Genomic DNA, 114,166 nt, shown 5'->3' with positions numbered 1-114,166 from the left:
CCGAGCTCTTCTCGCTGCAACGCGGACTCGGCCTGGTGATCGGGTTCGTCGGCATGCTCGTCGTACTGGGCGCGTGGAATGTCAGCGGCGGTGCGGATCTGACCGGCCAACTCCTGTGCATGCTCGCCGCGATCAGCTACGGAATCGCCGTTCCGTACCAGAAGCGCTTCCTCGCCGGGACCAAGGTCTCCGGGACCGCCCTGTCGGCGACCTTGCTGCTCTGCGCAATGGTCCAGCTCGCGATCGTGGCCCCGATCGTCACCCGCCAACTGCCGCCCGCACCGTGGTCCCTATCGATCGAGGTCCTCGGCAGCGTCCTGGCCCTGGGCGCCCTCGGCAGCGGCATCGCCTTCGTCCTCAACATGCGCAACATCCGCCTGATCGGCGCCAGCCGCTCCTCGATGGTCACCTACCTGATGCCGGTCTTCTCGATCCTGGTCGGCGTCATCATCCTGCGCGAACACATCACCTGGTACCAACCAGTCGGCGGCCTCGTCGTCCTCCTCGGCGTCGCCATCTCCCAAGGCGTCTTCACGGTGAAGCGTCGGACGGTCGTTGTCGCAGCCGAACCGGTGAGTTAGCGGACCGCCCCCACTCACCAACCTCGGTTCCAGCCGGAGCCGCACGCTCAGCGCAGCCGTCAGGCAGCACGCAGAGCAGAGTTGGTGAGTGGGGCAAGTCCGCTCGCGCGCTCGACCGACGTCACCACCCACCGGCCGTCGAACCGAATGTCCTCCCAGCTGAAGCGGAGGATGCGCCAGCCGCGCACCGTCAGCCCGACCTGCCGTCGGCAGTCTCGAGCGAGTGCCTGCCGACCACCGTGGTGCTCGAACCCGTCGGCTTCGAGGCCGAGCCGGAGTTCGGGGTGCGCGAGGTCGATCCGCGCCGAGAACTCCGCGTCGTGAACCCGTACCTGGGGAACGAAGCCTTCGAGGCCGGCCTCGATCAGCAAGGCCCGCAGAGCAGATTCGAGCACCGACTCGGCCCTCAGGTCGGCGAGTTCGGCCACCTGCAGAATCCGGCGTCGATGGGGACCGCGGATGGCGGACGCGGCCGCCAGCAGTTCGTCGTGGTCAACGGCCCTGGCGCGCAGCGCCGAGTCCGCCACGGCAAGCGCATCCGCGAGGGGCAGCGTGCGAATGCAGTCGAGTACGGTCCGGAGCGGAGTGGTGACGTCGTCGAGCACCGGGACCTCTGCCCAATGCAGTGAGCACGGAAGCCCGGTGAGCCGCCGGACCCGGCCGGGCCGCAGCGTGATGTGCGGCAGGGTGGGGCGATTGATCACGCCGAAACCCCAGTGCTGCGCCGCACTGAGGTGGGAGACGACGCCGCCGTGGCTCCGGGCCGCCGTCAAGGCGACTGGGGAGGTCGGCAAGGCGTAGACGCCCTTGGCCACCCGACGGATGTGACCGTCGGCCAACGCGGTGCGGATGGCTCGCGCGGACATCACCGCCCGCAGGTCCCCGAACGTCGCCACTCCGCCTCGTCTGCCCAGCATCTCGGCCACTTCACTCATGTCTTGATGGTGAAGGTTCCCGCCGATTCGCCGCGGAAGTTATCCACAAGCGGACCGCCAACACTCATCAACCTCCGAAAAACGCGGCGGCGGCGCCTCGGCTGAGCGTGGAGCTCCTCGCGCCGGCGAGGTTAGTGAGTGGGGGCGGTCCGCCTCAAATTAGGCACCGCCGCCACCACGACGGCGATCAGGGCCAGGAGGGTGCCGGCTACGACGGGGAGGGTGATGGCTTTGTCGGAGGCGGGGATGACGAGGTCGATGACGAGGCTGGCGATGAGTTGGCCGGCGATGGTGCCCAGGCCGAGGACGAAGACGCCGACGACGCGGACCACGGCGGCGGCCGAGCTGATGAAGATGACGCCGCAGGCGCCGCCGATGTAGAGCCAGGGGTTGCTCGGTAGGTGGTTGGGGAGGCCGCGCGCCGCGAGGTCGACGACGAACACCACGAGTAGGGCAGAGACGCCGACGCCGAAGTTGATGACGCCGGCCGCGACTGCGCCGTACGGGCCGTCGGCGGCGGTGCGGGCGACGCGGCCGTTGATGGCCTGTTGGACGGCGGTTGCGACGCCGCCGAGGGCTGGCAGGGTGGCGAGCAGGAGGCCGTTGGGGTGCGCGAGCTGGTCGGAGACCGCGAGTACGACGGCTGCTAGGGCGACCGCGGCGCCGACGATCCGCAGGGTGGTGAAGTCCTGCGGTCCGGCCGGGCCGAACCCGAGCCGGTCGACGACCAGACTGCTGACTGCCTGGCCCGCGACCACGGCCACGGTGAAGACGGCGACTCCAATGATGTGCACGGTGATCGACTGGACCGCGACCAGCCACGCACCGCAGAGCCCGCCGATGCACTGCCACCAGCGCAGACCGCCCGTGTTCCGCGGGTCGCGGATGGTGCGCCAGACCCGGCTGAGCGAACCGCGGATCCGCGGAACCAGCGCAGCCGCGATCATCAGGATCACGAACCCGCTGCCGAACGAGATCAGCGCCGCCGGGATCCCGTCGCCGAGGATCTCGCCGAGGCCGCCGTTCACCCGGGACTGGATCGCCACCAGCATGCCGATCCCGAAGGCCGCGGTGAGGCCGATGAGCTGCTGCCGGCGGACGGAGGTCTCAGGACGAACGGCGGTGGCAGTCACCCCTCCATCATGACCGTTCCACTGAATGCACCTGACACCAGGTCCAGCTGGTGAGCCTCAGCTCCGCCGGATCAGCGCCAGGTACATCGCGTCAGTGCCCTGCCGGTGCGGCCACAACTGGACGTCGGGACCGGCGCCGAGCTCGGGCACATCCGGGAACAGCTCCCGAGCGTCCTCAAGCGTCGCGTCGTCCCGCTTCGCCAGGACAGCGTCAACGACTGAGCGAGTCTCGTCGGGGTGCGGTGAGCACGTCACGTAGGCGACGACTCCACCGGGGCGCACCGAGGTGATCGCCGAGTCGAGCAGGTCCTCCTGCAACGGCCGCAGCTCCTCGATGTCCTCCGGCGTACGACGCCAGCGCGCCTCCGGCCGACGACGCAGCGCACCGAGCCCGCTACACGGGACATCGGCGAGAACCCGGTCGAACGAGCCTTCCGCCCAGGTCGGCTTCGTACCGTCTCCCACCAGCACCTTGTGGTCGCCCGGGATCGCCCGCAGGTTGGCCCGAACGAGCTCGGCGCGGTGCTCGAGCGGCTCAACCGCGGTCAGCGCACCCTCGCGCTTCTCCACCAGAGCCGCGAGCAGCGCCGACTTCCCACCGGGACCCGCGCACAGGTCAAGCCACGACGTGTCCGAGCCCTCGATCGGCGCGTTCGCCAGCGCGAGCGCAACGAGCTGCGAACCCTCGTCCTGGACTCCGGCCCGGCCGGTTGCCACGGCGGCGATCCGGCCGGGATCACCGCCGCTCTGCAGGACAGCGGCGTACGGCGAAAACTTCGCGCGACTCGCGCCCGCCTCGATCAACTCGTCGACCGTGGCCAGCCCGGGGCGGGCGACCAGCGTCACGCGGGCGGGTTCGTTGTCGGCGTCGAGCAGGTCTTCCAGCTCGTCACCGTCGCCCAGCAACTGCGCGAACGCCTCGACCTCCCAGGTCGGATGGGCCTTGGCGACCGCGAGGTGCAGCAGCCGGTTCTCCTCGATCGACGGCGCGACCGTGTCGATCCACTGGTCGAACGTGCGCTGACTGATCTTGCGCAGTACGGCGTTCACCAGGCCACTGCGCTTGTGACCGATCTCGGCCCGGGTCAGCGTGACCATCTCGTTCACCGCGGCGTACGAGTCGACGCGCATCCGGAGCAGCTGGTGAGTGCCGAGCGTGAGGATGTCGAGCAGTTCGGGGTCGAGCTCGTTCAGCGGGCGATCGACGCAGCGGGCGAGGAAGGCGTCGTACGTGCCTTGCCAGCGCAGCGTGCCGTGCACGAGCTCGGTGCAGAACGCCGCGTCGCGACCGGCCAGGCGGGCGTCGCGCAGCGCCTTGTTCAGCACGAGGTTCGCGTAGCCGGACTGGGAGGTGACCTGGCGGATCACCCGATAGGCGACCTGCCGCACCTTGTCCGGCCGCTTCTGCGGCTCACGATTTCTCGGGGTACGGTCACTCACCGAGCTTGTCCTCAGGAGTGATGCGGATGCCGCGGGCCCAGTCGGCCGCGGCCATCGGCTTCTTGCCCTGCGGCTGGACGGTCAGCAGCTCGACCGCCTTGCTGCCGGTACCGATCACGACAATGGACTTGGTCGCCTGAAGCTCACCCGGCTTCAGCTCGTCCTCGGTCAGCCGCACCGCGAGCACCTTCAGCCGCTCACCACGGAACGTCGTCCACGCGCCTGGCGCCGGGTTGCACCCGCGAACCAGCCGATCCACGCGCAACGCGGGCGCGGTCAGATCCAGCTCGGCGTCCTCGACGTTGATCTTCGGCGCCAGCGAGACACCGTCGGCCGGCTGCTCCTGCGCCTGCAGGATCCCGTCCTCGATGCCGTCCAGCGTGTCGACGAGCAGCTTCGACCCCGACTCGGCCAGCCGGCCGAGGAGGTCACCCGAGGTGTCGGTCGGACCGATCGGTTCAGTCAGTACGCCGAACACCGGTCCCGCGTCCAGCGCCTTGACGATCCGGAACGTGCTGGCTCCGGTCACGTCGTCGCCCGCGATGATCGAGTGCTGCACCGGCGCGGCGCCCCGCCAGGCCGGGAGCACCGAGAAGTGCAGGTTCACCCATCCGTGCTCGGGAATGTCCAACGCTGCCTGAGGCAACAATCCGCCGTACGCGACGACGGGGCAACAATCCGGCGCGATCTCGGCCAGCCGGGCCAGGAAGTCCGGGTCACTGGGCTTGACCGGCTTCAGGATCTCGATGCCGCCGAGCTCCTCGGCGTACTGGGCGACCGGCGAGGCGACCAGCTTGCGGCCACGCCCGGCCGGAGCGTCGGGCCGGGTGACCACGGCAACCAGTTCGTGGCGGCTGGCAACGATCGCGCGCAGCGCCGTGACGGCGGGTTCCGGCGTACCGGCGAAAACAACTCTCACAGTGCAAATCCGTTCGCGAGGCTCACAGGCCGAATCCGTTCGTGGGGTGGGGCGAGACCTTGATCTGCGGCGGCCCGGACAGGCCGGACCACTCGGCTTCGCGGATCGCCTTCATCGCCTGTTTGCGGGTCGCGGTGTCGAGGCGGTCGACGAACAGGATGCCGTCCAGGTGGTCGGTCTCGTGCTGGATCGCGCGGGCCAGGTACTCGGAGCCCTCGATGACGACGGGATCGCCGTACATGTTGAAGCCGCGGGCGACCACGGACTGGGCACGGCGGCAGTCGAAGGTCAGGCCGGGGATGGACAGGCAGCCCTCGGGGCCGAACTGCTCGTCGGCGGACAGGGTGAGCTCCGGGTTGATCAGGTGGCCCAGTTCACCGTCGACGTGCCAGGTGAAGACGCGCAGTCCGACGCCGATCTGCGGCGCGGCCAGGCCGGAGCCGGGCGCCGCCTGCATGGTGTCCGTGAGGTCCGCGACCAGGCGGCGCAGCTCGGCGTCGAAGTCGACGACCGGCACCGCCTTCGTGGTCAGTACGGGGTCGCCGAACAGGCGGATGGGTTGGACCGACACAGACTCTCCACAACGTTCCACTGACCAGGACCGAGCAAGTCTAGTCCGCGCGCGGCGGGTGGCCGGGACCGGTGGGGGCTGCCATTTGTTGCCTCAGACACGTACTGTGTTCCCAGGCGTACCTACAGTCACTGTCGTCCCACGCCTAACGGGAGCCACAATGCCCACAGCAGCACGGGGGGCCACTCTGATCGTCCTGGGAGCACTTCTGGCCCAGGCGCCCCTGACCGCTTTCGCGTACCAGCCCCGCGACCCGGAGCTGATCCGGCCGGCCACACCGGCCCCATCTGCCGAACCGACCGTCGCACCTCCCACAGTCGAGCCCACCACCGCCGAGCCAACAGTCGCCAGTACGACGGTTGCCACGCCCCCGGCCGCGGAGTCATGGGGCGAGCTGAGCCAGCAGGTGGTCGACACCTCACCGAGTGATCTGCAAGCTGAGGACTCGGCGACGCAGGCTGCTTCGATGCTGCGGTGCTTCAAGCTCCAGGAGGAGAACTACTGCCTCGGGCTCGGGTTCGTGGACAAACTGCCGACGGGCGCCCAGGTTCAGGAGACGGTGACCGCACCGGATGTCTCCGCGGACGAGACCGACGGGGTCGAGCAGGACATCGACACCGGCGACCAGACCCCGCAGGCCTTCGTGGCCGAGCGGGCGGCGTTGCCTAAGGATGAGCGGGTCAGCGTCGAGCTCGACGAGATGCAGGCCGCGTGGGAAGGCCGCGAGAAGGCACGTGCGCTCCGGCTGCTGGACGCGGACTCTGATTCCGAGCGTTCATCCACCGAGGCCACTGAGGCCGCTCCGACACCGACGCCCACCCCGACTGCGACCCCGACGCGGACCACGCCGACTACCGGGCCGATCACACCGACCCCGGCTCCGCAGCCGCCGGTGCAGGTCGTGAAGCCGCCGGCGTCGTCGTACATCATGAAGGGCTTCCAGACCTCGCAGGACAAGGGGTACTGGTGTGGTCCGGCGACGTTCCAGTCGATCGACTGGGCCGACGACAAGCAGAAGGACACGCAGGGGTCGTGGGCCAAGGATCTCGGCTCGACCACCTCCGGGACCGGGATCTCCGCGATGGTGAAACAGACCAACCTGAAGACCGACTGGGATCTCGCGGCCGGGACGTACGTCGTCCAGAACGTCTCGCACTGGAACACGCAGAAGTTCTTCACCGTGCACCAGAACCACCTCGGTGACGGCAAGCCGGCGCCGGTGATCGAGCACGTGCAGCTGCTGAAGCGGTACTTCCCGTACCTGGCGTTCAACCACAGCGGTCACTACCAGGTCGGCCGTGGGTACAACCGGGCCAAGGGCACCATCGGGATCTTCGAGGTGTTCAACGAGCGCCGGTTCAACAGCCGCGGCAACGTCACCGACGGCCCGAAGAACATCCCGGCCGCGGCCCTGTTCAACGCGACGCTGGCCAACTCCTTCCAGAACATCGGACTGTGACCTGAATGCGTCGTACCACCGTTGCTGTAGGCATCTTGCTGGTTCTCGGGGTGGCCGGCTGCTCGTCCTCGGACACTTCGTCGCCCGAGCCGCAGCCGTCCACGCCTTCGTCGGGGAGCACTCCCCCGCCCTCGACCTCGACCACGCCGCCGGCGCAGACGAATACCGCCCTACCGGTCTGGGCGAAGGTGCTGCGGCAGCCGGTGAACGGGCAGCACCTCGTCACCCAGCAGCGCCGGTACGTCGTGACGCGGAGCAGCGACGACGCCGGGACCACGACGATTGCCGACAAGTCGAGTAAGAAGGTGCTCGTGCGGCACGTCCCCGCCAAGGGGTTCGTGGCGCAGTCGCCGGTCGTGATCGACGATCACTGGGCGCTGGTCGAAGACATCCGGTCCGAGGGCGCCGACCCCAAGATCAACGTCGTCCGGTACGACTTGAGCACCGGCCGCGCCGCCGGGCTCGGCAAGCTGCCGCCCGTCTCGGAGCCGGAGATCGGCGCGTACGACGGAACGTTCGCCTACAGCACCACTGATGCGAAGAACCGCTCCTGCCTGATCGTCGCGTCGCTCGCGAAGCTGACGTCACGAGAGGTGGGCTGCGTCGCGGCACCGGGCTACATCGCGGATCCGGTGGTGTCGTCGGACACGGTGACCTTCAGCTCGATCACCGCACCCGAGACCGCCGGCCGATGCAAGCAGGTGCTGACCGCCTCATTGTCCGGCGGTCCGGCTCGACCGGTGCCTGCAGCAACCAAGTGCATCCAGTGGAGCGGCGCTTCGGTGGGCGGGGCAACGGTCTGGTCCGAGGTGGCGGCGTCGGATCCGGATCAGTACCAGAGCAAGGCCTATCTGCGCGAGTCCGCGGATTCACCGTCGCGCGCGCTCGGCACCGTTGCGACCGACACGATCCTTGCCTGCGGCAACTGGATCCTCTGGGAGACGCGCGCGGTCGGCAGCAGCGGTGAGGAGTCGTTCCAGATCAACCGATGGACGGCCGGGCTGGCGAAACCGCAGCGGATCTACAGCGGCAAGCCCGGAATCGCGCTCACGCCGATGACCTGTCAGGACAACACGGTGTACGTCGAAGCCGCCGACCTGAACGGAAGTCCGGCGTACACCGAGGCCATCTCCGCTACTGCAAGTTGAGCCCGCGCTCACGCAGGTGGGCGCGGAGATCGGCCGCGCCGGTGAACAGTTCGGCGTCGATGCCGACAGCGCGAGCGCCGTCGACGTTGTACCGCATGTCGTCGGTGTAGAACGTGCGCGCCGGGTCGAGGTCGAAACGCTCGAGCAGGATCCGGTAGATCTTCTCGCCCGGCTTCATCGTCTGCTCGGCCCCCGACACGACTTCGCCGTCGAACACGGTCAGGATCGGGAACGCCTCCTGCGCCACCTCCCACTTCTCCTGGGAGAAGTTCGTCAACGCGTACGTCGGCAGCCCGAGCGCGCGGATCTCGTTGAGTAGCTCAGCGGTGTCCTCGAAGACGCCCTTGACCATCTTCAGCCAACCGGTGTCGTACGCCTCGATCCACTCACGGTGCTGCGGATGCAGCCCCACCAGCTCAGCCACAGCCTCCGACCAGGTCCGACCGGCATCCTGCTGCGCATTCCAGTCCGGCGTCGCCACCTCGGTCAGGAACCGCTTCCGCTGCTCCACATCCGGAATCAGGTCGGCGTACAGGTAGTCCGGACTCCAGTCCAGCAGCACGCCACCGATGTCGAACACCACCGCGTCGATCGTCATACCGGCAACCCTACGTGGACCTACCTCTATGATCCGGCGCATGGATGGATTCGTGGCGGCCGACGGCCAGCGGCCTGGGGTGGACGAGGCGATCGCGCAGCACATCGAGACGCACTTCGGCCGATCGATTACGTACTGCACGAGATGGCCGGGCACCTGGTGACCGTGCACGTCTACGTAGTCGGGCCGACCGATGAGCGGCCGTACCTGACGCTGATCACGTCCGGGATGAGCGAACTGGCGATGACCGTTCCGGAGGGTCACGGGATCAGTCCGTACGCCGAGTTGATGCTATGCCTGCCATCGGACTGGCCGGTGCAGGACGCGGGGTTGCCGGACGCGCCGATGGCCTGGCCGGTCGGCGTACTGAAGGAGGCGGCTCGGCTACCGCACGCGTATGGAACGTGGCTCGGTCCGTGGCATTCGATTCCTAACGGGGATCCGGCCACGCCTTATGCGCCCGAGACCGCCTTCTCTGGACTCGTGGTGACGCCCATGATCAATGTGCAGCCCGAGGCGCGCGTGATCGAGGTGGGCGACGGTACGACGATCAGCCTGCTGGCCGTGGTCCCGTTGCACCAGGCTGAGCTGGAACTGAAGCTGACCCAGGGCACGAACGCGCTGATCGCCGCACTCGACCGCGGCCGGGTGACCGAGTTGCTGGATCCGGCGCGGCCGTCATTCGCCTGAGGTCGCGTTCTGGGCGGATCGGGCGTGGATTGCTGGAGAGAGCGCGTACTGGGCGACGAAGACTAGTACGCCGAGGAGGGCTACGCCGATCCAGGTGGTGGTGGGGCCTAGGTGTTGGAGGGCGTTGGGGCCGGCCAGAGGGCCGATGACGGTGCCTAGGCCGAAGGCCATGCCGGAGACGCCCATGTAGCCGCCGCGGAGGTCGGCCGGGGCGAGGTCGGCGAAGACGGCGCCGATGACGGCGGCGAAGCCGATCTCGCCGATGGACCAGACGACGACGGACAGGGCGTAGCCCCAGACGGAGTGCACGACTGCGCCGAGGCCGAAGCCGAGACCGACGACGAGCATCGAGACTGCCAGCAGCTTGGGGCGGTCGAACCTTGTGAGCCACTTGTTGAGCAGCGGCTGCAGGAAGACGATCACGATGCCGTTCAAGGCGATCACTGTGCCGTACCACGAGGCTTTGAGACCGTCGTGGGCCATCGCGAGCGGGAGCGTCGAGTAGCCCTGGAAGTAGATCGTGGCGTAGCCGACCTCGATCAGTGCCATCGCGAGGAAGACGCGGTCGCGCAGTACGACGGGCAGCAGGGGCCGGCGGCTGGTACCTTCCTCGAGCTGTGGGCGGCTCTCCGGGACCATCGTCCAGATCACGATGCCGGCCACGACGGAGGTCGCGGCGTTCAGCCAGAAGAGCAGGCCGTAGCCGAGCGAGGCGAGGACGCCGGCGCTGACGGTCGAGACCGAGAAGCCGAGGTTGATCGCCCAGAACAGCAGGCCGTACGCGCGAACGCGCTCTCCCGGTTGCAGGAGGTCGGCAACGGTCGCCTGGACCGCGGGGCGGAAGAGGTCGCCGAGCAGGCCGACCGCGAAGGCCGTGGCCCAGATCATCGGCATCGATCGGGCGGAGCCGAGCAGGATCAGGGCCGCCGCCGTACCGAAGAAGCAGACCAGCATGGTGGCGCGGCGGCCGACGCGGTCGGAGAGCCAACCGCCGACGAGCTGCGAGACCACGCTTCCGGCGCCGACCGCGGCCGCCACGGCGCCCGCCGTACCGGCTGAGAGGTGGCGGTCCTGGGTCAGGTACAGGACGAGGAACGGTTGCACGAAGCTGCCGAGCCGGTTGACCAGCTGGCAGACCCAGAGCGCCCAGAATGCGCGGGGCAGGGTTCGTGGCGGAGCCGTGACGGTACTCATGGATCTACTGTCGGGACCGCCGAGGGTCACTGTCGATGATTAGCCTGTGGACTAATCCTGTCGGTCGGCCGGAGAGCGCTCTACGATGATCTCGTGATCACGCTGAGGCTGAACGCGGGCGACGTGGGCCGGATCCGGTTCGCGCTCTCCCCGATCTGGGAAGCGGTCACCAGCGTCCGGGCGCTGAGCAACAACACGGCGCGCAGCGTGCACGGACCCTGGCTGCAGAAGATCCGGCCGATCATCGAGGGGCCGGACCTGACGTTGCTCAGGGCCCTTATTCCGCCGGACGGCTACATCCCGGACTTCATGACGCCCGCTCCCCCGCGCCGCTCCACCAGCCTCGAGTCCGGCCTGGCCGCGATCGCGGCGACACCGCACGACCTGGTGGCGCGCGAGCTGCACACCTTGTACGTCGACAACCCGCATCCGCTGATACCACCGCTGATCAGAGATCCGGAGAGAGCGGTCTCCGAGATCACCGCGGCGCTCGCGTCGTACTTCCGGCGCGCGATCGAGCCCGACTGGCGACGGATGCGGGCGCTGCTGCAGGAGGATCTCGCGTTCCGGCTGGACGAGCTGGCCAGTGGCGGGATCGACCGGCTGTTCCGCAATCTGCATCCGGTGGTCCGGTTCCACGGGGACACGATCGAGATCGACCGGCCGTATTGCTGCGACGGCGAACCCCTTGCCGGACAAGGCGTTCTGTTGGTGCCGTGCGTGTTCACCTGGCCGGCCGCGTTGCCGGTGACCGGAGCGCCGCACGTCCCGACCATCACCTACCCGCCGCGCGGCCTCGGCCGGCTGTGGGAGGACCGCCAGGACACCACTGACTCCCCGCTCGCCGATCTCGTCGGCCGTACCCGGGCCGCCATCGTCAGCCACCTCGACCTGCCGATGTCGACCACCCATCTGGCCCACCAGCTAGGCGTCTCCGCCCCCACCCTCAGCGTCCACCTGAGCATCCTCCGCAACGCCGGCCTGGTCGACTCCCGCCGCGACGGCCGCGCCGTCCTCTACCACCGCACCCGCCTAGGCACCCAACTCCTCGCCGCCGCCAACCCGCTCGCCGACACCGCCTGACCTCAGCCGAAGCTTGGGGGATCTACCTGGATGCGGACGGAGCCGGGGTTCTTCTTGGTGGTGCGGGCGGCCTGGGCCTCTTTGAGGGCCCGCGCCAGTTGGGGGCCGGCAGCTCGAGGAGTGCGGACGATCGCTCGCACGGTTTCGTCGTCGACCTCGACCGGACCCAGCACCTCGAGTCCAGCGGCGGCAGGCAACAGAGGACGAAGGCGGTCGATGAGGTCGGTGACGGCCACTGATGGACCGGTGAGTTCGGCGAGTTTGGCGGCCGGCGCCAGGCGCGCCGTACGGCGTTCTTCGATCTCGCGGGTGGCGAACCCTTCGGGACTCCAGCGGACGATCGCCTGCAGCGGGATATCGGAAGGATCGCCGACCAGGATGACCTGTCCGCCGTCGCGAGCCGGACGGACAAGGGCGGCTGCGTTGAGCCACCGGCGGACGGCTTCTTCAGGCGCGCGGAGGTCAGGGCGCGACAACATCAGCCACGTGTCCATCAGCAGCGCCGCGGTATAGCCGCCCTCGGCAACCGGTTCGGCTCCTGGCGTGGTGACGATCAGGGCCGGCTTGCCCGAGATGTGGTCGAGCATGTGCTCGCTGCCCGACGTCCGCACGACGATGCCGGGAAACGCTCGGCCCAGCTCCTCCGCCGTACGGAGTGCACCAACGACGGCGGCGCGCATCCGGGTGTCACCGCACTCCGGGCAGCGGTGGTCTGCGGCCGGGCGACCGCAGATGCTGCAGCTCGCTGGCCCGGAACCGCCAGTACGACGCAGAGTCCCGGCACACGTCGCACAGCGGGACGGCGCACGACACGTCTGGCAGACCAGGCTCGGCAGATACCCGGCGCGAGGAACCTGGATCAGTACCGGCCCCGTCTTCAGCCCTTCCCGCGCGATCTCGAACGCGCGGTGCGGGATGCGCGCCGCCCGGGCCGCCGGGTCGCGGGCCAGTTCGCGATCCGACTCCCCCGTGATGTGCACCTCCGGCGCCGCGGTCCGGATCACCGTGCGATCCGCGATCAGCTCCGCCGCGAACCCCGACTCGATCACCGCCGCTGCCTCGGCCGACCGAGCGAACCCGCCGAACAACGCCGCACAGCTCTGCTTGAACGCCCGCAGCAACAGCACTTCACGAGCATGCGGGTACGGCGCGCGCTGCTCGGCGTACGAGTCGTCACCGTCGTCCCACATCGCCACGAGCCCCAGGTTCGCGACCGGCGCGAAGGCCGCGGCCCGTGTCCCGATCACCACCCGCGCATTGCCTCGCACCGCCGCCAGGAACGCCCGGTAGCGCGCGGTCGGCCCCAGATCGGCCGACAGCACGACGAAGCCGCCTTCGCCGAGCACCGCCGTACAGGCTGCCGCCAGTCGCTCGAGGTCGCGCGCATCAGGCGCCAGCAGCAACGCACCGCGACCTGCCGCCGAACACACAGCCGCAGCTTGGGCGAAGGCGAGCGGCCAGTCAGCCCCCGGTACGGCGGTCCAGACCGCGCGCGGCGTCTCCGCACGGGCGAGCGCGTCGAGAAAGCCCGGCGGGTACGGCGACCACTCCGACCGCGACGTGGACACGGGCGGCCGCGGGGGCTGGTCACAGCGCAACGGCTCGGCCTCGACCTTGGCGTGTCTGGGCGGGACGGCCAAGCGGGTGACGTCGGCCAGGACACCGGCGTACCGGTCGGCGACCGCACGGCACAGGTCAGCGATCTCTGGAGTCAGCACCTGCTCGGGTGAGACGACCTTGCGGATCCGGGAGAGCTTGCCGTCGTGGTCGGACTCGGCCAGCCGCTCCAGCACGAACCCGTCCAGGTCCTTGCCGGCGAACCGCACCTTCACCCGCGCACCAGGCTGGGCCGCGTCGGCCAGGTCGTCGCCGACGAGGTAGTCGAACGGCCGGTCCAGATGCGGGAGTGAGAGGTCGACCGCGATCCGGGCCACCGGCAACGACGAGGTGATCCCGGCGGGTTCCTTCGTCCGGGATTTGCGCACAGTGTCCCGCAGCAGCGTCAGTTGCTCCGGCGGGTCCGATGTCACCGGCAAATGCTAGTCGGCCGGACCGACACTCCGTCGCACGCCGCCCCCAGCCTGTGGACAAAGCAGCGGCCCGGCTCCCCCCAAGGGCAACCGGGCCGTGCCAATCGTCGTACCTACTTGCTGACCGCGGCCTTGAGCGCCTCGACGCGGTCGGTGCGCTCCCAGGTGAAGTCCTCGCCGGTGCGGCCGAAGTGGCCGTTCGCGGCGGTCTGGGCGTAGATCGGGCGGAGCAGGTCCAGGTCGCGGATGATCGCGGCCGGGCGCAGGTCGAAGACCTCGGCGACGGCGGCGGCGATCTGCGCGACCGGGATCTTCTCGGTCCCGAACGTGTCGACGTAGAAACCGACCGGCGCGGCCTTGCCGATCGCGTACGCGACCTGGCACTCGACGCGGTCGGCCAGCCCGGCCGCGACGATGTTCTTCGCCACCCAGCGCATCGCGTACGCCGCGGAGCGGTCGACCTTCGACGGGTCCTTGCCGGAGAACGCGCCGCCACCGTGGCGGGCCATGCCGCCGTAGGTGTCGATGATGATCTTGCGGCCGGTCAGGCCGGCGTCGCCCATCGGGCCGCCGACCTCGAAGCGGCCGGTCGGGTTCACCAGCAGCTTGTAGTTGGTCGCGTCGATGTCGAACTGCTCGAGCACCGGGTCGACGACGTGCTTCTTGATGTCCGGCGACAGCATCGACTCGAGGTTGATGTCGGCGGCGTGCTGGCTGGAGACCACCACGGTGTCGATCCGGACCGCCTTGTCACCGTCGTACTCGACCGTGACCTGGGTCTTGCCGTCCGGGCGCAGGTAGGCCAGCGTGCCGTCCTTGCGGACCTCGGTCAGCCGTGCGGACAGCCGGTGCGCGATGGTGATCGGCAGCGGCATCAGCTCCGGCGTCTCGTTGGACGCGTAGCCGAACATCAGCCCCTGGTCGCCTGCCCCCTGCAGGTCCAGCTCGTCCTTCGACGCGTCCGAGCGCGTCTCGTACGCCGTGTCGACCCCCTGCGCGATGTCCGGCGACTGGCTGCCGATCGCGACCGACACCCCACAGGACGCGCCGTCGAACCCCTTCAGCGACGAGTCGTAGCCGATCTCCAGGATGCGCTTGCGCACGATCCCGGGGATGTCGACGTACGCCGACGTGGTGACCTCGCCGGCCACCACGACCAGACCGGTCGTGACGAGTGTCTCGACCGCGACGCGGCTCTTCGGGTCCGCCGTCAGCAGCGCGTCGAGAATGGAGTCGCTGATCTGGTCAGCGATCTTGTCCGGATGACCTTCGGTCACCGACTCGGACGTGAAAAGGCGGCTCGCCACAGTTCTCCCTCGGTTCCTCTTTGTGCCACGCGGCCGCTCCCGCGGCCCCGCGATCCCCCCATGCACCGACGGTTGGCGATGCATCTTCGGCGAGTATGCCAGCCAATCCGGGCAGAGTCCCGGGGACGCTCCGAATCCGTCCGAATCCCGGGACTCCTGTCCATATATCAGACAGGCGAGGTGATCTCAGGCGTGCGGGACGACCGTGATCTCCCCCACTGGTGAGGTCTTACTGTTCTGGATCGTCCAGCTCGCGGCGCGCTTTGCGCTCGGCCTTGAGCCTGCGGCGCTCCGCCTTGGTCACCTTGCGCTCCACCTCGACACCGCCCCAGAACGAGAACCCGGTCACCACGACGCGCGGAGCGCCCGGCGTACCGATGCCTGTCGCACTGTGGTCGAAACCGCCCATGATGCCGACGCCACGCACCTCCAGGTCGACCTCCGGCGGGACGATCACGCTGATCCCGCCCATCACCGCGAAGGCCCGGATCACGGTCACCGGCGCCTCGAAGTTCGCCTCCCGCAGGTCGATCTTGCCGCCGCCCCAGAACGCGGTCGCGGTGAACCGGCGGGCGATCGTCCAGACGCCCTTGCGCTCGAAGCCGCCCATGATCGCGATCCCGGTCCCCGAGGTCGGCAGGCCGCCGATCCGGTCATCAGCCGGTACGACGGCCGCCGCCGGCTGGACGTGGACCGGCAGATCGTAGACGAGCTGGTCGAGTTCGGCGTGGGTGCGGGCCGAGTGCGCATCCTCGAGCCGCGACTCGAACTCGACCAACTGGAGCCGACCCTCGGCCAACGCGTCCCGCAGGATGTCGGCGATCCGCTCTCGGTCAGCATCCGACGCACGCAGTTCCACCGGCGCAGGGACGGCGGGCGGTTCAGGGAGTGGCGGCTCAGAAACCATGGTCCAAGCCTAGATCGTCGGGCCGAGCAGAAGTCCTGGTTCAGGACCAGTGGGTGGCGACGAGATTCCAGATCACGCCGGCCAACGCGTCCTTGCTCCCGGAGGGGACGGGGAGAGCGCTCCCCGAGCGATCCAGGATGACCGCCTCGTTGTTGTCACTGCCGAAGACCTTGCCGCCGGAGACGTCGTTGACGACGAGCAGGTCGCAGCCCTTGCGCTCGAGCTTGGCCCGGCCGAGCTCAAGCACCGAGTGCTCCGCGTCGCCGGTCTCGGCGGCGAATCCGACGATCACCTGCCCGGTACGGCGGCGGTCGTGCGCGACGGTCGCCAGGATGTCCGGGTTCTGCACCAGCGTGACCGCGGGCACCGAACCGTCCGCGGTCTTCTTGATCTTGTGCTCGGCGACATCGGCCGGGCGGAAGTCGGCCGGCGCGGCCGCCATCACGATCGCGTCGGCATCAGCCGCGCGGCCGGTGATCTCGTCGTACAGGTCGCGGGTGCTGGTGACGGGGACGACCTGGACGCCGGCCGGGTCGGCGAGCTCGGAGTTGGCCGCGACCAGGGTGACCTTGGCGCCGCGGGCGGCCGCGATCCGGGCCAGCGCGTAGCCCTGCTTGCCGGACGAGGAGTTGCCGAGGTAGCGGACCGGGTCGAGGTGCTCGCGGGTGCCGCCGGCGCTGATGAGGACGTGCTTGCCGGTCAGATCGGCGACCGACTGACCTGCTGCGCGCGCTGCTTCGTCGGCGAGCATCAGCTGGCTGATCGCGAAGATCTCCGAGGGTTCGGGCAGCCGTCCGCGGCCGGTGTCGGCGCCGGTGAGCCGGCCGACCGCCGGTTCGAGCACGGTGATGCCGCGCGAACGCAGGGTCGCCACGTTGGCCTGGGTGGCCGGGTGCTCCCACATCTCGGTGTGCATCGCGGCCGCGAACAGGATCGGGCAGCGCGCCGTCAGCAGCGTGTTGGTGAGCAGGTCGTCGGCCAGACCATGCGCGGCCTTGGCGATCAGGTTGGCCGTGGCCGGCGCGACGACGACCAGCTCGGCCGCCTTTCCGATCCGCACATGCGGCACTTCCTGCACGTTGTCGAACGGATCCGCGGTGACCGGCTGCCCGGACAGTGCGGCCCAGGTCGCCGCACCGACGAACTCCAGCGCGGCCGCGGTCGGCACCACGCGAACGCTGTGGCCCGACTCGGTCAGCCGCCGCAGCAGGTCACAGACCTTGTACGCCGCGATCCCGCCGCCGACGCCCAGCACGACATTCGGCTTGACCTTGGGAACGCCCGAAACCCCCGGGGCGGTCGCCTCGCCGGGGGTGGGGTGCGGTGTGTCACCGGACACGGACAAAGCAAGCTCCGATCACCGGCGTCATCGCGAGTGGTTAGGCGGTCTTCTCCGCGGCCGCGGCTTCCGCCTCGGCCTCGGGGTCGATGTCCGTGCAGGTCAGGACGCCCTCGTTGATCTCGCGCATCGCGATCGAGAGCGGCTTCTCCTGGACGTGGGTCTCGACCAGCGGACCGACGTACTCCAGCAGGCCCTCGCCGAGCTGGGAGTAGTAGGCGTTGATCTGCCGCGCACGCTTGGCCGAGTACAGAACCAGCTTGTACTTGGAGTCGGTGTGGGTGAGCAGGTCGTCGATCGGCGGAGAGGTGATACCGATGGCAACGACAGGCTGGGTGCCAGACAAGTTCAGCTCTTTCCAGAGATGTGGGGTGATCGGATCAACTTTACCAAGTGATCGGAGGCTTCCCGAACCGAGGCGTTCACGATCGTGACGTCGAACTCCTTCTCGGCGGCCAGTTCCAGCGTCGCCGTCTCCAGCCTACGCTCCCGCTCCTCGGCCGTTTCGGTCCCGCGACCGACCAGACGCCGTACCAGCTCGTCCCACGACGGCGGGGCCAGGAAGACGAAATGCGCCTCCGGCATCGTCTCGCGGACCTGCCGCGCGCCCTGCAGGTCGATCTCGAGCAGCGCCGGGCGGCCCTCGGCCAGCTTGTCCAGCACCGGCTGCTTGGGCGTCCCGTACCGGGCGGCCTTGTGCACGACCGCCCACTCGAGCAGCTCACCGGCGGCGATCATCCGGTCGAACTCCTCGTCGGAGACGAACAGGTAGTGCACGCCGTGCACCTCGTTCGGGCGCGGCTTGCGGGTGGTCGCCGAGACCGAGATCCAGATGTCGGGGAACCGCTCCCGGATGTCGGCCGCGACCGTGCCCTTGCCGACCGCGGTCGGTCCGGCCAGCACGGTCAGCCGCGCCGGGCCGGGCCCGTCGGCGGCGGGGGTCGGGTCCTGGCTCAGGTTCTCGGAGTCCATGGTCATCGTCACACCAGTGTCCAACGAGCCGGCCAGGGTTTCGGTGCGGCTCACTCGGCGAATTCGCGCATCAGCGCGGCGATCTGGTTGGACCCGAGGCCGCGGACCCGCCGCGTCTCGGAGATTCCGGCCCGCTCCATGATCTGCTGGGCGCGCACCTTGCCCACGCCGGGGATGCACTGCAGCAGGGCGCTGACCCGCATCTTGCCGATCACGTCGTTGGTCTGCCCCTCGTGGAGCACCTCCGTCGGAGACGCTCCCGAGTGCCGGATCCGGTTCTTGATCTCGGCTCGCTCGCGCCGCGCCGCCGCGGCCTTGTCCAGAGCCGCCGCTCGCTGCTCCGGGGTCAAAGAAGGAAGTGGCACCGTTTCACCTGTCCCGTTGTATGGCTTCGCAAGGGAACCTAACACGGCTCCGGCCACCCACAGGACCCGATCACGGCACGCCGTCAGTTGAGCGCCGGAAGGTCGACCTTGCAGGCGTCCTTCGCGTGCGTCGTGATCGCCTTGTACGCCGTCAGCACGGTGCCGGTCTGCCGGCTCAGCCGGGCCAGCTCGACGCGGTCCGAACCGGCCTTCTGCGCCTTCTCGGCGAACGTCACGACGACTGCCCAGTCGTCCTTCACGTCGGCCGGCGCGGACTCCTGGAGCTTCTTGGCGTCGTCCAGGATCTTCACGTAGTCGGCCGCCTTGGTCGGGTCGACACCCGTCGCGCCGGCGGCGTACCCGGCCAGATCCACGCAGTACGCCTGCTCCTCGGTGCAGGAGGTGAGCAGCGCGGTCGTTGCGAGCAGGGTCACGGCAGTGGCGATGGTTCGCATACCGGGACGCTACCGGCCGTCACCAACCGATCGGAAACGGATACTTTCCGGCGCCGCCGGCCGGCGGACACCGCGACGACGTTCGCGGCGACGATCACCGCGATCGCGATCCAGTCCGGTACGGCGAGTTGCTGGTGCAGGACGACGTACCCGACGAAGGCAGCGAGCACCGGGTTGATGCTCATGAAGACACCGAAGAACTGGGCCGGGACCCGCCGCAGTGCGAGCACGTCGAGCAGGAACGGGACGGCCGAGGACAGGACGCCGGCTGTGAGCGCGTACGCGACGGCTGCGAGCGTCGGCGGGTGGTGGTAGAGCACCACTGCCCCGACCGGTACGTAGGCCAGTCCGGACACCGCTGCAGCTGCTGCCGAGCCCGTGGCGCCGGGGAGCTCGCGGCCCACTGTGCGATTCAGGAGGATGTAGCAGGCCCAGCAGGCGGCAGCGAGCAACCCGAACGCGACGCCGAGGTAGTCGGTGGTCGCCTGCGGACGAGTCAGCACCAGTACGGCGGGAGCCGCGGCCAGCGCGCACACCAGATCGATCACCCGCCGTGAGCCGAGCAGTGCGACCGCGAGTGGGCCGAGGAACTCCAGCGTGACGGCGAGGCCAAGTCCGACCCGGTCGATCGCGGTGTAGAGCGAGACGTTCATGACCGCGAAGACGAGAGCCAGCGCGAGGATGGGTCGCCATTGGCGCGCGGTGATCTGCCGGAGCCGCGGCCGTCCGACTGCCAGCAGCACGACCCCGGCCATCCATTGCCGGATCGCCACGACGCCGACCGGGCCGATCACGGGGAAGGCCTGAGCGGCCACCGAGGCGCCGACCTGGCTCGACAGGCCGCTGGTCAGCATCAGCAGGACTCCGGACAGGCGGGAGTCGGATTCGGTCGGGGTGCGCATGCTGCGAGCGTGCGCTCACCCCAGCGATCCGCAAAATGCAACAGCCCGGGGATCTATACGCTGTGGTTATGGATGTGGAGCTGCGACAACTGCGGTGCCTGGTCGCCGTGGTCGACGCGGGCACATTCACCGATGCCGGGATCGAGTTGGGGATCAGCCAGGCGGCGGTCTCGCGTAACGTGCTCTCGCTGGAAGAGCGGCTCGGGGTGCGGCTCCTCCACCGAACCAGCCGCTCGGTGACGCCGACGAGCGCGGGCATCCGTGTGCTGGCGCGAGCGCGGCAGCTGCTCACCGACGTCGAGGACTTGGTTCGCGAGGCAACGAGTGGACACACCCGGTTGCGACTGGGCCACGCATGGTCGGCGCTCGGCCGGCACACGGCCGAGTTCCAGCGGCGGTGGGCGGCTGAGCACCCGGGCATCGAACTCCAACTCGTCCGTACCAACACCGCCACCGGCGGTCTGGCCGAAGGGCTCTGCGACCTCGCCGTCGTCCGGGCCCATCTCGACCTGCGCCGCTTCGCCCACATCACCATCGCGCAAGAGGACCGGTACGCCGTCCTCCCCGCCGACGACCCGTTGACCCGCAAACGCACGGTCACCCTCGACCAGTTGCGTGACCGCGTCCTCGTCATCGATCGCCGTACCGGCAGCACCACGATCGACCTGTGGCCCGAAGACGCCCGCCCGCGGATCGAACACATCCAGGAAGTGGACGACTGGCTCACGGCGATCGCATCCGGCCGCTGCATCGGCGTGACCGCCCAAGCCACCACCACGCAGTACCGCCGCGACGGCATCGTCTACCGCCGCCTCCGCGACGCTCCCCCGGTCGACGTCCACCTCATCTGGCACCGCCACGACCCACACCCCGCCACCCAAGCAGCCGTCGATCTCCTCACGACGCTGTACGGATGAAGGCGGTGCCGGCGAGGCGATCGGCCGGCCTCCAGAGCACATTGCGGATCCGATCGATGCCGCCCACCGGCCAGCGCTGCGCGATCTCCTGGACGCGCGGGTCCGAGATCGTCGCGGAGAGCGCTCCCGGGAAATCTCCCCACACGGTCTTGAACGGCCGCCCGAACATGTCCTCGAGCCCGAGCTCGACCGGCTCGGTGATCCCGCTGCGGTTGTACAGCTCGCCGATCGCCCGATAGGCGAGCTGTAACGCCTGCTCGCGATCCTGCCAGTTGCCGGTGCAGAGCACCGCCTGCAGCAGCGGCACCAGTGCGGGTCCACAGTCCAGCCGAGCGAACGCCGTACCGAACCATTTCACGTACGGCGCGTAGCGGCGCTCGATCAGGAAGCACACCCGCATCAAATCCTCGACCAGCGTGGCCGCCACCAGACCGGACCCGAGTTCGTCACCGACATATCCGGTCCGGCCGACGTGATTGAGCTCCGGATGAACACGCCACCAGGCGGCGATCAGCAAATAGCGCCAGACGTCGTCCGGGTAATAGGCCAGCCGGTTCCGGACGGCCCGCAGACCGAGGTCGTCGCGGAAGACCTCGCCGGCGGTAAGGATTCCGAGCTGCTGCTCCGGCACGGCGAACCAGTCCTCGACGGCGATCCCGGCCAGCGGATCGAAGCCGAGCTGCTCGACGAAGAAGCCCGCGACGGTGTGCTTGTCGAGGTGTGTGCTGCGGCCGAGGAACTTCTCCGGCAGCTCCACGGTGACTGCGGACGGGTCCTCGACGAACAGCACGACGCGCGCTTCGCAGTTGTGGTCGGCCGACATCTCGTCGTCGTACCCGAGCACTTCCGACCCGCGCCCGAGCAGCGCCGCGCTGTGCGGTACGTCGAGCTGGGGACCCACCACCTCGGCGTAGAACCGCCGGCACAATTCCAGCCCCGAAATTCCCATGCCGAGAAAGATCGCACAGCCGGAACCGGAAATTCAAGAGAAAAAGAAAAAGAGCGCGAAATTCATCGCGCCCTTTCACAAAGGATATTCTATCGCGAAATAGCCCTAATAGCCAAGGACCGTTCGGTACGCGTCGTTGGCCCGATCGGCCGCGGCCTGCAGACCGGCCGCGTCCGGCCCGGCGCCGAGGATCTCCCGCGAGCTGGACGGTACGACGTTGCGCACCGCGTCGCCGAAGACCTCCCGCAGCCCGTCGGCCGTACCGCCCTGGGCGCCGAGCCCGGGGGCCAGCAGCGGACCGCGGATGTCGAGGTCCTCCTCGGTGGACGAGATGGTCGCACCGACGACCGCGCCGAACGAACCGAGCTCGGCGGCCTCGGCGTTCAGTTCACGCAGGCCGTCCAGCACCGCACCGGCCACGGTCGGACCGGCCGCGGTGCGCGCGGACTGGAACTGCGGTCCCTCCGGGTTCGAGGTCAGCGCGAGCACGAACAGCCCCGCGCCCGCCGCGCGGGCCTCGTCGATCGCCGGCTGCAGCGAACCGAAGCCGAGGTAGGGGCTGACCGTCAGCGCGTCACACGCCAGCGGCCCCTTCTCGGCCAGGTACGCCGCCGCGTAGCCGGCCATCGTCGTACCGATGTCGCCCCGCTTGGCATCGATGATCACCAGCGCCCCGGCTTCGCGGAGCCGGATCGTCGCCTGCTCCAGGACGGCGATGCCCGCCGAGCCGAAGCGTTCGAAGAACGCCGACTGCGGCTTGAAAACCCCGACCCGATCGGCGAGTGCGTCGACCACCGTGTAGGTGAACGACGCCAGGCCCTCGGCGGTGTCCGGCAGGCCCCACTGGTCCAGCAGGTGCTGGTGTGGGTCGATGCCGACGCACAACGGTCCGCGCGCGTCCATGATCGCCCGGAGGCGGGTGCCGAAGGGTTCGTTCCTCATGTCCGTCTCCAAGCTCATGAAAGTCTCCTGTTGATCTGACGAATCAAGCCGGGGCCGCGGTAGATCAGGCCCGAGTAGACCTGCACCAAGCTGGCTCCGGCGTCCAGCAGGCGCTGGGCATCGGAGGGCTCGAGGATCCCGCCGACGCCGATGATCGGGAGCGCTCCCCCGGTTTCCGCGTGGATGTGCGCGACCGTCTTGGCCGCGATCTCGGTCAGCGGCCGTCCGGACAACCCGCCGGCCTCAGCAGCCAGCGGGTGCGATTCCACACCGGCCCGGCCGATGGTGGTGTTGGTGGCGATGATGCCCGCGATACCGACGTCCGTGCAGACCTGCAGCAGTTCGTCGATCGCCGACGGGGTGAGGTCGGGCGCGATCTTCACCAGGATCGGCTTGGCACCGGGCCGGCCACCGCCGTCTCCACCCGTCCCAGCCCCTGCCCCACCTAGCGCCTCCCCCTCCGCGCGCAGCGCGGTCAACAGCTCGCGCAGCTGCCCGGAGTCCTGGAGAGAGCGCAATCCCGGCGTGTTCGGCGACGACACGTTGACCGCGAAGTAGTCGCCGTACTGGTAGAGCCGGCGCAGCGACATCACGTAGTCGTCGACGGCCTGGTCCAGTGGCGTCACCTTCGACTTGCCGATCGAGACACCCAGCGGGTACCCGAGCGGCCCGTACGCCGACAACCGCTCGGCCAGCGCCGCCGACCCGAGGTTGTTGAACCCCATCCGGTTGATCACGGCCTCGTCCTCGACCAGCCGGAACAGCCGCGGCTTCTCGTTCCCCGGCTGCGGTTGCGCGGTCACCGTGCCGACCTCGACGAACCCGAACCCGAGCGCCCGCCAGGCCGGCAACGCGATCCCGTTCTTGTCCATCCCCGCCGCCAGCCCGACCGGCCCCGGGAACCGGATCCCGAAGACTGTCCGCGCAGCGCCCGCCGGGATCGCCCCGAAAGATCGCGAGAGAGCGCTCACCGCGCCGGGAACGCGCCCGAGCCGACGCAGGCCGTGCAGCGTCTGCTCGTGCGCGATCTCCGCATCACCCTTGCCCAGCCGGTACAGCACCGGGCGCAGGACCTTGCCGTACAAACTAGCCACGTTCGCCACGGATCCGCGGTACCCAGTCCTGCAGCGAGCGCACCCCGATGTCCCCGGTCCGCTGCGCCTCGATCCCCTGTACGGCGGCCGCGAGCCCCTGCACCGTGGTGATGCACGGGATGTTGCGCGCCACCGCCGCCGAGCGGATCTCGTACCCGTCCAGTCGTGGCGAGCCGCCCTGGGTGATCCCGATCGGCGTGTTGACGATCAGGTTCAGCTCACCGTCCTGGACCATCTGCACGATCGTGGGCTCACCGTTCGGGCCCGGTCCCTGGCTGCTCTTGCGAACCGTGACCGCGTCGACCCCGTTGCGGCGCAGGACATCCGCCGTACCTTCGGTCGCGTAGATCTGGAAGCCCAGATCGGCCAGCCGCTTCACCGGGAAGATCATGTGCCGCTTGTCCCGGTTGGCCACCGACACGAACACCTTGCCCGAGCCCGGCAGCGGCTGCGAGGCCCCGGCCTGCGACTTGGCGAAGGCGATCCCGAAGGTGTCGTCGAAGCCCATCACCTCACCGGTCGAGCGCATCTCCGGCCCGAGCACGGTGTCCACCGACCGGCCGTCGATGGTGCGGAACCGGTTGAAGGGCATCACGGCTTCCTTCACCGCGATCGGCGCGTTCGGCGGCAGCGTCCCGCCGTCACCAGTAGCCGGCAGCATCCCCTCGGCCCGCAACTCGGCGATCGAAGCACCGAGCATCACTCGGGCCGCGGCCTTGGCCAGCGGCGTCGCCGTCGCCTTCGAGACGAACGGCACCGTCCGCGACGCCCGCGGGTTCGCCTCCAGCACGTAGAGCACGTCGCCGGCGAGCGCGTACTGCACGTTCAGCAAGCCCCGTACTCCGACGCCGCGTGCGATCGCCTCGGTCGACTGCCGGATCTTCTCGATGTCGGCGTTCCCGAGCGTGATCGGCGGCAGGGCGCACGACGAGTCGCCCGAGTGCACCCCGGCCTCCTCGATGTGCTCCATCACGCCGCCCAGGAACAGTTCGTTCCCGTCGAAGAGCCCGTCGACGTCGATCTCGACCGCGTCGTCGAGGAACCGGTCGACCAGCACCGGGTGCTCGAAGGCCTGGCCGCCGCCGAGCCGCTCCAGCGCCGCGCTCAGTTCGTCGCGGCTGTAGACGATCTCCATCCCGCGCCCACCGAGCACGTACGACGGCCGGACGAGCACCGGGAACCCGATCTCCTCGGCGACCCCGTGTGCTTCCTCCGCAGAGAGCGCGATCCCGTGCTTCGGCGCGGGCAGGTTGGCGGCCGCGAGGACCTTGCCGAACGCACCCCGCTCCTCGGCCAGGTGGATCGCGGCCGGCGACGTCCCGACGATCGGTACGCCGGCGTCGGCGAGCCGCTGCGCCAGCCCCAGCGGGGTCTGACCACCCAACTGGACGATCACTCCGGCGACCGGGCCGGCCTGCATCTCGGCGTACACGATCTCGAGGACGTCCTCGCAGGTGAGCGGCTCGAAGTACAGCCGGTCGGAGGTGTCGTAGTCGGTCGAGACCGTCTCCGGGTTGCAGTTGACCATGATCGTGCAGTAGCCGGCGTCGCGCAGTGCCATCGAGGCGTGCACACACGAGTAGTCGAACTCGATGCCCTGCCCGATCCGGTTCGGCCCCGAGCCGAGGATCAGGACGGCGGGCTCGGTCCGCGGCGCGACCTCGCTCTCCTCGTCGTACGACGAGTAGTGGTACGGCGTCGTGGCCGCGAACTCGGCCGCACAGGTGTCGACCGTCTTGTAGACCGGCCGGATGCCCAGCGCCTGCCGGACACCCCGGACGACGTCCTCGGTCAGCCCGCGGATCTCGGCCAGCTGCAGGTCGGAGAACCCGTGCCGCTTGGCAAGCCTGATCACCTCGGGCGTCAGCCGCGGCGCGGCAGCGACCTGGAGAGCGGTCTCGTGGATCAGGTACATCTGGTCCACGAACCACGGGTCGATCTTCGTCGCGTCGAAGATCTGCTCCGGCGTCGCCCCGGCCCGGATCGCGTCCATGATGATCCGCAGTCGCCCGTCCTGCGGCGTCTTAATTGCCTCCAGCAACGACTCCAGATCGGTGGACGGATCGCCGGCCCAGGTGAACCGGGCCTCCGGCTTCTCCAGCGACCGCAGCGCCTTCTGCAGCGCCTCGGTGTAGTTGCGGCCGATCGCCATCGCCTCGCCGACGCTCTTCATGTGCGTGGTCAGCGTGGCGTCCGCGGCCGGGAACTTCTCGAACGCGAACCGCGGCACCTTCACCACCACGTAGTCCAGCACCGGCTCGAAGCTGGCCGGGGTCTGCTGGGTGATGTCGTTCGGGATCTCGTCGAGGGTGTAGCCGATGGCCACCTTCGCGGCGATCTTCGCGATCGGGAAGCCGGTCGCCTTCGAGGCCAGCGCGGACGAGCGCGACACCCGCGGGTTCATCTCGATCACGATCAGCCGGCCGTCGGCCGGGTTCACCGCGAACTGGATGTTGCAGCCGCCGGTGTCGACGCCGACCTCGCGGATGATGCCGATCGAGAGGTCGCGCATGATCTGGTACTCGCGATCCGTCAGCGTCATCGCCGGCGCGACCGTGACCGAGTCACCGGTGTGCACCCCCATCGGGTCGACGTTCTCGATCGAGCAGATGATCACGACGTTGTCGGCCTTGTCGCGCATCACCTCCAGCTCGTACTCCTTCCACCCGAGGATCGATTCCTCGATCAGCACCTCGGTGGTCGGCGAGGCGTGCAGGCCGGCCCCGGCGATCTGCCGCAGGTCCGACTCGTCGTAGGCCATCCCGGAGCCGACGCCGCCCATCGTGAACGAGGGCCGCACCACCAGCGGGTAGCCGAGCTCGTCGGCCGCGCCCATCACGTCGTCGAGGGTGTGGCAGATGACCGAGCGCGCGGTCTCGGCGCCGAGCTTCTCGACGATCTGCTTGAACGACTCGCGGTTCTCCCCGCGCTGGATCGCGTCGACGCTCGCGCCGATCAGCTCCACGCCGTACTTCTCCAGGACGCCGTTGTCGTGCAGCGCGATCGCCGCGTTCAGCGCGGTCTGGCCGCCCAGGGTGGCGAGCAGCGCGTTCGGGCGCTCCTTCTCGATCACCTTCTCGACGTACTCAGGCGTGATCGGCTCGACGTACGTGGCGTCGGCGAACTCCGGGTCGGTCATGATCGTGGCCGGGTTGGAGTTCACCAGGATGACCCGGAACCCCTCCTCCCGCAGTACCCGGCAGGCCTGGGTGCCGGAGTAGTCGAACTCGCAGGCCTGGCCGATCACGATCGGGCCGGAGCCGATGACGAGGACCGACTCGATATCTGTACGACGTGGCATCAGGCCCGCCCCTCCATCAGTTCTACGAAGCGGTCGAACAGGTACGCCGAATCGTGCGGCCCTGCTGCGGCTTCGGGGTGGTACTGCACAGAGAACGCGAGCACCCGGCCGTCATGACCGGTGAGCTTGAGTCCTTCGACGACGTTGTCGTTCAGCGAGACGTGGCTGACCTCGGCCGGCCCGTACGGCGTCTCGATCGTCCCCTCGAGCGGAGCGTCGACCGCGAAGCCGTGGTTCTGCGCCGTGATCTCGACCTTGCCGGTGGCGCGATCCAGCACCGGCTGGTTGATCCCGCGGTGCCCGTACTTGAGCTTGAAGGTCCCCAGCCCGAGCGCGCGGCCGAACACCTGGTTACCGAAGCAGATCCCGAAGTACGGCGTACCGCGCTCCAGCAACGCCTTCAGCAGCGTGGTCGGGTGCTCGGTGGTCTCGGGGTCACCGGGACCGTTGCTCATGAAGATGCCGTCCGGGTTCACCGCCAGCACCTCCTCGAGCGTCGCGGTGGCGGGCAGCACGTGCACCTCGATGCCGCGCTCGGCCATCCGCTTCGGCGTCATCGCCTTGATGCCCAGGTCGAGGGCGACCACGGTGAACCGCTTCTCCCCTTCGGCAGCAACGACGTACGGCTCGAAGGTGGTGACCTCCGAGGCCAGATCGGAACCGGCCATCCCGGGCTGCTCGAGCACCTTCGCCAGCAGCTCCGCCGGGTCGAGCACCGTGGTGGAGATCCCGGCCCGCATCGCGCCGCGTTCGCGCAGGTGCCGGGTCAGCGCGCGGGTGTCGATCCCCGAGATGCCGACGATGCCCTGTGACTTCAGCTGGTCGTCGAGCGAGCGGGTGGCGCGCCAGTTGGACGGCACGCGGGCAGGGTCGCGGACGACGTACCCGGCGACCCAGATCTTGTGCGACTCGTCGTCCTCGTCGTTCACCCCGGTGTTGCCGATGTGCGGCGCCGTCTGGGTGACGATCTGACGGTGGTAGGACGGGTCGGTCAGCGTCTCCTGGTAGCCGGTCATCCCGGTGGTGAACACCGCCTCGCCGAAGGTCTCGCCGGTGGCCCCGTACGACGTACCGGCGAACGACCGGCCGTCCTCGAGCACGAGGAGTGCGGGCTGGCTCATGATTGCTCGGCTCCGATCAAGGTCGCGATGGATTCGGTCAGGGGTGCGGTGTCGGCCTTGCGACGGGGGCGGAAGCCGGTGTCCAGCTCCTTGCCGTCGTGGCTCCAGGTGACCACCACCAGGCCGGACTTCTCCGCGGTCACCTTGCCGGCGATGCCACGGTCGGTCCGGACGGCGGTCAGGTGGTCGGCGGGGATGAAGACATCCGCCGCGCCCTGCCGGTGGAAGATCAGGCCGGCCTCACTGACGGCCAGGTCCGCGGTACTGCGGACGCCCAGTTCGTGCACGGCGATCCGGTCCATCCAGTCGCCGGCCGACGTGGTGGCGACGTACACGCCTTCCACGCCGCGGGTCTTGTCCCCGGAAGTCTGCACGGGCACCTCGGGCAGCGGTGCCAGCTCGGACTGCCGGGCCTGGCGGTTCCGCCAGCCCCGGTACATGCCGAAGTACGCGGCAGCGATCACCAAGACCGTGCCGGCAATGCCTAGGAACGTCTTCACTTCGCCTGCCCGTTCAGGACCGTCGGTTCGCCCCGCAGGAACGTCGCGACCACCTTGCCCGGCAGCGTCATCCCATGGAACGGCGTGTTCCGCGACAGCGATGCGGACTCGGCCGACTTGATCTCCCGCTGCGCGGCCGGATCCACCAGTACGACGTTCGCCGGAGCACCCGCCGTGAGCGGCTGACCGTGGTCGCTGATCTGGCCGATCGCGGCCGGGCGGTAGCTCATCCGGTCGGCGACGTCGGCCCAGGTCAGCAGCTTGGTGTCGACCATCGCGTGCTGAACCACCGACAGAGCGGTCTCCAGGCCGAGCATGCCGAACGCGGCCGCGCTCCACTCGCAGTCCTTGTCCTCGACCGGGTGCGGCGCGTGGTCGGTGGCGACGATGTCTATGGTGCCGTCGGCCAGGCCCTCGCGGACCGCCTCGACGTCCTCCTTGGTGCGCAGCGGCGGGTTCACCTTGAAGACCGGGTTGTAGGTGCTGGCCATGTCCTCGGTCAGCAGCAGGTGGTGCGGGGTGACCTCGGCGGTCACCTCGAGCCCGCGCTTCTTGGCGGCCCGGACGATGTCGACCGAACCCTTGGTGGACAGGTGGCAGATGTGCAGCTTGGAGCCGACGTGGTGGTTGAGCAGGATGTCGCGGGCGATGATCGCCTCCTCGGCGACACTCGGCCAGCCCTGCAGTCCGAGAACGCCGGAGAGAGCTCCCTCGTTCATCTGCGCGCCCTTGGTCAGGCGCGGCTCCTGCGCGTGCTGGGCGATGGTGCCACCGAAGGCCTTCACATACTCGAGGGCGCGTCGCATCAGTGCCGCGTCCCAGACGCAGTCGCCGTCGTCAGAGAAGACCCGGACGCGGGCTGCCGAGTCCGCCATCGCGCCGAGCTCGGCCAGCTGCGTGCCCTGGCGGCCGACCGTGACCGCGCCGATCGGGAACACGTCGGCGTACCCGGCCTCGCGCCCGAGGCGCCAGACCTGCTCGACGACGCCGGCGGTGTCGGCGACCGGGTCGGTGTTGGCCATCGCGAACACGGCGGTGAACCCGCCGAGCGCGGCGGCACGAGTACCGGTGAGAACGGTCTCAGCGTCCTCGCGACCCGGCTCCCGCAGGTGCGTGTGCAGGTCGACCAGCCCCGGCAACGCGATCAGCCCGCTGGCGTCGATGGTCTCCGCATCGGCCGGCGTCTCCAGGCCGGTGCCGACAGCAACGATCTCCCCGTTGTCGATCAGCAGATCCGCCACCTCACCGCCCACAATGCTGGCGCCGGTGATCAAGTACGCGGTCATGCGGTCTGCTCCTCTGAAGATTCGTTGCTACCTGACAACAGCAGATAAAGGACGGCCATCCGGATGGCCACGCCGTTGGTGACCTGTTCGACGATCACCGAGCGGGTGGAGTCGGCGACCTCGGCGCTGATCTCCATGCCGCGGTTCATCGGGCCGGGGTGCAGCACGATCGCCTCGTCGGACAGTTGCGCCATCCGGTGCACGTCGAGTCCGTAGCGGCGGGTGTACTCGCGGGCGCTCGGGAAGAACGCCTCCCCCATCCGCTCGCGCTGAACGCGCAGCATCATCACCGCGTCGCTCTTGGCCAAGACCGAGTCGAAGTCGTACGACGTCGTACAAGGCCACAGCGACATGTCGACCGGCAGCAGCGTCGGCGGGGCGACCACCGTCACCTCGGCACCGAGCGTTGCCAGCAGCAACACGTTGGACCGGGCGACCCGGGAGTGCAGGACGTCGCCCACGATCGTGATCCGGCGGCCGTCCAGCGAGCCGAGGTGGCGGCGCATGGTGAAGGCGTCCAGCAGGGCCTGCGTCGGGTGCTCGTGCGTCCCGTCGCCCGCGTTGACGACCGAGCCGGTCATCCAGCCCGAGGTCGCGAGCAGGTGCGGCGCACCGGAGGAACCGTGCCGGCAGACGACGCCGTCGGCGCCCATCGCCTGCAGGGTCAGCGCGGTGTCCTTCAGGCTCTCGCCCTTGCTGACGCTGGAGCCCTTGGCGGAGAAGTTGATCACATCGGCCGACAGCCGCTTGGCCGCCGCCTCGAACGAGATCCGGGTCCGGGTGGAGTCCTCGAAGAAGAGGTTCACCACGGTCCGGCCGCGCAGGGCCGGCAGCTTCTTGATCGGCCGGTCCGCCAGCGAGCGCATCTCCTCGGCGGTGTCCAGGATCAGCTGAGCCTCGTCCAGACCCAGGTCACCCGCGCTCAGCAAATGCCGCATCAGGACCTCACCTCATCCCTTGCGTCCGAAGAACGGCTACTCGTGGTCGGCGTGTTTTCGGACGTTGCGGGGGTTTTGTCAGCGATCAGTACGGCGTCGGTTCCGTCGTACTCGGTCAGGTGCACGGTGACCCGCTCGACCAGCGAGGTAGGCAGATTCTTGCCCACGTAGTCGGCGCGGATCGGCAGCTCGCGGTGTCCGCGGTCGACCAGGACGGCGAGCTGGACCGCCTTCGGCCGGCCGATGTCGCCGATCGCGTCCAGGGCGGCGCGGATGGTGCGGCCGGAGAACAGCACGTCGTCCACCAGGACCACGACCTTGCCGTCGATTCCGCCTGGCGGAATGTCGGTGTGCTCCAGCGCACGGGCCGGCTTGAGGCCGATGTCGTCGCGATACATGGTCACATCGAGTGACCCTGTGGGCACGCTCTGCCCCTCCACCGCGGCGATCCGCTCGGAGATGCGGGCGGCCAGTCCCACCCCGCGGGTGGGGATACCGAGGAGCACGACAGGGTCGGCACCACGGTTGCGCTCGAGGATCTCGTGCGCGATCCGGGTCAGTGCCCGGGAAATGTCGGAAGCATCCAGCACTGTGCGCGGTACGGGTACCGGGGCAGGGCTCATCGCTACCGTTCCTCCTTTCCTGCCTCTCGGGACAGGTCTTTAAAGGACGTTCGGACCGCTTGACATGGTATCGGATGTGACACGCCGTCTTGACTCTGGCCTCTGGCCCAGAATATTGTTACTCTGTGTAACCGAGGGGGGTTTCACCGACCGGACCGTTTCCAGCGGTCCGGACCACAAGAAAGAGTTCGGAGGGAAGAACCAAGTGCCGAGCGAATACGCGAAGACACTGGGTGGCAAGCTACGCGCCATCCGCCAGCAGCAAGGTCTCTCGCTGCATGGCGTGGAAGAGAAGTCCAAGGGTCGCTGGAAGGCAGTGGTGGTCGGCTCGTACGAGCGCGGCGACCGTGCCGTCACCGTCCAGAAGCTGGCCGAGCTCGCCGATTTCTACGGCGTTCCGGTCGGCGAACTGCTCCCGGGTTCGGCCAAGGCCGCAGCGGCTGCCGCTGCTCCGCCGCGACTGATCCTGGACCTGGAGGCTCTGCACCACCTCGACGCCGGCGACGCCGGTCCGTTGACGCGGTACGCAGCCACCATCCAGGCCCAGCGGGGCGACTACAACGGCAAGGTGCTGTCGATCCGTCAGGACGACATGCGCACCCTGGCGGTCATCTACGACGAGTCGCCGACGACTCTGACCGAGCGCTTCATCTCCTGGGGAGTCCTGAACCCCGAGGCGAAGGGTGACGTCGAAGACACCACCGAGGCTGCCGGCGCCTGAGCGGCGATGACGGTCGGGGCTCGTAGCAGCTTGCCCACGGCCGCCCAGCCCGCTCAACCCCTGCAGTAACGCACTACCAGCACCACCATCGGCAGGATTCACACCTCACCTGCTGAAACGAGGCCGGGGCCGTTCCCCCCGCGCCAGCACCAACGGGGACGCAAGCGCCGGCCCGGGACCGTACCGAGACGGTCACCGGGCCACCGAAGAGGAGTACCAGAGGGCTCGCCCCCCTCGACCCTGCAGGTCAGATGCCGAGTGTCGGCTTCAGCTGCAGCAGCCGGGCCAGCAGCCCGTTCACGAACGCCGGGGACTCGTCGGTCGACAGGTCCCGCGCCAGCGCCACTGCCTCGCTCACCGCGACCACGTCCGGGACCTGGTCGTCGTACAGCAGCTCGTAGGCACCGATCCGCAGGATGTTGCGGTCCACGGCCGGCATCCGGTCCAGCGTCCAGCCCACCGAGTGGGCCGACAGCAGGTCGTCGATCGCGTGGATGTTCTTGGCGACACCCTCGACCAGTGCGACGGTGAACTCGTTCACCGGCGGGTCGTTGTCCTCGATCCGGTCCGGCAGGGTGCCGCCGACCGGCAGCCCCCTGACCTCGGACTCGAACAGGACGTCCAGTGCCCGTTTACGGGCCTTGCTCCGGGCAGACATCGCCGATCAGGACGTAACGCGGCCGAGGTAGTCCCCGGTCCGGGTGTCCACCTTGACCTTCTCGCCGGTGGTCAGGAACAGCGGGACCTGGATCGTGTACCCGGTCTCGAGCTTGGCCGGCTTGGTGCCACCGGTCGAGCGGTCGCCCTGCAGGCCGGGCTCGGTGTACTCCACCAGGAGCTCGACCGAGGCCGGGAGCTCGACGTACAGCGGGAGCTCCTCGTGGACGGCCACGATGGCGTCCTGGTTCTCCAGCAGGAAGTGCGAGGCGTCGCCGACGACCTCGGGGGTGATGCTCACCTGCTCGTAGGTCGAGCTGTCCATGAAGACGTAGGAGCCGCCGTCGTTGTACAGGTACGTCATGTCGCGCTTGTCGACGTTGGCCACCTCGACCTTGACGTCGGCGTTGAAGGTCTTGTCGACGACCTTGCCGCTCAGCACGTTCTTGAGCTTGGTGCGCATGACCGCACCGCCCTTACCGGGCTTGTGGTGCTGGAACCAGACGACAGACCACAGCTGCCCATCCAGGTTGAGCACCATGCCGTTCTTGAGGTCGTTCGTCGAAGCCACGCGGGTATACCCTTCGAAATCGATCAGCGGTAACACCGGATTGTAGCGGTCAGGAGCGGTATCCTCCGACTTGCGCCACTCGCCAGGAGGCCGGACATGGAATTCGCGATCTTCGTCGTGATCTTCGTCGTCGTCTCGATCATCGGTGCGATCAAGAAACAGAGCACCGCGAAGGGGCAGCCGTCGCCGCGCGTGCAGCAGCTGATCGAGCGGATCCAGGCCCAGCAGGGCGGCGGCAATCAGCCCGTCCAGTTCCAGGGCCAGTTCACGCAGCCCACCGGGCAGCCGCAGGGACAGCTCGCAGGCAGTCAGCAGGCCGGCGCCGCACTGCAGGCGCTGATGCAGGCCGGCCGCCAGCACGCACACCCCGGTGAGCGGATGACCCCGGGTCAGCCCGCCCTACCGCAGCAGTACCAGCCCGCGCCGTACCAGCCCGGTCCTTATCAGCCGCCAGCGACTTGGCAGCCGGCGATCCCCCAGCACAACTACCAGCAGCGCGGACCGCAGCCGAAGCCGAACCTGGACGCCCGGGTGCGTGAGCTGATGAAGAGCGGCAACGAGGTCACTGCCGTCCGGGTGCTGTCGGACGAGATGGACCTCGGCTTGCTCGAGGCCCAGCAGTACGCGCGCAACCTCGTCACTCCGGCGACGCCCGCCAAGCAGGCTCCCGCTGCTCAGGTGGTCGAGGACGAGACCCGGTACGTCGGTTCGGCCGCGATCGCGGAGTCGATGTTCGCCGTCGACCGGGACGAGGACACCTGGGCCAGCGGCTGGGTGGACACCCCCGAGCCCGACGACCGCTCGGACATCGACGAGCTCTGGGAGACCGTCAGGAACCCGCCGCGCCCAACCGGCGCACAGTAAAGGTGTGGTGCCGCCGGACCAGATGAATCCCCGGCGGCAGCTCAGCACCAGGCCGATGCGCCTGCACGGACAGCTCGGCTCGCTCCCAAGCTCTGAGGTCCGGTACGTCGTCCTCCGGGTGCGCGCCGACGCCCTGCATGTTCACGAAGCCACATCTGACCGCGGACAAGCTCTCTAGGTGCCCGGCTACCTCTTGGAACGCGACAGACCGCGTCTGCTCCCCCAGCCGCAGCGGTACGACGATGCGGCCGCCTGGCGTGAGCTGGTCGACCCAGGCCGTCGGAATGTCCCAGGCGCCCACCGTCACCACGATGCGGTCGTACGGCGCCTCGTCGGGCACACCGAACTCACCATCTGCCTGTACGACGCGGACATCGTCGTACCCGGCCCTTCTCAGTCCTGCATGGGCACGCCCGACGACGTCCGGGTCGATGTCGACCGTGGTCACTCGTCCGGCCAGCTCTCGTAAGAGGGCGGCGTTATAGCCGCCGGAGCCGATCTCCAGCACGTGATCGTCCGGCCGGATCGCCGCCTGCTCCAGCATGACCGCGACGATGCTCGGCTGCGACACCGAACTGATGACCATGCCGTCGGCGTCGCGCTTCATCGGCACCACGTCATCGGCGTACGCGATCCGGAGTGGTACCCGCGGGACGAACAGGTGCCGTGGGACGGCCTGGAACGCAGCAGCGACTCGCTCGCTCCGGATGCTTCCTTCGGCGACCAGCCGGCGAGTAAGCCGAGCGCGCAGCGAGACAGCCCGGGCTGGGTCGTCTCCGCGCGCTGGCATGGTCAGTCCGTTCTGTCGCCGAGTGACTCGAGCAGCGTCCGTAGGGTGTCCGCGAGCCGCACACGCTCGCTCTTGGACAGTGCGGCGAGCAGACGCTCTTCTGTCTCGAGGTGGGTCGGCAGGACAGCGTCGATGAGTCGGAGGCCTTGAGCGGTCAGAGTCACCTGTACGCCGCGCCCGTCGGTATCACTGGGCTTGCGACTGACCAGCCCGCGCGCCTCCAGCCGGTCCAGCCGCTGCGTGATCGCCCCCGAGGTCACCATGGACGACCGCATCAGGCCGGCCGGCGTCAGAGTGTGCTCGGAGTTGCTCCGGCGCAGAGTGGCCAGTACGTCGAACGAGGCCGAGTCCAGGTCGTGCCGCGCGTAGTTGCGGCGGAGCTCGTTGTCGGTGAGCTGGGCCAGGCGCTTGAGCCGGCCGATCACGGCCATCGGCGAGGCGTCCACGTCCGGACGCTGCTCGGCCCACTGCTCCAGGATCTGGTCGACGTGATCGGGCATGGCTTCACAATAGTCCAGATTGCTTAGCGCTGAGGTATTGAAAAGTATCTTAGCGCTGAAGTACTTTATCTTAGTGCTAAACATTTTTTGGTCTCTCCGCATCCGTCTTCTTCTTGTAACGGCGATCACGCCGATGCTCTGGGGAACGACGTACCTCGTGACGACGGAACTGCTTCCGCCCCACCGCCCGCTGCTCGCCGCCGTGATCCGCGCCCTGCCGGCCGGCCTGCTGCTGATCGCAATCACCCGGAAGCTGCCACACGGCCACTGGTGGTGGCGCTCGCTCGTGCTGGGCACGCTGAACATCGGCGCCTTCTTCGCCCTGCTCTTCGTCGGCGCCTACCGGCTGCCGGGCGGGGTCGCTGCCACGGTCGGCGCGATTCAGCCGCTCGTGGTGATGATGCTGTCGACCGGTCTGCTCAAGGAGCGGCTGTCGACCCGCAAGGTGCTGGCTGCGGTCGCCGGTGTGTTCGGGGTCAGCCTGCTGGTACTGCGGGCCGACGCGCGGCTCGACATGTGGGGTGTGCTCGCTGCTCTCGGCGGAGCGGTCGTGATGGCGGCCGGCGTCGTACTGAGTAAGCGCTGGACGTCCCCCGCTCCCCTACTGGCCACCACCGGCTGGCAGCTCGTGGCTGGCGGCCTGGTACTGCTCCCGGTCGCCTACCTGGTCGAAGGCGCGCCCCCGGCCCACCTGACGCTGGCCAACGTCGGCGGCTACGCCTACCTGACCATAATCGGCTCCGCCCTCGCCTACGCCCTCTGGTTCCGCGGTCTGCGCGCATTGGGCCCCACCGACGTCACCTTCCTCGGCCTGCTCAGCCCAGTGGTCGCCACACTCCTCGGCTGGCTAGTACTCGACCAGCGTCTCTCCACTGCCCAGCTGATCGGCGGCCTGATCGTCCTGGTAGCCCTAGTCACCGCCCAGCTCCGTCGGCGGACCACTAGGGCCAATCGGGTTGCCCGATCGGCTGTACGGCGGCTCGCTGTGCTGGAACGGGTCTGACTCGATCCTTGATGCGTGTCTACTTCAGCGCGGTTGGATGTTGCGGAACTCGTCGTGGTGCCAGGTGTCGCGGCCCAGTGCCGGGTCACGGTGGCGAACCGGGGCTCGGTGGTCGAGGCCTACACGCTGACGCCGGTCGGGGATCTCGCCGCGTACGCGGTGATCGAACCGGCCGTGCTGTCGCTGTACCCGGACGCCGAGGGCAGTGCCACGGTGACGATCACGGTCCCCCAGGAGGCCGTCGTACAGGCTGGTGACGTGCCGTTCGGCGTCCTGGTCGAGCCGAAGGAACACCCGGCCGACACAGCGGTACCGGAGGCCATGGTTCATCTGCAGCCGTTCAGCGACCTGACTGCGGAGCTGACACCGCGGACGTCGCACGGCTCGCGCGTCGGCCGGCACACGGTCTCCATCGACAACCGAGGCAACCAGCCGGTGACGGTGGAGCTGACCGGCAAGGACCCGGACGCTGTGGTCGAGTTCCGCTTCTCCCCCAGCACCGTTGAGGTCCAGCCCGGTGCAGCTGCGTTCGCCAAGGTGAAGGCGCGGCCGCTGGACCGCATCTGGCGCGGCACGCCGAAGACGCGGCAGTTCAGCATCATCGTCACGCAGGTCGCGCGGGGCGGTCAGCCCGGCGCCACCATCACCACGGTCGACGGCATGATGGTCCAGGACCCGATCCTCCCGTCATGGACCGGCAAGGCGATCGCCGGCGTACTGGCCGCGGCTGCGCTGCTCACCGGCCTGTGGTTCGCCGTACTGCGTCCGTCGGTGGAGTCCGCCGCCCAGCACGCGGTGGAGAAGCCGCTGGCAGCTATCAAGAAGGACACTGCCGCAGCGAAGGACACAGCGGCCAAGGCGCAGGAGACGGCTCAGGTCGCGCAGCAGCAGTCCAACAACACCCAGAAGGGCCAGAACAACCAGAACCAGGCCCAGACCGAGCGAGACAAGCAGGTCGCAGCCGCAGCGGCAGCAGCCGTCGGTACGCCGTTCGCGCAGCGCTGGCCGCTGAGTGCGAAGCCGGGCGCGTCCGATCAGGCATCGTTCACCGTCCCTGCGGGCAAGATGCTGCGGATCACCGACGTGAACTTCGAGTCTCAGGGCAGCACCGGCTTCCTCGACCTGCGCCGGGACAAGGAGTCCCTGGGCGGCGTCCAGCCGCAGTACTTCCGCAACATCCAGGACTACCGCTACATCGCGCCACTGGCGGTCCTGCAGCCCGGACAGAAGGTCGTCGTCCACCTGGACTGCGTCGCTCCGGCGCCGGGGGCAACCACCTGCGAGAACGCGATCATGGTCGGCGGCAACCTGGTCCCCGTACCGCCGCCCGCCAAGCCCGCAGGCACCAGCTGAACTTCTCTCTCCCCACAACAGAAGCCCGGGACCTCCCCCACGAGGCCCCGGGCTTCTTGCTGTACTAGCGTCCTCAGGGCTTGCCGAAGAGCTCGATCTCGGCGATCGCGGCCAGCGTCGCGCGGCTCGGGTTGATGCTGCGGACGACGGCGATCTGGACACCGCGGGCGTCGGACACCTTCAGCGTGAACTTCTGGTACTTCGAGCTGTCGGCGAGGCGCAGCCGCTTGATCACCGGCTTGCCACCGGTGAACACGGTGATCTCCAGCTCGGCCGGCCGCGGCCCCGCGACGAACTTCGGGGTCTGGTCGGAGACGCCGGCCCAGACTCCGATGTTCGTGAGCCGGACCGGCTGCTGGAACGTCCCGGTCAGGTACGGACCGGCCTTGGCGTCCTTGCCGACCCGGGGCGCTCCCCAGTAGGTGTTGTTCGCACCGTCGAAGGCCAGCGCCGGGACTTGCTTGCCGACGGCCCCGCTGCCCTTGATGTTCGTCAGGTGCACCGGCTGCGGCTTGCTCACCATGTCCTGTACGGCGTGGACGCCCTTCATCACCAGCGGACGCTGGGGAAACGCGAGGATGCCACCGCCCGCCAGCAACGCCAGTACGACGCCAACCCGCGTCGCGCCGCGGAACCGGCGTCGGGCGTTGCCCGGCCGGAAGCGCGTACCGGCGGCGTAGACGCGTTCGCGGCCGAGCAGGCGGCGCCACCACGCGGTCTTCCGGATCACCTTCGCGTCGACCAGGCTGAAGCCACATTTGGCGCAGAACCGCCGGGTGCTCTCGTTGGGCATCCCACAGCCACCACAGATCCGGGAGCCGGTCGGAATGATCACCGGCGACTTGGACCGGCGCGGCATCTTCCGCTTGACCGTCTGCGGTTGTCGCGAGCCCGGCTGCCGCGCAGGTTGCTGCTGCACCTCTGGCTGTCGAGCAGTCTGCTCCGGTGCCGGCAGCGGAACAGGCCGCGGGGGTGGAGCGCTCTCCGTCGGTGGTACCGCAGTCTCTTGCGCCACCGCGGTCGCCACTACAGGTACCTCGGCTGGTGGTTGAGCCGCCTCCTGCGGCCGCACCACGACCTGCGTGGCTGCCTCGACCTTCTCGCCTTCCCACTCGAGGAAGACGCCGCACCGCGCGCAGAAGACCGCACCGTCCTCGTTCTGCTCACCACAGTCACTGCACAGGATCATCGCTGGCCTCCACGACCTCGATCCGGGCCGGCAGGTTCGCCGGCCGTAGCGCTTCGACGATGCGGCGGACTACCGCCTCATCTGCTGATGCCGGCACCCGTACGACGAGTCGCGGCAGATCTGAGCCCGGTGGGGTGGACTGCGCTTGCGCGGACCACGCCGTACCGCCGGACTCTGTGACCTCGGCTTCGATCCCACCGGCCAGCCGCAGCGTCTCGCGCAGGGCGGCGGCCGCGCCGCGGGAGCGATGCAGCTCGACCGCGGCCGCGACCAGCAGTCGCTGCCGGTCGGCGGGGATGCGCGGGTCGGTGAACGCCGCCACCCAGGACCCCAGCACCTCAACGAAGTCTTCTGGTGCAAGTGCGGGATCCAGGTACGCCGGGAAGTTGTCCAGCGTCGACACGATCGGCGCCAGCGCGTCATCGAAGACCGTGGTCAGTCGCGCCGCGAGATCGTCCTCACCGTAGATGCCGGGCAGAATCGCGAGCAATGGATGGGGATTGTGCAGACCGTCGACCAGACCGCGCATCGGGACTACCTCCGCACCAGGATCTGGTGCTCGAACGAGAACACCAGCTCTGTCCGGGCCAGGTCGATCCGCTCGACCGGAGTCTCACTGCGCGTCCCGAGGACCGGGTCCGCCAGGTACAGCCGCACGTCCTCCACCGACTCGACACCGCGCACCCGCTGCAGAGCCGCGTGAATGTCACCGGTCTGTACGGCGCGTCCGAGCGGCCAGCCGTCTTCGCGCGGACCACCGACCTGCGGGTGCAGCAGGCGGTAGACCGCAGCGAGCGCTTCCGGTCGTACCCGCTCCGACGACGCATCCGCTGCAGCGGTCAGCCGCGCGACGACCGTCACCGCGCGGTAGTACGGCGGCTCGATCAGCAGGCGGACGCCGAGCATCCGGCGCGGCTCCAGGTGGTCGGCCAGTCGCTGCAGCACCTCGTCGGAGGGCCGGAGCGCACCGAAGTCGGTCTGGGCCTGTGGGTCGCCGGACAACCGCGGAATCACCAGCAGGCGAACGACATTGGGCTCACTCTCGTCACCGGGCACACAGTGCACACGGCCGAGCTCCGGAGTCGCCTCACGCGCGAGCAGCTCGTAGTCCTCGGCCGTGACCGCGCGGGACGCCGTACGGAGGGAGAGCGGTCCGCGCTGCATCGCGTCGGACACCTGCTCGCCGTCGACACCACCGATCGCGGGCCGACGGTTGTCGACCTCGGACACGAACGGGAGCGAGCTCTTCAGAACGCGGAGAGCGTGTGCTGCCACGTTTCCCGCGCTGCCGCCGCCGATCCGGTACCGGTCGAGCCTCAGCACGGCGCCCTTCGGCGGCACCGCCCCGTACGACGTCAACGCGCCATCGGGCTGCCGAACCGCCGGGCCGAACAACACCTGCCCGGTCTGCCGGTCCAGGGCGAAGTGGTGATCCTCGGCCGTGGAGGCGGCGAAGGTGTCGACGAGGGTCCAGTCCTGCCAACCGTCATCGGTACCGACCCGGAGAACTTCGGGATCCGCGGAGAGCGCTATCGGGCGACGCTCGAGGAGGAACCGCTGGCCGGCACTGCCGTCGCTGCGACCGACCTCCTCGAACAGGACCGCCTCGGCGTGCTCCGCGATCGCCGTACCGCCGATCGTCGAGGCCTCGATCGAGCGCACCTTCGGGGACTCGCTGTAGAAGGGCTGATCGACGTCCGGCTCGGTCAGCACGCAGCGCAGCCAGCCGGCGCGCTGCTGGGCAATCACCGAGGGGACGTGGCCGCGGGGAATGTGCAAGACGATGTCGCCCGCGCGGTTGAGGCCGCCGGTACCGTCGCGGTCGACCTCGCAGGGCACCCAGTCCTCGCCGTTCCAGGCCTCCCAGCGCAGCGGCGGATCCAGCGGATCGACGCCGATACCTTCGACCTCGCAGTCGATCCGGAGCAGCACCGCGTTCGATGGCGCGGCCTCGGTGAGACCCACGTAGAGAGCGCTCCCCGGCGCCGGCGGCTCCGGGAAACACTCGAACCCGACCTTGTCCTGCAGCTCCACTGTCCGATCCATCGCCCCGCCGCCAACGTTGCCCGTGGCAACGGTTTGCAGAGCGGTGGCGACGATCGGCAGGTCCTCGACGGTACTGAAGCCGACCGCCTCGTCGTGCTCGGTCCGCAAGGTCGCGACCTCGGTCCCGGCCCGGACGGTGATCGTCTCCGGCTGGGCCGCGGACAGCCAGAACGTCACGTCGGCGCGGGCCGCGGCCGGCGCGAACAGCTTGACGCCGATCAGGTCGAGGAAGCGCAGATAGTTGCGCTCCGGCACCCGGTTCAGCCGGTACATCAGCTGATCGACCATCGTCGCGAACGCCTCCACCAACGTCACACCGGGATCGGACACGTTGTGGTCGGTCCACTCCGGGCAGCGCTGCTGGATCATCCGCTTCGCGTCGTCCACCAGTTGCTGGAACCGGCGGTCGTCGAGATTCGGCGCTGTCAGCGTCATGGGGCCTCCTGACCTGGACTGAGGAGCGCAGGGAGCGCAGCGACTGGAGTGACGAGGGAAGGGCTGGAGTTAAAGCCCCATGACCCGCCGCGCGGAGCGTGGCAAAGTCGACAGCTCATGGCGTGGCTCCGGCGTCGAGCTCGATGTGTTCGGGGATCAGGTAGAACGGGAACACCAGGTTCCGCGGGCTGTTGCTGCCCCGGATCGTGTAGTGGAGATCGATGTAGAGCGCTCCCTCGTCGACCTGGTCGAAGTGCACCTGGACGTCGAGCAGGTCGATCCGCGGCTCCCAGCGGTCCAGCGCGATCCGGACGTCGGCGACGATCTTGCCGGCCGTGGTCGCGTTCGCCGGCGCGAAGATGTGGTCCTGGATCCCGCAACCGAACTCCGGCCGCATCGGCCGCTCTCCCGGCGACGTCCCGAGGATCAGCCGGATGCTCTCCTCGATCTCCCGGTCGGCCCGGACCAGCGCGACCCGCCCGGTGGCGTCCGTACGCAACGGGAACGCCCAGCCGGCGCCAACGAACTCCGAGCTCACCTCATCCTCCGATCAGCACAGTGGGTGCGCCCATCGCGATGGGCGCACCGCAGGCGGTCATGTCCCCGAGCCGGGCGGCGGGCAGCCCGCCGATCAGCACCGTCATCGAGCCCGGCGGGATCACCGCCGACGGCGGATGCAGCGGGATCGCGCAGATGTGCGGGGTCCCGACCGTCGCGGCCGGCATCCCGCCGATCAGTACCGTCGGGACACCCGGCGGTCCGAGCGCACCACCGTGTCCGGTCGGGTCCCCCACCCGTGCCGCTGGTCCTGGCATGGCAGTCCCCTCAGTTGATCTTCACGAGTGCGGCCTGGAGTGTGAGCGCCGCGCCACCGGTGACCTCAGTCGCGGCCTGGCCGCTGACCGCGACCTTGGCTGCCGACAGAGTCGCCTCCGCGGTCCCCTGCAGGGCGACCTTGACGCCCTTGACGTTCACGTCGCCGGTCCCGCCGTCGAGCGTGATCCCGGCGCGCGCGGAGAGCGCTATCTTGTCTCCGCCGGTGATCTTGACGCTGCCGTTCTCGGCCGTGATGTCGACGCTGTCCTTGGCCTCCACCACGACCCGGCCGTCACTGTGCACGGTGATCACCGGTCCCTTCCCGGCGTCCATCGAGACCTTCAGCTTGCCGTCGCCGGTCTGCAGCCAGATGCCGTTCTGCGCCGCGGCCTCCAGCAGTTCGAGCGAATGCCCGGTCCGGCTGACCATCGCGCGCCGGCTCACCTGGCCCGCGCCCGAGTCCACGCTTTCCGACTGAGCGGCGTACGGGAGGTTCTTGGCGCTGTAGAGACCACCGAGCACGTACGGCGCGTCGATGGCACCGTGGTCGAACGCGACCAGGACCTCGTCGTTGACCTCGGGGATGATCATCGACCCGCGGTTGCTGCCGGCACCAGCCTGGAGAACGCGCGACCAGGTGGTGGCGAAGTCGTCGTGCATCCACGGCAGCCGGATCTTCACCCGGCCGAGCTTGTCGGGATCCTTGATGTCGGTGACGACCCCGGTGACGATGCTCTGTCGCTCCGAACCGGACGCGCCGCTCAGGCCGAGCATCGAGCGGTCCTGCTGTCCGGTGACCGCGATGTGCGTGGTGTAGCCGCTGTCGTTGTCGAAGACGTGCCGGACCCGGGAGAGCGTGTACTTGCCGTCGAACGGCGCACCAAGGTTGCTGAGGGCAACGGCTGATCCGGCGTGCAGGTTGGGGTTGCCCCGGCAGATGCCTTCCAGCTCGGCGAAGGTCCCGGCCACACGCTCGGCCAACGCCTTGGCAGCCGCTTCCGCGGTCGCCTGCGTGCGATGCGGGACATGTGTGACCACCCACGGCTGCGCGCCGAACGAACTGGCCAGCTCCGCGGGCTTCGCACCGATCTGCGCGGTCTTGGTCTGCACCGGAGCGGTCGCAGAAACCGCTCTCTGGCTGACGTCGTCCCAGCCTCGAACCTCCACCGAGGGCACCTGGCCGGCCGCGGTCACCGCAGTACGCAACCGGAGCAGATCCGCGCCGAGTTCAAGCATGTGCGGTTGGGTACCGTCGGAACCGCTCGGGGCCGTCGCGGCGTCGACCGGCTTGGTGAAGGTCAGCGTCTTGTTCTCGATCGCGAGGTGGTAGCCGACGTTGTCGGCGAGCGCGCGCAGGAAGTCCCAGTCCGTCTGGTTCGCCTGGCTGACCAGGTCGTGCACGGTGCTGGTCGCGTCGATCTTGGCCGTCTGAATGTTGTTGCGCTGAGCAACTTTCTTGACGATGTCGCTGATCGTCGACTGCTGGTAGGTCATGCTCCGGGTTCCCCGCAGCATGCGGTGCGCGGCGTCGTACCCGCGGACGACCGTGAACGTCCCGGTGCTGTCCACCTCGACCTCGAGCGCGGTCACCTCGGCGGTCAGGAGGTCGCAGGGAGCGCTCTCCTGCAGCGCGTGCACGGACAGCTTGATCTCGACGCCCATCGCGATCTGCGACTTGGCCAGTACGAGCCGGTCCGGGTCGCGGAAGCGCAGCGTGAACATGTCCGGCAGGTGCAGGTTGTCGTCCACCCAGACCCCGGCGACCAGCGCCAGGAGATCATCGGGGAGCGCTCTCCCGGCGACGCTGATCCCGAGCGTGCTGGTGATGTTGGCGTTGGCCATCTCAGCCCGCCAGCAGTTCGTCCGGGGACGGCAGCAGCAACGTGCAGCCGGGGGCGACCCGCTGCGGGTCGTCGATCTCGTTCGCCGTGGCCAGCGGCCGCCACATCGCCGGATCGCCGTACTCGGCGTACGCGACCGCGGCCAGGGTCTCGCCCTCCAGCAACACATGGGTACGGCGTGCGGTCAGGCTGCCCGACGTCGGGTTCTGCTTGGGCGTAATCGTCGGCATCTCCTGCAGATCGACCGTGCAGGTCGCCCGGACCGGCGTTCCTTCGGGGGTGAACAGCGTGTACTTCGCGGTGACCGAGGTGATGAAACTGGGGAAGAAGTCGAGCGCGCCCCAGTGGAAGACCACCAGCGGCGGGACCGGCTTGTTCTTGCCCAGGCTGTTGTCGGTCGGCGCGCAGCACTCGAAGAGCGCTTTCACCGCTTTCACCACCGAGTCGTTCATGGTGTCGGTGGCGTCGAAGAACATCTCCACGGTCAGCTTGCCGGGGTCCGGTCCCTGGAACTCCGGTGGCGCGGCCTTCTTCGCCCCACGGGCCGGCTCGCTCTTCCACTGAGCACTCTTCTTGACGGTGAGCTCGTTGGGGTTGAACTGGAACGCGATCGTGCCCTGGATCGCACCCAGCGCGGCACCGGCGCCCTTGACCGGCTTCGCCTCGTGGATCTCCAGGTAGGCCTTCGCCAGATTTCCACGCGCCACCGCCCACACCGCCCCTCGTCACCGCCTGGCTCTCCAACCGGACGTTTCTTTCGAGGCTAGGGATCCGGCCTGCGCCGGGGCAGGTGCACCAGCGCCGCACCGAGGGACCTCCCCTCTTCCCGAAAGGGCAGACGAATTAGGATGCCCTGAGGACGTTCTCCTCTGGGGGTGAGAGCGACGGGGCAACCGCTCCTGCACATCGACGTTCTCGGCCCCGCCGAGTTGGTGACGCATGCCCACGAGCCAGTGCAGCTCCGGCAACCGCTCACCCGGGCGCTCGCCGTCCGGCTGGGACTGGCCCGTGGCAAACCGGTTGCCGACGACATCTTGATCCGGGACCTCTGGGGTGACGACGACGCGGCCCGACCGGTCGCCCGGTTGCGCGTGCTCGCCTCCCGACTGCGCAGCGCCCTCGGGGAACATTCCGGCGCGCTGCAGCGGACGCCCGCGGGGTTCAGTCTGCAGGCGACACCGGCCGATCTGGACGCGGTTGAGAAAGCGCTCTCTGCACTGGACCCCTTTCGCCGCAGCGGCGACCAGGCGAAGGTCTTCAGTACGTCGGCTGCCGCGCTCGCCCATTGGCGCGGTGATCCGCTCGCCGATCTCGACGGTGTCCCGTTCGCCGTCGCGGAACGGGAGCATCTGGAATCCCTCCGGCTGGAACTCCACCTGGCCTGGGCCGAGTCCGGCCTCGCACTCGGCAAGTACGTCGAACCAGAGCTCGAACGGCTGGTCGGCGTCCATCCACTGCACGAGCGCCTGGTCGGCCTGTTCGCCCAAGCCCTCTTCCGGGCGGGTCGCCACGCCGCTGCGCTCGACCAATTGCACGCCCTCCGGGTCCGCCTGGCCGACGAGCTGGGCATCGACCCGACCCCAGAGACGGTGGCTCTCGAGGAGGGTCTGCGCGCCGATCTGGCTGCTCCCCCGAAGCTCCGCACATCGTTGCCTTTAGCAACGAGGACCTTCGTCGGCCGCCGCAAGGAACAGGCAGAGTTGCTGCAACTCATCCAGCGGCCGGGCCTGATCACACTCCTCGGCGGACCCGGCGCCGGCAAGACCCGGCTCGCCCGCGAGATCGCCGGCCACATCACCGAGACGGAGCGCCCCGTCGCCTGGCTGGACCTGGCTCCCGCCCAACCGGGAGACGACCTGGAGAGCGCTCTCGCCGGTGCTGCCGGAGCAACCAGCGGCGATCACTCGATCGGGCACTCCGCCGAACTGCTGTCCGGCGCACTCCTCATCGTCGACAACGCCGAGCACCTGGTCGAGCAGCTCGCCCCGATCATCGACGTACTGCGCTGCAAAGCGTCCGACCTGTCGATCCTGGTCACCTCACAACGTCCGCTCCGTCTGACCGGCGAGCAGCTCCATCGCGTCGCCGCCCTCACCGCCGCTGAAGCCTCCCAACTCTTCCGCGACCGCAGCGGCGCCGACCCGAGCCCCGCCGTCGAACAAATCTGTACGGCGGTCGACCGCCTCCCGCTCGGCATCGAACTAGCCGCCGGTCTGACCCGCACCCTCTCTGTGGAACAGATCGCCCAGCGCATCGACCACCGCCTCCGTCTCCTGGTCCGAGGCCTCCGCGACGCCGGCCCCCGCCACGTCAGCCTCCGCTCCGCCCTCAACTGGAGCTACGAACTCCTCAGCCCCCAGGAGCAAGTGGCCCTCCGCCGCCTCGCCGTCTTTGCCGCCGGCTGTACCCCCGAGGCCGCCACCTTCGTCCTGACCGCCCCCTCCGCGGCGGACCCGATCGGGCTTGATGACGTTGAGCGGGTTCTCGCCGAGCTGTCGGATCGGAGCTTGATCACCAGCGGCGGCGAACGGATCGGGTTACTGGAAACAGTTCGCGAATACGCACTCGACCAGCTGCGCGACTCCGGAGAAGAGAGCGCGCTCCGGGACCGGCACGCCGCCTGGTGCGTGGAGCTCGCCAAGTTCGGCGGAGCCTACGGTCCGCAAGATCAACGCCAGCTCTTGGGCGAACCAGAGCTCGCCCGTCGGGTCCGGCTGGAAGAACCCAACATGCTCGCCGCCATCGACTGGTGCATGGGCGACGGCAACGACCCCGGCCGGGTCAGCGAGTTCGTCGCACCGCTGGGCTGGCACTGGATGTCACGCGGGATGATGGCGCAGGGGAGCGAATGGCTGTGGGCCTCCCTCCCCGCTCTCCCGGCCGGCACGGTCGAGCGCGGCGAGGCCCTTCGCGGATTCGCCTTCCAGGCCCGCAGCGTCGGCCGATACGACGAAGCTCTCCAAGCCGCACTGGAATGCGCCGAGATCCAACGGGCCCTGGGCAACGATCGCGGCCTCGCCCGGACCTACCACGTACTGACCCTGACCAGTCTCGGACTAGACGACGTGTACGGCGCCCTCGACTACGCGCACCGCGCCGGGAAGATGGCCCGCACCCTCGAACTACCGATCGTGCTCGGCGCCTCCCTCAACTGCAGCGGTCTCGCGCTACGCATGCTGGGCTACCCGGCCGAGGCCAAGCAACTGTTCGAGGAGGCGTACGACATCTGGGCCGGAGTTCGCGACGACGAGGGACTCGTCCTCGCCTCCAACCACCTCGGCGTACTGGCAGTCCAGGCTGGTGACACAGCGGAAGGACGACGCCGCGCGCTGTTCTGCCTTCGGATGGCGCGCGGGATCGGCGGCCTGCTCGGAATCCTGGACGGCCTGGCCCTGCTGGCCACGGTCGAGGCTGCCGAGGGTAACCACGCAGAGGCGGTTCGGCTGCTCGCAGTCGTCGAGCATCAGCGTGAGGAGCTGAGCAGCCCGATCCAGGTCGCCGACGAAGTAAGCGCTCTCTCCGTTGCTTGGACCACGTGCCGCGAAGCCCTAGGCCCCGAAGCGGATCGCCTCGCCGACCGAACTCGCCGCCAGTCACCGGAAACCCTCACCGCCGAGATCCTGGCCACGCCCGCATGACCACGCTCGAGGTACTCGTCCTCGGTCCGGCCGAGATCGTCGCCGTACCCGAGGAGCCCTTACCCATAAGGCAACCGCTCGCGCGGGCACTCGCCGTACGGCTTGCACTTGCGCGTGGTGAGGCTGTTGCCGACGAGATCTTGATCCGCGATCTCTGGTCCGATGAGGAAGCCGCCCGGCCCGCGGCCCGATTGCGGGTCTTGGCCTCGCGATTGCGCAGCGCGCTCGGCGACCACTCCGCCGCACTGCGCCGTACCCCGGCCGGCTTCAGTTTGCTGGCCGAGCCCGCCGACCTGAGCGCCGCCGAGAGAGCGCTCACCACGGTCGACGCCGTACGACGTTCCGGCGACCAGGCGCGCGTGTTCACCACGACCGCCGCCGCGATCGGGTTGTGGCGCGGTGAGCCGCTCGCCGACCTGCACGACATCCCGTTCGTGGCCGCGGAACAGCGACGGCTGCAAACGCTCCACGTGGATCTCCAACTGGCCTGGGCCGAGGCCGGGCTCGCACTTGGCCGCCCGGTCGGGTCGGAGCTCGAGCGGATGATCGCCGCCAATCCCCTGCACGAACGGCTGGTCGGATTGTCGGCTCTCGCACTGGCTCGCGCGGGCCAGCAGGCCGATGCGCTCGATCGCCTGCGGAGCTTGCGTTCCCGCCTCGCCGACGAGCTCGGCATCGACCCCACACCGGAGACGGTCGCGCTCGAAGACGACCTGCGCGGCCACCGCCCACCGGCGCCACGAATTCCGTTGCCTACGGCAGCGAAAAACTTTGTCGGCCGCGATCGCGAGCAGGCCGCTCTCCTGCGCGAGTTGCGCGAACCGACACTGATCACGCTGCTCGGTGGACCCGGGGCCGGCAAGACCAGACTGGCCCGGGAAGTGGCGGCGCAGGCAGCCGAGCAAGGCCGTTCGGTGGCGTGGCTGGACCTCGCCCCGCTGCGCCAAGGCGACAACCTCGTCGCGGCATTGGCCGGTGCCGTCGGAGCTGATGGCGGTGGCGAATCGCTCGGCCACTCGGCCGAACTGCTGACCGGCGCGCTGCTCGTCGTCGACAACGCCGAGCACCTCGCACAGGCCGTCGTACCGACGATCGATGCGTTGCGATTCAAGGCGGTCGACCTGTCGATTCTGGTCACGTCGCAGCAGGCGCTGGGGATCTCCGATGAGCAGGTTCGGCGCGTCGGACCGCTGCCGGCTGCGGCCGCTGCTCAGCTGTTCTACGATCGCAGCGGCAGCAAGCAGAGCCCAGCAGTACAACGGATTTGCGATGCGGTCGACCGGCTCCCGCTGGGGATCGAGCTGGCCGCGGGTCTGACCCGAACGCTATCGGTGGAGCAGCTCGCGGCGCGGATCGACGACCGCCTCCGGCTGCTGGTGCGCGGGTTCCGTGACGCCGGGCCTCGTCATTCGAGTCTGCGTGCAGCCTTGGACTGGAGCCACGAACTGCTCGAGCCGCCAGTACGCACGGTGCTACGGAGGATGGCCGTGTTCGCCGGTGGCTGTGCGTTGGACGCGGCTGAACAGGTGCTCGCTGGTGACGGCATCGAGACCGACGAGGTGGCCGACCTGCTCGCCGTTCTGGTCGACCGCAGCCTGGTCACGATGGATGCCGACGAACGGTTCAGCCTGCTGGAGACTGTGCGCGAATACGGTCTCGAACAATTGCGCGCGGCCGGCGAAGAGACCGCCGTACGGAATCGGCATGTTCGGTGGTGTGTGGAGCTGGCACGGTTCAGCCGGCATGCGGCGACGCTGCATCAGCGGTTTGCCTTGCGCCAGCAGGTGACTGGGCGCGTGCTGCGGTTGGAGGAACCGAACCTCGTTGCGGCGATCGACTGGTGTCTTGCCGAGGGCAACGATCCGGCGCGGGTCGGTGAGATCGTCGCACCGTTGTCGTGGCACTGGCACTTCCGCGGCCTGATGGGTCAGGCGCGCACCTGGCTGCGGGCCTCACTCGCCGGGCTGACCGATCCGACCGTCGAGCGGGCCGCCGCTTTGGCCGGGCTGGCTGCCCAGACCCGATTCGCCGGCGGATTCGCCGAGGCTCTCGAGATCGGGCTGGAGAGCGCGACCATCTACCGTTCTCTCGACGACAAACGCGGTCTCGCGATCGCTTCCCAGGGATTGACGCTGACCAGCCTCGCGCTCGACGACGTGTACGGCGCATTGCGGTTCGGGCGTGAAGCGGAAGCGCTCACTCGCGATCTCCAGATGGGCGTCGTACTGGGGGCCGCACTGAACTGCAACGGAATGGCGTTGCGCCAACTCGGCCATCCGGCCGAGGCCCGGGCCTACTTCAACGAGGCGTACGACGTCTGGGCCGAGGTGAACGACGAGCAGGGCAAGGTGCTCGCCATGGGCAGTCTCGGCCTGCTCGACTTCCAGGCCGGAGACCTCGCGCAGGCCCACACCCGGGCGATCGAGGCGCTCCGGATCGCGCGCGGGATCGGGTACTCGACCGGGGTACTGGATTGCTTCGGTCTGCTCGCTGTCTTGGCCGCCGCAGAGGGCTCCTATGAGTTCGCCGTCCGCTTGCTCGCGGTCTGCGACCGTCAACGCGAAGAGATCGGCGCCCCCGTCTTCATCGCCGACCGCCTCCAAGCCGAAGCCGCCGCTTGGACCCAGTGCCGAGCAGCCCTAGGCCACGACACCGACCGAATCGCCACCCTCGCCCGCCACCAGGCCCCCGAGCCCCTCGCCGCCGAGCTCCTCGCCCTGTGACCTACCGGCCACGACGCCCCGGCAATTACTCAAGACCTCTTGTGCAAGATCGATCGCACGCTTCGCGGTATGGACGAAGCTTCAGGCGCCGGTGTCGATGAAGCCGTGGTGGGCTATCTCGATGGTTTCGGTGAGGACGTCGGCGGGGCCTTTGGTGAAGGTCGGGCCGGTCCAGCGGACGGGAATCACGTCGATGAGGCCCCAGCGGGCGACGACGGTGCCGTCGCTGGTCATGGCGGTGATCTGGCCGGTACGGCGACGGACGCCGGTGGCGAGGCCGGAGATCCATTTGGCGACGCGCTCGGTCTCTTTGGTGAGCGGGCGGGTGAGTTTGATGTTCGGGAACTTGAGGCGGGACGGGATCTGCATCATGTAGGCGTTGTTGCCGCCCTCGTTGCGTTGCTCGATCACGACCTCGACGCCGAGTCCTTCGCAGCTGGTGAAGAGGCCTAGGTCGACCTCGTCCACCTGGACCATGAAACGGACGCCGACCGCCGGCATCACGTCGGTTCCACTCATTGCTTCACCACATCCGATCCATCAGGGTGCCGGTTCGGTCCCGGTCGACCACCAGTTCTGCCTTGAGGCGGCGGGCGATCGGCTCGTACAGGCGCCGGGCGAGACCGTCGACGTCTGCGGCAGAGAGCGCTCCCCCGTTTCCCGCCGGCGTTGCCGCGGCGGCCGTCGTACTGGGTGCTGCTGTTGCGGGAAGTGCGGCGGGTGGGAGCGCGACCGAGGTTGTGCTGTCGTCGGCGCTGACGCTCTGGACCACGTTGCCTTCGACCAGACCGCCCGCCGCGGCAGACCCCGCGGCGGGCGGCCTGGCCACCGCCAGCGAACGTCCGGCGTCACCGGCCGGGGTGCCGGCGGTGGTCATACTCCCCTGGGCTGCCGCTGTGCGGGCAACGGCGGGTGCGGGCGAGCCTTCGAAGCCTGCAGCGCCGGATGGGCCTGCGTTGTCGACCGAGTGGGGTGGGAGGTACGTGATCGGCTGGGCCGGTGCGGCAGTGTCGTTGCCGGTCGCGGGTGCGAGCATCTCGGTGACGTCGGAGCTGAGAGCGCGCTCTCCGAGTAGGGGCACGGTTGCGCCGGCCGCGCCGGTGGCGTCTTGGAAGGCGCCGGTCACAACGGGCGGTACCGGGAGCATCTGGTTGCCGTTAGCAACAGGTAGGGCTCGTGCCAAGGGCGGTACGGCGGACGCGGAGCCCGACGAGCCGGCGGACGTGCTGGGACCGGGGATCGCTACCTCAGTGGCACCGGCGGCGGCTAGGTCTGCGGCTGAAGGGATACCGGCGACGGCCGGTGCGGAGGCGACCGGGAGTGATTGGGAAGGGAGTGGTCCGGCTAGTGGGGCCCCGAGGCCGGCCCGGCGACGGGAGAGACCGGCAGGCGCCCCTGCCGGAGCCGCCGGGCCAGCCGACTGAGAGGCCACCGGTAAACCGGCAGCGGTCGTACCGGGAGCAATCGCCTCGACAGCCTGAGCCGCCTCGGCCGAACCGGTGGTTGGCGCGAGGGTCGGCAGGAGGTGCTGGAGGGTTGGGACGGTGAGAGCGCGCCGGGCATCGGCGGGGAGCGCTGCGGTGACCTGGCTCAGTCCGGGAGCCGCGAGTCGCGCCAACGGCATTGAGGCTGCCGGAACACCAGCGCCTACGTCCGCTCCCCCGGGGCTGGAAGGTAACGGGGCCGCGCCGCCCGGGAGCGCCGTACCGGAGCCTGCCGAGGCGAGGGGAACGGGCGCGGAGGATGATCCGATCGCGGAGGAGAGAGACGAGGCGAGTGCGGGTGCTGCGCCGAGCGACGGCGCCGAACCCATTGCTGCGGCACGGCCACCGGCGAGGAGTTCGGCGAACGTTGGCTCACTGCCACGTGCCAAATCAGACACGGCGGAGCCGGCCGATCCCGAGCTTGTCGGAGGCCTTGCCAGTCCGAGCGCCGACGCCGCTGAGCCGAGGAGCGCAGTCCCAGCGCCACTGGACGAGGCCGCGCCCGGTGCTCCGAGAAGTCCAGCGGCACCGGCGGCAGACGCGCCGGGGGCACCGAGGAGTCCCGCAGCGGCACCGGAAGCAGGCGTGCCAGATGCGCCGAGGAGTGCAGCGGCGTCGGAGGCAGACGCACCGCGTGCACCGAGGAGCGCAGCAGCCCCGGAGGCAGGTGCGCCGGGTGCACCGAGAAGGGCCGCGGCGTCGGAAGCAGACGCGCCGGGTACGCCGAGAGGTGCGGCGGTGGAGGCTGGCGTGCTGCGTGCGCCGAGGAGCGCAGCAGCACTGGAGGCAGGCGTGCCGGGTGCGCCGAGAAGTGCGGCGGTGTTCGAGGTAGACGTGCCGGGTGCGCCGAGGAGCGGAGTCGCAGCGCCATCGGCACCGGCAGATCCGGTTGTGCCCAGAAGGGCCGACGCGGCAGCAGCGGCGCTGGGCGCACCGAGAGGTGCAGACGCACCACCTGTGCCGGAACCAGTTGGGGCGCGGCGGCCGGTGAGGGCGTTGCGGACTGCTTGGAGGACGCGGCCGATGGGGCCTGCGGGTGCTGGGGGCTCGGCGGACTCAGCAGTCGGGGCACCGAGGAAGGAGCTGTGGGGACGGACGTCGAGAGCCGATTCGGCGCCGTACAGGCTTGGTTGTCCGGTGCTGATCAGGTCGGACAGGAGGCCGCTGGGGGCGGCCGGGTCGAGCTGGTGGGCCATGTCGCCGGTGAAGGCGGGTGAGCGCCAAGACGAGATCCAGTCGCCGCTGGGCGGGCGCAGGGTGGAGGGAGCGCCCTCGGCTAGCTGGCCGATCATCAGTCCCCCTCGGTGATACGGCGGTTGATCTTCGAGATCTCAGCGACGAAGGCCTGCCGCTGCGGGTGTTCGAGGTCGAGGATGTCGTCCAGGCGCCAGTGGAAGTGATAGGCGACGTACGCGATCTCCTCCTGCAGGCGGCTGGTCGCGTACGTCAGGATTCCCCCAGGCGGCCACCGGCGATGTCGACGGCGAAGGACTGTTCGCACGACGGGCAGGTGACGGCGGCGCGGGTGTGACCTTCGGAGTTGATGCGGCGGTAGAGGTCCTGCAGGAACGCGACGTCGGAGGCGAACATGTTCTCGACCAACTGGGCGTCGATCCGCGGCAGGTCGCCCAGGCGGGTGATGACCCGGGCCAGCAGGACGACGGTCGTGAAGGCCGGGTTCTCCTGGACACGAGCGTCGTACAGGGGAATCAGTTCGTCGCGAGCTGTTGCCAGCCGCATCGTTCCGGACTTGTGGACGACGCCGTCCGCGTCGACGTACCCGCGCGGCAGTTCGAAGTCGAACTCGGTGCGCAGCGTGGGTGCCGCCGCCGGGGCGGGCGCGGGCTCCGGAGTGGGAGCCGCGTCCGCCACCAGCGTCGTGTTGTGGGCGCGACGCATCACGCGTACTCCATCTCGTCCCAGCACACGGTGAACTTCTCGGTCAGCGCCTCGGTCGAACCGGCCTTCAGTGTGCCGCCGAGCTCGACGTCCTTGATCCAGCAGTTGCGGAAGTTCAGCCGCTTCAGGGGCTCGCCGTTCGAGGTGTAGATGCAGACCTCCGCGGTCTTCCGGGCGCCCTTGATGTCACCTTGCATGACCGACTTCAGCCAGTCGGTGACGGTCTTGGAATCGGTCAGGCCCCGGGTCACCGTGAACGACGACGGCTTGGCCCGGCCCATCACCTGGCGCGAGACGAACTTGCCGTCCTGGGCCTGCTCGGAGTACGTGATCATGTCGACCTCGGCCTTCAGGCCGGAGACCTCCATCACGTAGGGCACCTGGACCCCGTCGATCGAGACACTGAACGAATACGCGGTCGCCATGTCCATGGCGTCAGCGAGTGGCATCGGAATCTCCCTTTCCTAGAAGGTCTGGTTACTCGTTGACGAGGCTGGTGCCGCCGGAGAACTGCGACAACTGGAAGACGACGAACTCGGCCGGCTTCACCGGCGCGATGCCGATCTGGCAGACCACCTGGCCGGCGTCGATCGCCTCGGCCGGGTTGGTCTCGCGGTCGCACTTCACGTAGAAGGCCTCGTCCGGGGTGAGCCCGAAGAGCGCGCCCTTGCGCCACTCGTTCACCAGGAAGGCGCTGATGGTACGGCGGATGCGCGCCCATAACGCGTCGTCGTTCGGCTCGAACACCACCCACTGGGTGCCGTTGAGGATCGACTCCTCCATGTAGTTGAAGAGCCGGCGGACGTTGATGTAGCGCCAGGCCGGGTCCGACGAGAGCGTGCGTGCGCCCCAGATCCGGATCCCGCGGCCCGGGAACGCCCGGAGCGCGTTGATTCCGACCGGGTTCAGCAGGTCGTGCTCGGCCTTGGTGATCGTGGTCTCGAGCGCGATCGCGCCACGGACGACCTCGTTGGCCGGAGCCTTGTGGACCCCGCGGGACTCGTCGGTACGCGCCCAGATGCCGGCCGCGTGACCGGAGGGCGGAACCAGGATGTTGCGGCCGGTCGCCGGGTCGAAGGTCTTCGCCCAGGGCCAGTACAGAGCGGCGTACCGGCTGTCGTATCCGGCCTGGCTCATCCGCCAGTCCTTGATCTGCTGGGCGTTCAGCCCGGGCGGCGGGTCGATGATCGCCATCCGGTTGCCCATCAGCTCGCAGTGCGTGATGACGGCCTGCTGGACCGAGTGCACGGTCTCCAGGTCGATCGCGCCGCGCTGGTAGGCGCTCATCAGGTCCGGTACGGCGACGATCGTCACGTCGTCGATCGCCTCCAGGCTGGAGAATCCGGTCCGGTCGGCGACGTCACCGACGTAGTCGGCGGCCCCGACCCCTTCGCCGGTCGCGGCCGCGGACGGCGGTGCCACCAGCGACTTCTTGCCCTTGGCAACGGCCTCGACGGCCGCCGACGGGGCCAGCTCCTCGACCTTGACCAGCTTGGACTTCGCGTTGACCACGGTCGCGACGTTGCTCGCCTTGTCCGCACGCCGGTCCGGGACGACCGGGTCGTACTCCTCGGTCGGGCGGCCGTTCGCGCGCACCGTCAGCTTGATCGCGCCCTCGGGAGCGTTCTCGGTACCGCTGTCGGCGACCTCGACACTGACATCGGGGCTCTTGCCGTTGGCGCTCTCGATCGCGGTCACCTTGTAGTGGCCGAGCGTGGTCTGCGGCGCACCGGCCGGCAGCTCCTTGGGCGCCTCGCCGTTGCCGGCCGACTCGCCACCGATCCGGATGATGTACGCCGCCGAGCCGCCGTTCTGGATGTAGCCGAAGACGGCGTGCGCCAGGTACGACCCCTCGACGAAATCACCGAACGTCTGGGTGAACTGCGTCCAGTTGGTGATCAGCGTCGGGGTGTTCAGCGGGCCCTTCTCGGCAAAGCCGACGAACGCGGCAACCGCGGTACCGACGCCTTCGATCGGCCGCTGCCCGGCCTCCACCTCCTCGACGTAGACACCGGGCGACAGGTAGGTCGGCATTTTCACTCCTTCGAGCTGGTCTGGGTCTCGGACTCAAGCGTTCCCTTCGCCGGTCGGCATGGGTACGTCCGCGCGGACGAGGCCAGGGGCAGTCCGCAGTGCACATTCGGGCACCACCGCTGCGATGCTCGAACGCCGGACGGAACTTCTGCGGGGCGGTCGGCACCGGTGGCTGGTCGACCCGGGGCCGATCAGCCAGCACCGCCACCGCGAGCCCCTCAGGAACTGCACTGCCTTCCACCGCACCGCCGCGTCCTGGTCACCAGTCAACGCAACAGCTTTGGCGACAGCCGGTCCGTCATTGGCACCTGCGGTAGCCAGGACAGTGTCAATGGCCAGGAACCGTACGTAGCGCAACGAGTGGTCAAGGAGCACCGTCATCTCACCGAGCAGTGGCGTCGCACGCCCAGTACGGAGGCGATCCACGCACCAGCCTTGACCACGGCAGGTGTCCCACTGCGAAGCATCGGCACAAGCCGCTCCAGCGAATCGCCCCTGGAGAACTCGGTCAGCAGATCACTGGCCGCCGGCTCCCACTGGGCTCATCGATCAGGCGACCGATCAGCTCATCCATACGGTCCACAGTCCAACCCTTCCTCTCCGAGCGGGATCACGCAACTGTTGTCAACGGGGGCCGGCCTCGATGGGGACTTGCTGATGCGGTGGGTGCCGGTGGGATCGACCTGGAAGACGAAGCCGTGGGGTGTGGTCCATTCGAGGGTGGTGGGGTTGATCCGGCGCACCTTCCAGCCGCGGGCGTGAGTCTTCACCCGGTGGCCGTAGCGGCTGAGCGGTGCGAGGTTGGTGGTGCTGGTTTGGCCTGGTGGGCCGAGGGGGTCGTAGGGCGTGATGTGGTCGAGGTCGATGGACTTGTTGGTTTCGCGGGTGCCGTAGGGGAAGAGCTCGACGGGGTGGGTGAGTTTGACGCGTTCGCGGATGCGGTCGGTGGCTTCGTAGCAGTTGACCGAGACTGCCTGGTTGAGGTCGATGACCGGCTTGACGATGTAGGGGTCATATCCGATCAGTTCGCCCAGTTGCGAGGCCAGTAAGGGGCCGTGGCCTTCGACCCGGATCACTCCGTCGCCGACTGCGAGGGTCTGGTCGGTGAGGTGGACATAGATCTCGGTCTTACCTGGGCGTGCGGGAGCGCCTGGCGTCGTCCCGGGTGCGTGTCGGGTATAGGCGTCGCGTTTGATCTGCGCGAGCCGACTGTTGAGTGCACGTTGTGCTGTGGCGTCCATGGGCTCGCCAGTGTCGGGTTCGCAGGCGTCGGCGGGATCGAACGGTTCCACCCGCCAGCGGTTCGAGTGATCGGGGCGGTCGATGGGGTCGGGCAGGGTGCTGGTGCTGGGGTGCGGCGCGTCCCGGTCGGCCTCATCATCCAACCCAGGCTCGACCATGCTCGCCGACCACTCGTCCCAATCGTCCTCGCCACACGCGTCGTGCTGTCGCAGCTCGGGGCCGATATTCCTCAGGGCCGTTGCACCGTCCGAGGTGGGCCTCAGACAGCGAGCACCTGACGTGGTGGAGCTCGGGGCTGCGGAGTTCGCGGTGGGTGTCTGCGGGGTGCCGGGGGTCGAGGACAGGGTGCTGCGAGCGGGAATCCCCGACGCAGTGGTGCTTGGCGTGAGGAGTGGTGAGGCTGGGGCATGGTGAGCGGGAACGCCCGAGGTGGCGGAGCTCGAAGCCGCGGGAGTCGAGGCGGGAGTCTGCGGGGTCGCAGGGCTCGGGGCCGTGGCGCTTCGGTTCGAAGCATGCGGGGCCATGGCGCTGCCAGTACTGGAACCCGGGGTGGTGGAGTTCGAAGGCTCAGGGACCGTGGCGGGAGTCTGCGGGGTTGCCGAGTTTGAGGCCGGGGCGCTAGAGGTGGAAGCCTGCGCGGCCGGGGCGGTGCGAGCGGGAGCACCTGACGTGGCAGTGCTCGAAGCCGCTGACTCGGAGGTGGGTAGCTGTGGGGTTGCCGGGTTTGGGGCCGGCGGGATCGGGGCTGGGGTGTCTGCGGGCGCCTGGGTGGCGGGGGCGGGGTGGTGGGTTTGAGAGAGGAGTTCCTGGGCGAAGACGGGGTCGGCGATGATGCCTACCGCTTCGGCGCGGCGGAACTGTGGTGAGCGGGTATCACCCAGGGTCTGCTGGGCGTCGCTGAGGGCGTGGATGGTGGCGTCGAACCGGGCGGCTGCACCGACCGAGGTGCGGATGTAGATGGTTTTGGTGCCGTGCTCATCGGAGCGACCGACGAAGACGCCGCGTTCGCGGACCTTCGCGGCGGCCTCGGCACGAGCGCCGTCGGGGTCGGCGTGCATCTTGGCGGCCTTGACGATCTTGTCCAGGCGGTACGGGGTGATGGTGTCGATGAGGTTGGCGACGCGGCCGTCGACGTAGCGGGCGGCCTCCTCGGACAGATCGAGGCAGTCGCGCACGATCCGGCACGCCTTCCACGGGGTCGCCTCACCCGACAAGACCTTTGCCCAGGTCAACGGGAACCGGTGACGTAGCGCCAAGGCATCACCGATGATCCCGGCACCGACCCGATGCGAGACACCCATGACGACAGCGAACTCGCCGATCGCGAACTCGAGGATCTCCGGGCAGCCCTCACCACCGAGTACCACACCACGCTCACGGCCCTCGAAAGAACGGCGATCCGGTCGCTGCGTACAGGTGCTGGGGTGGAAGCGGTCGGCGTAGACCAGGGCATGTTCGAGGACGCGGGCATCGGCCCGGTTCGACAAGGCGCGGTGCTCGGCGGCCGACTCCAGCAAGTCGGCCGTCGAACGCAGCGTCAGATCTTCGTCGAACACGTGTTCGACTTTAGACCCTCAGTCGACCCACCGCAAATCACTAAAGGGGCAGAATCCCTTATCCACAAGGGGAAACATCACACCGCAATCGACCACCTAACCGTGTAGGCGCTCGCCCGTCGTGGATAGCCGGCCAGGCGGGGCGACGTAGACCCAGTTCGGGCACCAGGCGTTGGCCTCGGTCAGCTGTTCCTCGAGGACTTCGTAGGCCGGGCCGGCTACCTGTGCGACGAAGGAGGCAGCGGTGGAGTGCGGGCGGTGGAGCTTGAAACCCTTCATCCGCTCGTGGTTCAGGTTGGCGACGAAGATACCGGGCCGGATGATCTCGGTCGTCCCGTCGCTGCAGGCGCCCCACTGATCGTCATCGGTCCACCAGGACGTGATGGACACCATCCGGACAAGGTGGTTCGGCATCGTGACCTGACGGTCGATGCGGTCCAGCAATGAGAGAGCGGTGTTGATCAGTTGCCGATTGACCTCGGCGATCGGCAGGTCCTCCGGGAAGTCGAGCTGGCTGTGGCGAGTGAACAGCGGCTCGTTCTCATACACGGCGACGTCGGCGTATCTCTCCAGATCCGTGTCTGGCAACTGGTCCGCGGCCGCGATGGCACGCCACTGATCACCCGGCACGGACTGAAGCGGTGGCACGATCGACCCGATCTCCTCGGGCGCCTCCCCACGCTCGACCGCCCGCTGAGCGCGCCGGCCGTTCCGGTGAGCCTCTTGTGCCGACGAATCCAGTGTCACAAGGTCTCCTTCGGTGAGTCCGCCGACATCTTAGGCCGGTGGGAGGCGGCCTAGTTTGGTGTATTCGTGGTCGATGGCGGTGAGGAGGTCTTGGGGGGTGACTGGGCGGGTGTTGGCGGCGGCGTAGTAGGCGGCGGTGACGGCGGCGGAACGGATGTCGCCGCCGGAGAGTTCGAAGCGGGCGGCGGCGTGCAGGTCGAGGGTGGGGTGGCGGGGGACGGTGGGGCCTAGGCAGCGGTCCCAGAGGAGGAGGCGTTCGGGTTCTTCGGGTTGGGGGAAGTGGATGATGAGGTCTAGGCGGCGGCTGAAGGCCTCGTCGAGGTTGGCCCGGAGGTTCGTGGTGAGGATGGCGAGGCCGTCGAAGGACTCCATCCGCTGGAGGAGGTAGGCGACTTCGACATTGGCGTAGCGGTCGCGGGCGTCGGAGACGTCGGAGCGTTTGCCGAAGATCGCGTCGGCTTCGTCGAAGAGCAGGACGCCGTTGACGCCGGTGGCTTCGGTGAAGACGCGTTCGAGGTTCTTCTCGGTCTCGCCGATGTACTTGTCGATGACGGTGGCGAGGTCGACGACGTACAGGTCGACGCCGAGTTCGGCGGCGATGACTTCGGCGGAGAGGGTCTTCCCGGTACCGGATTCGCCGGTGAACAGGGCGGAGACGCCGGCGCCGCGGCCGCCGCCGGGGCGCATGCCCCAGCCGCGGATGACTTGTTCGCGATAGCGGGCGCGGATCGCGAGCTCGTGCAGGCGGTCGAGCTGCTCGGGTGGGAGGACGAGGTCGTTCCAGGAGACGGCGGGTTGGATGCGGCGGGCTAAGCGTTCGAGGCCGGCGCCGTTCTGGGAGCGCGCGCCGGCCCGCAGTACGTCGCCGGTGACGAGGACGCCGTCGACCTCGGCGCGGGTGGTCGCGGCCTCGGCGGTACGGACGATCTGGTCGACGCCGAGCCGGAAGGTGCTGGTCTCCCCTGCGGCGTCCAGGTCGACTGATGCCGTGGGCAACAAAGCGTGCCAGAGCGTGGCGCGCTGCGATTCGGTGAGGATGGGTGGTTCGAGCGTTGCCGGTACGACGTTCGCCCAGTTCGGATCCCAGGTCGGTACGCCGGTGAGAACGACCTGCACGGGTGCCGCCGCGAGTGCGCGGAGTACGTCGAGAGGTGCGGATTCGACCGGCCCGGCAAGGATTCCGGACGACCGCAGTCGCGCGTGGCGGGCCGCCGTACGGGCGAAGACGATGGGGTCGGTGTCTTTGGGCAGCTTGGTGAGGTCGAGGGCGAGGACGCCTAGGTCGAGTTTGGAGAAGGCGGCTGCGGTTAGGCCGGGACCCGCGCTGCCGGGGCGGTCGCGGAGGTAGACCGGGCGGCCGGGTTGCAGGCCGCGGACGATGCGCTCCTCGAGTTCGCCGTACACGATGAGAGGTGCCGGGACGGTGACGTCGAGCAGGAGCGGTTCGGTGGCGTAGCCGCCGACCAGGTACGCCGTGACCGGGTCGGGGACGCGGAGAGCACGACCGAGGAAGGGCCGGGTTGGTGACTCGATCTCGATCAGGCCGCCTGCCATCAGCGGCGCGGAGACGTCGAATCGTCCACGGGCCAAGGGATCTGCGGCCGGTACGCCGAGGAGGTCGAACACCAGACGGGCGGTCGCGCGGCGTTGGGAGACGTCGTCGTTCAGGTAGCCGTAGAGCTGTTCGAAGCGCGCATCGAGGTCGGGTGCGAGGACCGTCAGCAGGATCTCGGTGTCGAGTTCGGTCAGGCCGAAGGCGTGCACGAGGCGGCGAAGTCGCGGTGTCGACCCGTCGACTTCGGCGGCGTCGGCTTCCGCCTCCACGGCAGCCAGACGGTCGGTCAGGTCCGGAGGCGACGTAGGGCGGCCGGCCAGGATGCCGTCGATCACGGCCGGACTGAGATAGAGGCCGCGGAACGCGTCGTCGGGCGCGGGATCGGTACGGCGACGCAGCTCGACCAGCACGCGGACCCGGTCCTCGACCAGGCTGAGCCTTCCGAGCAGGTGCCGCAGGTGCTCGCTCATCCGCGCGCGGCCCGCTTGCGGCCGACACGTTTCGGAGCGACGGGCGCGGGCCGGGGAGCGCTCTCTCCCGCGTTCTCAGCCGTGGTCTCAGGTGCGTCCCGATCGGACAAGGCGACGTGCAGCGGCTCAACGATCGCGGGCGCGGTCTCCTTCGAGCGCCCGGCCTCGATCGGCAACGACAGCACGACATCGATCGACGGCCGCAGCTCACCACCGAGCGCGGACCACACATCGGCGAACGACCGGTCGTGCTCCGGCGGCAGCCCGACCGACAGCCCCACCGGAGAAGGGGCCTCCGGCAACAGATCGGCCGGGACCAGGTCGTGCACGAGCAACGTGTCCAGCAGCTGCCCGAGCAGGCGGTGCTCGTCCTCGGCCCGCTGTCCCCACACGCTGAGCAGGTAGAACAGCCGGAAGATCCGCGGCGGCGTCTGCCGCGCGACCACCCGGCCGTCGTCACCGAACCGCGGCACCAGTCCACTCGACCGGCGCCGGGTGTCCTCGCGGATGTCGTAGAGGAACAGGTTCACCGCCGGGCCGTTGCGCTTGGCCGCCCACTCCTTGGTCGGCGCGTCGAACACGACCTGCACGCGGGAGGCGTCGAGCAGCTCGCGGCGCAGCAACGCGGCGAGGGCGGCATCGGCTTCGGAGATCACCGTGCCACGGTAAAGTCGCAACCACACCGGCGGCAGGTGCGCACGCGCCGTACCGGGGGCCCTTGGGGCTGCCCGTTCAGGCAGGTTGCGCGGTCGGGCAGGACGCACTGCCCCGCAAGCCGCACGTGACGCTCTGCCGCTCCCCTGCCACAACCAGTTTGCTGGACGGCGTGAGCCGTCTCCCGCGTGTCCCGACCGCCCTCATCACCACCGCCGCATTGCTCGCGGCGGGAATCGCCGTTGTCACCATCACCCGCGGCGCGTCGGCCGCCGATCAGCGCCCGGCCAGTGTCGGCCTGGTATCGGACCCCGCCACCATGGGACCGTCGTCACGCTCCACCGTGAGCAGCAACGGGAAGTGGGTCGCATTCGAGGCGCCGAAAGGCGAGACGCAGAGCATCTGGCTGCGCGACATCAACAACATCGGCAGCCTCCAGGTCCTGCCCGGCATCGAGGACCTGACGGCGATCACCCCGACGATGTCCGGCGACGCCGGCCTGATCGCGTTCGCCGGCGGTCGCTTCGGCGGTACCTTGTCGGATCCGCTGCAGGACGGGCAGTTCTACGCGCTGAACCGGCGCGATCCGGACCACACCGTCCTGAAACAGGTCACCGGGGGCGCCGGCGACCTGCCGTACCAGCGGATGGTCCCGTGCGGGTCCGATGCCGACGACTGTGCGCCGAAGCTGTCCCGTGACGGCACCACGCTGGTTGCGCCGGTCCAGCAGTCGATCGAGACGAGCGTGCTCGAGATGACGGTCGACGGCAGGGGGATCGGCACCGACCGCGGGCTGTATCCGGTGCTGGACTTCGGGGCGTTCTCCACCAGCGGCGAGTCCACGGTGACGCTGAAGAACATCGGCCAGCTCCCGATCATCTACCCCGACACCGGTCCGGTGCTCGAGGGCGACGCACAGTTCACCGTTGCCTCCAGCACCTGTGCGGGAGTGCTGGCCAAGGATGCCTCATGCTCGGTGAAAGTAACCTTCACCGGCGGCCCGGACTGCACGGCCGAGGCGAACGGCGTACTGCGCTTCCCGGCGACGGCGGCGCCAGGCCAGACCGCGATCAAGGTCACCGGTGGCGGCGAGTGCCCCCGGCTGGCCGCCCTCCAGCCGCGTGCTGCCGCGGCCGCGGCCACCCCGGACTGCACGGGTCCGAGCCAGAACGCCGGCTACCTGCCCAACGCGGTTGAGCCCCGCCCCGGCGACGACGGTCACCCGCAACCCTGGTTCCCGCTCGACTCGGTGAACGCCGGTGAGCTCGACATCGCGGCGTTGACGATCCACAACTCGATGTCGGTCCCGTTGGTTCCCAGGCTCACCTCGCCCGGCTGTCACCTCAAACTTGTGCTCCCCGCGAACGCGTCGGCGGATGCCTGCCGGCCCGGCCGGCCAGTGGCTCCGCAGACGAGTTGTACCGCGTACGTCGAGTACAACCTTCCGGAGGTCGCGCCGTTCTCGGGCAGCATCCACCTCGGCGACACGGTCTACCGGATCGGCGGGCACGCCGCGCGGAACGTCATCGCCGCCTGGCGTGATGCCAGTGCCTCCGGCAACTTCGGCCCGGCCCGCATCGTCAGCGTGACCAGTGGGGCGAACGGCGTACCGATGGCCGGTGACGGACCGACGGTATCGGCCGACGGCCGCTGGGTCGCCTACAACTCGATCACCCCGTACAGCCGGCCCGTGCCCCTCGTCGGCTGGTACTCCCAGGTCTATCGCCACGACACCGACTCCGGCGGCGACCGGACCTATACGCCTGGCGAGACGACCCTTGCCTCCGTTCTGGGCAGCGGTGGGCTCCCACGGAGTACGCACTCGCCGTCGATCTCCGACGACGGCACCCGGGTCTCCTTCACCGACGATCGCGACTCACCCGACCAGGTCTTCGTCCGCGACATCCCCGCGCAGAAGACCGTCCTCGCCTCCGCCGGCCCGGAGGGGACCCAGGGCGGCCGCAGCTCCGGGAATGCCGTTCTGTCCGGCGACGGCTACACGGTCGCCTATGTGTCCGAGGCCGACCTCGGGGCCGGGTCCCTGGCCGGCGAGCGCATCATCGGACGCGATCTCACCAAGGACTTCGCCGGCGGCCGCGGGACCAACGAGTTGCTCTCGCCACGTCCCGATAGCGCCCCTGGCTCCGGCGACAGTGACGCGTTCATCGCGCTCAGCCAGGACGGCACCCAGGCGACGTTCGCGAGCACGGACCAGCTGGACAAGTTCAACGACGCCGACAACGAGGCGGACCTCTACCATTCCCGGCGCTCGGGTCACGTGACAACCACCCCGGACCCGGTCGACTTCGGCACGGCAAAGGTCGGTACGTCGGCCGGCCCGGTACCGATGACCGTCACCAACGACGGCACCACCGCGGTGCAGCTCGACAAGCCCGTCCTCATCGGCGACGAGTTCAGCGCCGCCGACGACCAGTGCGTCGGCACGGTCATCCGGCCCGGCAGGAGTTGCGCCTTCCTGCTCAGGTTCACACCGAAGGTCATCGGCCTCCGTGAGGGTCACGTCTACGCCCACAGCATCGGCGGCGCGTCCGTCAACTCGGGCAGCGCCGATCTGACCGGCCGCGGCAGCAGCGACGTCAAGATGCCGGGCGAGACCAAGCACGTGTCCACCAACAGCGCCGAGCATCGCGATCCGGCGATCAGCGACTCCGGGCAACTGGTGGCCTATCGGACCCGAACGAGCACCGGCGACTCGTCGTACAACCAGATCAACGTGCGCGACCAGGCCAACGCCGACGTCAAGCTGATCGGGCAGCACGACGAGGTCGGGCCGCCCTCGATCTCCGGGGACGGCAGCAGGGTCGCCTACGCGGCGACGGACCTCGGCGAGGCCGCATCGGCCACCAACGTGATGGTTGCCGCCGGCTCCACCAAGCGGCGGATCACCGGCACCACCACCGACCTGCGCTACCAGCGGCCCTGTGCCACGGACCATCTCGACTCGAGCTGCAAGCCGGACATCTCCGGCGACGGCAAGACGGTCGCCTTCGGCGCCAAGCTCGACGCGCGGGCCGACTGGCAGCTCAAGCCCATCCTGAAAGAGTTCGACGGCTCGTTGCACCCCGTCGAGTCCCTGATCGACCTCAGCACCGGTGGGACCAAGACGTTGCAGGTGGGCACCAGCCGCGCGATCCACTTCAACGAGAAGCCGTCGATCGACCCCGGCTCCGCGTTCTCGGTCACCGCCACCACCTGCGAGGGTGACCTGCAGGCCGGAGCGAGCTGCACCGTCGACATCAGGTTCGATGCGTGCGGCGGTGCGCACAATGGCGTTCTCCGGCTGAACGGCTCGACGCCGGAGGGTCAGGCCGCGATCGCACTGACCGCGAACAACATCTGCGTCCACCTCAGGGACCAGCCGACGCCCCGCGCGGCGGCGGACTGCACCCCGATCCCGCAGCCGGGCTACACGCCGGCCATCTCGACCGGGACGACCTCCGCCGGGAACATCCTCGGCGACGCCGGCGACGTCGAGGTCGGCGGCACTGCCTACGTAGCGGTCAGCGTCCCGGCCAAGGCGGGCGTTCAGGACATCAGCTTCGTGTCCGGCTGCGACCTCGCGCTGGTCACTCCTACCACGACAGATCCGAATCGGCCGCGGCCATGCGTGAACGGTGAACGGCTTCCGGCCAACACCGGCTGTACGGCGATCGTCGGGTACCGCCCGACCGCGGTCGACCCGGCATCGGCGTACCTGACCACCCAGACCAACGCGGACGAGAAGTCCTACCGCTTCGTCGGTACCGGAACCCGGACCGTGGTCCTGACCAGGACCGATACCGCCGGCGACGGCACGTTCGCCGGCGCACCCGAGATCGTCAGCGTGGACGCGGCCGGTGCGGTGACCTTCGGTCAGCAGCCGTCGGTGTCCGCCGACGGGCGCTACGTCGCCTTCGCAGGCATCTACGGGCTCGACGACCCGCAAGCAGCCAGCCTGCAGGTCTATCGGCGGGACCGGACGACCGGAACCACGATCCTCGCTTCGCAGCTTGCCGATGGCGCCGTCGGCACCGACAACGCGTTGTATCCGTCACTGTCGGCGTCCGGCAATCGCGTGGCCTTCGAGACCGAGGGTGAGAGCGGGCCTGGGCTGGCCGCGCGGAAGGGGACGGCGGCTGGCCGCGCCGAGCAGGCGGACGCGCACCCGAGCCGGGTCTGGGCCCGCGACCTGTCGAGTGCGAAGACCATCCTGGTCTCCGCCGCGGCCGGCAAGCCGACCGAGGAGGGCGACGGCTGGAGCTCCAGCGCGTCCATCTCGGCCGATGGGACCACAGTCGGGTTCGATTCGCAGGCCGATGACCTGGTCGAGCAGCCCGGTAACAGTAACCGCGGTGTCTATGTCCGCTCCATCGATCCGGACTTCGCCGGGGCCCCAGTGAGTGAGCGGTTCAGCGAGCGGGTGTCGCTCACCGAGGACGGCTCTGTGGCCGAGGACGGCGACAGCCAGAGTCCCTCGCTCAGCGCCGACGGCGCGTTCACGGCGTTCGAGTCGCGGTCGGACCTGGTCGCCGGAACCGTGGACGACGGGCTGGTCGACATCTTCACCCGGCGGCGGACCGCACAACTCGTGGCGACTCCCACGGCGGCGGACTTCGGCGCCGTACAGGTTGGTAAGTCTTCCAGTGCTCGCGAAATGGTCGTGAAGAACATCGGGTACGGTCCGGCCGCGGCTGGTCCGGCCGCTGCGGCGGCACCGTTTGTTGCCGGTAGCAACGTCTGTGCGCAGACGCTGCACCGTGGTCAGAGTTGCGCGGTCGACGCGCGGTTCGCGCCGACCGCGGTGGGTCCTGCGACCGGGACGCTGACGCTGCCGAGCAAGTCGGGCTACCTGGCCGGGCCTTCGGCCGCGGTCGGTCTGACGGGTAACGGAACGCCGGTGCCGCCGGTCGCGCGCTTCGCGGTGACACCGCTCTCTGTGACGTTCCCGGCGGTTGAGGTCGGCAAGGCGTCGTCACCGCAGGCGGTCAAGCTGCAGAACACCGGTGACGTGCCGCTGAACGTGGCGGCGACCGCGAAGGGCGCCGACTTCGGCATCACGCTGGGCTCCTGTACGACGGTCATGCCGCGCGCGACGTGCGACGTACCGGTGACGTTCGCGCCGCGAGCAACTGGCGGTCGGACGGGCAGCATCATGGTCACGCCGACGTCCGCGGATCCGGCGGTGGCGAGTCCGGCGGCGGTGACGGTTGGGTTGAGTGGGTCCGGGACGCCGGGTACGGCGGTCGCCTCGATGACGGTGGCGCCGCAGGGGCTGGTGTTCGGGCCGCAGGTGCTGACGGTGCCGAGTGCGCCGAAGTCGATCGTCGTCACCAACACCGGCACGGTGCCGCTGACGTTGAGCGGGGTGTCGTCGGTGCCGGACTTCCGGACGGCCGTCGGGTGTGCTCCGCTGCAACCGGGCAAGACGTGTGTGATCGCCGTACGGTTCGCGCCGCAGCTCCTGGGCGCGCGGACCGGGGTGGTGCAGGTCAGTGCGACGTCCGCTGGTGCGGTGGCGCCGTTCCCGGTGCCTGTGAAGGTGTCCGGTACGACGTTGACGCCGACCCTGCTCGTCGATCCGCCGGTGGCGCGGCCTGGGCAGATCGTGCTCGCGACGGGTACGAACTTCCCGCCTGGGCGCCCAGCCGTACTCGGATGGGACCTTGGGCTTGGTGGACAGCCGGCTATCGCGGACAAGACCGGAAAGTTTGTCGCTCCGGTGCTGGTCTATCGGCGGGACGTTCTGGGGCAGCGGGTGATGACGGCGACTGTGTCGGGCCTGAACTCATCTTCCGGGCGGCCGTTGCCGGTGAAGAGTCAGCCGGTGCTGGTGATGCCGCTCAGCTACCAGCCGCCGGACTTCGTCCTCCGCTGGTAAATGGAACCGGCCCCCGCGTGTGCGGGGGCCGGCGGATAGTAGCGAATGAATCAGATCAGGCCCTCACGCAGCGCGTAAGCGACGGCGTGCGAGCGGTTCTTCAGCTGCAGACGGCTGGTGACGTCGTGCAGGACGTTCTTCACCGTCCGCTCCGAGTACGAGAGCTCCCGGGCGATCTCCTGGGTGTCCTTGCCGTCGGCCACGAGGCGCAGGACCTGCGTCTCGCGGTCGGACAGACCGGTGTGGGACAACCCGCGCGGTGCCAGCACGTGCCGCTGCATGCGCGACACCTGACCGAGCAACCGGCCCAGCAGGTCCGGCGGCAGGCTTCCGTCGCCGGCGGCGGCGGCCTGCAGCAGGTGCACGATGCGGTCGGCCGTCGCCTCGGTCCGCCTCAGGACCCCGGACACCCCCAGCTCGACCGCGGTCATCAGTGCGTCGTCGTCGATCGTGCTGCCGATCAGCACGGTCCGGCGGCAGCCGCGCTGCGTCGCGGCCCGGAGAACCTGGACCGCACCGGCGTCCAGAGCGTCGACTGCGACCAACGCGACCACTGGCGGGGCGGTGCGCTGGTCCTGCTGCGCCATCAGTGCCGTCAGTTCGGCGTCACTGATCAGCGCGATCTCCGGACGCTGCCTGAGTGCGTGCACCAGCCCGAACTGCGAGAGCGGGTCCAGCGCCTTCACCCAAACAGGAATACGTTGCTGCGTCGTCATGCTTGTCACTCCCCCAGAGCGTTGTTGAACGGAACGGATCGAATCCGTAGTCACACGAACCCCCAAAATCGTCGATTCCGATCGTGCCCTTGCACCTTCAGCCAGCCTTAAGAGCCGGTGACGGCCGGTATCACGACCCAACGCCTAGCGTGAAGCACCGGCGTTTCACCGGCGTCTCACCCCGATCTCTTGGCCCCGCACGCCCTGAAACACCCCCGATCAGGCCGCGCGAAACTGCCCTTCACCCTTCACGATGCACGAAAGGGCAGGTTGGTTGTGCCGGATCAGTCGCCGAGGTTGGTCAGCGCGCGCAGGGCGAGGCGGTAGGAGTCCAGGCCGAACCCGGCGATCGTGCCGGTGGCGACGCCGGCCACGACGCTGGTGTGCCGGAACTCCTCGCGCGTCGCGGGGTTGGTGAGGTGGATCTCGATCAGCGGGGCGGTCCGCTGGGCGATCGCGTCGCGCAGGGAGTACGAGTAGTGCGTGAACGCGGCCGGGTTCAGCACGACCGGGATCCGGCCGTCGGCGGCCTCGTGCAGCCAGCCGACCAGCTCGGCCTCGTCGTCGGTCTGTCGCAGCTCGACCTCGAACCCGAGCTCGGCACCGAGCTTCTCGCACTCGGCGGCCACGTCGGCCAGCGTCGCCGACCCGTACTTCTCCGGCTCGCGCGACCCCAGGCGTCCGAGGTTCGGTCCGTTCAGCACCAGCACTCTCTTGCTCACGGCGCTCAGCCTAGTGGCCGGATCCGTGAGAAAGCGCTCTCTGCTTCTCTCAGCGCGGCTGGGTACCGCTTGGTTGCCGACTGACCGCCGGAGATCGCGCTCCAGTTGCGGTAGCTCAGGATGCGCTGGGTCGAGAGGAGCTGGGCAGCGAGCAGTTCGGCGTCGAGGTCACCACCCAGTACGACGGCCAGCGCGTGCTCGTCGTCGTCCATGAACTCCCGCAGCCGGGTCGCGAGCGCCGCCGTACTGAAGACCAGCTGGTAGTAGGCGAGGACCTGCGGGTGGTCGTTCAGTCCAGTGGTCGGCTGCCGGTCGGCGAGGCCGCTGCGGAAGTGTTCGGCGAGGGTCTCGACCGCTGACTCCGGTGCCGCCTGGACCAGCCGCGCCGCCTCATGGCGGTGGTCGGCAATGCGGTGCATAACGAGGTCCTGCTTGGTCGCGAAGTACTTGAACAGCGTCGGTTTGGAGACATCGACGGCGGCCGCGATGTCGGCGACCGAGACCTCGTCGAAGCCGCGATCGAGGAAGAGCGCGATCGCCGCCTCGGACAGGGCGTCGTACGTCTGCTGCTTCTTGCGTTCTCGGAGTCCGGTCACGAAGTCATGTTAACCTAGGCAAAAGATTGACCGGGTTAATCTTTTAGAGGAGTGCGATGCGGGGTCTGGCGGAGGAGCAGGAGTACGCCGAGGAGTGCCGGGAGGCGCTGCGGCGGATGGTGAGCGGGGCGCGGGAGAACGTGGTCGTCGGCGAGGACACGTGGGGCGACCGGTACACGGCCGAGCGGCTGGGCTACTACCTCAAGACGCTGGCGCGGGACCTGGCCGAGGAGGGTGACAACCCGCCGTACTTCGGCCTTGTCCGGTACGGCGTTTCCTTGGCGGCCGACGAGCATCGGGGCCAGACCTACTACCTCGGCCGACGGCACATCTCGGACGCGATCGGCCGGCCACCGATGGTGATCGACTGGCGGGCGCCGGTCTCGACGACCTTCTACCAGGCCTCCCCCACCGATCCCCGCGGCCTGGCCGCCCGCCGCCGGTTCGGCTGGGCCGGGAACACGCTCACCAGCTTCGAGGACGAGCAGCTGGACGCGACGCGGCCTTCCGGGTCCGGGTTCGGGAGCGAGCTGGTACGGCGGGAGATCGAGCGCGCGCGGGTCGGGCCGATGCGGGACATCGTCGCGACGATCCAGCCGGAACAGGACGATGTCGTCCGGACCTCGTTGGAGGTTTCGGTGTGTGTGCAGGGTGCGCCGGGGACAGGGAAGACCGCGGTCGGGCTGCATCGGGCGGCGTACCTGCTGTATGCGCATCGAGGGCGGTTGCAGCGGAACGGGGTGCTGGTGCTGGGACCGAACCGCGCGTTCCTGCATTACATCTCGGCGGTGCTGCCGACGTTGGGTGAGGTCGACGTCGACCAGACCACGGTCTCGGAGCTGCTTGCCGGGCGGATTGCTGCTGCAGCTGTGGATGAGCCGGCCGCCGAGGTGGTCAAGCACGACGTGCGGATGGCCGAGATCCTCCGGAGAGCGCTCTACGACCGGATCTCGGTACCGGCGGAGGCAGTGGTCGTCCCGGACTCGTCGTACAAGTGGCGAGTCAATCAGCACGAGTTCGCGGAGATGGTCGCGGAGGCGCGCGCCGACGCGACGACGTACCTGATCGGGCGGGAGCGAGTGATCGCGCGAGTGGTGGCATCGCTGCAGCGGCAGGCCGAGGCGCGCGGGCAGAACTGCAACGGGGTCTGGCTGCGGAAGATGGCGCGGGCGGTGACGCCGGCGGTCGATGCGGTCTGGCCAGCGGTGAAGGCCGACGAGTTCCTGGCCGAGATCCTCGGAGAGCGCTCTCTGCTCTCTCGGGCCGCCGCTGGGATCCTGAGCGCAGAGGAGCAGGAGGCGATCGCGTGGCCGCGACCACGGAAGGCGAAGACCGCGCGCTGGACGGTGGCGGACGCCGTACTGCTGGACGAGGTGAGCGCTCTCCTGGAGCGCGGCGAGACGTACGGGCACGTGATCGTGGACGAGGCGCAGGATCTGTCGCCGATGGAGTGCCGCGCGATCGCCCGGCGGAGTGAGCACGGTTCGCTCACCGTGCTCGGGGATCTCGCCCAAGGGACGACGTCCTGGGCAGCGCGGACCTGGTCCGAACAGCTCGCTCATCTCGGCAAACCCCAGGCCGAGGTGGTCGCGCTGACGACCGGCTACCGAGTACCGGCTTCCGTGGTTGAACTGGCCAACCGGTTGCTCAAGGCGTTGCCGGTCGAGGTCCCTCAGACCACGTCCTTCCGCACCGACGGCCAACTCACGATCACGCCGTCCCTCGACGTCGTAGCGGCGGTCCGGAGAGCGCTCCCCCACGAAGGCTCGATCGGCATCATCGCCGCCGACCACCGGGCCGCGGGAGTAACCGAGGTCTTGAAGGCAGCCGGGATCGACGCTGTGACCCCCGACGGCGACGGCCGGGTCGCCGTCGTACCGGCAAGTCTCGCGAAGGGTCTCGAGTACGACCACGTGATCGCCGTCGAACCCGCCGAGATCGTCGAAGCCGAACCCCGCGGCCTCAACCGCCTCTACGTGATCCTCACCCGAGCCGTCTCAAGGCTGGACGTGCTCCACGCGCGCCCACTTCCCGAGGAGCTCAGCTGATCTCGCCGTACGCCGCGATCAGGAGGCTGGGGTCGGGAGCTTCGAGGATGGTGGGCTTGGCCAGGCCGTCGAGGATGACGAAGCGGAGGCGGTCGGCGCGGGTCTTCTTGTCGAGCTTCATGGCGTCCTGGAGGTGCGGCCAGGCGTCGGCTCGGTAGGAGACGGGGAGGCCGAGGGACTCCAGTACGGCGCGGTGGCGGTCGGCCGTCGCGTCGTCGAGCCGGCCGGCGGCCCGGGCCAGTTCGGCGACGAAGACCATGCCGATGCTGATCGCGGCGCCGTGGCGCCACTTGTAGCGTTCGGTGCGCTCGATGGCGTGGCCGAGGGTGTGACCGTAGTTGAGGGCTTCACGGCCGATCGCTCCGCCGGCCGTCGTGGTGCGCTCGCGGAGGTCGGCGCCAACGGAGTCGGCCTTGACCTGGATGGAGCGGGCGATCAGTTCGGAGGTGGCGTCGTACGCCGGGGTGGAGGCGCCGGCCGGGTCCTTCTCGACCAGGTCGAGGATGACGGGGTCGGCGATGAAGCCGCACTTCACGACCTCGGCGAGACCGCTCACATAGTCGTTGCGGGGAAGGGTTTCCAGCGCGGCGAGGTCGCACAGCACACCGGCCGGTTCCCAGAAGGCGCCGACCAGGTTCTTGCCCTCGGCGGTGTTGATGCCGGTCTTGCCACCGACGGCGGCATCGACCATGCCGAGCAGCGTCGTCGGGATGTGTACGACCTTGACCCCGCGCAGCCACGTCGCGGCCACGAATCCGGCCAGGTCGGTCGTCGTCCCGCCACCGATCGACACGATCGCGTCCGACCGGGTGAACCCGGCCTGCCCGAGCACCGACCAGCAGTAGGCCAGTACCTCGGCGGACTTCGCCTCTTCGGCGTCCGGGATCTCGATCGCGTGCGCGGTGAAACCGGAACCGGTCAGGTCGTCGCGGATCGCGTCACCGCTGGTCCGCAGCGCACGCGGGTGGATGATCGCGACCCGCTGCACACCCTCGCCCAGCAGCCCGGGCAGTTCACCCAGCAGATTGTTGCCGATGACAACGTCGTACGGCGCCGCCGCGGCCACCCGGATCCGGGTCGCATCGGAGGCGCTCACCCGAGGTGCTCCTGGATCTCGTCGGCGATCTCGGCCGGGGTCTTGTCGTCGGTCACGACGGTCAGCTTCGCGACTTCGGCGTACAGGGGTCGACGGGCTTCCATCAGCGTGCGCAGTTGGGTGCGGACGTTGCCGAGCAGCAGCGGCCGGGCGACGCTCATGCCGACGCGCTTGGCAGCCTCGGTGAGCGAGACATCCAGATAGACCACGGTGTGCCCGGCCAGATCGGCCCGGGTGGCCGGGTCGAGAATCGCGCCGCCACCAAGGGAAAGCACGACGCCGGAGTCAGCCAGCGCGGCGACGATCGCGGCCCGCTCCAACGCGCGGAAGGCCTCCTCGCCGGCGTCGACGAAGATGTCCGAGATCGGCTTGCCGGCACCGGTTTCGACGTCGGCATCCGTATCGCGATGCGGGACCTGCAGCCGCTCGGCGAGCAGGGCGGCGATGGTCGACTTGCCCGAACCAGGCGGGCCGACGAGAACGACGACAGGGCTCACTGCTCGGTCCACTCCCGCGGCGTGATCGTGGTCGGCAGCGCCGCCAGGTACGACTGGTGGTTGCGCGCGGTCTCGACGACCGAGTCCCCACCGAACTTCTCCAGCGCGACCTCGGCCAGTACCAGCGCCACCATCGCCTCGGCGACGATGCCGGCGGCCGGTACGGCGCAGACGTCGGAACGCTGGTGATGCGCGGCCGCGGCCTCGCCCGTGCTGGTGTCGATCGTGCGCAGTGCGCGCGGCACGGTCGCGATCGGCTTCATCGCCGCACGCACGCGCAGCGTCTCACCGGTGCTCATCCCGCCCTCGGTCCCGCCGGAGCGGCCGCTGGTACGGCGAACAGTGCCTTCCTCGGCGACGATCTCGTCGTGCGCCTTCGACCCCGGCGTCCGGGCCAGCTCGAACCCGTCGCCGAGCTCGACCCCCTTGATCGCCTGGATGCCCATCAGCGCACCGGCCAGCTTCGAGTCCAGCCGCCGGTCCCAGTGCACGTAGCTGCCAAGACCCGGCGGGAGCCCGTCCACGACGACCTCGACCACTCCACCGAGGGTGTCACCGGCCTTCTGGGCGGCGTCGATCTCGGCGACCATCTGCTTGCTCGCGTCCGCGTCCAGGCAGCGCACCGGGTCCTCGTCCAGCTTGGCGACATCGGCGTACGAGGGAAGCACGCCGTACGGCGCCTTGACCGTGCCGAGCTCGACCACGTGGCTGACGATCGTCACCCCGTAGGCCTGGCGCAGGAAGCGCGCGGCGACCTCGCCGAGCGCGACCCGGGCCGCGGTCTCGCGGGCACTGGCGCGCTCGAGGACCGGCCGGGCCTCGTCGAATCCGTACTTCTGCATGCCCGCCAGGTCGGCGTGACCGGGCCGCGGCCGGGTCAGCGGCGCGTTCCGCGCGAGCTCGGCGAGAGCTGCCGGATCCACCGGATCGGCGCTCATCACCTGCTGCCACTTCGGCCACTCGGTGTTCCCGACCTGGATCGCGACCGGGCTGCCCATGGACAGCCCGTGCCGGAATCCGCCGAGGAACGTGACCTCGTCCCGTTCGAACTTCATCCGGGCACCACGCCCATAACCCAGCCGACGACGGGCCAGAGCATCGGCCACATCGTCCGTGGTGACCTGGACCCCAGCGGGAAGACCTTCGAGTACGGCGACGAGCGCTTGTCCGTGCGACTCGCCGGCGGTAAGCCAGCGCAGCATGCCGCCATCCTCCCACGCCCGCCCAGCCCCCCGGACGCCGGTCTCACCCCGGCGGCCGCTCAGCGGCAGGTGGTGGTGGCGTCCGGGTTGAAGCCGTTGCGGAACTTGAGGACGGTGTCGAAGGTCTTCACGATCGGAGACTGCTCGCAGGTCGTGGACGCGGTGGCGGCGGACGCGCCCGCAAGCGCGGCGCCGGTGAGCGCGGTGGTAGCCAGGGCCGCCGCGGCCACGCGGGCGGCGTTCCGACGGAATCTGGTGGTCATCGTGCACTCCTTGCGAGTCGTTGTTCTTGTACTACGACCGTAGAAGTCGGTGAATGGTTGCACCCTGGCGCTGAATCCCGTCTTGGGGGTAGCGCTGGCACCACCATGGATAGGGTCTTGGCATGAGTGAGGCGTGGCAGAGCCGGGTGCGCGGGTCCTTGCTGGGTGGGGCGATCGGGGACGCGCTGGGGGCTCCGGTCGAGTTCGAGCAGGGCCGGGCGATCGTGGCAGAGCATCCGGAGCGGCTGCGCTCGTTTGTGAGCGGGCAGGCCGGCTGGCCGCCGGGGACGATCACCGACGACACCCAGATGACGCTGTTCACCATGGAGGGGCTGATCCGCGCGGGCGTGCGCACGGAGCGTGGGCTCGGGTTCACGGTGGCTGTCGTGCACCACGCGTACGACCGGTGGCTCGACACCCAACTGCTGCCGGGGCCCAGCGGTGAGCGAGACGGGTGGTTACAGGGCGAGCAGTGGCTGTACGCCCGCCGCGCCCCCGGCAACACCTGTCTGAGTGCTCTCACTGGCTCTCGGAACACACAGTTCGGTCAGCAGGCAGTGAACGACTCCAAGGGCTGTGGCGGGGTCATGCGGGTGGCGCCGTTCGGGCTGCTGCCGCAATCGTTCAGCACCGAGTGGGTGTTCGACGCGGCGGCGGAAGCGGCGGGATACACCCACGGTCATCCGACCGGAAAGCTGGCGTCAGGAGCCCTCGCGGCGCTGATCCATGAGGTGTGCCGGGGAACCGAGCTCGATGCGGCGCTCGACACGACTGCCGCGGTGCTCGCGGCACACGAGGGGCACGAAGAGACCAGTACGGCGCTCGCCGCGGCACGTCATCAGGCGGCAACTGCTCCTGGGCACGGCCCGGTGCGTGTTGAGGAACTGGGTGGAGGCTGGATCGCTGAGGAGGCGTTGGCGATCGGCGTCTATGCCGCACTCGCCTATCGGGAGCCGGAGCAGTTCCTGGATGCGCTGGCGCTGGCGGTGACGCACAGCGGGGACAGCGACTCCACGGGCTCCATCTGCGGGAACATCCTGAGTGCCCTCCACGGCGAGACCGCGCTCCCCCCAGAGCTCGTCTTCGCCGTCGAGGGCCGTCCGGTGATCCTCCAGTTGGCCGACGACTTCGTGCTGGAGTTCTCCCAGCCGCAACGCCTACACGGTCAGGCCGCGTGGCAGGCGCGTTACCCGGGCTGGTAGCAACTACTTCGGGTCGATGCAGCGCCAGCTGATGCTGCCGGACAGGCTGCCGGAACCGCTGACCAGCCGGGGCAGGTTGTCTCCCCCGAGGGTGGTCTTCACGTCCTTCCACTCTCCGGGGGAGGCATCTCACCGCGCTCTCACCGTCATTTCACGGGTGGTTCGATCGACATCTTGTGCCGGAACACGTTGCGCGGATCCCAGGTGGACTTGATCTGCTGGAGCCGCCGGTAGTTGCCCAGGTAGTACAGGTCGTGCCACGGCACGCCGGACTTGTTGTACGCCGGATCCGCCAGATCGGTGTCGGGGTAGTTGATGTACGACCCGGCGTTGATCGCGTTCGGCACCGGTGCCCCGCCGGTCTCGCGGTAGATGCCGGAGTAGACCTTGCGCACCCAGGCGAGGTTCTTCTCGTCGTCGGCCGCGGCCGTCCAGCTCGCGCACATGACCAGCTTGGCCATCACGTCGCGCTGCGCCGACGCTGTCGCGGTCGACGCGACCGTGTTCACCTTGCCGCCGTACGGGACCAGGATCAGGACCGAGCCCGGCTCCTGGTACGACGCGTCGGTCATGCCGTCGTAGATCGCGTCGAGCTGCGCGGGACTGTAGCTCTTGCGCAGGTACGCCGCCTTGTACTTCTGACGGTTCCCGGCCGGCGACTCTGCGATCGAGCGCTGGATCGTCGTCCGCAGGAACGGTCCCTCGCCCGCGTCGATCACCTGCGGTTTCGGGTCGACCCCCTCGACCATCGCCGCGTTGAACGCCTTCATCAGCTCGACCGCGTTCGGGGCCCCGGCGTCGATCTGCGTGGAGAGCAGGAAGTTCCCGGCCGAGGAGTGCGAGACCAGGAGCGGCGCGTAGAGACTCGCGTACGGCGAGTCCGCGCTGTTGTGGTGGGCGAAGAAGTCCAGCCAGTTCTGCAGGGTCCGGACGAACGAGGCCCGGGTCGTCTTCGTCCAGTCGTAGATGATGACGCTGGACAGCAGCGCGGAAGGTGCCTTGGGCAACGACTCCGCGGGGACGCGGCCGGTGGCTCCGGCCGAGCGCATCAGGTAGCGGGTGACCACGCCGAAGTTGCCGCCGCCTCCACCGGTGTGCGCCCACCACAGATCGCGGTGCTCGTTGTCCCTGGTCGCGACCACGGCCCGGGCCCGGCCCCGGGCGTCCACGGTGACGATCTCAACGCCGTACAGGTGGTCGACGACGGAGCCGTACTTGCGTGACAGCGGTCCGTACCCGCCGCCGCTGAAGTGCCCGCCGACGCCGACACCGAGGCAGCCGCCGGCCGGCAGCGTCACACCCCAGCCGTAGAACAGTTCTTTGTAGACGGTCTCGAGGATCGCACCCGCTCCGATCGAGAACGCCCGGTAGCGCTGGTCGAACGTGACTTCGTTGTACGTCGACATGTCGAGCAACACCTCGACCTCGGAATTGTCGACGAAGTCCTCGAAGCAGTGCCCGCCGCCGCGGACCGCGATCCGCTTACCGGCCCGGACCGCCTCCTGGACTGCCTGGACGGCGTCCTCGGTCGACGTGATCACCCGGGCGTACTCGGGCCGCGCGACGAACCGCAAGTTCTGCCCGCGCTGGACAAGGTCTTGGTAGCGCACATCACCGGACCGGATCTTGTCACCGACAGACCCAGCGGTGGCGGCCGTCGCTGTGGCGCGCGCTGTCCCCGGTACGGCGAGGGCGGCGCCGGCGACGGCGGTTCCGGCCAACAGGCCGCGACGACTGACTGGCATCACTTACCTCCAGAGATCGAATACCTCGACCCTAGAAAAGTCAGCGCCTGGCCCACATCAACCATCTGGCCGAGCGGCGCCATCCCCTATCCGGTGTAGAGCCGCTCCAACCCAGAGCCGACGAACACCCCGGCGAGCGCGCCGATCAGCATGAACGGCCCGAACGGAACCATCTGCTTGCGCGTCATCACCCTGGCCGCGATCAGCACGATCCCGACCACGGCACCGAGGAAGAATCCGCCGTACAGACCACTGGCGAACTCACCCCAGCCGAGCCAGCCGAGCGCGAGCCCCAGCAGCCCAGACAGCCGGACGTCACCGAAACCGACCCCGCGGGGAAACACGAACCACAGCAGGTAGAACACCCCGAACCCGACGAACCCCGCGATCGCCGCCCGCCGCAGCGACCCCCACTCCCCCGACACCAGCGCCGCGCCGACGAGCGCCAGCGCGACAACGCCGTACGTCGGCCAGATGATCGCCGAGGGCAGGAACCGCGTCCGCGCATCGATGTACCCGAGCACCGCCCCGGCCACCGCCAGTAGCAACCACGCCACTAACGCAGCGTCCGTGCCGAGCTCCCAGCCGAGCAGGCCGCCGGCGACCGCAGCGAGCCCACCACACCAGTACGCCGCCCGCGGTCCGGCCAGGTCGGCGTACGGGATCTTGGTGTCGCCTTCTTCCAGGAGCGGCTCCGGGATCCGCCGCATCAGCCACGGGGCGAGCACGAACGCCGCCGGCCCGCAGAGGACCACTCCGGCCCCTGCGGCGAGCAAAGCGTTGTCAGCCGACACGATCCTGGAGCCTAGACCGCCTGCGGAACAGGACAAAACCGCCGACGACCAGAAGGACCAGCGCGATCAGTACGGCGATCGTGCTCCAACCGGCTTCGTTGCGGGTGACGTACTCGACCCGCTGGTAGGCGTCGTCGGTCGCGGACTTGGCGAAGACGAAGTCGGAGGTGATCTGGCTCGGCTGGCGGTAGATGACCTCGAACGCGGTCAGGAAATCGGCCGGCGCGGACATCGCCGGGTCGCCGGCACGACCGGCGTACAGGAGGGTCGGTTGGAGGTTGGCGATCGGAAGGGCGGTCGGATCGACGCGGTGTGGGGCGGCGACGTACACGGTCACGGCCTGTGGGGTGGTCGCGCCTTTGCTGAGGCGCATCGGGTAGACGATCTTGTCCGACGCGAACCGTAGTCGCAGCGGCGGAGTCGACCCGGCCAGGCTCTCGTCCGTCGTCTTCGGGGCCAGCTTCGCGGCCACGATCTCCCAGCCCTCGGTGAGGTACGGCGTCAGGTTCGTCGCGAGGCTGTCCGGTACGACGTAGCCGTTCGCGGCGAGCCACTTCGTCACACCCGTCGGACCACCCGTGAGGCGGGCGATCTCGAACGGGCCGAGCGTCATCTGCTCGCGCACGTTCACACCACCCGGCGCGGCACCGGCCGACCCACCGTCGTTCTCGAACAGCTTGAGGCCACGGAACGGCCAGTACGTCGTACGCTCGACGACCTTCGGCTCCGTCACCTCCTCGAGCCGCGGGAACAGGTTCTCGTCTCCCAGCTCGAGCTTGGCCGGGTTCGGCACCGGCATGATCCAGGCCGCCTTCTTCGACGAGCCGTTGATCGCCATCGAGAGCGTGATCTCCTCGGACCCGCTCTCGTCGTACCGCACCAAGGCCTTCTCGCCCGAGGCCCGGGCCCGCGACTCCAGGCTCGGGAGGTAACCGCCGCAGGCACAGGCCCAGGCAGGCGTCACCCCGGCCGCCACGAACCCGAGCGCGATCACTCCTGCCATCCCCCGCCATAACCTCATGGCGGGAGACTCTACTTAGACGAAGGTGTACGGGGTGTGGAAGAAGCCGTTGGGGTCGTACTTCTTCTTGACCGCGCGCAGACGAGTGAGGCTGGCGCCGTAGTAGGTCGCGACGCCGCGGCGGGCCTCGGGGTAGTTGGCGTAGCCGCCGGCCGAGAACGAGCGGACGGCGCCGTGGCCCTGGTCGATGAAGGTTTGTGCGGCCTTGAGCTGCGCGGACGACGGGTGCGCGGCCGTGCCGACGTACCACTGGATGACGCCGAGCGCGGAACGCCACGGCCAGGCCGCACCACCGGCCGGCTGCTTGGCGGCCTGACCGCCGAGCGGGTCGATGATCGCGGCGGCCGGGAGCTTGGCGCGCGCTGCGGATTTGACGGTGGCGATCAGGGCGTTGATCGAGGTCGAGTTCATCGGGGCGCGCAGTACGTCGGAGCCGGCCAGGAAGCCGGTCCGCGGGCTGGTGGTGCCACCGCCGACGTACTTCACGGCCTCCATGTGCGTCTTCACCGTGATCGACCGAGCCGTCGCCTTCGAGCCGACGAACGACTCCAGCTGCGCGGCCGCGGCGGCAGCGTTGCCGGTGGTGGAGATGCCGAGCACGTGGACCGAGACTGTTCCGTTGCTCTTGGCATCGAGATGCAGGTTGCCCCACGCCGTACTGGGGGCCTTCTCGATGAACTTCTGCCAGCCGGCCACGACGGCAGCGGCCTTGGCCTCCGGCCAGGTCAACCGGAAGAAGCCGAGCTTCGGGCCGGGGATCGTCGCGAACTGGAACGACGTGACGACGGCGAGGTTCCCGCCACCGCCACCGCGCAGCGCCCAGAACAGGTCCGGATCGGACTTGGTGTTGATCACGCGCGCCTTGCCGTCGGCGGTGACCACGCTCATGCCGACCAGGCGGTCACAGGTCAGTCCCCAGGCGCGGGTGTGGATCCCCATCCCGCCGCCGAGGGTGAGACCCGCGACGCCGACGGTCGGGCAGGTCCCCGTCGGTAGCGATCGCCCGTGCTTGTCGAGGAACGCGTGAACGTCGTACAGGCGGGCGCCCGCGCCGACGGTCAGGACGCCGTTGCTGGCATACGTCATGCCGCGCAGCGCACCGACGTCGAGCTGGATGCCCTTGCTGATCACGGATGCACCGACGTACGAGTGGCCGCCACCCTTCGGCACCAGTACCAGCTTGTTGTCGCGCGCGAAGTTGATCGTGCTGATCACGTCGGCCGTCTTGGCGGCGCGCACGACGGCGGCCGGCTGGACCGAATCCCAGCGGGGGTTGAAGAGTTGGTGGGCAGCGGCGTACCCGGGCGTGGAGGGCATGAACAGCTTGCCGCCCTGCAACGATCTGGACAGCCGGTTCCAGTTCGGCGCGGCGGTCGCGGCCGCCATCGCTTCGGGGGCGGCGGTCAGGGCGACGGCTGCTGCTGCAGCGCCACCTGCCTTCAGAACGGTACGGCGGTCAAGCTGGCTCACGATCGTTGAGCTCCTCACGGGCAGCGGCCCTCATGGCCGCCAGAGGTGCCGGCGACCTACCAGTCATCATCTCCACTTGCAGAGTTGCCTGGTGCACAAGGAGATCAAGCCCGTTCAACAGCTCTGTACCGATCCGGTGCGCCGCGATGGCGAGCTGGGTCGGCCACGGGTGGTAGGCCACGTCGAACACCACCGGAGCGACGTTCGCGACGTGGTCCGCCCATTGATCGATTGCTCCACCAGGCACTGTTGAGACGCACAGATCGAACCCTCCGGTTCGATCGATCTGGGAAAAATCCGCAACCGAAGTCCGGACTCCCAGTTCGGCGGCCAGGTCGAGCAGACGTTCGGCCCGCGACGGATCGCGAACCACGAGGGTCACCTCGCTGACTTTCATGCTCCGCAGCGCGGCGAGCGTCGACGCCGCCGTCGCTCCCCCGCCCACCACGAGAGCGGAGTCCGCGACCGTGATGCCGCGCTCGGCGAACGCGTTCACCAGCCCCGGTACGTCGGTGTTGTACGCCGACCGGGATCCGTCGGCCTCGAAGATCATCGTGTTCGCGGCACCGATCAGCTCCGCGACCGGGTCGACCGTGTCCACGAGCTCGAGCGCGACCCGCTTCAACGGCATCGTCAGCGACAACCCGCGGACGTCGTCACCGAGCGACGCGACGAACCCGCGCAGCTCGTCCTCGGCCACCTCGAACGCGTCGTACCGCCAGTCGAGCCCGAGCTCGGCGTACGCGGCCCGATGCATCGCCGGGGACAGCGAGTGCGCGATCGGCGACCCCAGCACTGCACATCGGGTCACTCAGCACCGGCCCTTGTTGGCGGCACACCACGCTTGCAGCTTCGCGACGTTCGCCTGGTGCTCGGCGGCCGTCGTGGCGAAGGCGGTCTCGCCGGTGTCCAGGTTGACCAGGGTGAAGAACTTCCAGGGGCCCTTGGCCGGGTTGATCGCGGCCCGCATCGTGTCCTTGGTCGGCGAGCTGATCGGGGTCGGCGGCAGGCCCTCGAACTTGTACGTGTTGTACGGCGAATTGGAGTTCCGCTGCTCGTCGGTGGTGAAGACGCCGCCGCCCCGGCCGACCGCATAGTGCACGGTCGAGTCCATCTGCAGCTTGTCCCCGGCCGCGAGCCGGTTGTAGATCACCCGCGCGACCTTGGCGTAATCCTGCTTGCGGTTGGACTCGCCCTGGATGATGCTGGCGATGATCAGCGCCCGGTACGGGTCGATGTCCTTGGCCTGGGCGGTCTTGACGAAGTTCAGCGCCGCCGCGTTCTTCGCGTACTCCGCGGTCATCTGCTTGATCATCGAGTACGCGGTCGCGCCCTTCGGCACGTCGTACGTGCCCGGGAACAGGAAGCCCTCGGCGTTGCCGTTCGAGTACGCCGGCAGTCCCAGCGAGGCCGGTTTGCCCATCGCGGCGGCCGCAGCACCGGCCGGCAGCTTCAGCTTCGGGGCCTCGAGGATCTTGATCACCTCGGCCTTGGTCTTGCCGGCCGGGACGCTGAACCGCAGGACCTTGATCGACTCGTCGGTGTTCAGCATCAGCTCGAGCGCGGCCTTGGCCGACATGTGCTTGCGCAGCGTGTACGTCGCGGCCTGGATCTGCAGAGAGCGGCTGTCGTTGCGGGCCACCCGCTCGAACGCCTTGGCGCTCTTCACGACCTCCTTCTTCTCCAGCGTGTCCGCGATCGAGGAGTTGCTCTGGCCCTTGGTGATCTCGACGGTCACCACGCCGGTGCCCTCGCCCTCGTAGTCCGGGGCGGCGAAGACCTTCTCGAGCGCGTCCTTGCCCTTGCCGAAGCCGACCACGGCACCGCCCACCAGGGCGCCCACGACCAGCAGCGAGATGATCACCGCGAAACAGCCGAAGCCGCGCCGGGCGCGCTGCTTGCGCCGGTTCGCGCGCCGCTCGACCCGGCTCTCCGGCCGCAGCCCGAGGTCCAGGTCGTCGTCGTTGTCCACCGTCGGTCTCGTCACAAGGCCCTCCCCGGTGGGTTCCCGGTCTCCCGCTCGAGGTCGAGCGCGTGTTGCAGAATCACGACCGCCGCGGCCTGGTCGACCACCGCGCGCCGTTTGGCACCCTTCTTCCCACGCTCACGCAGCATCCGCTCGGCGGTGACCGTGGTGAACCGTTCGTCCACCAGGCGCACCGCCAGCGCCGCGTTCCCCACCTGCACCAAGTCCTGCACCTGCTTCGCCGTCTCCCGGATCTTCACCGCGGCCGGTCCCTCGCCCCCGGACAGGGAGCGCGGCAGGCCGACCACGATCTCGAACGCCTCCAGTTCGGCGGCGAGTGCCGCGATCCTACCCAGATCACCGGGCCCCCGGCGGACGGTCTCCACCGGGGTGGCCAGGATTCCGTGCGGATCGCTGCTGGCGACGCCGATCCGGGCGTCTCCGATATCCAGCGCGATCCGACGGCCGTATCTCACCTGGCTCGCCTCATGGACTAGCCCGTGACCAGGTGACCGACGGTGTACTCGACGGCGGCCAGCGCGGCGTCGGCACCGGACGCGTCCGTGCCACCACCCTGAGCGACGTCGTCCTTGCCACCGCCCTTGCCACCGAGCTTCTCGGCGGCGACGCGGACCAGGTCACCGGCCGACAGCCGCCACTCGCGGGCGGTGTCGTTCAGCGCGATCACGATGCCGGGCTTGCCGTCGTTCACGCTCAGGACGGCGACCACGGCCGGCTTGTCCTCGCCCATCCGGCCGCGGATGTCGAGGGCCAGCTTGCGCAGGTCCCCGCCGTTCACGCCGTCGGGCGCGCGGTGGCCGACGTACTGGACGCCGAAGACGTCCTTGGGGCTGCTCGCCAGCTCGGCCGCGGCCTCCAGCACCTGCGCGGCGCGGATCTGCTGGAGCTCCTTCTCGGCCGCACGCAGCCGCTCGGCCAGGTCGGCGACCTTCGCGGGCAGCTCCTCCGGACGGGCCTTCAGGTTCTCGCTGAGCAGCCGGACCAGCGCCCGCTCCTTGCCGAGGTAGTGCAGCGCGTCCATGCCGACGAAGGCCTCGACGCGGCGCACACCGGCGCCGACCGAGGACTCGCTGGTGATGGTCAGCGCACCGACCTGCGAGGAGTGCTTGACGTGCGTGCCACCGCAGAGCTCACGCGACCAGGGGCCGCCGATCTCGACGACGCGCACCTGCTCGTCGTACGTCTCGCCGAACAGCGCCAGCGCGCCCCACTCCCGAGCCTCCGGAAGCGTCATGTACTGCGCCGCGACCGGCAGGTCCTGCCGTACGGCGAGGTTCGCGACCTCTTCGATCTCAGACCGGGTGGCCTGGTCCAGCGCCGAACCCCACGCGAAGTCGAGCCGCAGGTAACCGGGCTTGTTGTACGAACCGCTCTGCAGCGCGTTCGGGCCGAGGACCTGGCGCAGCGCCGCGTGCACGACGTGGGTGCCGGAGTGCGCCTGGCAGGCCGAGACCCGCCAGTCGTGGTCGACCTCGGCGTGCACGTCGAGGCCCGGACGCAGAACGCCCTCGACGACCTCGACCTTGTGCACGATCAGGCCCTTGACCGGCCGCTGGACGTCGAGCACCTTCAGCTTCACGCCGTCGGCCACGATCACGCCCTCGTCGGCGATCTGGCCACCGGACTCGGCGTAGAACGGGGTCTTCTCCAGCACGACCTCGACGGTCTCGCCCTGCTCGGCCGCGTTGGCGACCACACCGTCGCGAAGCAGGCCGCGGACCCGCGAGTCCGTCGTCAGCTCCTGGTAACCGGTGAACTCGGTGACACCGGACTCCCGCAGCTCGCGGTAGCCCGTGGTGTCGGCATGCCCGGCCTTCTTGGCCCGGGCGTCGGCCTTGGCCCGGTCGCGCTGTTGTTTCATCAGCGACCGGAAGCCCTCGGTGTCGACGTTCAGGCCCTGCTCGGAGGCCATCTCGACGGTCAGGTCGATCGGGAAACCGTAGGTGTCGTGCAGCTGGAACGCCTTCGCGCCCTCGAGCTGGTGCGCACCGCCGGCCTTGGTCTCCTTCACGGCCAGGTCGAAGATCGTCGTACCGGCCGTGAGGGTGCGGCGGAAGGCCTCCTCCTCGGCGTAGGCGACCTGGCTGATCCGGCCGAAGTCGGCCTCCAGCTCCGGGTACGACTTCTTCATCTGCTGCAGGCTGACCGGCAGCAGCTCGACCAGGCTCGGGTCCTCGTAACCCAGCAGGCGGACCGAGCGGATCGCGCGCCGGAGCAGCCGGCGCAGGACGTAGCCGCCCTGCTCGTTGCCCGGGGTGACGCCGTCGCCGATCAGCATCAGCGCACTGCGGACGTGGTCGGCGATGACCCGGAACCGGACGTCGTCGACCTGGTCCACGCCGTACTTGCGGCCGGTCAGCTCCGAGGCCTGCTCGATCACCGGGAAGATCTCGTCGATCTCGTACATGTTGTCGACGCCCTGCAGCAGGTACGCGACGCGCTCGAGGCCGAGACCGGTGTCGATGTTCTTCTTCGGCAGCTCGCCGAGGATCGGGTAGCCGTCCTTGCCGCCACCCTCACCGCGGATGTTCTGCATGAAGACCAGGTTCCAGAACTCCAGGTAGCGGTCGCCCGCCTCCCAGTCCCGGTCCGCGCCGAACTCCGGGCCGCGGTCGATCAGGATCTCCGAGCACGGGCCGCACGGGCCGGGGATGCCCATCGACCAGAAGTTGTCCTTCATCCCGAGCCGGACGATCCGGTCGTCGGGCAGCCCGGCGACCCGCTTCCAGATGTCGATCGCCTCGTCGTCCTCGTAGTACACCGAGGCGTAGAGCTTGGACTCGTCGAAGCCGTAGCCGCCGTCGGCCTGGGACTTGGTGACGAGCTCCCAGGCGAACCGGACAGCCTCCTCCTTGAAGTAGTCACCGAAGGAGAAGTTGCCGTTCATCTGGAAGAACGTGCCGTGCCGGGTGGTCTTGCCGACCTCTTCGATGTCGAGCGTCCGCACGCACTTCTGCACGCTCGTCGCGCGCGCGTACGGCGGGGTCTGCTGGCCGACGAAGTACGGCACGAACTGGGCCATCCCGGCCACGTTGAACAGCAGGTTCGGGTCCGGCGACGGGAGCGGCGCACTCGGCACCACGGTGTGGCCGCGGTCCTCGAAGTAGCTCAGGAACCGCCGCCTGATCTCACTGGTTTCCATGGTGTTACCGGTAATCCTCACGTTCGTTGGCGGCTGCATCGATGCCCAGCGCGTCCTTGAGTTCTGCTTCCCGCTCGGCCATTCCCTCGCGGACCTGGTCACCGAAGTGCCGGACCGCGGCGGCGAGCTTGGCCGCCGACTCCTGCACAGCCTCCGGGGCGAGCACCTGGGCCCGCTTCTTCAGCCGGGTCACCGCGTAGACACCCACGGCGATCCCGATGATCAGCCAGAAGATCCGTTTCACCGCTTCCGCGCCTTCCGCTCGGCCTTCATCTCGTCCTTCACCCGGCGGCTCACGTCGCGGCGCTGGCTCTCACCGAGCGCCTTGCGCACGCCGTACGTGAACGCCGCCGCCTTCACCAGCGGCCCGCCCGCGGTCGCCGAGAACAGCGACACCAGGGCGGCCGCGTTGGTGGTCACCGTGGTCGCGTTGTCGGTGATCGTGTCCACCTTGGCCAGCTGCGCGTTCGTGGTGGCCACCGTGGTGGTCACCTCACCCAGCAACGGCACGCTGGAATCGGAGACGCCCTTCACCATGATCCGGGTCTCGTCCAGCACCTTGCCCAGCTTCAGGATCGGATAGGCGAGCAGGGCTACCAGGATCAGGAGCGCGAGAGCTGCTATCAGCCCCGCGACTTCACCGACGCTCATGGAAAACGATCCACCTCTCGTTGCGACCTCGTGGACCGCCCGACCTTATCGCGCGCCCATACAACACAACTCTTCAGGACACCATCCCCCACATAACAGTCCCCCACCAAACCGGCCGACAGTCCTACGGCGGCCTCACGCGACTCGCAGTTGGTGAACCCACTGGGGTCACTGGGCGCGGGCTCCACGCGTTGGGTGAACCCACTCGGTACGGCGCGGGAGCCGGGGGCGAGGTGAGGGTGGGGATCTAGGGTGCGGGGGTGGCGATCGAGTACACGTTGCAGCTTTGTACGGCGGCGGCACCGGAGGTGATCGGGCGGCTGCTGGAGTTGCCTGAGGTGGAGTGGCAGCCGCCGGTGCTCGCATTCAAGAGCGCGACCGGCCTGCGCGTGACGGTCCACCGCGACGGCCGGCCCAACTTCGTGCTGGTCGAGCCCGAGATCGCTGTCGGGTTCCGGCTCGACAAGTTCACCGACTTCGAACCTCAGTACGCCGAGCTCGCGCGGCACGTCGTCACCCTGCTGACCGCCGAAGCGGGCGACGCCGTACTGCAGCAGAGCTTCGAACGCATCCTGCTCCTGCGCCGTGGCGACGATCTGGCGGTCAGCGGCGGCTTCTGGCACCCCGAACTGCTGCCCTGGCCGTACGTCGTCCGAGCGATGCCCTACCCCGAGGACTAGTCGAAGGCGACGGTGAGCGCCTGGACCAGGCCCTCAGGAGTCCAGCTGATGCTCATGGTCCCGGTGCCGCCGGCGGCCCATTGGAACTGGCCGGTGGCGGGGTCGAGGAGGGTCATGGTTTCGGTGGGTGGGTTCGCGGCGTAGGCGGCGGCGATGGCGGCGCGGCCGACGAAGGGACCGGCGGGTACGCCGACGAAGGCCATCCGGGCGTCGGCGGCGAAGCGCTCGGCGAAGGTTGTCCAGTCGCCGGTGGTGACGGCGTGGTTGAACGCGGTGACGTGGTCGGCGAGACGGTTCATTTGCGGTTGCGGAGGATTTTGCGGATGGCTTCGACGCGGTCGGCGTAGGCGGCTTCGCCGCCGCGGCGGGTGGGGGTGTAGTAGTCGGTGCCGTCGATGACGTCGGGTGCGTACTGCTGGGCGGAGACGCCGCGGGGGTCGTTGTGCGAGTACTGGTACGACGCTCCGTGGCCGATCTTCTTGGCGCCGGCGTAGTGGGCGTCGCGGAGGTGGGACGGGACCGGGCCGATCTTGCCGGCCTTCACGTCGGCGATCGCCGCGTCGACGGCGGTGATGACGGCGTTCGACTTCGGGGCGAGGGCCAACGCGACGACTGCTTGGGCGAGGTTGATCCGGGCTTCCGGCATACCGATCAGCTGTACGGCGTCCGCCGCGGCGACTGCGACACCGAGCGCGGTCGGGTCGCCCATGCCGATGTCCTCGCTGGCCGAGATGACCAGGCGGCGGGCGATGAACCGCGGGTCCTCACCGGCCACGATCATCCGGGCCAGGTAGTGCATCGCGGCATCGACGTCCGAGCCGCGGATCGACTTGATCAGCGCGGAGGCGACGTCGTAGTGCTGGTCGCCGGCCCGGTCATACCGTACGGCGGCCTGGTCGACCGCCGTCTCCAGCGTCTCCAGGTCGATGGTGGAGGCTTCCTTGGCCCGCGCACCACCAGCGGCGGCTTCCAGGTAGGTCAGAGCCCGGCGAGCATCTCCACCGGCCATCCGCAGCAGGTGATCCCGCGCGTCATCGGCCAGCTCGAACTCGCTGTTCAGCCCACGCTCGTCGGTCAGCGCACGGGTGAGCAGCTCGCCGATGTCGTCGTCCGTCAGCGACTCCAGGGTGAGGAGGAGGCTGCGGGACAGGAGCGGTGAGATGACGGAGAAGAACGGGTTCTCGGTGGTGGCGGCGACAAGGGTGACCCAGCGGTTCTCGACGCCGGGCAGGAGGGCGTCCTGCTGCGCCTTGGTGAAGCGGTGGACCTCGTCGATGAACAGTACAGTCTCGACCGCGCCGCCTGGGCGGGCCAGATCGCGGCGGGCCCCGTCGATCACCTGACGGACGTCCTTCACCCCGGCCGTGACCGCCGACAGCTCCACGAACTTGCGGTTGGTCTGGTGGGACACGACGGCCGCGATCGTGGTCTTGCCGGTCCCGGGCGGTCCCCACAGCAGCAGCGACATCGGCTGGTCACCCTCGACCAGCCGACGCAGCGGCGAGCCCGGAGCGAGCAGGTGCTGCTGGCCGACGAGTTCGTCCAGGCTGCGCGGACGCATCCGGACGGCCAGCGGCGCCGCCGTATGGTCCACGTCGGCCAGGCTCCCGCCGCCTCTCGCAGGCGCAGGAGCTCCCGGCAGATCGAACAAGCCCTCACTCACACCCGAGAGCCTATCGACCCGCACCGACAACAGGTCCTCTGGGAGAGAAGACCAGATGCCAACTGCCACTCCGGCGCAGCAGAACATGGGTGGGAATCTGCAGCACGATCACACTGGCGACAGTGATGACGGGATCCACAGCCGGTACGACGTCCAGCGGCAGCGTGTAGGCGGTCACCACCCGAACCACAGCGTCGACGATCGAGATGACACCCCACATCACCGTGATCCGGCGCCAAGCGAGCCGCCACGCCGGACTGGTCTCCCACAGCTCGTCCATCGCGGCCGCCCGCCTGGGCAGCATTGCGCGGGTCACGGTGTAGCAGAGCGGCTGTGGGTGCCGGAGCGACCACAGCACCACCAATGCGAACGGCAGGCTCACCCACGCACCCCGGACGAGCAGTGCACGCGGGTCGCCACCAACCAGGGCCACGACTGCGCTCCCCAGTAGGCCGAGCACCACCGCCGTACCGAGAAGGTCTGCTCGGCGTTCACGCGCGATCGACACCACCGCGTTGATCAACGCGGGGACGGACCCGACCAGGAGTGCGACCAGAACGCTCGTACCGGCTGCCCGGAGGCCGTAGTACAGGGCAACCGGCGCCGCGATGTCGACGATCAGGAGGAGCGGACCCTTGGACGTGGAGGACATGTCCCCGAGGATCCGCTCCCAGCCGCCGGGCTCGCATCGCTCCGACGGCTGTCGTCCCTAGACCAAAGTCGAGGGTCTACTTCCTCTTCGCGTCGTCCTCGTCGTCGTCGGCCTCGCGCAGTTCTTCGGGGAGGTCGGCGTCATCGGCGTCGCGCAGCTCTTCGGGCAGCTCGTCCTCGTCGAACTCCTCGGGCAGGATCTCCTCGGCCTCCGCGCCGGACTGCGGGCGGATGGCGTTGCGAAGGCGGCCGAGGATCCGGTCGGCCTCGGTACCGAAGGGGTTGTCGTTGACCAGGTAGGTCCAGGTCGCGGTCGGGCGCGGCACCCCGGAGGCCGCCTCGTCCAGGCCGGAGTCGGTGATCGAGGCCTCGGTGAAGGTCTCGGCCGCTTCCTTCCAGGCGTCGGCGATCAGCGTGTCGAACGAGGCGATCGCCGACTTGTTGAACTCGTCGATCGGCTTCATGTGCACGATGCCGCCGGCCAGCGAGCGCAGGTGGATGCCCTCGCGCAGGTCGGCCAGGTAGGCCAGGTGGTCGGTCCAGCGGCGGTCCAGGTGGTGCAGGGCGATCCGCCGGGCGGCGTCCTTCACCTTGTCCTCGCCGTGCTCCTCGACCAGTTCGTCGTACCGCTCCTTGACCCGCTCGGACAGCTCGGTCGCGGCCAGGTCCTCGGTCAGCACCTTCTCGCGGGTGTCGAGCAGGATCGAACGCTGCTGACCGGTGAGGCGGTGGTACTGCCACGTCGTCCGGTGCAGCTCGGCGTTGGCGCCGTCGGCGACCCGCTGGGCGTGATCCAGGATGCCGACCGACTTGCGGTCGGTGAGCCGGCCGTGCTCGTCGGGGTGCGGGCGCAGACCGGACGAAACGGAGTACCGGATGACGAGCTCGTCGCCGAGGCTGGCGAAGAACAGCGAACCGCCCGGGTCACCCTGACGGCCGGCGCGACCACGCAGCTGGTCGTCGAGCCGGCGGGACGCGTGCAGGCCGGTGCCGACGACGTACAGGCCGCCGAGCTCGATGGCCTTGTCCTTGTCGTGTGTCTCGTCCTTGCCACCAAGGCGGATGTCGGTACCGCGACCGGCCATCTGGGTGGAGACCGTCACCGTGCCGGGGACACCGGCCTCGGCGATGATGCTCGCCTCCTCGGCGTCGTTCTTCGCGTTCAGCACGACGTGCGGGATCCCGGCGGCCTCGAGCCGGTCGCTCAGCTGCTCGGACTCCTCGACACTGTGGGTGCCGATCAGGATCGGGCGGCCGGTCTCGTGCACCTCGGCGATGTGCTCGACGAGTGCGACGTTCTTCTGCTCGACGGTCAGGTAGAGCCGGTCCTGGTCGTCCTTGCGGATGTTCGGCTTGTTCGGCGGTACGACGGCGACCTCGACGTCGTAGAACTCCTGGAGGGACTCGCCGACCACGACCGCCGTACCGGTCATGCCGCACAGCGACTTGTAGCCCTTGATCAGGGCCTGCACGGTGATGCTGTCAAGCACCTCACCGGAGTCGCTGACCGGGACGGCCTCCTTGGCCTCCACCGCCGCCTGCAGACCGTCGGGCCAGCGCTGCAGCTTGGCGATCCGGCCGCGGTTGTTGTTGATCAGGCTGACCTTGCCGTCGCGGACCAGGTAGTCGACGTCCTTGCGCAGCAGCACCTCGGCGTGCAGCGCGACGTTGATCTGGGTCAGGCGGTCGAGGTTCTCGTCGTCGTACAGGTTGACGGCCGGGCGCTCGGGCTCGACGGCCTCCGCCTTGTCCTCGTCGGCCTTGTCCTCGGCGTCCTCGGTCTCGGTGTCCGCGTCGCTGTCTTCGGCGGGTGCCTCGTCCTCGGCCTCGGGGAGCAGCGCGGCAGCGGCGGCGGCTTCGGCCTCGTCCCGCTCGCCGAGCAGCTTCTCGACCTTGTCCGTGCCCGCGTCGGTCAGCGCGACCGTGCGGCCGTCACCGTCGATCTCGTAGTCGACGCCGGCCCGCAGGGTGCGGACGATCTGGACGATGTCGTCGTCCAGCTCCTCGGTCCGGGTCGCCCCGGCCAGCACCAGCGGCACCCGGGCCTCGTCGATCAGCACCGAGTCGGCCTCGTCGACCAGCGCCACGTCCGGCGTCTGGGTCACCCGCTCGGGCACGTCGTTGACCAGGCGGTCGCGCAGGACGTCGAAGCCGACCTCGCTGACCGGTACGTAGCAAACCTCAGCCTCGTACGCCGCCCGCCGCTCCTCAGGCGTGGACGCCTGGCCGACGTGCGACACGGTCACCCCGAGCAAGTCGTAGATCGGCGCCATCCACTCGGCGTCGCGGCGAGCCAGGTAGTCGTTGACCGCGAGCACGTGCACCCGGCGGCCACCGATCGCGTACCCGGCAGCGGCGAACGCACCGGCGAGCGTCTTGCCCTCACCGGTCGCCATCTCGACCACACGGCCCTGCAGCATCGCCAGCGCGCCGACGATCTGGCCGTCGAAAGCCGACTCACCCAGCGTCCGCCGGGCCGCGTCGCGCGCCAGCGCCAGGAACTCGATCTGCTCGTCCTCGTGCAGCCCACCGGTGGTCCGCAGGTCGCTGACGGCCTCGGCCAGCTCCTCGTCGGTCAGCGGCTCGACGGACTCCTCCGCCTCGAGAACCAGCTGCGAGAGCCGTTCGTACGGGCTGAGGTCGATCGACCCGGGGCGCTGGAGCAGGCGACGAAAGCGCGAGGTGATTTTCAGAGCCATAATGACGGCAACGTACAGCCTGGCCGTGTCGTTCCGTGGTCCGGGTCAGCGTGTCTCGGGGGTCCACTCGTACGGCGTGGTGGTGGTGACGCCGTACAGGCCCAGTTTCTGCAGGATCGGGCGGGAGTCCTCGGAGGCGTCGACGCGGAGGAATTCGTAGCCGCGTTCCTTGGCCAGGCGGGCCCGGTGGACCAGCAGGCTGCTGTAGAGACCCTGCCGCCGCCACTCGGGCAGTGTGCCGCCGCCCCAGAGGCTGGCGAAGCCCGTGCCGGGGTGGAACCGGATCCAGGCGGCGGAGACGACCGGGCCTTCTCTTCTGAGCCCGTCCTCGACGAGGAACACCGAGAGGCGTTCGGGGAACATCCGCGCCTCGGCCGACAGGCGCTCCTCGATCCGCTCCAGGCCGTTGTTCCAGAGCGTGTCCATCAGTACGGCGATCCGGTGGAAATCGTCCGGCCCGTCGGCCTCCCGCAGTACTACCTTCGAGGGCAGTGCGGACGGCCGCTGCAGGATCCGATCGACTTCACCCAGGATCAGCGTCTCCGGGTCCTCCTGTGTGAACCCCGCCCGGACCAGCCGCTCACCAAGGTCGGCCGGCTCGTCGTACGCGTAGGTCTTCCACTCGAACGGCAGTCCGCGCTCGCGGAAGAACGCCAGCTCGCCGGCGATGACGGCGTCCGGGTTGTCCCCCAGTCCACGCGGGGTCTCGACGAAACCCGCGCCTTCCGGACCTTCGACGTACGAGCGATGCACCAGCCCGATGTGCTCGACCTTCCAGCCGGGGATCGTGTCCGCGTCCGGCAACCGGATGCGGCGGTGGAACACGTCGAGCAGCTCGTCTGGCGTCATCTGCTCATCGTGCTCCACCACCGCAATGGATTTACGGCAGTACGCGGCCCATCAGATCGAAGAACGCGTTGGCCAGCACCAGCTCGTACTTGTCGTCCAGGAGACCAGCCAGCTCGGCGACGTCGGACGGCGTCCAGTTCCAGGCGTTGATGCCGCCGGAGATGAAGAGGGGCTTCGTTCCGTCCCACTTCGCCACCTGGACGTCCAGTGCAGCCTTGTACTCCCCTGCCTTGCCTGGCGCGCCCCACTGGCCGGCAATGGGCAGACCGCCCCGGCGGACGGCGAGCAGGTCGCCGTCCCAGGTCTGCATGATGCCCTTCAACGGCGTGTACTTCGCGAACCCGCTGGCGATCTCCTCCGAGAGCACGACCCACTTGTCATTCTCACGGTGGCTGTAGGAGTACACCTGGTCCATGCCGGTACGGCGCAGTTGCGAGCCGGTGAGCTTGAGGAACTGGGTGAACTCGCTCGGCACCCACGAGCCCGGGTACGTGTAGCCAGCACCGGACGGTCCACACACCAGGAGGTCGTTGGCCGTCGCCGTGCGCTGGAAGTGGCTGAACAGGTTCGGACCGGTCTCCAGCAGCATCGGACTGATCGTCCAGTTCGCCGGGGCCTCACCACGCTTCGGGTCGTCCCACAGATCGCGCATGTGACGCTGGCAGTACTGGATGTTGTCGCCCTCGCCGAAGGTCAGCGTCAGGTAGACCTTGTTCTTCGGCTTGGTGATCCGACGTACCGGCCGGACCTTCTCCGAGATCGGTGCGGTGAACCCGGCATGCACCGTCCCGTTCATGTAGAAGTCGGCCGCGATGACCGGCGACCCGCCCTTCGACGCGAGGTCCACACCGTCCCACTCACCGGAGACGTCGTTCGCGAACCAGCCCATGTACGGCGCCAGTGTCGGCCACTTGGCGAAGTGCTCGGACAGCAGTGCGCCGGTCTCGCCACCAGGGGGTAGCCAACTCACCAGGGCTTTGGTGGCCACCACGTAGTCACGGAAGTACGCGAACGGTTCGATCCGCGTGGGCGCGGTGTCGGTGATCGAGACCAGGTACTGGTTCCACATCGTCACGGTCACCACGAGGGACGTCGTACCGGCTGGTGGGTCGAAGGCGTAGATGTAGTAGCCACCACCGTCGCTGAAGCGGTTGGCCTCGCCGCCGATGCTCGAGTTGGCGCCGTCGAACAGGTACTGCGCCTCCTCGGGGGTGTTCGGCTTGAAGTGCGCGATCTCGACGCCGTTCGCCTTCACCCAGACCTCGGAGACCGAAGGTCCCCAGCCGTCGTCACTGAACGAGTCCTGCCAGCGCACGTAGACCGGGCCCTTGCCGAGCTTGGCCGAGACGTCGAGGTCGTAGTTGCCACGGTTGGACGAGTCCCGGATCTGGCGGGTCTCGCGAGCGATCTCCTGCCACTGCACGTCCTCGACCGCGACCACCCGGGTCGGCGGAAGACCGGCCAGCAACTTGTGCGTGACCCGCGGGAACAGGTTGTCGAGCTGCCACCGGTAGGTCTTCACCCGGTCGTCGTCGAACTTCCCGCGCAGGTCCTTCACGATCCTCAGGCCGTGCGCCTTCGCCTGCTCGGCGTCCGCGACCACGCAATCCTCCAAGCCGGCCAGGGTGGTGGCGACGTTGAGGGAATCCGGTACGGCGGGGTCGTAGACGATCGCGCCGCGGACCCGGTGCCGGTACTTGGCGACCAGATCGAGCGGGTTCTGGTACGGCGTCGCCGGCAGGTGCATGTCGGTCAGCCACTTGGTGTCCGGCGTGCTCTGGGTGCCTGTGTCGTAGAGGAAGTACAGCTCCGGCTTGGTGCGGTTGACGATGCCTTGCAACGTTGTCAGAAGAGTCTGATCCTGACCACTGAGCTTGCTGGCGTCGCCGTAGTGCAGGTGCTTCGGGCGGTTGAAGGCCGGCAGCAGCCGGGCGGGGCTGCCGGACGTCGATGTGTTGGCGTTTGCGGTGGCTGCCAGGCTTGGGACCAGTCCGATCCCGCCCGCCGTCACCGCACCGCTGCCCGCCAGGAACGTTCGTCTCGAGACCATCGTGACCACTCCCCTGTCGCTGACATCGATGTCAAATCTGGCCGGACAGTAGCAATCCGGTGAGAGCGTGTACAGGGCTCGTCACACCGTGGCCGCGGGTTTTTGGAATCGTTTCCGATCGCTACCAGGCCTGGCGCAGGATCTCCATCGCCTCCGGCAAACTGATCCCGGCCTCGCGGGCGGCGTGCACGAACGCGGTCGCCGCGGAGCGCGTCCCCGCATCGTTGGTGTGACTGCGCGACGCGAGCACAAACGTCCCGTTCCGCCCCCGCGTCTCGATCATCCGCTCGGCCTCCAGCTCCTTGTAAGCCCGGGCCGCCGTATTGACCGCCACGCCCACCTCCGCCGCCAACTGCCGAACCGTCGGCAACCGGGTCCCCTGCGCCAGCTCCCCGCGCCGGATCAACCCGTCGATCTGGTCCTTCACCTGCTCGTACGGCGGTTTCGCAGCCGCCGGATCCACCGAGATGATCATCCGAGCAAACTACCGCCCCGCGACACCGGGCTCGGCGCGTTGATCAGTCGACGGCGGCGCCTCAGGCCGCGTATTCCGGGCGCCCCGACGGCTTGTAGACCTGCAGCGTGATGGCTTTCGGGAAGGCTCTCGAGTCGGTCAGGTCGAGCGCGAGGTCCGGGCCGTCGGCCGGGAACAACCGGATGCCCTGCCCGACGATCACGGGAACGATGAGCAGGTTCAGCTCGTCGACGAGGTCGTTGGCAAGCAGCCAGCGAACGAGCCGGCCGCTGCCATGCACCTGCAGTTCTCCTCCCGGCTTGGCCTTCAGCTCCCGGATGGCGGCCACCAGATCACCCGACAGGACAGTGGTGGTCGCCCAGTTCGCCTCGGTCGGTGTGGTCGAAGCGACGTACTTGGGCCTGGCGTTCAAGGCATCCGCGATGGGGCCGCTGCCCGGGCCCATCGCTCCCCAGTAGCCGGCGAAGAAGTCGTACGTGCGTCGCCCGAAGAGGAATCCGTCCGCACGCTGGTACGCCTGACCGACGTACTCCATGGCTTCGGCGTCGAAGTGCGGTCTGGCCCATCCGCCGCGCTCCATCCCGGGGTCGAGATCCGCATCCCGCGCACCGTTCGCCTGCATCACTCCATCGACGGAGACCTGGGTGTTGGTGATCAGTTTCATGGTGCTGTTTCCTCTTCATCGGTTGGCCGCTGCGCGAAGTAGCAGCGGAAGACAAGATCCAGGTGGACGGTCCCGTCGAGGCGTGATCGCGGTGCGAAGAAGGACCGCAGTGCCGCCTCGACGACCGGGCGGCCGGAGTGCCGGATCGCGGCGACGACCGGGCCGGCCGGCAACTGGGCGGCGATCGCGTCCTGCTCGCTGGCGAAGTCGACGCCGAACGCGATATCGGTGGTCGTCACCGACGTGAACCCGGCCTCGAGCAGCGCCTGGCGGGCCACGTCTGCGTCGGCGAGGTCGAAGACACTGTGATCCGGTACGTCGTCGTGGGCGGCGAGTGGATTGATCAGAGCTGCGCTCTCGGCCTGCTCGGGTCCGGCGCCGACCGTCACGACAGCGCGGCCCTGGCCGGCGGTCACCCGTGCGATCTCGGCGAGTGCGTGACGCGGGTCGGCGGCGTACAGGACGGAGTTGAAGGCAGTGACAACCTCGAAAGCGCCGTCCCTGAACGGCATCCGTTCGAGGTCTTCGACCAGATAGGCGGCGGTCGGGCGCCGACGGCGGGCATAGTCGACAAGCCCCGCGGCGGCATCCAGTCCGACGACGTCCGCACCGGCCTCAGCCGCGAGCTGGGCGAACAGGCCCGTGCCGCAGCCGACGTCGAGCAGTCGGGTGCCAGGCCGAAGGCGGAGTCGTTCGAGGACGCCCTTGTACAGCGGACGGCTACGGACCTCCGAGGTCTCCGCCCACGCGTGTGGATCGCTGCTCCAGAGGGCTCCCTGGGCCGTCACGTCCATCGGTGGCTCCGGCGGCAGGTCAGGATGCTGAACATGCCGAAACCGTAGAACCGGACCCGTCGTGCGTTCTTGAACAAACCGGGCATTCTTCTCGCAGTAGCCCGGCCCCGAGCACATACTGGCCACATGAGCGGCGTGCAGAGCTATCGGGAGGGCCCGCCCATCCCGACCCTGGGCACGCTCGTTTCCACGGTCTGGGTCCAGCAGGTCGGCCGCGACGCTTCGCCGTACATCCATCGACGTGTCCCGAACGGTGCCGTCGAGCTCACCTGCACGATCGGCTCCACGCCGCGGGTGATCGGCCCGCACACCGAGCCACTGGTGGAAGTACTCGCGCCGGGCACAACGCGGATTGGCGTCCGTTTCACGCCGGGCGCCTTCGTTGCGGTCGCGCGGCAGCCCGCCTCGGAGCTGGTCGGGCAGAGCATCGACGCCGAGGAACTGTGGGGCAGCTCGGCCGCTCAGCTCACCGAGGCGATCGGCACGGCCTCCTCTCCTCAGGAAGCTCTCGCGGCGGCGCAGCACCATCTGTACGCCCGCAGAGGCTCCGGCGTCGACCCGCTGGTGTCAGAAGCGGTCCGAGGCCTGATGCCGTGGCAGACGCCCGATGTGGCGTCGCTGACTGCGTCTCTGCACATCTCCGAAACCCAGCTACGTCGCCGCTGCCACATCGCCGTCGGACTCGCTCCGAAGGCGTTGCACCGGATACTGCGTTTCCAGGGCTTCCTGGCGCTCGTCCAGCAGGCGATCGCCCAGGGCCGTTCCACACCGGACGGCGGCCTGGGATCGCTTGCCCTGCACGCGGGCTACGCCGACCAGTCACACCTCACCCGCGAATGCGTCCGGCTCACCGGCGTGTCACCGCGCGTGTTCTTCGCCGAGACACAGACGACCTGCGCGTCCGGACACAACCACGCGGCATCTTTCGGCCCCATGCTTCGCGGGTCTCAGGCGAAATCGCCCGCGCTGTAGGGCTTTTGTTCGACGAGGACCAGCCAGTTGCCGGAGCAGTCGCGGAGGACGGCTTCGACGCCGTACGGGCGGTCGGAGCGTTCCTGGAGGTACTCGACGCCCTGGCCACCAGGTCGGCGAAGGTTTTGTGGCAGTCGTCGGTGGCCGGGCCGACGCCGTGCATCATGCCTTTGGCCATGATGCGGCGGATGGCGTCGGCGGACTCGTCGTCCATCGGCGGCCCGGGGAGCATCAGGGCGAGCTCGAGTTCGGGGTGGTCGGCCAGGTCGAGCGGCGGGGCATAGTTGCGGTCGGCAACATCCCGGGCACGGCGCAGATGGGCGAGCAACTGCACCGGTACGCCGTTCGCCATCCACCGATGGCAGTGAACTTTCGGCAGCGCCCGAAACACTTCCGGGGGTTGAAAGACTGGAGAGATGAGAGTCGGACAGGGTGGGAGCGGACCGGGCGCGCGGACCCCGGACGGTAGTGCGATCGAGATGTACGAGCAGGCCGTTGCTCATGGGGAGGATGAGCTGATCGATGCGGCGATTCAGCCGGGGAGCAGCATTCTTGAGCTGGGGTGTGGGACTGGGCGGATCACGCGGCCGTTGCTGGCGCGTGGTCATCAGGTGGTGGCGGTGGACGAGTCGGTGGAGATGATCGCCCGGGTTCCTGAGACCGAGACGATCCAGGCGACGATTGGTGAACTGCGGCTGGATCGCGAGTTCGACGTCGTCCTGATGATGTCCTACCTGATCAATGTGGCCGACGATGCCGAGCGGTTGCGGCTGCTGCAGACGTGCGCTCACCATGTGCGTCCGGGTGGTTCGGTGTTGTTGCAGCAGCAGTTGCCGAGCCAGTTGGCGAAGCCCGTCGTACGCGAGAGTGAGCGCGGCCGGATGGAGATCTCTGACGTTGAGCATCTGCCGGGCAACCAGGTGGCAGCCACGGTGACGCACACGATCGGCGGCCGGAGCTGGTCGCAGCGGCTGCTGACGCAGAACCTCACCGAGGAGCTGCTGGCCGGTCAGCTCACCGAAGCGGGTCTGCGGCTGGACGAGTACCTCACACCGGACACCAGCTGGGTGCGCGCTCGGCCGGTGGCAACCTGAACCCAGCGTGTGGACCCTGAGAGATATGACGACGATTTCGCGGCAGGTGGACCTCCCTCCACCTGAGGTCCGGGACGACGACCTGTGGGACGCCCTGCGCCGCCAGGAACCGGAGGCGCTCGGCGAACTGTTCAGCCGGTACGCCGCCGCCGTCCACGCGTATGCGGTCCGGCACACCGGCTCCTACGCGTACGCCGATGACGCCGTACAGGCGACGTTTGTGACCGCCTGGAAGCAGTTCAGCCACTCGGACCCCGGCCAGCTGCAGCACGGCAGTGCGAAGCCATGGCTGCTGACGATCGCCCGCAACGAGCTGCGGAACAGCGTCCGGTCCAGACGACGGCTAGCGCAGTTCCTGCTCCGCCAGCCGGCGCCACTGCATCACCCGGACCACTCCGAGGCGGTCGCCGCCCGGCTGGACTCCGAGAAATATATCCAGGCCGTTCGGGCAGCTCTGGCTGCCCTTCCGGCCCACGAGCGCGAGACCGTCGAGCTGGTCTATTGGGCAGAGCTGACGCTCGCCGACGCCGCAGCGGTCCTGGGGGTCGCCGAAGGCACTGTGAAGGCCCGCCTGTCCCGAGCCCGCCGCCGCCTGCCCGCCTTGCTGGAGGACCACCGATGAACCTCACCTCTCCCCCACCCGTCGAGCAACTCGACCCCGAGTACGCCGCCGACCTCAAGCACCAGCTGGTACGGCAGGCTCGCAACCGCAGGAACCGGTGGACGCCGCTCCGCACCTGGGTACCGATCGTCGCGGCCACTGCCGCAATCGCCGTCAGCACCACCACCGTCGTCGCCCTCAGCCGGAAAAGTCCGAGCCCGGCCGGGACCGCGGGCATCGTCCAGCTCGCTCCGGATCAGTCGGCTGCCGAGCCGACCGAGATCGGCCCGGCGACTGACGCCGAGGCCCGCGCGGCGGCCCGGCGATGCCTGGTGCCGCAACAGAACGCCTACGGATCCGCCAGCCACCTGGGAAAGCCGGCGGACGCAGAGACGGCCACCATCCTGAGCGCGCGCTGGATCACGACCGGCACGGAGAACAAACAGCTTCTGCAAACCTTCGTCACCAGGGACGAGCACTTCTGGTTCCAGTGCCTGGACGGCGAGGTGTTGCGATGGTCGCCGGACCAGGGCTGGATCGGCGCCTGGGCGAAGGACCCCGTGCCCGGCACCTGGACCTGGAGTGACGTCCCCGGCGGCGTCCGGGCGTCGTACTCGTTCCGCACGCTACCTAGCGTCGACCGGGTCGAACTACGGATCCGCGGTCTCGACGGCGCTTCGCCCTGGTACGGCGTACCGGTCACCGACCGGGCGGGATATGTCGCGGGCACCCTGCCCGGCGCGACCGCTCAGCACGGCAAGGCGGAGATCGACGTCCGGGCGCTCGACAAGTCCGGCCGGCAGGTCTGGTTCACGACCTTCGGGTGAGCAACGAACCGGCCGGGCCCTCGGGGGGTCCGGCCGGGTCGCAGGGTGGTCAGGTGGGGTCAGCCGAGGCCGTTGGTGCCTTCGTTGACGGCTGCTTCGAACTGGGCGCGGGTGAGCTTGGAGGTGTCGCCCATGGTCTTGGCTGTGCGGCTGCAGTTGACGGCGGGGGCGGGCTGGCCGGTGAGGTAGGCGATGGCTGCACTGAACGAGGCGCAGCGACGACCGTCCTCAGCGCCGGCCGGGTAGCCGATGGCCGCGTTCACACGGCCCATCTTGAGCTGGTCGGCGTACGGGTTGATGTTGCGCGCGACCGTCCAGTACCAGCGGGCGATCGGGGCGCTGTAGCGGATGTCCCGGGCGAGCTCCGGGTTGCCGACCAGGTTGATGCCGAAGTAGTTGCCGGCCGAGGTGTAGTTCGCCGAGCCGGTGAGCTGGATGTACCCGCGGCCGGCGTAGGTGCTCGTGTCGCCGGCCTGGTGGATGTTGTACTCCAGGCGGGACTCGTGGGCCAGCGTCGCCAGGAAGGCGGCCCGCCGGTACGGCGTGTTGATGTTCGCGTCACGCATCGCCTGGTTCAGCGACGGCAACCCTGCCTCGACGGTCGACTGGACCCCGACCCGGCCGGGGAACATCGCCGTCAGGTCGGCGTACGTGATGTCACCGGTCTGCGGCGGGTTCGGATCACCACCGCACTCGGCGACGCCGGGGAGCTTGTCCTCCGGGACCGAGATGTACACGACTGTCACATACCCGCCGAGCGCGGGCACATGCGCCCACCACTCGCTGGTCCCTTCGGAGGTGGTGACGCGGTCACCGTGTTTCTGGCAGTCGACGTCGATCGACGTCGGCCCGGGCAGCGTCGTGACGACGGCCGCGGACAGGTAGGCGTCGGCGCGGACGTTCACCCCGCTGCCGTACGTCGAGAAGACCGCCGCGTGCGCGGGGGTAGCGGTGACCAGACCGGCGGCCACGATGCCGAGGCCGGCGAGAAGGGTGGTGAAGCGGCGAAGGACCATGTGGGAGCTCCTGGGGCGGAGGGAAGGGCGGGATCTGGTGAAATGTTTCCTGCGAACCACACGCAGTGGTTACTTTCCGCCGGATCCCGCCGCTTCTCAACCCTTTCGACCCTGATGCATCAGCCCACGGTGCCGGGGGCTCCAGGAACCGCGGCCAGCGCGTCGAACTGGGCCCGGGTGAGCTTGGAGGTGTCGCCCATGGTCTTGGCGGTGCGGCTGCAGTTGACCGCGGGGGCCGGTGCGCCGGACAGGTAGGCGATGGCGGCGCGGAACGAGTCGCAGCGACGCTGGTCCTCGGCGCCGGCCGGGTAGCCGATCGCCGCGTTCACACGGCCCATCTTGAGCTGGTCGGCGTAAGGGTTGATGTTGCGCGCGACGGTCCAGTACCAGCGGGCGATCTGCGCGCTGTAGCGGATGTCGCGCGCCAGCTCGGGGTTGTTGATCAGGTCGACGCCGAGCCACTGACCGGCAGGACGGTAGTTGAAGTCGCCGGTCAGCTGGATGTAGCCGCGGCCGCCGTACAGGCGGGTGTCGCCGATCTCGCGGATGTTGTACTCCAGCCGCGACTCGTGCACCAGCGTCGCGAGGAACGCGGCCTTGCGGTAGACCGTGTTGATCTGCGCGTCCCGCATCGCCTGGTTCAGCGACGGCAGCCCCTGCTGCACGAGACTCGGGTTCGCGATCCGCGAACCGAACATCGCCTGGACGTCGGCCAGCGTGATGTCACCGGTCTGCGGCGGGTCCTGTGGGCAATCCGGTACGCCGGGAAGCTTCGTGCCGGTGGTGTCGATGTACGCGACCGTGGCGTAGCCGCCGTGGGCCGGCAGATGGGCCCACCAGGTGGTGGTCCGGGAACCGACGGTCACCGAGTCGCCGGACTTCTGGCAGTCGACCTCGACCGAGGTCGGGCCGGCCAGCACCTTGACGACCGACGCGGACAGATAGGCGTCGGACCGGATGTTCAGATTGGTCGCGGTGGTCTGGAAGGCCGCGGCGTACGCCGGAACGGTGATCGCGAAACTTCCGGCGGCAACCGCGACGACGGACGCGAGAACGCGCTTGAGCATGGCAGCTCCTGGGCGGGAGAAGGGGCGGGTACGGCGACCGTCAGGTCACCGCACCGCCACCGTCCCACCGCGGCCAGGGCGTTGCTCAAGTACGCAACGGCGTCAGGCCTTCTTGGCCTCAGGCTTCGTCTTGTCCTCGGGCTTGGCGTCGACACCGGCTTCCTTGCGCTGCGCCGGGGTGATCGGCGCCGGGGCCGCGGTCAGCGGGTCGAACCCACCGCCGGACTTCGGGAACGCGATCACGTCGCGGATCGACTCCGTGCCGGCCAGCAGCGCGGTGATCCGGTCCCAGCCGAACGCGATCCCGCCGTGCGGCGGCGCGCCGAACTTGAACGCGTCGAGCAGGAAGCCGAACTTCTCGGTCGCCTCCTCGTCGGTCAGGCCCATCACCTTGAAGACTCGCTTCTGCACGTCCTCGCGGTGGATACGGATCGACCCGCCACCGATCTCGTTGCCGTTGCAGACGATGTCGTAGGCGTAGGCCAGCGCGTTGCCCGGGTCGGTGTCGAAGGTGTCCAGCGAGTCCGGCTTCGGCGAGGTGAAGGCGTGGTGGACGGCCGTCCACGCACCCGAACCCACCGCGACGTCACCGGCGGCGGTCGCTTCGTCGGCCGGCTCGAACAGCGGCGCGTCGACGACCCACAGGAACGACCAGGCCGACTCATCGATCAGGCCGCCGCGGCGGCCGATCTCCAGCCGGGCCGCGCCGAGCAACGCCCGCGACGACTTGACCGGACCGGCGGCGAAGAAGATGCAGTCGCCCGGCTTCGCACCGACGTGGTCGGCCAGCCCTGCCCGCTCTTCCTCCGACAGGTTCTTCGCGACCGGACCGCCGAGCTCGCCGTCCTGGCCCACGAGCACATACGCGAGGCCCTTGGCGCCGCGCTGCTTCGCCCACTCCTGCCAGGCGTCCAGCTGCTTACGCGGCTGGTCCGCACCACCTGGCATCACGACAGCACCGACGTACGGCGCCTGGAAGACCCGGAACGGGGTGTCCTTGAAGTACTCGGTGCACTCGACGAGCTCCAGGCCCATCCGCAGGTCGGGCTTGTCGGAGCCGAACCGCGCCATCGCCTCGGCGTACGTCATCCGCGGGATCGGGGTCTGAACGTCGTACCCGATCAGCTTCCAGAGCGCGGCCAGCACCTCTTCGGCCAGCGCGATGACGTCGTCCTGGTCGACGAAGCTCATCTCGATGTCGAGCTGGGTGAACTCCGGCTGCCGGTCGGCGCGGAAGTCCTCGTCGCGGTAGCACCGGGCGATCTGGTAGTACCGCTCCATGCCGGCCACCATCAGCAGCTGCTTGAACAGCTGCGGCGACTGGGGCAGCGCGTACCACGAGCCCGGCTGCAGACGCGCCGGGACCAGGAAGTCCCGCGCGCCTTCCGGCGTCGACTTGGTCAGCGTCGGCGTCTCGATCTCGACGAAGTCGTGGTTCGCCAGTACGTCGCGCGCCGCCTTGTTCACCTGGCTGCGCAGCCGCAGTGCCGCACCCGGGCCCTGACGACGCAGGTCGAGGTAGCGGTACTTGAGCCGGACCTCTTCGTTCACCGGGGTCGCGTGGTGCTCCTCGACGGGGAACGGCAGCGGGTCGGCGGAGTTCAGCACCTCCACCTCGGAGGCGATGACCTCGATCGCACCGGTCGGCAGGTTCGGGTTCGCGTTGCCCTCCGGCCGCGTGCTCACCTCGCCGACGATCTTCAGGCAGAACTCCGAGCGCAGCGGCCCGGCGACCTCCTCGTCGCGGATGACGACCTGGACCGTGCCGCTGGAGTCGCGCAGGTCGATGAACGCCACGCCGCCGTGATCACGCCGCCGCGCCACCCAGCCCGCCAGCGTGACGGTCTGGCCGGCGTGCTCAGCACGCAACGAGCCTGCGGAATGGGTACGGATCACGAGTTCTCCTGGATGGTGTCGATGCTGGGTCGTACGTCGGCCGCGGGAGGTGTCCACGTGGCAGGGTCGGCGGGCGTCTGCTCGCCACTGCGGATGTCCTTGATCTCGGGACCGTTCTCGGTGCTGAACAGCACGAACGGGATCCCGCGCCGATCGGCGAACTTGATCTGCTTGCCGAACTTCGCCGCCGCCGGTGCCACCTCGACCGGGATCCCCCGGCCCCGCAGCTGCGCCGCGGTCCGCATGGCCTCGGCCCGGTCCTCCTCGGCGTTCAACGCGACCAGTACGGCGGTCGGCGTACTGCGGCTGCCCTTGAGCAGCCCCTGGCTGATCAGCCGGTGCACCAGGCGGGAGACGCCGATCGAGATGCCCACACCCGGGTACGTCGTCCTGCCGTCGGAGGCGAGAGCGTCGTACCGGCCACCGCCGCCGACGGAGCCGAAGGACTCCTGACCGACCAGGTAGATCTCGTAGACCGCACCGGTGTAGTAGTCCAGGCCGCGCGCGATCCGCAGGTCGGCCAGCAGCAGACCGGGCGCGTGCTCGGTCGCGGCCGCCATCACCTGGCTGAGCTGCTCGAGGCCCTCGTCCAGCGTCGGGTGCTCGACACCCAGCGCGCGGACCTGCTCGACGAACGACGTGTCGGTGCTGGAGATGTCGGCCAACTGAACCGCCAGCCGCGCCTGCTTGTCGGTCGCACCGGACTCGACCAGGCGCTCGACCACCTTCTCCGGGCCGATCTTGTCGATCTTGTCGACGATCCGGAGCACGGTGGTGACGTCGTCCAGGCCGAGACCGCGGTAGAAGCCCTCGGGGATCTTGCGGTTGTTCACCTTGATCACGAACTCGGGCACCGGCAGCCTGCGCAGCGCGTCCGCGATCACCAGCGGCAGCTCAACCTCGTAGTGGTTCGGCAGCTCACCACTGTCGACGATGTCGATGTCGGCCTGGGTGAACTCGCGGTACCGGCCCTCCTGCGGGCGCTCACCCCGCCAGACCTTCTGGATCTGGTAGCGGCGGAACGGGAACGCCAGCTTGCCGCCGTGCTCCAGCACGTAACGCGCGAACGGCACGGTCAGGTCGAAGTGCAGACCGAGCGCCGCATCCTCACCTTCGCCGGCCGCGAGCCGCCGTACACCGTAGATCTCCTTGTCGGCGTCCTCGCCCTGGTTGGACAGCCGCTCGACGGGCTCGACCGCGCGGGTCTCGATCGACGCGAAGCCGTGCAGCTCGAACGTCTCCCGGATGGTGTCGAGGAACTCCAGCTCGACGATCCGGTCTTGGGGAAGGAATTCGGGGAACCCGCTGAGAGGGCTGATTTTGCTCACTGTTTGGCCTTGCTCATAAGTTCGATATCTCCAGGTCCTGCAAGTAGGGGTTGGTCGCCTTTTCCCGGCCGATCGTGGTCTGGCCGCCATGACCCGGCAGGACGACGATCTCGTCGCTCATCGGCAGGATCTTGGTGGCCAACGTATGCAGCATCGCCGGATGGTCGCCGCCAGGCAGATCCGTCCGGCCGATCGACCCGGCGAACAACACGTCACCGGAGAACAGCACCGCGGGCACGTCCTCCGGGCCCAGGTACGGCGTCGTGAACGTGACCGAGCCCCTGGTGTGACCCGGGGTGTGGTCGACGGTGAAGTTCAGGCCCGCCAGCTCGAGGGCCAGGCCGTCCTTGAGCTCGGCGACGTCGTCGGGCTCGGCGAACTCGTGCTTGCCGCCGAGCAGCATCGCCGCGGACTCCTTGCTGATACCGGCCATCGGGTCGGCCAGCAGGTGCCGGTCGTCCGGGTGGATCCAGGCGGTCGCGTCGTACGTGCCGCAGACCGGCAGCACCGAGAACATGTGGTCGATGTGACCGTGCGTCAGCAGCACGGCGACCGGCTTCAGCTTGTTCTCCCGGACGACCTGCTCGACCCCGGCGGTCGCGTCCTGCCCCGGGTCGATCACGATGCACTCCGCGCCCTGGCCGGTGGCGACGACGTAGCAGTTCGTACCCCACGATCCTGCGGGGAACCCGGCGATGAGCACGACAGACCTTCCTGGAACCACTCCTGAATCACTGCTGGACCACCCAAGGTTACCGGTGCCCGGATGCCGACTTCGAACCGGATTGTTAGGCAACACCGTTGCGCGCGAGCTGGGAGTTTGTGATTGTTCAGGGATAAGCGTTGGGATCCAGGCCCGACGCGCCCATCCGGGCCCTGTTCGCCAGCGTGAACCAGGGGCCGACCAGAATGGGCACGAGCGCAGTACATACCGCCGGAAGGGGCGAGTTGTGGCCGGAGAGAGCTGGGGCCGGGTAGCCGAGGACGGAACGGTCTTCGTACGGACGAAGGACGGTGAACGGGCGGTCGGCCAGTGGCCGGACGCGAAGCCGGAGGAGGCGCTCGCCTTCTACACCCGCCGGTACGACGCCTTGGCGTTCGAGGTGGAGCTGCTGGAGCAGCGCGTCCAGGCGGGCACGGTGTCCCCGGACGACGCCCGGGCGGCGGTGAAGAAGGTCAACAGCTCGCTCGAGGACGCCCAGGCGGTCGGTGACCTGGACGGGCTCAAGGCCCGTCTCGAAGCGCTCACCCCGCTGCTCGCCGTACAGCGTGAGAAGCGCAAGGCCGAGCGCGCCGCCAAGGTCGAGGAGGCGCGGTCGGCCAAGACCAAGATCGCCACCGAGGCCGAGACCATCGCCGCGGGGACCGACTGGCGGCACGGCGTCACCCGGCTGCGCGAGCTGCTCGACGAGTGGAAGGCGCTGCCGCGCCTCGACAAGGCCAGCGACGACGAGCTGTGGCATCGCTTCTCGTCCGCGCGGACGACGTACACGCGGCACCGCAAGCAGCACTTCGCCGAGCTCTCCTCCAAGCGCGAGGAAGCCGCGACCGTCAAGGAGCGCCTCGCTGCCGAGGCCGAGACGCTCTCCTCGAACACCGACTGGGGCCCGACCTCCGGCCGGTTCCGCGAGCTCATGCGCCAGTGGAAGGCGGCCGGCCCCGCCCCGCGCGAGGTCGACGACAAGCTCTGGGCCCGCTTCCGTGCCGCCCAGGACACCTTCTTCGGCGCCCGCGACGCCATCCAGGCCGAGGAGAACGCCGAGCAGGTCCAGAACCAGGCCGCCAAGGAGGCGCTCCTGGTCGAGATCGAGGCGATCCTCCCGGTCAAGGACGCCAAGACCGCCCGCGACCAGCTCCGCGACCTGCTCGACCGCTGGGATGCGATCGGCAAGGTGCCGCGCGACTCCATGCGCGCCATCGACGGCCGCGTGCGCGCCGTCGAGCAGGCCGTGAAGTCCGCCGAGGACGAGGTCTGGAACAAGAGCAACCCGGAGGCCCGCGCCCGCGCCGAAGCCACCGTCAAGCAGCTCCAGTCCCTGATCGCCGACCTCGAGAAGCAAGCCGCCAAGCACGAGGCCCAAGGCAACACCCGCAAGGCCAATGAGGCCCGCGAGTCCATCGAGGCGCGCCGCGAATGGCTGACCCAGGCCCAGAACGCGCTCACCGAGTTCAGCTGACCTGTGGATAACTCCCGGCAGGCCTGACCCACCTGGGTCATCCTGCTGGGATGTTGCCGTACTACTTCTCCGGAATCCCGTTCCGTGCACACCAGGTGGGCCGCAAGCTCCCCTGGTTGCTCGGGCGTGGAGACGTCCGCCAACTCATCAAAGGCGTGTACGTCGATACCCGGGTCCCCGACTCTCCCGAACTGCGGGCCGAGGCGCTCAGCCTCGTCGTACCACCGGAGGGCATCATCTACGGCGATGCCGCTGCCTGGCTGCACGGTATCGACTCGACCGCGTTGGGTCCCGAGCCCCTGATTCACCCCCGCTGGACGTTCCTCCCCCGGCCAACGGTCGAGATCGAGGGCCTGCTGGTCACCACCCCTGCCGCGACCGCCATCGAGCTCGCTCAACACCTCCCGCGGCCGTTCGCGCTCTCGTCACTCGATGCACTCCTGCACAGCCAGGTCGTCACCCACGACGAACTCCAGGCCGCGGCCCCCGCGTACTTCGCCACCGACAGCACCTCACAGGCCGCCGTACTCCTCCGCCTGGCGGATGGGCGGGCGGAGTCGCCTGGTGAGTCGTGGCTGCGGCTGCGGATCTTCGACGCCGGCTTCCCGCGTCCCGAACTGCAAATCACCGTCGACCGCTACCGCCTCGACCTCGGCTACCCCGACCGCCCGATCGACGGCCGCTTTTTAGGTCTCGAGTACGACAGCGACGCGTGGCACTCGTCCGATCATCAACAGGTCCGCGACGAATCCCGCCGTACCGACCTGGCCAAGCTCGGCTGGCACAGCATTCCCGTCCGCCGCCCCGACCTCTGGGGTTCCTACCCGGCGCTGGAACTAACCATCGGCGCGTTCCTCTGCCAAGAGCCCCGTCTCCCCCGCCGCTGGTAACTCGATCCAGTAGCGACGAACAGGGCCGCGGATCTCCTCCAGCACCCCACCATTGCGCTCGATGGTGCGCGCCGAGCCCGGATTGTCGTCCAGGCAGACCAGCAGCACGCGTCCCATCCCCAACGCCCGAGCCTCCCGCAGGATCGCCCCCAATGCCCAGCTGGCCACACCACGCCCTCGCGCGGACGGCCGAACGCCGTACCCGATGTGTCCCGTCCGCTCGTTCAGCTCATGCCGCAGCCCGATCCCGCCCAGCACCCGCCCGTCCTCAACAATCCACCGGCTCGTCCCTTCGCCGGCCCGCACCCGCGCCACCCAGGCCGCGAACCCCTCAGCGGTGTCCACCTCATCCGACGCCTCGAGCCCGAACCCGTCCTCGTGAAGCCCCGGCCCCCACTCCCCATGCGCCTCGCGCCAGGCGTCGTACAGGTCAGTGCTCGGTTCCACCAATGCCAAGGCCACCACCCGACACTACCCACCCGGTCTGCGCCGCACCCGCCATCAGTACGCCGGTCGCCGGTGCCTTGATAGGCCCGTCGTACAGCCGCAGGTGCACGTTGGTCGCCCGCTCACCTACTGGCGGCGCGAACACCAGCTTCGGACACGTCCGACCGCTGGACACCTCGCTGCGGTTCCACGCCTCCGGACGACATCGAAACCCAGCCCCGTCAACAGAGCTGCTCGAACTCCTGCGGCCAGCTCGACCGATAGTCGGCAACGGCCACTGGGCAACCTCGTCGACGAACGGCATGTCCACAAGCACGCCTGATTTCTCTTGTCTGCAAGGCGGATTTGCGCCGTTATCGTTCTGTGACTATAGTCGAATGCATGTTCGATACCGACCTCGCCGCTCTTTCGACGACCGACCTGCTGGGGGCCGGCGCCGACTTTCTCGGGGTGGAGAATCGGGCGGCTGTGCGAGGGCTTGAGGTCGCGTTGGAGTATGCCGATCGGTTCCACCCTGACGTCTGTCCCCTGCGGCTAGGGAGGCATACGGGTGACGGTGGTGAGCGGGCGGTGGTTCTGGGCGGCGACGGGTGCCCACCGATTGCCGTGTTCGCGATCGCCGAGTTCGCTGCGGTGCGCGGCGTTTCGCCCGGCGTCGGCGGGGACTACATCGGGTCTGCCTTGGCCTTGCGGTCCAGGTTTCCGTTCACGTGGGCTCGGGTTCTGGCCGGTCAGGCGACGCCTTGGAAGGCGCGTCAGCTAACCAAGGACTGTATGAACTTGTCGCTGGAGGCGGCGCTGTACGTCGATCAGCGGGTCGCACACCTGCTCGACACGATCTCACCCTGGCGACTGGCCAAGATCATCAAGGCCGCGAAGATGCATGCCGACCCTGCCCAGGCTCGCGCCGAGGCCGACGGCAAGGATCGTGAGCGTGGCGTGTTCGTCGGCGGCACCGATGACCAGGGCACGAAGACCTGCGTGATCAAGGCTCCGGTTGCTGCGGTCAACCGTCACGAGGCAAGGATCGCCGAGCTCGCCGAAGCTCTGCAGATCCTCGGCGACAAGCGCAGTCTGCAGGAGCGTCGCGCGGCGGCGGTCGGCATCATGCCCGACTTCCGCTTCGCCGAAGAACTCCTCGCGCAGGCCCGCGAGCACCGACGTACCAATCCCGCGCCAGGCCCGGCGCCGGACCCGCAGGCAGCTCCGGAGGCTGGCCTGCGGCTCGTTGACCCATCTCCTGCCGACAACGCGGCCGAGCCTGACCAGGACGACGAGGCCGACCGCGACGCACCTCACCCCAGTACAAGCGACCTGCCCGATCCACTCGACATCCCTCACCCGACCCTCGAGCCGTTCGACATCGACTCGCGTGATGCGAAGGGTGAACCGATGACCGAGGCAGAGCGGCGGGCCCTCGACACCCGGCTCACGCAGATCAAGCAAGACGCCTACGCCCGTCCGCCGGGCGTGCGTACTGGCCCGACCCGACCTGGCAAGACCGAGATCTATGTCCACCTCACCGATCAGACGCTCATCGCCGCCGCCAGGGGTGGTGATGGTCCCGTCCGCGTCGAAGGAATCGGACCGGTCCTCGCCAGCCAGCTCACCGAAGTCGTCGGCCACGGTCCGTATCTCGTCAAACCGGTCATCGACCTCAACGACGCGATCAGCTCCGACGCCTATGAGGCCTCCGACCGGATCCGGGAACGCGTCAAGCTGATCCACCCGGTCGAGCTCTTCCCCTACGGGACCCGAGAGACCAGCAACAGCATCGATCTGGACCACATCGAGCCCTATGACCCGCTCGGTCCACCGGGGCAGACCAACCTGCAGAACCTCGCACCGCTGAGCCGCTTCGGCCATCGGGTGAAGACGCACGCGCCCGGCTGGAAGGTACGCCGCATCGACGCCAAGACGCTCGCATGGACCACACCACACGGGTTCGTCTTCCACGTCGATCCCACCGGCACCCACCCCATCTCCCAGGAGGCACCAGATGGCTGACACGTTGCACTGGGTCGGCGAGCCGGTGACCGACTGCGGAGTCGCCGAGCGCCGGTTCAACCTCGTACGGGATACAGGTTTGGTCCCGGGCGTCCTGTGGCTGCCGGCAGGTCCTTATCCCTACCCGAAACCACTGGTACTCCTGGGGCATGGCGGAAGCGGGCACAAACGAGCCGCCCGGCAGCTGGGACTGGGCCGGTGGTTCGCCAGCAAATGGGATATCGCAAGTGTCGCCATCGACGGTCCCTTTCACGGCGACCGGCAGCGCCAAGACCGGCCGGCGGCGATCGGGGTCGACGCGGTCACCGACGGCATGGTGGACGACTGGACTGCGACCTTGGACGCACTGATCGACCTGAACCTGATCGATAGTGGCCGAGTCGCCTATCTCGGTCTCTCGATGGGGACTCGTTTCGGACTGCCGTACGTCGCCGCCGCGAATCGGCGGCTGTGTTGCGCGGTGCTCGGCAAGTACGGACTCCTGCAGTCACCCGTCGTCTCAGCCCCCGCCGACGCAGCTGAACGGGTTGCACGGGACGCTCCTAACCAGTCCTCCCGTGGCGATGAGGACCTGGTGCGAATTCGTCATCGAGCACCTGGCACCCGCCGGGATCAACTGGCCCCGGCGGGTGTCGGATCAGGTGGAGGACTAGGCGGTACGGCGGCGGATGATGAGCCCGGTTGCGAGGAGGAGGGCTAGACCAGCCGCAGCCGCCGGGACGGCAAGGTTGTGGGTGGTGGTGGTGGTGACGGGGGCCGTGGTGTCATAGCCGCCGGCGGTGCCGTTGTCGTTGTAGGTGCTGCCGGGGAGTTTGTCGGCGTAGCGCTTGGCGACGAGGTCCTGGTAGGCAGCGACGGTGATGGGCGCGGTGCCGACGGACTTGGTGGCGGAGGCGTTGAGGGGGCGGATCTGGTTGCCGGTGAGGGCGTACCAGGCGCCGATCTGGGGTTCGGTGAAGACGAGGGCGCCGCGGGCGGCGGTGAACATGCGGGCCTCGGTGTCGCCGGTCGCGACGTTGACGGCTTGCCAGGTACCGGCGGCGCCGGGGGCGGTGTAGACGGTGAGGCGGTCGGTACCGCGGGTTGCGGTGGTGGCGGCGTACCAGAAGGTTGCCACCGGCGCGGAGGCGTCGCGGACGAAGGCCGGGTTGAGGGCGTAGACCGGGCGGGCGTCGGTGCCGACAGAAAGCTTGGCGGTGCCGGACTTGGCCGCGGCCGACTTGGTGCCCGCTGTGGCTTTGCCGAGCAGGCTGAGGGCGGTGGGCGAACCGGCGGCAGTCGTTGCCTTGGACAACTCACCGGCGGGGACCGGCTGCGGGCCGGCGGCGTTCGCGAAGGCGGCGGTGGTCAGGGCGAGGCCGAGACCAGCAGCCAGTACGGCGGCCGACCGGAACAGGAAGTGTTTGAGGCGGCTCATCTCAGGCTCCGATCCGGTAGAGCGAGTGCGTCCAGGTGAACTGCGAGTTGGACCGGTACCAGTTGTAGGTCGAGAAGTTGTAGCGCGGGTCGTCCGGCCACGGGTTGTAGTACTTGATGGTCGAGTCCGACGAGTCGTACCCGATGATGTCCATCATGTGGCCGCCGCCCGAGGTCCAGCCGATCCGCGTCATCACCGGCCGGCCGGCGGCGATCTCGGAGACGAGCGTGCTGAAGGCGAGCGTGCCGGAGATGTAGCTGCCGGAACTGATCCCGATCGAGCTGAAGGCGCGCTGGTCGTTGCCCAGTGTGGCCTGGTTGTTCGGGCAGGTCGCGTTCTGGCTGTTGCCGAACGCAAGGTTGCAGAACTGGTTCTGCGAGTAGCT

106 protein-coding genes (2 of these 106 running past the window's edge) are annotated in these 114,166 nt (G+C 68.9%); 26 read left to right on the top strand and 80 right to left on the bottom strand.

The window, feature by feature from the left end:
• Positions 1-581, top strand: partial view of a DMT family transporter gene (locus ACIA49_RS25285; RefSeq protein WP_396379788.1) — the 3' portion only. Its footprint begins 376 nt before the window's first position; only the last 581 of its 957 coding nucleotides appear in the window; its start codon lies off the left edge, out of view; it ends in the stop codon at positions 579-581.
• 59 nt (positions 582-640) lie between these two features.
• Here ACIA49_RS25285 and ACIA49_RS25280 read toward each other — a convergent pair whose 3' ends face one another.
• The 5 genes from ACIA49_RS25280 to def form a co-directional block, all read right to left on the bottom strand.
• The gene (locus ACIA49_RS25280; protein ID WP_396379787.1) at positions 641-1,516 is read right to left on the bottom strand and encodes a DUF559 domain-containing protein; all 876 of its coding nucleotides are present in this window, start codon (positions 1,514-1,516) and stop codon (positions 641-643) included.
• Between the two features lie 131 nt (positions 1,517-1,647).
• Positions 1,648-2,649, bottom strand: coding sequence for a DMT family transporter (locus ACIA49_RS25275; RefSeq protein ID WP_396379786.1), 1,002 nt, complete (start codon positions 2,647-2,649; stop codon positions 1,648-1,650).
• A gap of 57 nt (positions 2,650-2,706) precedes the next feature.
• Positions 2,707-4,089, bottom strand: a complete 1,383-nt coding sequence (locus tag ACIA49_RS25270) for an RsmB/NOP family class I SAM-dependent RNA methyltransferase (protein WP_396379785.1) — start codon at positions 4,087-4,089, stop codon at positions 2,707-2,709.
• Positions 4,082-5,008 carry a methionyl-tRNA formyltransferase gene (gene fmt / locus ACIA49_RS25265; protein WP_396379784.1) on the bottom strand — a complete coding sequence of 309 codons (927 nt, stop codon included), beginning with the start codon at positions 5,006-5,008 and terminating at the stop codon, positions 4,082-4,084. Before fmt ends, ACIA49_RS25270 begins: the two co-directional genes overlap by 8 nt.
• A 22-nt stretch (positions 5,009-5,030) precedes the next feature.
• Positions 5,031-5,579 (bottom strand): peptide deformylase, encoded by a 549-nt coding sequence (def, locus tag ACIA49_RS25260; protein WP_396379783.1) that lies wholly within the window; start codon positions 5,577-5,579, stop codon positions 5,031-5,033.
• Positions 5,580-5,739: 160 nt separating this feature from the next.
• Between def and ACIA49_RS25255 the strand changes: the two genes are divergently transcribed.
• Both ACIA49_RS25255 and ACIA49_RS25250 read left to right on the top strand, forming a co-directional pair.
• Entirely contained in the window at positions 5,740-7,038 is a 1,299-nt protein-coding gene (locus ACIA49_RS25255; protein ID WP_396379782.1) for a C39 family peptidase, read from the top strand.
• 5 nt (positions 7,039-7,043) lie between these two features.
• Positions 7,044-8,186 carry a hypothetical protein gene (locus tag ACIA49_RS25250; RefSeq protein ID WP_396379781.1) on the top strand — a complete coding sequence of 381 codons (1,143 nt, stop codon included), beginning with the start codon at positions 7,044-7,046 and terminating at the stop codon, positions 8,184-8,186.
• On the opposite strand, the gene ACIA49_RS25245 is transcribed toward ACIA49_RS25250, so the two are convergent.
• Positions 8,173-8,784 carry an HAD family hydrolase gene (locus tag ACIA49_RS25245; protein WP_396379780.1) on the bottom strand — a complete coding sequence of 204 codons (612 nt, stop codon included), beginning with the start codon at positions 8,782-8,784 and terminating at the stop codon, positions 8,173-8,175. The genes ACIA49_RS25250 and ACIA49_RS25245 overlap by 14 nt on opposite strands.
• A 40-nt stretch (positions 8,785-8,824) precedes the next feature.
• Here ACIA49_RS25245 and ACIA49_RS25240 point away from each other — a divergent pair, with 40 nt between their 5' ends.
• Together ACIA49_RS25240 and ACIA49_RS25235 are read left to right on the top strand one after the other, a co-directional pair.
• On the top strand, positions 8,825-8,947 hold the full coding sequence (locus ACIA49_RS25240) for a hypothetical protein (RefSeq protein WP_396379779.1): 123 nt from the start codon (positions 8,825-8,827) through the stop codon (positions 8,945-8,947).
• Positions 8,929-9,474 (top strand): suppressor of fused domain protein, encoded by a 546-nt coding sequence (locus tag ACIA49_RS25235; protein ID WP_396379778.1) that lies wholly within the window; start codon positions 8,929-8,931, stop codon positions 9,472-9,474. The genes ACIA49_RS25240 and ACIA49_RS25235 overlap by 19 nt, the downstream gene beginning before the upstream one ends.
• Here the strand turns inward: ACIA49_RS25235 and ACIA49_RS25230 are convergent.
• Positions 9,463-10,668, bottom strand: a complete 1,206-nt coding sequence (locus ACIA49_RS25230) for an MDR family MFS transporter (protein ID WP_396379777.1) — start codon at positions 10,666-10,668, stop codon at positions 9,463-9,465. The genes ACIA49_RS25235 and ACIA49_RS25230 overlap by 12 nt on opposite strands.
• A gap of 93 nt (positions 10,669-10,761) precedes the next feature.
• On the opposite strand from ACIA49_RS25230, the gene ACIA49_RS25225 reads away from it, so the two are divergent.
• Positions 10,762-11,751: an ArsR/SmtB family transcription factor gene (locus tag ACIA49_RS25225; protein WP_396379776.1), complete on the top strand. Its 990-nt coding sequence runs from the start codon at positions 10,762-10,764 to the stop codon at positions 11,749-11,751.
• Positions 11,752-11,753: 2 nt separating this feature from the next.
• Here ACIA49_RS25225 and ACIA49_RS25220 read toward each other — a convergent pair whose 3' ends face one another.
• The 9 genes from ACIA49_RS25220 to ACIA49_RS25180 form a co-directional block, all read right to left on the bottom strand.
• Positions 11,754-13,781: a primosomal protein N' gene (locus tag ACIA49_RS25220; RefSeq protein WP_396379775.1), complete on the bottom strand. Its 2,028-nt coding sequence runs from the start codon at positions 13,779-13,781 to the stop codon at positions 11,754-11,756.
• A 113-nt stretch (positions 13,782-13,894) separates the two neighbouring features.
• Positions 13,895-15,088, bottom strand: a complete 1,194-nt coding sequence (metK, locus tag ACIA49_RS25215) for a methionine adenosyltransferase (protein WP_396379774.1) — start codon at positions 15,086-15,088, stop codon at positions 13,895-13,897.
• Between the two features lie 229 nt (positions 15,089-15,317).
• Entirely contained in the window at positions 15,318-15,995 is a 678-nt protein-coding gene (locus ACIA49_RS25210) for a DUF1707 domain-containing protein (RefSeq protein ID WP_396379773.1), read from the bottom strand.
• Positions 15,996-16,035: 40 nt separating this feature from the next.
• Positions 16,036-17,340: a bifunctional phosphopantothenoylcysteine decarboxylase/phosphopantothenate--cysteine ligase CoaBC gene (gene coaBC / locus ACIA49_RS25205; protein WP_396379772.1), complete on the bottom strand. Its 1,305-nt coding sequence runs from the start codon at positions 17,338-17,340 to the stop codon at positions 16,036-16,038.
• Positions 17,341-17,374: 34 nt separating this feature from the next.
• Positions 17,375-17,680, bottom strand: a complete 306-nt coding sequence (gene rpoZ / locus ACIA49_RS25200; protein ID WP_391545211.1) for a DNA-directed RNA polymerase subunit omega — start codon at positions 17,678-17,680, stop codon at positions 17,375-17,377.
• A 2-nt stretch (positions 17,681-17,682) separates the two neighbouring features.
• Positions 17,683-18,306: a guanylate kinase gene (gmk, locus tag ACIA49_RS25195; RefSeq protein WP_396380003.1), complete on the bottom strand. Its 624-nt coding sequence runs from the start codon at positions 18,304-18,306 to the stop codon at positions 17,683-17,685.
• 50 nt (positions 18,307-18,356) lie between these two features.
• On the bottom strand, positions 18,357-18,671 hold the full coding sequence (mihF, locus tag ACIA49_RS25190) for an integration host factor, actinobacterial type (RefSeq protein ID WP_171678710.1): 315 nt from the start codon (positions 18,669-18,671) through the stop codon (positions 18,357-18,359).
• 83 nt (positions 18,672-18,754) lie between these two features.
• Positions 18,755-19,126 (bottom strand): hypothetical protein, encoded by a 372-nt coding sequence (locus ACIA49_RS25185; protein WP_396379771.1) that lies wholly within the window; start codon positions 19,124-19,126, stop codon positions 18,755-18,757.
• A complete protein-coding gene (locus ACIA49_RS25180) occupies positions 19,102-20,028 on the bottom strand; it encodes an EamA family transporter (RefSeq protein ID WP_396379770.1) in 927 nt (308 codons plus the stop codon). The genes ACIA49_RS25185 and ACIA49_RS25180 overlap by 25 nt, the downstream gene beginning before the upstream one ends.
• Positions 20,029-20,096: 68 nt before the next feature.
• Between ACIA49_RS25180 and ACIA49_RS25175 the strand changes: the two genes are divergently transcribed.
• Positions 20,097-20,945 (top strand): LysR family transcriptional regulator, encoded by an 849-nt coding sequence (locus ACIA49_RS25175; protein WP_396379769.1) that lies wholly within the window; start codon positions 20,097-20,099, stop codon positions 20,943-20,945.
• Here the strand turns inward: ACIA49_RS25175 and ACIA49_RS25170 are convergent.
• The 9 genes from ACIA49_RS25170 to pyrR form a co-directional block, all read right to left on the bottom strand.
• Positions 20,926-21,894, bottom strand: coding sequence for a DUF4037 domain-containing protein (locus ACIA49_RS25170; protein ID WP_396379768.1), 969 nt, complete (start codon positions 21,892-21,894; stop codon positions 20,926-20,928). The two genes, ACIA49_RS25175 and ACIA49_RS25170, sit on opposite strands and share 20 nt — an antisense overlap.
• Before the next feature lie 105 nt (positions 21,895-21,999).
• Positions 22,000-22,836, bottom strand: a complete 837-nt coding sequence (pyrF, locus tag ACIA49_RS25165) for an orotidine-5'-phosphate decarboxylase (protein WP_396379767.1) — start codon at positions 22,834-22,836, stop codon at positions 22,000-22,002.
• 14 nt (positions 22,837-22,850) lie between these two features.
• Positions 22,851-23,939 (bottom strand): quinone-dependent dihydroorotate dehydrogenase, encoded by a 1,089-nt coding sequence (locus ACIA49_RS25160; protein ID WP_396379766.1) that lies wholly within the window; start codon positions 23,937-23,939, stop codon positions 22,851-22,853.
• Complete coding sequence (gene carB / locus ACIA49_RS25155; protein ID WP_396379765.1) at positions 23,923-27,231, bottom strand: carbamoyl-phosphate synthase large subunit; 3,309 nt, start codon at positions 27,229-27,231, stop codon at positions 23,923-23,925. Before carB ends, ACIA49_RS25160 begins: the two co-directional genes overlap by 17 nt.
• Positions 27,231-28,352 (bottom strand): glutamine-hydrolyzing carbamoyl-phosphate synthase small subunit, encoded by a 1,122-nt coding sequence (carA, locus tag ACIA49_RS25150; protein WP_396379764.1) that lies wholly within the window; start codon positions 28,350-28,352, stop codon positions 27,231-27,233. Before carA ends, carB begins: the two co-directional genes overlap by 1 nt.
• Positions 28,349-28,852, bottom strand: coding sequence for a hypothetical protein (locus tag ACIA49_RS25145; RefSeq protein ID WP_396379763.1), 504 nt, complete (start codon positions 28,850-28,852; stop codon positions 28,349-28,351). Before ACIA49_RS25145 ends, carA begins: the two co-directional genes overlap by 4 nt.
• Positions 28,849-30,138, bottom strand: a complete 1,290-nt coding sequence (locus ACIA49_RS25140) for a dihydroorotase (RefSeq protein ID WP_396379762.1) — start codon at positions 30,136-30,138, stop codon at positions 28,849-28,851. Before ACIA49_RS25140 ends, ACIA49_RS25145 begins: the two co-directional genes overlap by 4 nt.
• A complete protein-coding gene (locus ACIA49_RS25135; protein WP_396379761.1) occupies positions 30,135-31,076 on the bottom strand; it encodes an aspartate carbamoyltransferase catalytic subunit in 942 nt (313 codons plus the stop codon). The genes ACIA49_RS25140 and ACIA49_RS25135 overlap by 4 nt, the downstream gene beginning before the upstream one ends.
• Entirely contained in the window at positions 31,076-31,699 is a 624-nt protein-coding gene (gene pyrR / locus ACIA49_RS25130) for a bifunctional pyr operon transcriptional regulator/uracil phosphoribosyltransferase PyrR (RefSeq protein WP_396379760.1), read from the bottom strand. Before pyrR ends, ACIA49_RS25135 begins: the two co-directional genes overlap by 1 nt.
• A 205-nt stretch (positions 31,700-31,904) precedes the next feature.
• On the opposite strand from pyrR, the gene ACIA49_RS25125 reads away from it, so the two are divergent.
• Complete coding sequence (locus ACIA49_RS25125; RefSeq protein WP_391545226.1) at positions 31,905-32,420, top strand: transcriptional regulator; 516 nt, start codon at positions 31,905-31,907, stop codon at positions 32,418-32,420.
• A gap of 247 nt (positions 32,421-32,667) precedes the next feature.
• Here the strand turns inward: ACIA49_RS25125 and nusB are convergent, their stop codons facing one another.
• Both nusB and efp read right to left on the bottom strand, forming a co-directional pair.
• Positions 32,668-33,078 (bottom strand): transcription antitermination factor NusB, encoded by a 411-nt coding sequence (nusB, locus tag ACIA49_RS25120; protein ID WP_396379759.1) that lies wholly within the window; start codon positions 33,076-33,078, stop codon positions 32,668-32,670.
• Between the two features lie 6 nt (positions 33,079-33,084).
• Positions 33,085-33,648, bottom strand: a complete 564-nt coding sequence (efp, locus tag ACIA49_RS25115) for an elongation factor P (protein WP_396379758.1) — start codon at positions 33,646-33,648, stop codon at positions 33,085-33,087.
• 96 nt (positions 33,649-33,744) lie between these two features.
• Here efp and ACIA49_RS25110 point away from each other — a divergent pair, with 96 nt between their 5' ends.
• Entirely contained in the window at positions 33,745-34,512 is a 768-nt protein-coding gene (locus tag ACIA49_RS25110; protein ID WP_396379757.1) for a hypothetical protein, read from the top strand.
• On the opposite strand, the gene fxlM is transcribed toward ACIA49_RS25110, so the two are convergent.
• Positions 34,478-35,302 carry a methyltransferase, FxLD system gene (gene fxlM, locus ACIA49_RS25105; RefSeq protein WP_396379756.1) on the bottom strand — a complete coding sequence of 275 codons (825 nt, stop codon included), beginning with the start codon at positions 35,300-35,302 and terminating at the stop codon, positions 34,478-34,480. The two genes, ACIA49_RS25110 and fxlM, sit on opposite strands and share 35 nt — an antisense overlap.
• 2 nt (positions 35,303-35,304) lie before the next feature.
• A complete protein-coding gene (locus ACIA49_RS25100; RefSeq protein ID WP_396379755.1) occupies positions 35,305-35,802 on the bottom strand; it encodes a MarR family winged helix-turn-helix transcriptional regulator in 498 nt (165 codons plus the stop codon).
• Between the two features lie 73 nt (positions 35,803-35,875).
• Here ACIA49_RS25100 and ACIA49_RS25095 point away from each other — a divergent pair, with 73 nt between their 5' ends.
• The gene (locus tag ACIA49_RS25095; RefSeq protein ID WP_396379754.1) at positions 35,876-36,805 is read left to right on the top strand and encodes an EamA family transporter; all 930 of its coding nucleotides are present in this window, start codon (positions 35,876-35,878) and stop codon (positions 36,803-36,805) included.
• A 15-nt stretch (positions 36,806-36,820) separates the two neighbouring features.
• A complete protein-coding gene (locus tag ACIA49_RS25090; RefSeq protein WP_396379753.1) occupies positions 36,821-38,158 on the top strand; it encodes a hypothetical protein in 1,338 nt (445 codons plus the stop codon).
• 73 nt (positions 38,159-38,231) lie between these two features.
• Here ACIA49_RS25090 and ACIA49_RS25085 read toward each other — a convergent pair whose 3' ends face one another.
• The 7 genes from ACIA49_RS25085 to ACIA49_RS25055 all read right to left on the bottom strand — a co-directional run bounded on the left by ACIA49_RS25085 (position 38,232) and on the right by ACIA49_RS25055 (position 45,192).
• On the bottom strand, positions 38,232-39,347 hold the full coding sequence (locus ACIA49_RS25085) for a zinc ribbon domain-containing protein (RefSeq protein ID WP_396379752.1): 1,116 nt from the start codon (positions 39,345-39,347) through the stop codon (positions 38,232-38,234).
• Positions 39,331-39,876 (bottom strand): phage tail protein, encoded by a 546-nt coding sequence (locus ACIA49_RS25080; protein ID WP_396379751.1) that lies wholly within the window; start codon positions 39,874-39,876, stop codon positions 39,331-39,333. Before ACIA49_RS25080 ends, ACIA49_RS25085 begins: the two co-directional genes overlap by 17 nt.
• Before the next feature lie 5 nt (positions 39,877-39,881).
• Positions 39,882-41,828, bottom strand: coding sequence for a putative baseplate assembly protein (locus tag ACIA49_RS25075; protein WP_396379750.1), 1,947 nt, complete (start codon positions 41,826-41,828; stop codon positions 39,882-39,884).
• A gap of 115 nt (positions 41,829-41,943) precedes the next feature.
• Positions 41,944-42,366 carry a GPW/gp25 family protein gene (locus tag ACIA49_RS25070; protein ID WP_396379749.1) on the bottom strand — a complete coding sequence of 141 codons (423 nt, stop codon included), beginning with the start codon at positions 42,364-42,366 and terminating at the stop codon, positions 41,944-41,946.
• A gap of 1 nt (position 42,367) precedes the next feature.
• Positions 42,368-42,643 (bottom strand): PAAR domain-containing protein, encoded by a 276-nt coding sequence (locus ACIA49_RS25065; RefSeq protein WP_391545239.1) that lies wholly within the window; start codon positions 42,641-42,643, stop codon positions 42,368-42,370.
• 10 nt (positions 42,644-42,653) lie between these two features.
• Positions 42,654-44,486 carry a VgrG-related protein gene (locus ACIA49_RS25060; RefSeq protein ID WP_396379748.1) on the bottom strand — a complete coding sequence of 611 codons (1,833 nt, stop codon included), beginning with the start codon at positions 44,484-44,486 and terminating at the stop codon, positions 42,654-42,656.
• Position 44,487: 1 nt separating this feature from the next.
• On the bottom strand, positions 44,488-45,192 hold the full coding sequence (locus ACIA49_RS25055) for a peptidase M23 (RefSeq protein ID WP_396379747.1): 705 nt from the start codon (positions 45,190-45,192) through the stop codon (positions 44,488-44,490).
• A 168-nt stretch (positions 45,193-45,360) separates the two neighbouring features.
• Between ACIA49_RS25055 and ACIA49_RS25050 the strand changes: the two genes are divergently transcribed.
• Entirely contained in the window at positions 45,361-48,123 is a 2,763-nt protein-coding gene (locus ACIA49_RS25050) for an AfsR/SARP family transcriptional regulator (protein WP_396379746.1), read from the top strand.
• Positions 48,120-50,846, top strand: a complete 2,727-nt coding sequence (locus tag ACIA49_RS25045; protein WP_396379745.1) for an ATP-binding protein — start codon at positions 48,120-48,122, stop codon at positions 50,844-50,846. The genes ACIA49_RS25050 and ACIA49_RS25045 overlap by 4 nt, the downstream gene beginning before the upstream one ends.
• An 81-nt stretch (positions 50,847-50,927) precedes the next feature.
• On the opposite strand, the gene ACIA49_RS25040 is transcribed toward ACIA49_RS25045, so the two are convergent.
• The 10 genes from ACIA49_RS25040 to ACIA49_RS24995 all read right to left on the bottom strand — a co-directional run bounded on the left by ACIA49_RS25040 (position 50,928) and on the right by ACIA49_RS24995 (position 62,489).
• The gene (locus ACIA49_RS25040) at positions 50,928-51,365 is read right to left on the bottom strand and encodes a phage tail protein (protein ID WP_396379744.1); all 438 of its coding nucleotides are present in this window, start codon (positions 51,363-51,365) and stop codon (positions 50,928-50,930) included.
• A gap of 4 nt (positions 51,366-51,369) precedes the next feature.
• Positions 51,370-53,622, bottom strand: a complete 2,253-nt coding sequence (locus ACIA49_RS25035) for a hypothetical protein (RefSeq protein WP_396379743.1) — start codon at positions 53,620-53,622, stop codon at positions 51,370-51,372.
• Positions 53,622-53,831 (bottom strand): DUF6760 family protein, encoded by a 210-nt coding sequence (locus ACIA49_RS25030; RefSeq protein WP_396379742.1) that lies wholly within the window; start codon positions 53,829-53,831, stop codon positions 53,622-53,624. The genes ACIA49_RS25035 and ACIA49_RS25030 overlap by 1 nt, the downstream gene beginning before the upstream one ends.
• Positions 53,777-54,229, bottom strand: coding sequence for a hypothetical protein (locus tag ACIA49_RS25025; RefSeq protein ID WP_391545405.1), 453 nt, complete (start codon positions 54,227-54,229; stop codon positions 53,777-53,779). The genes ACIA49_RS25030 and ACIA49_RS25025 overlap by 55 nt, the downstream gene beginning before the upstream one ends.
• Positions 54,229-54,678, bottom strand: coding sequence for a phage tail protein (locus ACIA49_RS25020; protein ID WP_396379741.1), 450 nt, complete (start codon positions 54,676-54,678; stop codon positions 54,229-54,231). Before ACIA49_RS25020 ends, ACIA49_RS25025 begins: the two co-directional genes overlap by 1 nt.
• Before the next feature lie 28 nt (positions 54,679-54,706).
• Positions 54,707-56,263, bottom strand: a complete 1,557-nt coding sequence (locus ACIA49_RS25015; protein WP_396379740.1) for a phage tail sheath family protein — start codon at positions 56,261-56,263, stop codon at positions 54,707-54,709.
• A 566-nt stretch (positions 56,264-56,829) separates the two neighbouring features.
• A complete protein-coding gene (locus ACIA49_RS25010) occupies positions 56,830-59,061 on the bottom strand; it encodes a hypothetical protein (RefSeq protein WP_396379739.1) in 2,232 nt (743 codons plus the stop codon).
• A 96-nt stretch (positions 59,062-59,157) separates the two neighbouring features.
• The gene (locus ACIA49_RS25005) at positions 59,158-59,808 is read right to left on the bottom strand and encodes a hypothetical protein (RefSeq protein WP_396379738.1); all 651 of its coding nucleotides are present in this window, start codon (positions 59,806-59,808) and stop codon (positions 59,158-59,160) included.
• A 30-nt stretch (positions 59,809-59,838) separates the two neighbouring features.
• The gene (locus ACIA49_RS25000; protein ID WP_396379737.1) at positions 59,839-61,833 is read right to left on the bottom strand and encodes an ATP-binding protein; all 1,995 of its coding nucleotides are present in this window, start codon (positions 61,831-61,833) and stop codon (positions 59,839-59,841) included.
• Positions 61,830-62,489: a DUF4255 domain-containing protein gene (locus ACIA49_RS24995; protein ID WP_396379736.1), complete on the bottom strand. Its 660-nt coding sequence runs from the start codon at positions 62,487-62,489 to the stop codon at positions 61,830-61,832. The genes ACIA49_RS25000 and ACIA49_RS24995 overlap by 4 nt, the downstream gene beginning before the upstream one ends.
• Before the next feature lie 170 nt (positions 62,490-62,659).
• Between ACIA49_RS24995 and ACIA49_RS24990 the strand changes: the two genes are divergently transcribed.
• Complete coding sequence (locus ACIA49_RS24990) at positions 62,660-68,365, top strand: choice-of-anchor D domain-containing protein (protein WP_396379735.1); 5,706 nt, start codon at positions 62,660-62,662, stop codon at positions 68,363-68,365.
• Between the two features lie 50 nt (positions 68,366-68,415).
• Here ACIA49_RS24990 and ACIA49_RS24985 read toward each other — a convergent pair whose 3' ends face one another.
• From ACIA49_RS24985 to ACIA49_RS24975, 3 genes are all read right to left on the bottom strand, one after another.
• On the bottom strand, positions 68,416-69,081 hold the full coding sequence (locus ACIA49_RS24985; RefSeq protein WP_396379734.1) for a LuxR C-terminal-related transcriptional regulator: 666 nt from the start codon (positions 69,079-69,081) through the stop codon (positions 68,416-68,418).
• A 284-nt stretch (positions 69,082-69,365) separates the two neighbouring features.
• Positions 69,366-69,803 carry a type II 3-dehydroquinate dehydratase gene (gene aroQ / locus ACIA49_RS24980; RefSeq protein ID WP_396379733.1) on the bottom strand — a complete coding sequence of 146 codons (438 nt, stop codon included), beginning with the start codon at positions 69,801-69,803 and terminating at the stop codon, positions 69,366-69,368.
• Positions 69,804-69,808: 5 nt separating this feature from the next.
• On the bottom strand, positions 69,809-70,399 hold the full coding sequence (locus tag ACIA49_RS24975) for a TetR/AcrR family transcriptional regulator (RefSeq protein ID WP_396379732.1): 591 nt from the start codon (positions 70,397-70,399) through the stop codon (positions 69,809-69,811).
• A gap of 56 nt (positions 70,400-70,455) precedes the next feature.
• On the opposite strand from ACIA49_RS24975, the gene ACIA49_RS24970 reads away from it, so the two are divergent.
• On the top strand, positions 70,456-72,447 hold the full coding sequence (locus tag ACIA49_RS24970) for a HelD family protein (RefSeq protein WP_396379731.1): 1,992 nt from the start codon (positions 70,456-70,458) through the stop codon (positions 72,445-72,447).
• On the opposite strand, the gene aroB is transcribed toward ACIA49_RS24970, so the two are convergent.
• From aroB to ACIA49_RS24950, 4 genes are read right to left on the bottom strand one after another with little or no spacing between them, the layout of a single operon-like run.
• Positions 72,440-73,543, bottom strand: a complete 1,104-nt coding sequence (gene aroB, locus ACIA49_RS24965; RefSeq protein WP_396379730.1) for a 3-dehydroquinate synthase — start codon at positions 73,541-73,543, stop codon at positions 72,440-72,442. The genes ACIA49_RS24970 and aroB overlap by 8 nt on opposite strands.
• Positions 73,540-74,040 (bottom strand): shikimate kinase, encoded by a 501-nt coding sequence (locus ACIA49_RS24960; protein ID WP_396379729.1) that lies wholly within the window; start codon positions 74,038-74,040, stop codon positions 73,540-73,542. Before ACIA49_RS24960 ends, aroB begins: the two co-directional genes overlap by 4 nt.
• Positions 74,037-75,242 carry a chorismate synthase gene (aroC, locus tag ACIA49_RS24955; RefSeq protein WP_396379728.1) on the bottom strand — a complete coding sequence of 402 codons (1,206 nt, stop codon included), beginning with the start codon at positions 75,240-75,242 and terminating at the stop codon, positions 74,037-74,039. The genes ACIA49_RS24960 and aroC overlap by 4 nt, the downstream gene beginning before the upstream one ends.
• Before the next feature lie 59 nt (positions 75,243-75,301).
• Positions 75,302-75,505, bottom strand: a complete 204-nt coding sequence (locus ACIA49_RS24950) for a hypothetical protein (protein ID WP_396379727.1) — start codon at positions 75,503-75,505, stop codon at positions 75,302-75,304.
• Between the two features lie 122 nt (positions 75,506-75,627).
• Here ACIA49_RS24950 and ACIA49_RS24945 point away from each other — a divergent pair, with 122 nt between their 5' ends.
• Positions 75,628-76,707, top strand: coding sequence for an ADP-ribosylglycohydrolase family protein (locus ACIA49_RS24945; protein ID WP_396379726.1), 1,080 nt, complete (start codon positions 75,628-75,630; stop codon positions 76,705-76,707).
• Positions 76,708-76,853: 146 nt separating this feature from the next.
• On the opposite strand, the gene ACIA49_RS24940 is transcribed toward ACIA49_RS24945, so the two are convergent.
• The 10 genes from ACIA49_RS24940 to ACIA49_RS24895 all read right to left on the bottom strand — a co-directional run bounded on the left by ACIA49_RS24940 (position 76,854) and on the right by ACIA49_RS24895 (position 87,517).
• On the bottom strand, positions 76,854-78,452 hold the full coding sequence (locus tag ACIA49_RS24940) for an FAD-binding protein (protein ID WP_396379725.1): 1,599 nt from the start codon (positions 78,450-78,452) through the stop codon (positions 76,854-76,856).
• A gap of 86 nt (positions 78,453-78,538) precedes the next feature.
• Positions 78,539-79,246: a prepilin peptidase gene (locus ACIA49_RS24935; protein ID WP_396379724.1), complete on the bottom strand. Its 708-nt coding sequence runs from the start codon at positions 79,244-79,246 to the stop codon at positions 78,539-78,541.
• Positions 79,236-80,267, bottom strand: a complete 1,032-nt coding sequence (locus tag ACIA49_RS24930; RefSeq protein WP_396379723.1) for a DUF2330 domain-containing protein — start codon at positions 80,265-80,267, stop codon at positions 79,236-79,238. The genes ACIA49_RS24935 and ACIA49_RS24930 overlap by 11 nt, the downstream gene beginning before the upstream one ends.
• A gap of 15 nt (positions 80,268-80,282) precedes the next feature.
• On the bottom strand, positions 80,283-81,737 hold the full coding sequence (locus ACIA49_RS24925; protein WP_396379722.1) for an FAD-binding oxidoreductase: 1,455 nt from the start codon (positions 81,735-81,737) through the stop codon (positions 80,283-80,285).
• Positions 81,724-82,548 (bottom strand): shikimate dehydrogenase, encoded by an 825-nt coding sequence (locus ACIA49_RS24920; RefSeq protein WP_396379721.1) that lies wholly within the window; start codon positions 82,546-82,548, stop codon positions 81,724-81,726. The genes ACIA49_RS24925 and ACIA49_RS24920 overlap by 14 nt, the downstream gene beginning before the upstream one ends.
• Entirely contained in the window at positions 82,549-83,724 is a 1,176-nt protein-coding gene (mltG, locus tag ACIA49_RS24915) for an endolytic transglycosylase MltG (RefSeq protein ID WP_396379720.1), read from the bottom strand.
• Positions 83,721-84,179, bottom strand: a complete 459-nt coding sequence (ruvX, locus tag ACIA49_RS24910) for a Holliday junction resolvase RuvX (RefSeq protein WP_396379719.1) — start codon at positions 84,177-84,179, stop codon at positions 83,721-83,723. Before ruvX ends, mltG begins: the two co-directional genes overlap by 4 nt.
• Positions 84,180-84,196: 17 nt before the next feature.
• Positions 84,197-86,866: an alanine--tRNA ligase gene (alaS, locus tag ACIA49_RS24905; RefSeq protein ID WP_396379718.1), complete on the bottom strand. Its 2,670-nt coding sequence runs from the start codon at positions 86,864-86,866 to the stop codon at positions 84,197-84,199.
• Between the two features lie 4 nt (positions 86,867-86,870).
• Positions 86,871-87,110: a DUF6167 family protein gene (locus tag ACIA49_RS24900; protein WP_391545279.1), complete on the bottom strand. Its 240-nt coding sequence runs from the start codon at positions 87,108-87,110 to the stop codon at positions 86,871-86,873.
• Positions 87,107-87,517 carry a DUF948 domain-containing protein gene (locus ACIA49_RS24895; protein ID WP_355463380.1) on the bottom strand — a complete coding sequence of 137 codons (411 nt, stop codon included), beginning with the start codon at positions 87,515-87,517 and terminating at the stop codon, positions 87,107-87,109. Before ACIA49_RS24895 ends, ACIA49_RS24900 begins: the two co-directional genes overlap by 4 nt.
• A gap of 260 nt (positions 87,518-87,777) precedes the next feature.
• Between ACIA49_RS24895 and ACIA49_RS24890 the strand changes: the two genes are divergently transcribed.
• Positions 87,778-88,197 carry a SitI3 family protein gene (locus ACIA49_RS24890; RefSeq protein ID WP_396379717.1) on the top strand — a complete coding sequence of 140 codons (420 nt, stop codon included), beginning with the start codon at positions 87,778-87,780 and terminating at the stop codon, positions 88,195-88,197.
• Here the strand turns inward: ACIA49_RS24890 and ACIA49_RS24885 are convergent.
• The 9 genes from ACIA49_RS24885 to ACIA49_RS24845 form a co-directional block, all read right to left on the bottom strand.
• Complete coding sequence (locus ACIA49_RS24885) at positions 88,194-88,496, bottom strand: nuclear transport factor 2 family protein (protein WP_396379716.1); 303 nt, start codon at positions 88,494-88,496, stop codon at positions 88,194-88,196. The two genes, ACIA49_RS24890 and ACIA49_RS24885, sit on opposite strands and share 4 nt — an antisense overlap.
• Positions 88,493-89,860: a replication-associated recombination protein A gene (locus ACIA49_RS24880; RefSeq protein ID WP_396379715.1), complete on the bottom strand. Its 1,368-nt coding sequence runs from the start codon at positions 89,858-89,860 to the stop codon at positions 88,493-88,495. Before ACIA49_RS24880 ends, ACIA49_RS24885 begins: the two co-directional genes overlap by 4 nt.
• A 10-nt stretch (positions 89,861-89,870) precedes the next feature.
• Positions 89,871-90,512, bottom strand: coding sequence for a VC0807 family protein (locus ACIA49_RS24875; protein ID WP_396379714.1), 642 nt, complete (start codon positions 90,510-90,512; stop codon positions 89,871-89,873).
• A 76-nt stretch (positions 90,513-90,588) separates the two neighbouring features.
• Positions 90,589-93,210, bottom strand: coding sequence for an accessory Sec system translocase SecA2 (locus ACIA49_RS24870; protein ID WP_396379713.1), 2,622 nt, complete (start codon positions 93,208-93,210; stop codon positions 90,589-90,591).
• Positions 93,211-93,255: 45 nt separating this feature from the next.
• Complete coding sequence (locus ACIA49_RS24865) at positions 93,256-94,059, bottom strand: GNAT family N-acetyltransferase (RefSeq protein WP_396379712.1); 804 nt, start codon at positions 94,057-94,059, stop codon at positions 93,256-93,258.
• A gap of 31 nt (positions 94,060-94,090) precedes the next feature.
• A complete protein-coding gene (locus ACIA49_RS24860) occupies positions 94,091-96,109 on the bottom strand; it encodes a GxGYxYP domain-containing protein (RefSeq protein WP_396379711.1) in 2,019 nt (672 codons plus the stop codon).
• 121 nt (positions 96,110-96,230) lie between these two features.
• Complete coding sequence (locus ACIA49_RS24855; protein ID WP_396379710.1) at positions 96,231-96,584, bottom strand: GntR family transcriptional regulator; 354 nt, start codon at positions 96,582-96,584, stop codon at positions 96,231-96,233.
• 61 nt (positions 96,585-96,645) lie between these two features.
• A complete protein-coding gene (locus ACIA49_RS24850) occupies positions 96,646-97,248 on the bottom strand; it encodes a dihydrofolate reductase family protein (RefSeq protein ID WP_396379709.1) in 603 nt (200 codons plus the stop codon).
• Positions 97,245-98,042, bottom strand: a complete 798-nt coding sequence (locus ACIA49_RS24845; protein ID WP_396379708.1) for a class I SAM-dependent methyltransferase — start codon at positions 98,040-98,042, stop codon at positions 97,245-97,247. Before ACIA49_RS24845 ends, ACIA49_RS24850 begins: the two co-directional genes overlap by 4 nt.
• Before the next feature lie 126 nt (positions 98,043-98,168).
• On the opposite strand from ACIA49_RS24845, the gene ACIA49_RS24840 reads away from it, so the two are divergent.
• The 5 genes from ACIA49_RS24840 (at position 98,169) to ACIA49_RS24820 (ending at position 101,536) form a co-directional block, all read left to right on the top strand.
• A complete protein-coding gene (locus tag ACIA49_RS24840) occupies positions 98,169-99,014 on the top strand; it encodes a DUF6597 domain-containing transcriptional factor (RefSeq protein ID WP_396379707.1) in 846 nt (281 codons plus the stop codon).
• Between the two features lie 5 nt (positions 99,015-99,019).
• Entirely contained in the window at positions 99,020-99,298 is a 279-nt protein-coding gene (locus ACIA49_RS24835; RefSeq protein WP_396379706.1) for a hypothetical protein, read from the top strand.
• Positions 99,299-99,430: 132 nt separating this feature from the next.
• Complete coding sequence (locus ACIA49_RS24830; RefSeq protein WP_396379705.1) at positions 99,431-100,108, top strand: class I SAM-dependent methyltransferase; 678 nt, start codon at positions 99,431-99,433, stop codon at positions 100,106-100,108.
• 25 nt (positions 100,109-100,133) lie between these two features.
• The gene (locus tag ACIA49_RS24825; RefSeq protein WP_396379704.1) at positions 100,134-100,730 is read left to right on the top strand and encodes an RNA polymerase sigma factor; all 597 of its coding nucleotides are present in this window, start codon (positions 100,134-100,136) and stop codon (positions 100,728-100,730) included.
• On the top strand, positions 100,727-101,536 hold the full coding sequence (locus ACIA49_RS24820; RefSeq protein ID WP_396379703.1) for a hypothetical protein: 810 nt from the start codon (positions 100,727-100,729) through the stop codon (positions 101,534-101,536). The genes ACIA49_RS24825 and ACIA49_RS24820 overlap by 4 nt, the downstream gene beginning before the upstream one ends.
• Positions 101,537-101,595: 59 nt before the next feature.
• On the opposite strand, the gene ACIA49_RS24815 is transcribed toward ACIA49_RS24820, so the two are convergent.
• The 5 genes from ACIA49_RS24815 to ACIA49_RS24795 form a co-directional block, all read right to left on the bottom strand.
• Complete coding sequence (locus tag ACIA49_RS24815) at positions 101,596-102,552, bottom strand: glycoside hydrolase family 19 protein (protein ID WP_396379702.1); 957 nt, start codon at positions 102,550-102,552, stop codon at positions 101,596-101,598.
• A gap of 119 nt (positions 102,553-102,671) precedes the next feature.
• Positions 102,672-103,619 (bottom strand): glycoside hydrolase family 19 protein, encoded by a 948-nt coding sequence (locus tag ACIA49_RS24810; RefSeq protein WP_396379701.1) that lies wholly within the window; start codon positions 103,617-103,619, stop codon positions 102,672-102,674.
• 102 nt (positions 103,620-103,721) lie between these two features.
• Positions 103,722-105,515 carry an aspartate--tRNA ligase gene (aspS, locus tag ACIA49_RS24805; RefSeq protein ID WP_396379700.1) on the bottom strand — a complete coding sequence of 598 codons (1,794 nt, stop codon included), beginning with the start codon at positions 105,513-105,515 and terminating at the stop codon, positions 103,722-103,724.
• On the bottom strand, positions 105,512-106,843 hold the full coding sequence (gene hisS / locus ACIA49_RS24800; protein WP_396379699.1) for a histidine--tRNA ligase: 1,332 nt from the start codon (positions 106,841-106,843) through the stop codon (positions 105,512-105,514). Before hisS ends, aspS begins: the two co-directional genes overlap by 4 nt.
• Before the next feature lie 13 nt (positions 106,844-106,856).
• Positions 106,857-107,546 carry an MBL fold metallo-hydrolase gene (locus ACIA49_RS24795; RefSeq protein ID WP_396379698.1) on the bottom strand — a complete coding sequence of 230 codons (690 nt, stop codon included), beginning with the start codon at positions 107,544-107,546 and terminating at the stop codon, positions 106,857-106,859.
• Between the two features lie 247 nt (positions 107,547-107,793).
• Between ACIA49_RS24795 and ACIA49_RS24790 the strand changes: the two genes are divergently transcribed.
• Positions 107,794-109,020 carry a DUF349 domain-containing protein gene (locus tag ACIA49_RS24790; protein ID WP_396379697.1) on the top strand — a complete coding sequence of 409 codons (1,227 nt, stop codon included), beginning with the start codon at positions 107,794-107,796 and terminating at the stop codon, positions 109,018-109,020.
• A gap of 50 nt (positions 109,021-109,070) precedes the next feature.
• Entirely contained in the window at positions 109,071-109,910 is an 840-nt protein-coding gene (locus ACIA49_RS24785; protein WP_396379696.1) for a hypothetical protein, read from the top strand.
• Here the strand turns inward: ACIA49_RS24785 and ACIA49_RS24780 are convergent.
• On the bottom strand, positions 109,857-110,372 hold the full coding sequence (locus ACIA49_RS24780; RefSeq protein WP_396379695.1) for a GNAT family N-acetyltransferase: 516 nt from the start codon (positions 110,370-110,372) through the stop codon (positions 109,857-109,859). The two genes, ACIA49_RS24785 and ACIA49_RS24780, sit on opposite strands and share 54 nt — an antisense overlap.
• A gap of 330 nt (positions 110,373-110,702) precedes the next feature.
• Here ACIA49_RS24780 and ACIA49_RS24775 point away from each other — a divergent pair, with 330 nt between their 5' ends.
• A complete protein-coding gene (locus tag ACIA49_RS24775; protein ID WP_396379694.1) occupies positions 110,703-112,364 on the top strand; it encodes a hypothetical protein in 1,662 nt (553 codons plus the stop codon).
• Positions 112,357-113,064, top strand: coding sequence for an alpha/beta hydrolase family protein (locus tag ACIA49_RS24770; RefSeq protein ID WP_396379693.1), 708 nt, complete (start codon positions 112,357-112,359; stop codon positions 113,062-113,064). The genes ACIA49_RS24775 and ACIA49_RS24770 overlap by 8 nt, the downstream gene beginning before the upstream one ends.
• On the opposite strand, the gene ACIA49_RS24765 is transcribed toward ACIA49_RS24770, so the two are convergent.
• Both ACIA49_RS24765 and ACIA49_RS24760 read right to left on the bottom strand, forming a co-directional pair.
• The gene (locus tag ACIA49_RS24765) at positions 113,014-113,781 is read right to left on the bottom strand and encodes a hypothetical protein (RefSeq protein ID WP_396379692.1); all 768 of its coding nucleotides are present in this window, start codon (positions 113,779-113,781) and stop codon (positions 113,014-113,016) included. The two genes, ACIA49_RS24770 and ACIA49_RS24765, sit on opposite strands and share 51 nt — an antisense overlap.
• A gap of 1 nt (position 113,782) precedes the next feature.
• On the bottom strand, positions 113,783-114,166 hold the 3' portion of the coding sequence (locus tag ACIA49_RS24760; protein WP_396379691.1) for a papain-like cysteine protease family protein. It continues 198 nt past the right edge of the window; only the last 384 of its 582 coding nucleotides appear in the window; its start codon lies beyond the right edge, outside the window; it ends in the stop codon at positions 113,783-113,785.

Origin of the sequence: Kribbella sp. NPDC051587 (genome assembly GCF_044453945.1) — a bacterium.
GTDB lineage: Bacteria > Actinomycetota > Actinomycetes > Propionibacteriales > Kribbellaceae > Kribbella.
The sequence above is the reverse complement of the archived record's forward strand: the minus strand, read 5'-3'. Positions and strand labels throughout refer to the sequence as shown.

What these genes read in the sequence shown, in the direction of transcription:
- ACIA49_RS25280 (WP_396379787.1), bottom strand. Translation starts at nt 1,516, where the DNA reads ATGAGTGAAGTGGCCGAGATGCTGGGCAGACGAGGCGGAGTGGCGACG.
- ACIA49_RS25255 (WP_396379782.1), top strand. Translation starts at nt 5,740, where the DNA reads ATGCCCACAGCAGCACGGGGGGCCACTCTGATCGTCCTGGGAGCACTT.
- ACIA49_RS25250 (WP_396379781.1), top strand. Translation starts at nt 7,044, where the DNA reads ATGCGTCGTACCACCGTTGCTGTAGGCATCTTGCTGGTTCTCGGGGTG.
- ACIA49_RS25245 (WP_396379780.1), bottom strand. Translation starts at nt 8,784, where the DNA reads ATGACGATCGACGCGGTGGTGTTCGACATCGGTGGCGTGCTGCTGGAC.
- ACIA49_RS25240 (WP_396379779.1), top strand. Translation starts at nt 8,825, where the DNA reads ATGGATGGATTCGTGGCGGCCGACGGCCAGCGGCCTGGGGTGGACGAG.
- ACIA49_RS25235 (WP_396379778.1), top strand. Translation starts at nt 8,929, where the DNA reads ATGGCCGGGCACCTGGTGACCGTGCACGTCTACGTAGTCGGGCCGACC.
- ACIA49_RS25230 (WP_396379777.1), bottom strand. Translation starts at nt 10,668, where the DNA reads ATGAGTACCGTCACGGCTCCGCCACGAACCCTGCCCCGCGCATTCTGG.
- ACIA49_RS25210 (WP_396379773.1), bottom strand. Translation starts at nt 15,995, where the DNA reads ATGGTTTCTGAGCCGCCACTCCCTGAACCGCCCGCCGTCCCTGCGCCG.
- gmk (WP_396380003.1), bottom strand. Translation starts at nt 18,306, where the DNA reads ATGGACTCCGAGAACCTGAGCCAGGACCCGACCCCCGCCGCCGACGGG.
- ACIA49_RS25185 (WP_396379771.1), bottom strand. Translation starts at nt 19,126, where the DNA reads ATGCGAACCATCGCCACTGCCGTGACCCTGCTCGCAACGACCGCGCTG.
- ACIA49_RS25180 (WP_396379770.1), bottom strand. Translation starts at nt 20,028, where the DNA reads ATGCGCACCCCGACCGAATCCGACTCCCGCCTGTCCGGAGTCCTGCTG.
- ACIA49_RS25175 (WP_396379769.1), top strand. Translation starts at nt 20,097, where the DNA reads ATGGATGTGGAGCTGCGACAACTGCGGTGCCTGGTCGCCGTGGTCGAC.
- ACIA49_RS25170 (WP_396379768.1), bottom strand. Translation starts at nt 21,894, where the DNA reads ATGGGAATTTCGGGGCTGGAATTGTGCCGGCGGTTCTACGCCGAGGTG.
- pyrF (WP_396379767.1), bottom strand. Translation starts at nt 22,836, where the DNA reads ATGAGGAACGAACCCTTCGGCACCCGCCTCCGGGCGATCATGGACGCG.
- carB (WP_396379765.1), bottom strand. Translation starts at nt 27,231, where the DNA reads ATGCCACGTCGTACAGATATCGAGTCGGTCCTCGTCATCGGCTCCGGC.
- carA (WP_396379764.1), bottom strand. Translation starts at nt 28,352, where the DNA reads ATGAGCCAGCCCGCACTCCTCGTGCTCGAGGACGGCCGGTCGTTCGCC.
- ACIA49_RS25140 (WP_396379762.1), bottom strand. Translation starts at nt 30,138, where the DNA reads ATGACCGCGTACTTGATCACCGGCGCCAGCATTGTGGGCGGTGAGGTG.
- ACIA49_RS25135 (WP_396379761.1), bottom strand. Translation starts at nt 31,076, where the DNA reads ATGCGGCATTTGCTGAGCGCGGGTGACCTGGGTCTGGACGAGGCTCAG.
- pyrR (WP_396379760.1), bottom strand. Translation starts at nt 31,699, where the DNA reads ATGAGCCCTGCCCCGGTACCCGTACCGCGCACAGTGCTGGATGCTTCC.
- nusB (WP_396379759.1), bottom strand. Translation starts at nt 33,078, where the DNA reads ATGTCTGCCCGGAGCAAGGCCCGTAAACGGGCACTGGACGTCCTGTTC.
- ACIA49_RS25110 (WP_396379757.1), top strand. Translation starts at nt 33,745, where the DNA reads ATGGAATTCGCGATCTTCGTCGTGATCTTCGTCGTCGTCTCGATCATC.
- fxlM (WP_396379756.1), bottom strand. Translation starts at nt 35,302, where the DNA reads ATGCCAGCGCGCGGAGACGACCCAGCCCGGGCTGTCTCGCTGCGCGCT.
- ACIA49_RS25100 (WP_396379755.1), bottom strand. Translation starts at nt 35,802, where the DNA reads ATGCCCGATCACGTCGACCAGATCCTGGAGCAGTGGGCCGAGCAGCGT.
- ACIA49_RS25085 (WP_396379752.1), bottom strand. Translation starts at nt 39,347, where the DNA reads ATGATCCTGTGCAGTGACTGTGGTGAGCAGAACGAGGACGGTGCGGTC.
- ACIA49_RS25080 (WP_396379751.1), bottom strand. Translation starts at nt 39,876, where the DNA reads ATGCGCGGTCTGGTCGACGGTCTGCACAATCCCCATCCATTGCTCGCG.
- ACIA49_RS25075 (WP_396379750.1), bottom strand. Translation starts at nt 41,828, where the DNA reads ATGACGCTGACAGCGCCGAATCTCGACGACCGCCGGTTCCAGCAACTG.
- ACIA49_RS25065 (WP_391545239.1), bottom strand. Translation starts at nt 42,643, where the DNA reads ATGCCAGGACCAGCGGCACGGGTGGGGGACCCGACCGGACACGGTGGT.
- ACIA49_RS25060 (WP_396379748.1), bottom strand. Translation starts at nt 44,486, where the DNA reads ATGGCCAACGCCAACATCACCAGCACGCTCGGGATCAGCGTCGCCGGG.
- ACIA49_RS25045 (WP_396379745.1), top strand. Translation starts at nt 48,120, where the DNA reads ATGACCACGCTCGAGGTACTCGTCCTCGGTCCGGCCGAGATCGTCGCC.
- ACIA49_RS25040 (WP_396379744.1), bottom strand. Translation starts at nt 51,365, where the DNA reads ATGAGTGGAACCGACGTGATGCCGGCGGTCGGCGTCCGTTTCATGGTC.
- ACIA49_RS25035 (WP_396379743.1), bottom strand. Translation starts at nt 53,622, where the DNA reads ATGATCGGCCAGCTAGCCGAGGGCGCTCCCTCCACCCTGCGCCCGCCC.
- ACIA49_RS25025 (WP_391545405.1), bottom strand. Translation starts at nt 54,229, where the DNA reads ATGCGTCGCGCCCACAACACGACGCTGGTGGCGGACGCGGCTCCCACT.
- ACIA49_RS25020 (WP_396379741.1), bottom strand. Translation starts at nt 54,678, where the DNA reads ATGCCACTCGCTGACGCCATGGACATGGCGACCGCGTATTCGTTCAGT.
- ACIA49_RS25015 (WP_396379740.1), bottom strand. Translation starts at nt 56,263, where the DNA reads ATGCCGACCTACCTGTCGCCCGGTGTCTACGTCGAGGAGGTGGAGGCC.
- ACIA49_RS25000 (WP_396379737.1), bottom strand. Translation starts at nt 61,833, where the DNA reads ATGAGCGAGCACCTGCGGCACCTGCTCGGAAGGCTCAGCCTGGTCGAG.
- ACIA49_RS24985 (WP_396379734.1), bottom strand. Translation starts at nt 69,081, where the DNA reads ATGACGACGCAGCAACGTATTCCTGTTTGGGTGAAGGCGCTGGACCCG.
- ACIA49_RS24970 (WP_396379731.1), top strand. Translation starts at nt 70,456, where the DNA reads ATGCGGGGTCTGGCGGAGGAGCAGGAGTACGCCGAGGAGTGCCGGGAG.
- aroC (WP_396379728.1), bottom strand. Translation starts at nt 75,242, where the DNA reads ATGCTGCGCTGGCTTACCGCCGGCGAGTCGCACGGACAAGCGCTCGTC.
- ACIA49_RS24950 (WP_396379727.1), bottom strand. Translation starts at nt 75,505, where the DNA reads ATGACCACCAGATTCCGTCGGAACGCCGCCCGCGTGGCCGCGGCGGCC.
- ACIA49_RS24945 (WP_396379726.1), top strand. Translation starts at nt 75,628, where the DNA reads ATGAGTGAGGCGTGGCAGAGCCGGGTGCGCGGGTCCTTGCTGGGTGGG.
- ACIA49_RS24940 (WP_396379725.1), bottom strand. Translation starts at nt 78,452, where the DNA reads ATGCCAGTCAGTCGTCGCGGCCTGTTGGCCGGAACCGCCGTCGCCGGC.
- ACIA49_RS24930 (WP_396379723.1), bottom strand. Translation starts at nt 80,267, where the DNA reads ATGAGGTTATGGCGGGGGATGGCAGGAGTGATCGCGCTCGGGTTCGTG.
- alaS (WP_396379718.1), bottom strand. Translation starts at nt 86,866, where the DNA reads ATGGAAACCAGTGAGATCAGGCGGCGGTTCCTGAGCTACTTCGAGGAC.
- ACIA49_RS24895 (WP_355463380.1), bottom strand. Translation starts at nt 87,517, where the DNA reads ATGAGCGTCGGTGAAGTCGCGGGGCTGATAGCAGCTCTCGCGCTCCTG.
- ACIA49_RS24885 (WP_396379716.1), bottom strand. Translation starts at nt 88,496, where the DNA reads ATGAACCGTCTCGCCGACCACGTCACCGCGTTCAACCACGCCGTCACC.
- ACIA49_RS24875 (WP_396379714.1), bottom strand. Translation starts at nt 90,512, where the DNA reads ATGTCCTCCACGTCCAAGGGTCCGCTCCTCCTGATCGTCGACATCGCG.
- ACIA49_RS24870 (WP_396379713.1), bottom strand. Translation starts at nt 93,210, where the DNA reads ATGGCTCTGAAAATCACCTCGCGCTTTCGTCGCCTGCTCCAGCGCCCC.
- ACIA49_RS24865 (WP_396379712.1), bottom strand. Translation starts at nt 94,059, where the DNA reads ATGACGCCAGACGAGCTGCTCGACGTGTTCCACCGCCGCATCCGGTTG.
- ACIA49_RS24860 (WP_396379711.1), bottom strand. Translation starts at nt 96,109, where the DNA reads ATGGTCTCGAGACGAACGTTCCTGGCGGGCAGCGGTGCGGTGACGGCG.
- ACIA49_RS24855 (WP_396379710.1), bottom strand. Translation starts at nt 96,584, where the DNA reads ATGATCATCTCGGTGGATCCGGCGGCTGCGAAACCGCCGTACGAGCAG.
- ACIA49_RS24850 (WP_396379709.1), bottom strand. Translation starts at nt 97,248, where the DNA reads ATGAAACTGATCACCAACACCCAGGTCTCCGTCGATGGAGTGATGCAG.
- ACIA49_RS24845 (WP_396379708.1), bottom strand. Translation starts at nt 98,042, where the DNA reads ATGGACGTGACGGCCCAGGGAGCCCTCTGGAGCAGCGATCCACACGCG.
- ACIA49_RS24840 (WP_396379707.1), top strand. Translation starts at nt 98,169, where the DNA reads ATGAGCGGCGTGCAGAGCTATCGGGAGGGCCCGCCCATCCCGACCCTG.
- ACIA49_RS24830 (WP_396379705.1), top strand. Translation starts at nt 99,431, where the DNA reads ATGAGAGTCGGACAGGGTGGGAGCGGACCGGGCGCGCGGACCCCGGAC.
- ACIA49_RS24825 (WP_396379704.1), top strand. Translation starts at nt 100,134, where the DNA reads ATGACGACGATTTCGCGGCAGGTGGACCTCCCTCCACCTGAGGTCCGG.
- ACIA49_RS24820 (WP_396379703.1), top strand. Translation starts at nt 100,727, where the DNA reads ATGAACCTCACCTCTCCCCCACCCGTCGAGCAACTCGACCCCGAGTAC.
- ACIA49_RS24815 (WP_396379702.1), bottom strand. Translation starts at nt 102,552, where the DNA reads ATGGTCCTTCGCCGCTTCACCACCCTTCTCGCCGGCCTCGGCATCGTG.
- ACIA49_RS24810 (WP_396379701.1), bottom strand. Translation starts at nt 103,619, where the DNA reads ATGCTCAAGCGCGTTCTCGCGTCCGTCGTCGCGGTTGCCGCCGGAAGT.
- ACIA49_RS24785 (WP_396379696.1), top strand. Translation starts at nt 109,071, where the DNA reads ATGTTGCCGTACTACTTCTCCGGAATCCCGTTCCGTGCACACCAGGTG.
- ACIA49_RS24770 (WP_396379693.1), top strand. Translation starts at nt 112,357, where the DNA reads ATGGCTGACACGTTGCACTGGGTCGGCGAGCCGGTGACCGACTGCGGA.
- ACIA49_RS24765 (WP_396379692.1), bottom strand. Translation starts at nt 113,781, where the DNA reads ATGAGCCGCCTCAAACACTTCCTGTTCCGGTCGGCCGCCGTACTGGCT.